The sequence below is a fragment of the Streptomyces sp. NPDC017993 genome, from assembly GCF_044328065.1.
In the GTDB taxonomy this organism is placed as follows: Bacteria; Actinomycetota; Actinomycetes; order Streptomycetales; family Streptomycetaceae; genus Streptomyces.
Genome location: NZ_JBIRGO010000016.1, coordinates 113,238 through 194,017, shown reverse-complemented (window position 1 = coordinate 194,017; position 80,780 = coordinate 113,238). Strand labels below are relative to the sequence as shown.

General features: G+C 71.9%; 67 protein-coding genes (1 of these 67 only partly in view). 44 read left to right on the top strand and 23 right to left on the bottom strand.

Annotated elements, in window-relative coordinates; genetic code table 11:
• Positions 1–241: 241 nt before the first annotated feature.
• From ACH4FH_RS27705 to ACH4FH_RS27685, 5 genes are all read right to left on the bottom strand, one after another.
• A complete protein-coding gene (locus ACH4FH_RS27705; protein ID WP_398558630.1) occupies positions 242–2,059 on the bottom strand; it encodes an IucA/IucC family protein in 1,818 nt (605 codons plus the stop codon).
• Positions 2,059–2,622, bottom strand: coding sequence for a GNAT family N-acetyltransferase (locus tag ACH4FH_RS27700; RefSeq protein ID WP_398558629.1), 564 nt, complete (start codon positions 2,620–2,622; stop codon positions 2,059–2,061). Before ACH4FH_RS27700 ends, ACH4FH_RS27705 begins: the two co-directional genes overlap by 1 nt.
• Positions 2,619–3,962 (bottom strand): lysine N(6)-hydroxylase/L-ornithine N(5)-oxygenase family protein, encoded by a 1,344-nt coding sequence (locus ACH4FH_RS27695; protein ID WP_398558628.1) that lies wholly within the window; start codon positions 3,960–3,962, stop codon positions 2,619–2,621. The genes ACH4FH_RS27700 and ACH4FH_RS27695 overlap by 4 nt, the downstream gene beginning before the upstream one ends.
• Before the next feature lie 35 nt (positions 3,963–3,997).
• Entirely contained in the window at positions 3,998–5,623 is a 1,626-nt protein-coding gene (locus ACH4FH_RS27690) for a pyridoxal phosphate-dependent decarboxylase family protein (protein WP_398558627.1), read from the bottom strand.
• A gap of 167 nt (positions 5,624–5,790) precedes the next feature.
• Entirely contained in the window at positions 5,791–7,056 is a 1,266-nt protein-coding gene (locus ACH4FH_RS27685; RefSeq protein WP_398558626.1) for a DUF1015 family protein, read from the bottom strand.
• 175 nt (positions 7,057–7,231) lie between these two features.
• On the opposite strand from ACH4FH_RS27685, the gene ACH4FH_RS27680 reads away from it, so the two are divergent.
• The gene (locus ACH4FH_RS27680) at positions 7,232–8,257 is read left to right on the top strand and encodes an HAD-IIA family hydrolase (RefSeq protein ID WP_398558625.1); all 1,026 of its coding nucleotides are present in this window, start codon (positions 7,232–7,234) and stop codon (positions 8,255–8,257) included.
• 159 nt (positions 8,258–8,416) lie between these two features.
• On the opposite strand, the gene ACH4FH_RS27675 is transcribed toward ACH4FH_RS27680, so the two are convergent.
• Together ACH4FH_RS27675 and ACH4FH_RS27670 are read right to left on the bottom strand one after the other, a co-directional pair.
• Positions 8,417–9,307 carry a siderophore-interacting protein gene (locus tag ACH4FH_RS27675; protein WP_398558624.1) on the bottom strand — a complete coding sequence of 297 codons (891 nt, stop codon included), beginning with the start codon at positions 9,305–9,307 and terminating at the stop codon, positions 8,417–8,419.
• A gap of 182 nt (positions 9,308–9,489) precedes the next feature.
• Positions 9,490–10,518, bottom strand: a complete 1,029-nt coding sequence (locus ACH4FH_RS27670) for an ABC transporter substrate-binding protein (protein WP_398558623.1) — start codon at positions 10,516–10,518, stop codon at positions 9,490–9,492.
• A gap of 110 nt (positions 10,519–10,628) precedes the next feature.
• Here ACH4FH_RS27670 and ACH4FH_RS27665 point away from each other — a divergent pair, with 110 nt between their 5' ends.
• The 3 genes from ACH4FH_RS27665 (at position 10,629) to ACH4FH_RS27655 (ending at position 13,926) form a co-directional block, all read left to right on the top strand.
• Complete coding sequence (locus tag ACH4FH_RS27665) at positions 10,629–11,633, top strand: FecCD family ABC transporter permease (RefSeq protein WP_398558641.1); 1,005 nt, start codon at positions 10,629–10,631, stop codon at positions 11,631–11,633.
• A 158-nt stretch (positions 11,634–11,791) separates the two neighbouring features.
• Complete coding sequence (locus ACH4FH_RS27660) at positions 11,792–12,850, top strand: FecCD family ABC transporter permease (RefSeq protein WP_398558640.1); 1,059 nt, start codon at positions 11,792–11,794, stop codon at positions 12,848–12,850.
• A 194-nt stretch (positions 12,851–13,044) separates the two neighbouring features.
• Positions 13,045–13,926 carry an ABC transporter ATP-binding protein gene (locus ACH4FH_RS27655; protein ID WP_398558622.1) on the top strand — a complete coding sequence of 294 codons (882 nt, stop codon included), beginning with the start codon at positions 13,045–13,047 and terminating at the stop codon, positions 13,924–13,926.
• A gap of 42 nt (positions 13,927–13,968) precedes the next feature.
• Here ACH4FH_RS27655 and ACH4FH_RS27650 read toward each other — a convergent pair whose 3' ends face one another.
• Positions 13,969–14,316: a sterol-binding protein gene (locus tag ACH4FH_RS27650; RefSeq protein ID WP_398558621.1), complete on the bottom strand. Its 348-nt coding sequence runs from the start codon at positions 14,314–14,316 to the stop codon at positions 13,969–13,971.
• A gap of 236 nt (positions 14,317–14,552) precedes the next feature.
• Between ACH4FH_RS27650 and ACH4FH_RS27645 the strand changes: the two genes are divergently transcribed.
• The 6 genes from ACH4FH_RS27645 to ACH4FH_RS27620 all read left to right on the top strand — a co-directional run bounded on the left by ACH4FH_RS27645 (position 14,553) and on the right by ACH4FH_RS27620 (position 21,828).
• The gene (locus ACH4FH_RS27645) at positions 14,553–14,906 is read left to right on the top strand and encodes a hypothetical protein (protein ID WP_398558620.1); all 354 of its coding nucleotides are present in this window, start codon (positions 14,553–14,555) and stop codon (positions 14,904–14,906) included.
• A gap of 7 nt (positions 14,907–14,913) precedes the next feature.
• Positions 14,914–15,729, top strand: coding sequence for a TlyA family RNA methyltransferase (locus ACH4FH_RS27640; RefSeq protein WP_398558619.1), 816 nt, complete (start codon positions 14,914–14,916; stop codon positions 15,727–15,729).
• A gap of 59 nt (positions 15,730–15,788) precedes the next feature.
• Positions 15,789–16,667, top strand: coding sequence for an NAD kinase (locus ACH4FH_RS27635; RefSeq protein WP_398558639.1), 879 nt, complete (start codon positions 15,789–15,791; stop codon positions 16,665–16,667).
• A gap of 676 nt (positions 16,668–17,343) precedes the next feature.
• The gene (gene recN, locus ACH4FH_RS27630; protein ID WP_398558638.1) at positions 17,344–19,071 is read left to right on the top strand and encodes a DNA repair protein RecN; all 1,728 of its coding nucleotides are present in this window, start codon (positions 17,344–17,346) and stop codon (positions 19,069–19,071) included.
• Positions 19,072–19,209: 138 nt separating this feature from the next.
• Positions 19,210–19,998 (top strand): hypothetical protein, encoded by a 789-nt coding sequence (locus ACH4FH_RS27625; RefSeq protein ID WP_398558618.1) that lies wholly within the window; start codon positions 19,210–19,212, stop codon positions 19,996–19,998.
• Between the two features lie 678 nt (positions 19,999–20,676).
• Positions 20,677–21,828, top strand: a complete 1,152-nt coding sequence (locus ACH4FH_RS27620) for a glycosyltransferase family 4 protein (protein ID WP_398558617.1) — start codon at positions 20,677–20,679, stop codon at positions 21,826–21,828.
• Positions 21,829–21,879: 51 nt separating this feature from the next.
• Here the strand turns inward: ACH4FH_RS27620 and ACH4FH_RS27615 are convergent, their stop codons facing one another.
• A complete protein-coding gene (locus ACH4FH_RS27615) occupies positions 21,880–23,532 on the bottom strand; it encodes a PucR family transcriptional regulator (protein WP_398558616.1) in 1,653 nt (550 codons plus the stop codon).
• Positions 23,533–23,744: 212 nt separating this feature from the next.
• Positions 23,745–24,788, bottom strand: coding sequence for a LacI family DNA-binding transcriptional regulator (locus ACH4FH_RS27610; protein ID WP_398558615.1), 1,044 nt, complete (start codon positions 24,786–24,788; stop codon positions 23,745–23,747).
• Between the two features lie 142 nt (positions 24,789–24,930).
• Here ACH4FH_RS27610 and ACH4FH_RS27605 point away from each other — a divergent pair, with 142 nt between their 5' ends.
• The 3 genes from ACH4FH_RS27605 to ACH4FH_RS27595 all read left to right on the top strand — a co-directional run bounded on the left by ACH4FH_RS27605 (position 24,931) and on the right by ACH4FH_RS27595 (position 28,682).
• Positions 24,931–26,022 (top strand): glycoside hydrolase family 16 protein, encoded by a 1,092-nt coding sequence (locus ACH4FH_RS27605; RefSeq protein WP_398558614.1) that lies wholly within the window; start codon positions 24,931–24,933, stop codon positions 26,020–26,022.
• Positions 26,019–27,221: a beta-1,3-glucanase family protein gene (locus ACH4FH_RS27600; protein WP_398558613.1), complete on the top strand. Its 1,203-nt coding sequence runs from the start codon at positions 26,019–26,021 to the stop codon at positions 27,219–27,221. The genes ACH4FH_RS27605 and ACH4FH_RS27600 overlap by 4 nt, the downstream gene beginning before the upstream one ends.
• 126 nt (positions 27,222–27,347) lie before the next feature.
• Positions 27,348–28,682 carry an MFS transporter gene (locus ACH4FH_RS27595; RefSeq protein ID WP_398558612.1) on the top strand — a complete coding sequence of 445 codons (1,335 nt, stop codon included), beginning with the start codon at positions 27,348–27,350 and terminating at the stop codon, positions 28,680–28,682.
• A 105-nt stretch (positions 28,683–28,787) separates the two neighbouring features.
• Here the strand turns inward: ACH4FH_RS27595 and ACH4FH_RS27590 are convergent, their stop codons facing one another.
• Positions 28,788–30,599 carry a glycoside hydrolase family 15 protein gene (locus ACH4FH_RS27590; protein ID WP_398558611.1) on the bottom strand — a complete coding sequence of 604 codons (1,812 nt, stop codon included), beginning with the start codon at positions 30,597–30,599 and terminating at the stop codon, positions 28,788–28,790.
• Positions 30,600–31,011: 412 nt separating this feature from the next.
• Between ACH4FH_RS27590 and ACH4FH_RS27585 the strand changes: the two genes are divergently transcribed.
• The 14 genes from ACH4FH_RS27585 (at position 31,012) to der (ending at position 47,184) form a co-directional block, all read left to right on the top strand.
• A complete protein-coding gene (locus ACH4FH_RS27585) occupies positions 31,012–32,667 on the top strand; it encodes a CTP synthase (RefSeq protein ID WP_398558610.1) in 1,656 nt (551 codons plus the stop codon).
• A gap of 92 nt (positions 32,668–32,759) precedes the next feature.
• Positions 32,760–33,386 (top strand): NUDIX domain-containing protein, encoded by a 627-nt coding sequence (locus ACH4FH_RS27580; protein ID WP_398558609.1) that lies wholly within the window; start codon positions 32,760–32,762, stop codon positions 33,384–33,386.
• Between the two features lie 176 nt (positions 33,387–33,562).
• On the top strand, positions 33,563–35,752 hold the full coding sequence (locus ACH4FH_RS27575) for a tetratricopeptide repeat protein (RefSeq protein ID WP_398558608.1): 2,190 nt from the start codon (positions 33,563–33,565) through the stop codon (positions 35,750–35,752).
• Positions 35,753–35,920: 168 nt separating this feature from the next.
• Positions 35,921–37,036 carry an alanine dehydrogenase gene (gene ald, locus ACH4FH_RS27570; protein ID WP_398558637.1) on the top strand — a complete coding sequence of 372 codons (1,116 nt, stop codon included), beginning with the start codon at positions 35,921–35,923 and terminating at the stop codon, positions 37,034–37,036.
• 487 nt (positions 37,037–37,523) lie between these two features.
• Complete coding sequence (locus tag ACH4FH_RS27565) at positions 37,524–38,540, top strand: ParA family protein (protein WP_398558636.1); 1,017 nt, start codon at positions 37,524–37,526, stop codon at positions 38,538–38,540.
• On the top strand, positions 38,537–39,157 hold the full coding sequence (locus tag ACH4FH_RS27560; RefSeq protein ID WP_398558635.1) for a hypothetical protein: 621 nt from the start codon (positions 38,537–38,539) through the stop codon (positions 39,155–39,157). Before ACH4FH_RS27565 ends, ACH4FH_RS27560 begins: the two co-directional genes overlap by 4 nt.
• A gap of 180 nt (positions 39,158–39,337) precedes the next feature.
• Positions 39,338–40,633 (top strand): segregation and condensation protein A, encoded by a 1,296-nt coding sequence (locus ACH4FH_RS27555; protein ID WP_398558607.1) that lies wholly within the window; start codon positions 39,338–39,340, stop codon positions 40,631–40,633.
• A 56-nt stretch (positions 40,634–40,689) separates the two neighbouring features.
• Complete coding sequence (gene scpB / locus ACH4FH_RS27550; RefSeq protein WP_398558634.1) at positions 40,690–41,349, top strand: SMC-Scp complex subunit ScpB; 660 nt, start codon at positions 40,690–40,692, stop codon at positions 41,347–41,349.
• Positions 41,349–42,533: a pseudouridine synthase gene (locus tag ACH4FH_RS27545; protein WP_398558606.1), complete on the top strand. Its 1,185-nt coding sequence runs from the start codon at positions 41,349–41,351 to the stop codon at positions 42,531–42,533. The genes scpB and ACH4FH_RS27545 overlap by 1 nt, the downstream gene beginning before the upstream one ends.
• A gap of 202 nt (positions 42,534–42,735) precedes the next feature.
• Complete coding sequence (gene aroH / locus ACH4FH_RS27540) at positions 42,736–43,098, top strand: chorismate mutase (protein WP_398558605.1); 363 nt, start codon at positions 42,736–42,738, stop codon at positions 43,096–43,098.
• Positions 43,095–44,180, top strand: coding sequence for a prephenate dehydrogenase (locus ACH4FH_RS27535; RefSeq protein ID WP_398558604.1), 1,086 nt, complete (start codon positions 43,095–43,097; stop codon positions 44,178–44,180). Before aroH ends, ACH4FH_RS27535 begins: the two co-directional genes overlap by 4 nt.
• Before the next feature lie 98 nt (positions 44,181–44,278).
• Positions 44,279–45,001, top strand: coding sequence for a (d)CMP kinase (cmk, locus tag ACH4FH_RS27530; RefSeq protein ID WP_398558603.1), 723 nt, complete (start codon positions 44,279–44,281; stop codon positions 44,999–45,001).
• On the top strand, positions 44,998–45,654 hold the full coding sequence (locus tag ACH4FH_RS27525) for a lysophospholipid acyltransferase family protein (protein ID WP_398558602.1): 657 nt from the start codon (positions 44,998–45,000) through the stop codon (positions 45,652–45,654). Before cmk ends, ACH4FH_RS27525 begins: the two co-directional genes overlap by 4 nt.
• Before the next feature lie 69 nt (positions 45,655–45,723).
• Positions 45,724–47,184, top strand: a complete 1,461-nt coding sequence (der, locus tag ACH4FH_RS27520; protein ID WP_398558601.1) for a ribosome biogenesis GTPase Der — start codon at positions 45,724–45,726, stop codon at positions 47,182–47,184.
• A 74-nt stretch (positions 47,185–47,258) separates the two neighbouring features.
• On the opposite strand, the gene ACH4FH_RS27515 is transcribed toward der, so the two are convergent.
• Both ACH4FH_RS27515 and ACH4FH_RS27510 read right to left on the bottom strand, forming a co-directional pair.
• Positions 47,259–47,594, bottom strand: a complete 336-nt coding sequence (locus ACH4FH_RS27515) for a hypothetical protein (RefSeq protein WP_398558600.1) — start codon at positions 47,592–47,594, stop codon at positions 47,259–47,261.
• A 118-nt stretch (positions 47,595–47,712) separates the two neighbouring features.
• The gene (locus ACH4FH_RS27510; protein ID WP_398558599.1) at positions 47,713–48,507 is read right to left on the bottom strand and encodes a hypothetical protein; all 795 of its coding nucleotides are present in this window, start codon (positions 48,505–48,507) and stop codon (positions 47,713–47,715) included.
• A 296-nt stretch (positions 48,508–48,803) separates the two neighbouring features.
• Between ACH4FH_RS27510 and ACH4FH_RS27505 the strand changes: the two genes are divergently transcribed.
• From ACH4FH_RS27505 to ACH4FH_RS27490, 4 genes are all read left to right on the top strand, one after another.
• The gene (locus tag ACH4FH_RS27505) at positions 48,804–49,379 is read left to right on the top strand and encodes a transglycosylase family protein (RefSeq protein WP_398558598.1); all 576 of its coding nucleotides are present in this window, start codon (positions 48,804–48,806) and stop codon (positions 49,377–49,379) included.
• 267 nt (positions 49,380–49,646) lie between these two features.
• Positions 49,647–50,906 carry a glycosyltransferase family 4 protein gene (locus ACH4FH_RS27500; protein WP_398558597.1) on the top strand — a complete coding sequence of 420 codons (1,260 nt, stop codon included), beginning with the start codon at positions 49,647–49,649 and terminating at the stop codon, positions 50,904–50,906.
• Positions 50,903–51,967 (top strand): hypothetical protein, encoded by a 1,065-nt coding sequence (locus ACH4FH_RS27495; RefSeq protein ID WP_398558596.1) that lies wholly within the window; start codon positions 50,903–50,905, stop codon positions 51,965–51,967. Before ACH4FH_RS27500 ends, ACH4FH_RS27495 begins: the two co-directional genes overlap by 4 nt.
• 147 nt (positions 51,968–52,114) lie before the next feature.
• On the top strand, positions 52,115–53,074 hold the full coding sequence (locus tag ACH4FH_RS27490; RefSeq protein ID WP_398558595.1) for a helix-turn-helix transcriptional regulator: 960 nt from the start codon (positions 52,115–52,117) through the stop codon (positions 53,072–53,074).
• Here the strand turns inward: ACH4FH_RS27490 and ctaD are convergent.
• A complete protein-coding gene (ctaD, locus tag ACH4FH_RS27485) occupies positions 53,043–54,722 on the bottom strand; it encodes a cytochrome c oxidase subunit I (RefSeq protein WP_398558594.1) in 1,680 nt (559 codons plus the stop codon). The two genes, ACH4FH_RS27490 and ctaD, sit on opposite strands and share 32 nt — an antisense overlap.
• Positions 54,723–55,271: 549 nt before the next feature.
• Here ctaD and ACH4FH_RS27480 point away from each other — a divergent pair.
• The gene (locus ACH4FH_RS27480; RefSeq protein ID WP_393894473.1) at positions 55,272–55,487 is read left to right on the top strand and encodes an I78 family peptidase inhibitor; all 216 of its coding nucleotides are present in this window, start codon (positions 55,272–55,274) and stop codon (positions 55,485–55,487) included.
• Between the two features lie 103 nt (positions 55,488–55,590).
• Here ACH4FH_RS27480 and ACH4FH_RS27475 read toward each other — a convergent pair whose 3' ends face one another.
• A complete protein-coding gene (locus tag ACH4FH_RS27475) occupies positions 55,591–56,631 on the bottom strand; it encodes a phosphatase PAP2 family protein (protein WP_398558593.1) in 1,041 nt (346 codons plus the stop codon).
• A 262-nt stretch (positions 56,632–56,893) separates the two neighbouring features.
• Complete coding sequence (locus ACH4FH_RS27470; RefSeq protein WP_398558592.1) at positions 56,894–58,087, bottom strand: hypothetical protein; 1,194 nt, start codon at positions 58,085–58,087, stop codon at positions 56,894–56,896.
• Positions 58,088–58,298: 211 nt separating this feature from the next.
• Here ACH4FH_RS27470 and ACH4FH_RS27465 point away from each other — a divergent pair, with 211 nt between their 5' ends.
• Together ACH4FH_RS27465 and ACH4FH_RS27460 are read left to right on the top strand one after the other, a co-directional pair.
• Entirely contained in the window at positions 58,299–59,927 is a 1,629-nt protein-coding gene (locus ACH4FH_RS27465) for an MFS transporter (protein WP_398558591.1), read from the top strand.
• A gap of 223 nt (positions 59,928–60,150) precedes the next feature.
• On the top strand, positions 60,151–61,344 hold the full coding sequence (locus tag ACH4FH_RS27460; protein ID WP_398558590.1) for an acyl-CoA dehydrogenase family protein: 1,194 nt from the start codon (positions 60,151–60,153) through the stop codon (positions 61,342–61,344).
• Positions 61,345–61,512: 168 nt separating this feature from the next.
• On the opposite strand, the gene ACH4FH_RS27455 is transcribed toward ACH4FH_RS27460, so the two are convergent.
• The 3 genes from ACH4FH_RS27455 to ACH4FH_RS27445 all read right to left on the bottom strand — a co-directional run bounded on the left by ACH4FH_RS27455 (position 61,513) and on the right by ACH4FH_RS27445 (position 63,969).
• A complete protein-coding gene (locus tag ACH4FH_RS27455) occupies positions 61,513–61,962 on the bottom strand; it encodes a cell division protein SepF (protein WP_398558589.1) in 450 nt (149 codons plus the stop codon).
• Positions 61,963–62,515: 553 nt separating this feature from the next.
• The gene (locus tag ACH4FH_RS27450; protein ID WP_398558588.1) at positions 62,516–63,466 is read right to left on the bottom strand and encodes an ABC transporter substrate-binding protein; all 951 of its coding nucleotides are present in this window, start codon (positions 63,464–63,466) and stop codon (positions 62,516–62,518) included.
• Positions 63,463–63,969: a GNAT family N-acetyltransferase gene (locus ACH4FH_RS27445; RefSeq protein ID WP_398558587.1), complete on the bottom strand. Its 507-nt coding sequence runs from the start codon at positions 63,967–63,969 to the stop codon at positions 63,463–63,465. Before ACH4FH_RS27445 ends, ACH4FH_RS27450 begins: the two co-directional genes overlap by 4 nt.
• 648 nt (positions 63,970–64,617) lie before the next feature.
• Between ACH4FH_RS27445 and ACH4FH_RS27440 the strand changes: the two genes are divergently transcribed.
• The 8 genes from ACH4FH_RS27440 (at position 64,618) to ACH4FH_RS27405 (ending at position 73,464) form a co-directional block, all read left to right on the top strand.
• A complete protein-coding gene (locus ACH4FH_RS27440) occupies positions 64,618–65,535 on the top strand; it encodes an amino acid ABC transporter permease (protein ID WP_398558586.1) in 918 nt (305 codons plus the stop codon).
• On the top strand, positions 65,532–67,457 hold the full coding sequence (locus ACH4FH_RS27435; RefSeq protein ID WP_398558585.1) for an FAD/NAD(P)-binding protein: 1,926 nt from the start codon (positions 65,532–65,534) through the stop codon (positions 67,455–67,457). Before ACH4FH_RS27440 ends, ACH4FH_RS27435 begins: the two co-directional genes overlap by 4 nt.
• The gene (locus ACH4FH_RS27430) at positions 67,441–68,232 is read left to right on the top strand and encodes an amino acid ABC transporter ATP-binding protein (protein WP_398558584.1); all 792 of its coding nucleotides are present in this window, start codon (positions 67,441–67,443) and stop codon (positions 68,230–68,232) included. Before ACH4FH_RS27435 ends, ACH4FH_RS27430 begins: the two co-directional genes overlap by 17 nt.
• 163 nt (positions 68,233–68,395) lie before the next feature.
• Positions 68,396–69,181: a DUF1684 domain-containing protein gene (locus tag ACH4FH_RS27425; protein WP_398558583.1), complete on the top strand. Its 786-nt coding sequence runs from the start codon at positions 68,396–68,398 to the stop codon at positions 69,179–69,181.
• 277 nt (positions 69,182–69,458) lie between these two features.
• Entirely contained in the window at positions 69,459–70,364 is a 906-nt protein-coding gene (locus tag ACH4FH_RS27420) for a S1 family peptidase (protein ID WP_398558582.1), read from the top strand.
• 180 nt (positions 70,365–70,544) lie between these two features.
• Positions 70,545–71,513, top strand: coding sequence for a slipin family protein (locus ACH4FH_RS27415; protein WP_398558581.1), 969 nt, complete (start codon positions 70,545–70,547; stop codon positions 71,511–71,513).
• Between the two features lie 186 nt (positions 71,514–71,699).
• Entirely contained in the window at positions 71,700–71,993 is a 294-nt protein-coding gene (locus tag ACH4FH_RS27410) for a DUF6086 family protein (RefSeq protein WP_398558580.1), read from the top strand.
• A 403-nt stretch (positions 71,994–72,396) separates the two neighbouring features.
• On the top strand, positions 72,397–73,464 hold the full coding sequence (locus ACH4FH_RS27405; RefSeq protein WP_398558579.1) for a S1 family peptidase: 1,068 nt from the start codon (positions 72,397–72,399) through the stop codon (positions 73,462–73,464).
• Between the two features lie 97 nt (positions 73,465–73,561).
• Here ACH4FH_RS27405 and ACH4FH_RS27400 read toward each other — a convergent pair whose 3' ends face one another.
• From ACH4FH_RS27400 to ACH4FH_RS27390, 3 genes are all read right to left on the bottom strand, one after another.
• A complete protein-coding gene (locus tag ACH4FH_RS27400) occupies positions 73,562–74,374 on the bottom strand; it encodes a metallophosphoesterase family protein (RefSeq protein ID WP_398558633.1) in 813 nt (270 codons plus the stop codon).
• A gap of 136 nt (positions 74,375–74,510) precedes the next feature.
• Positions 74,511–74,948 carry a subtilase-type protease inhibitor gene (locus ACH4FH_RS27395; protein ID WP_398558578.1) on the bottom strand — a complete coding sequence of 146 codons (438 nt, stop codon included), beginning with the start codon at positions 74,946–74,948 and terminating at the stop codon, positions 74,511–74,513.
• A 430-nt stretch (positions 74,949–75,378) separates the two neighbouring features.
• Entirely contained in the window at positions 75,379–76,038 is a 660-nt protein-coding gene (locus tag ACH4FH_RS27390) for a TetR/AcrR family transcriptional regulator (protein ID WP_398558577.1), read from the bottom strand.
• A gap of 110 nt (positions 76,039–76,148) precedes the next feature.
• On the opposite strand from ACH4FH_RS27390, the gene ACH4FH_RS27385 reads away from it, so the two are divergent.
• Positions 76,149–76,913, top strand: coding sequence for an SDR family NAD(P)-dependent oxidoreductase (locus ACH4FH_RS27385; RefSeq protein ID WP_398558576.1), 765 nt, complete (start codon positions 76,149–76,151; stop codon positions 76,911–76,913).
• Positions 76,914–76,979: 66 nt separating this feature from the next.
• On the opposite strand, the gene ACH4FH_RS27380 is transcribed toward ACH4FH_RS27385, so the two are convergent.
• On the bottom strand, positions 76,980–78,038 hold the full coding sequence (locus ACH4FH_RS27380) for a DUF3533 domain-containing protein (protein WP_398558575.1): 1,059 nt from the start codon (positions 78,036–78,038) through the stop codon (positions 76,980–76,982).
• Between the two features lie 296 nt (positions 78,039–78,334).
• Here ACH4FH_RS27380 and ACH4FH_RS27375 point away from each other — a divergent pair, with 296 nt between their 5' ends.
• Positions 78,335–80,780, top strand: partial view of a PHP domain-containing protein gene (locus tag ACH4FH_RS27375; RefSeq protein ID WP_398558574.1) — the 5' portion only. It continues 1,106 nt past the right edge of the window; the window shows 2,446 of its 3,552 coding nt (coding positions 1–2,446); its start codon is at positions 78,335–78,337; the stop codon falls past the right edge of the window.

Below are 80,780 nucleotides of genomic sequence, written 5' to 3'. Positions count from 1 at the left end.
AGAGGCAGAGGCAGAGGCAGAGGCAGAGGCAGAGGCAGAGGCAGAGGCAGAGGCAGAGGCAGAGGCAGAGGCAGAGGCAGAGGCAGAGGCAGAGGCCGACGGCGAGGACGTTGACGCTGACGGTGCGGACGAGCGGCCCGAGAAGGGCTGAGTCTCCGGTGTGCGTGATGCCGCGCAGGACGCGGTGAGATGACGAAGGGCGGGATCCCCACCGGGATCCCGCCCTTCGTCGTTGTGGGGGTCAGGTGGTGGGGGCGTAGGGGGCGATGGGGTTGCGGAGGGTGCCGATGAGCTGGAGGGCGCCTGCCGGGTCCTGGAGGTCGACCATCTGCTGGTTGTTGCGCAGCTGGAGACGGTTGAGGCAGGAGAGGGAGAACTCCTCGGCGAACATGTCGTATTGGGCGAACTTGTCGGCCAGGTGCGGCATGGACGTCTGGTAGTCCGTGACGCAGTCGGCGACCGTGCGCCAGAAGGTGTCCTCGTCGAGGATGCCGAGGTCGGCCAGTGTGCCGTTGAGGAAGCGGAAGAAGCAGTCGAAGACGTCGGTGAAGACGGACAGGAGCTTCTTGTCCTCGGGAACGTCGGCGCGGATGCGCTCGACGGTGGGGGGCAGCACCGCGTCGGGGTCCATGACGGCGATCTCTTCGGCGATGTCCTTGAAGATCACGCGGGCTACGGCGCCGTCCTCGATGACCAGGATGGCGTTCTCGCCGTGCGGCATGAAGACCAGGTCGTAGGCGTAGAAGGCGTGCAGGACGGGGGTGAGGTACGCGTCCAGGTAGCGGCGGAGCCAGACCGCGGGCTCCAGGCCGGACTCCTCGATCAGGGCGCCGGCGAAGGAGCCGCCGTCCCTGTCGACGTGCAGGAGGGACGCCATCGTGGCCAGCCGCTGTCCCGGTTCGACGGTGGAGACGGGGCTCTCGCGCCAGAGGGCGGCGAGCATTTTGAGGTACGGGGAGCCCTTGGCGGTGGCGGCCTCGTACTGGCGGTGGTGGTAGCCGATGGCGGCGCGCTCGCGGATGATCGAGAAGCGGGCGGCCTGGAAGGTCTCGTCGCCGTCGATGAGGCGGGCCAGCCAGTCGTTGATGGCCGGGGTGGCTTCCATGTAGGAGGCGGACAGGCCGCGCATGAAGCCCATGTTGAGGACCGAGAGGGCCGTTTTGACGTAGTGCTTGTCGGGGCCGGTGGTGTTGAAGAAGGTGCGGATGGACTGCTGGGCCAGGTAGTCGTCGTCGCCGGAGCCCAGGAACACCAGGCGCTGCTGGGCGACCTCGGCGGCGAAGGTGACCGAGAGCTTGTTCCACCACTGCCAGGGATGGGCGGGGATGAGGTGGTAGTCGGCGAGGTCCAGGCCGAGGGCGCCGAGGGTGCCGGCGAAGCGGTCGAGGGTGCCTTCGCCCAGTTCGTCGTGGACGAGCGTGTCGTAGTCGAGGTCCGCGCCGGCGGTGAAGGTGGAGTGGTCGCGGTGGGCGGCGAGCCAGATCAGCTGGATGGGGGCGGCGGCCTCGGGGGCGTACGCGTGGTACTCGTGGACGCCGAAGCCGAGACGGCCGTTGTTGGCGACGAAGCAGGGGTGGCCCTCGGTCATGCCGGTCTCGATGGCCTGGAAGCCGGACTTCGTGAGTTCGGCGGCGCTCGCCGGGGCGGCGGCGAGTTTGTAGGCGGTGCCGGAAAGGGTGGAGCTGATCTCTTCCAGGTAGACCGGGAGGATCTCCTCGCCGAGGCCCAGGGTTCCTCGGAATTCGATGAAGAAGTCGAGCGCGTCCAGGGGGAGTTCGCTGCTGTCGCGGTGGCGGGTGATGCTGTCGGCGTCGACCTGCCAGTGGTCGAGCGTCAGGCGGCGGGCTCTGAAGCGGTATTCGACGGTGCCGTCGTCGTTGCGTACGGCGTAGCGGCCGTCCGCGGGCAGGCGGGTGGGGGAGAGCAGCCGTTCGTGGGCGAACTCGGCGAGCGCCTTGCGGACGAGGAGCCGGTTGGCGCGGGCCCAGAGGTCGGGGGTGAGGTGCGCGACGGCGTCCAGGGCGGGCAGGTGCGGGGCTGCGTCGGAGGTGGGGCGCATCAGTTCTCTCCTCGGGCGGCCAGGAACTGGTCGCGGGTGCAGGTGCTGAGGTAGGCGTCTTTGGAGGGGAGGGAGACGGTGCGTTGGACCTCGAAACCGACGGCCTTGTTGAGGGCGTGCACCGCGGTGTTGCGGGCGTCGGGTTCGACGACGATGCGGCAGGTGGCCGGGTCGTCGAAGAGCATCTCCATCACGGTGGTGATCACGGCGAGGGTGAAGCCGTGCACGGGGGTGTCGGTGGGGGCCGACAGGAAGTGCATGCCGACGTCGCCCGGCTGGGCGGCGTGGATGCCGACCAGTTCGCGGTGTGCGGGGTCGTAGCGCTCCGCGAGGAAGGCCGGGGTGCCGTTGTGCAGGCCGAGGTAGGCGTCGTGGAAGGGGTCGGCGGCTATCCGCGTGAACTCCTTCTCGACGGCCGGGAGGTCGCAGTCCTGCATCAGCCAGAAGACGGCTTTGGGGTGGGTGACCCAGCGGTGCAGCAGTGCGGCGTCGGCCGGCGGGTCGACCGGGCGCAGCGAGAACTCGCCGAGCTCCGCGTCGGTACGGGTGAACAGCGCGCTCATGCGGAGACCTCCAGGGTGTGCCGCGGGTCGGCCGGGGTGGTGAGGTCCATGACGGACGGAGCGGCGAACTCCTGGAAGGCGATGGACTTCTCGACCGGGTAGTACTCACGGCCGAGCAGTTCGCGGACGATGCAGGAGTTGCGGTACGCGGCCATGCCGAGGTCGGGGGTGACGAAGCCGTGGGTGTGCAGCTCGGCGTTCTGCACGTAGATGCCGTGGCCTGTGGTGTCGATGCTGTAGTTGCGTGCGACGTCGTAGCGGCCGGTGTCGTCCCAGGCGATGCGGTCGTGGACCGGGGCGAGGAAGTCCGGGGTGCGGTAGCGGTAGCCGGTGGCGAGGACCAGGCCCTGGGTGTCGAGGGAGAAGTCCTGGCCTTGTTCCTCCTGGCGCAGCCCGAGGGTGTAGGTGCCGCTGGTCTCGTCGTAACGGGCGGTGTTCAGCGCCGTGTTGGTGAGCAGGCGGGTGGAGCAGGGGCCGTTGAGGTTCTTCTGGTAGAGCAGGTCGAAGATGCCGTTGATCAGCTCGGAGTCGATGCCCTTGTAGAGGTTTTTGTGCGAGGCATTGAGACGGTCGCGGGTGGCCGCGGGGAGGGCGTGGAAGTAGTCCACGTACTCCGGTGAGGTCATCTCCAGCGTGAGCTTGGTGTATTCGAGGGGGAAGAAGCGGGGGGAGCGGGTCGCCCAGGTCAGGTGGTAGCCGTGGCTGTCGATGTCCTGGAGCAGGTCGTGGTAGACCTCGGCCGCGCTCTGGCCGCTGCCGACGATGGTGATGCTGTCCTTGGCCTGCAGGGTGGCCTTGGCGTCCAGGTAGTCGGCGTTGTGCAGCAGGTCGCCGCCGAGGCCCTGGCATGCCTCCGGGATGTGCGGTGGGGTGCCGGTGCCGAGGACGATCTTGCGGGCGCGGTAGGTCTTCCGTTCGCCGGTGGGCACGTGCTCGGCGTGCACGACGTACAGCTCGTCGCTCTCGTCGTAGGTGACGGTGGTGACCTGGTGGGCGAAGCGGATGCTGTCCAGTTTGCCGGCGGCCCAGCGGCAGTAGTCGTTGAACTCGGCGCGCAGCGGATAGAAGCTCTCGCGGATGTAGAAGGAGTACAGCCGCCCCGATTCCTTGAGGTAGTTCAAGAAGGAGAAGGGGGAGGTGGGGTCGGCGAGGGTGACGAGGTCGGCCATGAAGGGCACCTGGAGGGTGCTGCTGTCGAGCATCATGCCGGGGTGCCAGTCGAAGGACGCCTTGTTGTCCAGGAACAGGCCGTCGAGCCCGTCGATGGGTTCGGTCAGGCAGGCCAGGCCGAGGTTGAAGGGGCCGAGGCCGATGGCCACGAAGTCATAAGGAGCGGACACGGGATCTCCGTTGGGGGTGGTCGGCTGTCGGGCGGTCAGCGCGCGCTGAGGGCGGGCTCGTGCTGCTCGGCCAGATACGTGCCGGCGTGCTCGGCGATCAGGTCGAGGACGGTGGCGATGTCCTCCAGCGTGGTCTCCGGGTTGAGCAGGGTGAACTTGAGGTGGTGCCGGCCGTCGACGACGGTGCCCGCGACGATGGCGTCACCGGAGGCGAACAGCGCCTCCCGGGCGTGCAGGTTGACCCGGTCGCTGAGGTGCGGGTCGTGGTCGGCGCTGGGGACGTAGCGGAAGACCAGGGTGCTCAGCTGCGGCTCGACGACGACCTCGAACCGGGGGTCGTCATGGAGGAGTTTCCAGGCGTCCGCGGCCCGGTCGATGACCTCGTCGAAGAGTTCGCCGATGGCGCCGGCGCCCATGGTGCGCAGCGTCAGCCACAGTTTGAGGGCGTCGAAGCGGCGGGTGGTCTGGATCGACTTGTCGACCTGGTTGGGGATGCGCCGCTCGGCCATCCGACGCGGGTTGAGGTAGTCCGCGTGGTACGTGACGTGGCGCAGCGTGGTGTGGTCGCGGACCAGCACGGCGCTGGAACTGACCGGCTGGAAGAAGGACTTGTGGTAGTCGACGGTGACCGAGTCGGCACGTTCGATGCCGGCGAGCATGTCGCGGCGTCGGGAGACCAGCAGACCGCAGCCGTAGGCGGCGTCGACGTGCATCCAGGTGCCGTACCGGTCGCACAGGTCGGCGATCTCGCCGAGCGGGTCGATGCTGCCGAAGTCGGTGGTGCCGGCGGTGGCGACGACGGCCATGGGGAGGAGGCCGTCGCGGCGGCAGCGCTCCAGCTCGGCGGCCAGGTCGGTGGTGCGCATCCGACGGTTGTCGTCGCTGGGGACGGAGATGACGGACTCCGCGCCCATGCCGAGGAGGGTGGCGGCTTTCTGGATGCTGAAGTGGCTGCACTCGGAGGTGAGGATGCGCAGCCGCGGCAGGACGTCGGAGCGCCGGGCGGCGGAGGGCGCGTCGGCGCGGGTCAGCTCGCGGCGGCATGCCTCGTCCCGGGCGAGCAGCATCGCCTGCAGGTTGGACTGGGTGCCGCCACTGGTGAAGATGCCGTCGGCCTGTTCGCCAAGACCTATGCGGCGGGCCGTCCAGTCGATCAGGCGCCGCTCGATGAGGGTGCCGCCGGCGCTCTGGTCCCAGGTGTCCAGCGAGGAGTTGACGGCGGAGAGCACCGCTTCGCCGACGAGGGCGGGGATCACCACGGGGCAGTTGAGGTGCGCGAGGTAGCGGGGGTGGTGGAAGTAGACGGCGTCGCGGAGGTAGACCTCTTCGAGTTCGTCGAGGGCCGCGGCCGGGTCGTGCAGCGGTGTTTCGAGGTCGATGTCCGCGACCGTCGGGGTGAGGGCGTCGACGGAGATGCCGGTGAACGGCCGCTCGGTGGCGGCGATGGTGGCGCTCACCCGCTCGACGCCCTCGGTGACCGCGCTGCGGTAGCTCCTGGCCGTGCCGTTGTTGAGCAGGTAGGTCCTGCTGCCGGCCGGTTCGGTGGCGGCGCCGTCGCCCGGTTGTCCACCCGGGGCGTGGGCGGTGGGGGTGACGCGGTGGGTCGCCCCGGGGCTGCCGGTGGTCGACGGGTCCTCGGCGGGGTGCGCGAGGGGACTCATGAGCTTGTCCTCCCTGATGCGGACTTGGCCACGTCCTGCGCAGCGCTGAGGGCGCGCAGGGGCAGGGAGACCCACCCGATGACGTAGTGAGGTAAGCCTAACCTAACTACGCCTGCGGGTTGTGGAAGGGGCCCTCCGCCGGTGCCGGTCGGCAGCCTGCGGAGGATTCAGGGGCGGTCGTCCTCCAGGGTCCGCAGGACCAGCCCGGTGGCGGGCTTGGGCCCGAAGGAGGTCGACTTGCGCGGCATCGTCACGCCCTGCAGGGCGAGTTGACGGACCGCTTCCTCCGAGGTGGCACGCATCAGGACGGCAGTGCCGCCGTGCCGGGCGGCCTGCTCGACGGCGGCCTCGGTGTGATGGAGGTAGCTGATGTCCGACGGGCGATCGGGGATGTGCCAGACGCTGTCGAGGAGAGTGGCGTGCAGCACCGTCGCATCCAACTGCCGCCAGGTATCCGGCCGGTCCTTGCGGATCGTGCGGTCCAGCAGCTCCGGATCCGGCCGGTCCAACAGATGGAAGGTGTCCGGCCCGCCCGTCAGGACGAACGCGTTGCCCGGCGTCCGCTCCAAGGTCTCCAGGGCGGTGGACAGTCCGCCCGAGAGCGCGCGTACGCGGAAGGCGCCGGACAGGCCGGCCAGCGCCTTGGCGGGCGGCAGATGCGGCAGGACGCGGTGAATCGCGCGGACCTGGAGCGGATAGCGGGCCGTGTCGACCAGCAGCACCAGGCCGGAGGCCCAGGGCGAGGAGGAGGTGGCGTCGGGCAGCTGCTCGTACAGCCGCTGGTAGGTCGCCCAGCGGTGATGTCCGTCGGCGATCAGGGCCTGCCGGTGGGAGAGGTCGTCGTTGACTGCCGCGAGGTCGGCGGGGTCGGTGACGGCCCACAGGCGGTGTGCGAAGCCGTCCTCCGTGGTCGTTGACAGCAGCGGGTCGCCCAGCACGGTGCGCTCGATGACGGCGGTGGCGCCCGTCGCGATGCCCTGGCCGCGGTAGGAGAGCAGCAGCGGTTCGAAGTTGGCGGCCGCCGCGCGCATCAGGGCGGCGCGGTCCTCGACCACCTCGGGGATCACGCCCTCGTGCGGGAGCACCGGACCGTCCAGGCGCAGGGCGCCGATCAGCCCGCGCTGCAGGACTTCGCCGCTGCGCTGCTCGTAGACGTACAGCGCTGGCCGGTCGTCCTGCGTCAGGACGCCTTCCGCGCGCCAGCGGGTCAGGGTGTCGGCGGCCTGTCGGTGCCGGGTGGCGGGGTCCGCGGCGTGCGGGAGGATCAGCCGGACGATGTTGTACGGATCGGCGGTCTCCAAGTGGCGCACACCGTCGGGCCGGACCACCACGTCGTACGGCGGCGAGGTGACGGCGGTGAGGCTGCTGACACGGTCCGGGGCGTAGCGCAGTCCGCGGAACGGGAGGAGGCGAAGGCCGTCGGTACTGGTCATTGAAGAATGCTATGCCGCCGTCCCGGTGAGGGATGATCGGGGGAGAGCCGGTAACTGGCTGGAAATATCGGTATGCGCGAGGTACGGACGACGAGCCGCGCGGCGCGGAGGGCGACGGTCCGCGCCGGCGGGCGGAGCCCCTCGCGGACTGTGCGGTGATGAGGAGCGAGACGGCATGAACGAGCAGGTTCGCAGGCAGCCCGACGGGTGCGAGCGCGCCCTGAGCGCGGCGTACGACACGGCGCTGCTGGATCTGGACGGGGTCGTCTACGCCGGCGGACAGGCCATCGCGCATGCCGTGGAGTCGCTGACGACGGCGCGGGACGGCGGAATGCACCTCGCATATGTGACCAATAACGCTGCCCGGACACCGCAGGCGGTCGCCGATCAGCTCACCGGCTTCGGCCTGCCGGCCGGGCCCGATGACGTGATCACCTCCGCGCAGGCGGTCGCGCGGCTGATCTCCGAGCAGGTGCCGAAGGGCGCGCGGGTGCTGGCGATCGGCGGCGAGGGGCTGCGGGTGGCACTGCGCGAGCGCGGTCTGGAGCCGGTGGCTTCCGCGGACGACGAGCCGGCGGCGGTCGTGCAGGGCTACGACCCCACGCTGGACTGGGAGCGGCTGGCGGAGGCCGCGTACGCGGTGCAGCGCGGGGTGCCGTGGTTCGCCTCCAACACCGACCTGACGATCCCCAAGGAACGCGGGATCGCCCCCGGCAACGGCGCGTTGGTGGAGGTCGTCCGGATCGCCGCCGGTGGATCGCCGCAGGTCGCGGGCAAGCCGCAGCCGCCGATGCACCGGGAGACGGTGCTGCGCACCGGTGCTCGGCGACCGCTGGTGATCGGGGACCGGCTCGATACGGACATCGAGGGCGCCTACAACGGCGAGGTGGACTCGCTGCTGGTGCTCACCGGCGTCACCACCGCGGCCGAGCTGTTGGCCGCGCCGCCGCAGCACCGGCCGACGTACGTGGACGCGGATCTGCGCGGGGTGCTGACGTCGCAGCCGGACGTCGCCGCGGCGGACGGCGGCTTCCGGTGCGGCGGCTGGACGGCGAAGGTGAACGGTGCGGCGCTCGCCCTGGACGGCGAGGGCGCGCCGCTGGACGCGCTGCGGGCGCTGTGCGCGGCGGCCTGGACCGCGGCGGGGGACGGCAGTTGCACGGCGGACGCGGGGAAGGCGCTGGCCCGCATCGGGATGTGAGGACCGGGCCGCGGTCCCCGCACCTCGCGGTCCACTGCCCTTGCAGTGTGTCTCCGCGGCGCCCGGGGGTGTGATCCCGGGCGCCCTCCCCGTCATGCGTGTCATCGGTGGTTCAGTCCTGGCCGGTTTCCGTCGTGGCCGTTTTCGGTCCTGGCCTGTTCAGTCCTTGTCGGCCGCCGCGGTGCCGGCGGTCAGCTCCGCGATCAGGTCTTCCTCGGTGGCACCACGGCGCCAGTAGCCGGTGAACTTGACGGCCCTGCGGTCGATGCCGCGCTCGCGGACGAGATGCCTGCGCACCGCCTTGACGGTGCCCGCCTCCCCGGCGATCCAGGCGTACGGCGTGCCCTCGGGCAGTTCGGCGGCGCGCAGCGCGTCGAGCACCGGCTGACGGGACGCGGCGGTCGCCTCGTCCCGGACGAGCCAGGTGATGTCGGCGTCGGCGAAGGTCGGCAGGCTCTGCCGGTCGTCCTCGTGGGCGACCTCGATCCAGACCTTGGCATGGGTGCCGGGGGAGAGCCAGGACAGGATGCCGGCGATGGCGGGCAGTGCCGTCTCGTCGCCGGTCAGCAGGATCCAGTCGGTGCCCGTCGGCGGACGGAAGTCGACTCCGCCGTTGTCCTCGACGGCGGGGGCCAGAACCGTCAGCAGGTCGCCCGGTCGGGCGCGGGCGGCCCAGCGGCCGGCCGGGCCGGCCGTCGCGGAGTGGGTGGCGCTGTCCGCGCCGTGCAGCGCGAAGTCGACGTCGAACTCCCGCGGTTCATGGCGCTGTTCGCGGATCGTGTAGGAGCGCATCACGGCGCGCTCGGCAGGGTCCTGCGCCCGCCAGGTGGTGTACCAGCCGTCGCTGGTGTCCTCGAAGACCGGCCGGTCCTGGTGGGGCTGCGGGAGGAAGAGCTTGAAGCGCTGGTCACGACCGCCGGATGCCAGCTCGGCCAGGCGTTCGCCGCCGAAGGTGATCCGGACCATGGAAGGGCCCAGCCGCCGGGTGCGGACGACATGCACATCGAAGAAGCGGAAGGGCGTGGTGGCGGGTGCGGCGGTCGTGGTCATGCGGAGGAACCTCCCGGAAGGTGCTGCGGTTTCTCGGTGACAGGACTGGGCGTTGGCGGTGCGGCGGTGCGGCAGTGGTGCGGTGGTGCGTGAGGAGCGGCGGGGCGCCGGGCGGTGCGGTGACGGCGGTGGTGGATCGTCGGGCCTGCCGACCGCGGCCGGCGATCCACCACCGCCCTGCGTCAGTTGACCTTCTTGGCGCCTTCGATCGCCTTGGCCAGCGACTCGATGAGCGGTGCGGCACCCGCGTAGGAGAAGCGCGGCTCGCTCGACCACGGGGTGATCTGGCCGGCCTTGACCGCGGGCAGCTTGGCCCAGGAGGGCTTGGCCGCCAGGTCCTTGGGCTGGAGGGTGGCGGTGCGGTTGTCGAGCAACAGCACATCGGCCTTGTACTTGTCGGCGTTCTCCCAGCTCAGGCTCTCGAAGTAGCCGCCCTTGTCCAGGTGGTCGGGGACGATCAGGTCGACGCCGAGGGACTTGTAGTACATGAGGTCGGCGTTGATGCCCGGGTTGGAGGCGTAGAAGAGGTCGGGGCTGCCGGAGCAGGCGAGCACCTTGACCGGGTGGGACTTCGCGGCCTTGCGCAGCGACGCGGCGGCCTTTTCGAAACGGGCCTTGGCGTCGGTGACCTTCTTGGCCTTGAGGTCGGCGCCGAGCGACTGCGCCAGCTCGGCGTAGCGCTCGATGATCTTGACGAGGGGGGTCCGGGAGGAGGTGATCGCGACGCTCTTCGCGAGCTGCGTGATCTTGTCCTTGCTGTCCGCGGGGACGAACCAGAGGGCACCAGGCTCGTACATGTTGGTGATCAGCAGATCGGGGCTGAGGCTCGCGTACTTCTCGACGTTGAACTGGTTGTAGGCGTTGCCGATGATGGTGACCTTGTCGACGTCCAGGTCACCCGCCTGCGGGTCGGCCTTGCCGTTCTTCAGCTTGGTCGGGCCGAAGACGCCGACGATCTGCTCGTCGATGCCGAAGTCGTGCAGGGCGGCCGCGGTGCCGGTGAAGGCGACGATGCGCTGCGGGGTGCCCTTGAGGGAGACCTTCTTCTTGCGGTCGTCGGTGAAGGACCAAGGGCCGCCCTTGGCGTCGCCCGTGGCGCCCCCCGTTCCCTTGTCACTGCCGCACGCGGCCAGCAGGGCGCCGATGCCGACGGCGCCGCCCGCGGCCAGGACACCGCGACGGGACGGAGATACGCTTCGGGGGGTGCTCATGTGGGTGCGCTTCTCTCTGGGAGGGGCCTGCGAGTTGAATGTGAGGGTAGGCTAACCTAACTCTCGTGTTGGTTGACAGCCCCCCCGAAGCATCAAAGGCCCCGGTCCAGGTGGCGCCGCAGTGTCGGCTCGTCACGCGCTCCGCGGGGCTGGTCGCCTCCGTGGCCGCCTTGGCCGCCATCGCCGTCCTCGGCATCGCCGTCGGCGCCAAACAGATACCCCTCGACCAGGTGTGGCACGGGGTGTTCGACTACTCCGGGTCCGATACCGACGTGATCATCCGCGATGTGCGCTTCCCGCGCACCCTTCTCGCGCTGATCGTCGGTGCGGCGCTCGGACTGGCCGGCACCGTCATGCAGGCGCTGACCCGAAACCCCCTCGCCGACCCCGGAGTTCTCGGCATCAACGCCGGCGCCTCCGCGGCGGTCGTCTCCGCCATCAGCTTCTTCGGCGTCACCTCGCTGTCCGGCTATGTGTGGTTCGCGTTCGCCGGCGCGGCGGTGGTCTCCGTGGCGGTCTACGTCCTCGGCGGCACCCGCAACGCCACACCCGTACGGCTCGCGCTGGCCGGTACCGCGCTGACGGCCGTCCTCGTCGGCTACATCAACGCCGTCAACCTGATGGACACCGCGGCGCTGGACAAGATGCGCTTCTGGACGGTCGGTTCGCTGGCTTCCGCCACCATGCCGACGGTCACCCACATCGCGCCGTTCCTCCTGGTGGGCGGCGTGCTCGCGCTGCTCCTCGCCCGGCCGCTGAACGCCGTCGCGCTCGGCGACGACCAGGCGCGGGCCCTCGGCGCCCGGCTGACCCGTACCCGCGTACTCGCGATGCTCGCCGTCACGCTGCTGTGCGGCGGGGCGACCGCCGCCTGCGGCCCGATCGTCTACGTCGGGCTGATGGTGCCGCATGTCGTACGCGCCATCACCGGGCCCGACATGCGCTGGATCCTGCCGTATTCGGCGGTGCTCTCGCCGGTCCTGCTGCTCGGCGCGGACATCCTCGGCCGGGTCGCGGCCCGGCCGGGCGAGTTGCAGGTCGGCATCGTCACGGCCGTCGTCGGTGGACCGGTCTTCATCTATCTCGTACGGCGTCGGAGGATGGCCCAGCTGTGAGCGCGACCATGAAGCCCGGACCTGGTGGGCAGTCCGAGACGCCCGAGACGCCCGAGACATCCGACAAGGAGGCCGACGAGGTGACGGAGGAAGGACGCGGCACGCCGGCCGGACCGGACGCGAAGCGCGGTACGCAGGCGCGGGCGCCGCGGCGGGTGATGCCGGTGCGCACCGCGGGCGGACTCTCGCTGCGGCTGGACCTCCGTGCCCTCGCCACCGGACTGCTGCTGCTGGTCGTCGCGCTGGCCGTGGCCGTCGCGCTGATCGGCTCCGGCGACTACCCGATGACACCCGGCGAGGTGCTCAGCACCCTGACCGGCGGCGGCAACCCCGGCCAGGCGTTCATCGTGCAGGACCTACGGCTGCCCCGCGTCCTGGTGGGGCTGATGGTCGGTGCCGCCTTCGGTATCTCCGGCGCCGTCTTCCAGACCGTCTCGCGCAACCCCCTGGGCAGCCCCGACGTCCTCGGCTTCGCCCAGGGATCGTCCGTCGGCGCACTCGTCGTCATCGTCTACTTCCAGGGCGGCACCCTCGCCGTCGCCGCCGGCGCGGTCGTCGGCGGTGTCTTCACCGGCCTCGCCATCTTCCTGCTGGCCTGGAAGCGCGGCATCCAGGGATACCGCTTCGTGCTCGTAGGCATCGGCGCCTCCGCCATGCTCTACGCCCTCGTGCTCTACCTCCTGACGAAGGCGAACATCTTCGAGGCGACCCGCGCCACCACCTGGATGACCGGTTCGCTCAACGGCCGGGACTGGTCCCAGGTCTGGCCGCTGGCCGCCGTCTGCGTCGTCCTCATCCCGCTGGTGCTCCTCCAGGGGCGGCCGCTGCGCATGCTGGAGATGGGCGACGACGCCGCGTACGCGCTGGGCGTCCGGGTCGACCGGGTGCGCGTCCTGACCCTGTTCGCGTCGGTTCTGCTGGTCGCCTCCGCCACCGCGGCGGCCGGCCCCATCTCGTTCGTGGCACTCACCGCGCCGCAGCTCGCCCGGCGGCTCGGCCTCCCGCGCTTCCGCAAGGGCGCCCGAAACGCCCCCATGCCCGGCCCCAACCTGCTGCCTTCCGCCCTCATGGGCGCCGTCCTGCTGGTCGCGGCGGACTGGGTCTCGCAGTGGCTCTTCGGCGCCGACCAACTGCCGGTGGGCGTGCTCACCGGCGTGCTGGGTGGCGGCTATCTGCTGTGGCTGCTGGCCACCGAGCGCAAGGCCGGGCGGGTATGAGCACGGGCACGGACGCGGCGGCGTCCGGTGCCGAGCGGGGCCGACGGCCCACGGCGAACGCGCTTCCGACGGTGAGCGCGCCTCCGGCGGCCGGTGACCTCCAGGCGGCGGACGGGCCGCGCGGCGCACGCCGGAGCACGGCACCGCGTACGCCGGACAACAGCAGCGATACGAACAACCCCAGGAGCCTTGAAGTGAGCCGTCTCACGGCCGAGAACGTCACCCTCGCCTACGACCAGCGGGTCATCGCCGAGAACCTCTCGGTCCGCATCCCCGACCACTCCTTCACGGTCATCGTCGGCCCGAACGCCTGCGGCAAGTCCACGCTGCTGCGCGCTCTCTCCCGGATGCTGAAGCCGGCCGCCGGATCGGTGCTGCTCGACGGCTCGGCGATCTCCTCGCTCCCGGCCAAGAAGGTCGCAAGGACCCTCGGGCTGCTGCCGCAGTCCTCGGTCGCACCGGACGGCATCACCGTGTCGGACCTGGTGGCGCGGGGCCGCTACCCGCACCAGGGACTGCTGCGCCAGTGGTCGGGCGAGGACGAGCGGATCGTTCAGGAGTCGCTGGCCGCGACCGGCATCGAGGGGCTGGCCGAGCGCTATGTCGACGAGCTCTCGGGCGGGCAGCGGCAGCGCGTGTGGATCGCGATGGCACTCGCCCAGCAGACGCCGCTGCTCCTGCTGGACGAGCCGACGACCTACCTGGACATCCAGCACCAGATCGAGGTCCTCGACCTGTGCGCGGATCTGCACGAGGAGCAGGGCCGCACGCTCGTCGCCGTCCTGCACGACCTCAACCACGCGGCCCGCTACGCGACGCACCTCATCGCCATGAAGGACGGCGCGGTCGTCGCCGAGGGCGCGCCGGGGGAGATCGTCACCGCGGAGCTGGTGGAGGACGTCTTCGGGCTCGGCTGCCAGATCATCGACGATCCGCAGACCGGCACGCCGCTGGTCATCCCGGCCGCCCGCACCGCCCGCAACGGAGGGAACCGTAACGGGGGCGGTCTGCCCGGTACGGAGGTGGCCAAGGCCGACGCCACGGCCGGCCGGACCGTCGCCCGCGCGGGGTCGTGAAGGCGGGCCGCCTCCGGCTCGGCCACCGGGCGGCGGCCGCCGCTACAGCAGGGTCCGCAGGCGCAGCAGGTCGCGCAGACCGGCTTCCAGCTTGACGCGGCCGGTGCCCCACGCCTTCGCGAAGTTGAGGCGCCCGTCCACCAGGGCGACCAGATCGTCCCCCGCCATGGCGAGTCGGATCTCCGCCTTGTCCGGTGGCGGGCCGGGCACGTGGGTCACGTCCTGGATGCTGCCGTTCGCCAGGCGCCCGAGGAACGTGACGTCGAGATCCGTGATGCGGCAGCTGAGCGAGCGGTCGAGCGCGGCGGCGCTGCGCACGCCGCCGTCCGCCGAGGAGAGGTTCTGGGCCAGCCGGTCGAGCGCGGCGCGGCACTGGTCGAGGGTTGCCATCGTGATCGACGATACGCCAGGTCGGGGGCGGCTCGTACGCCGTTGGCGGGGTTGCGCAAGGTAGCGTCGGGGGCATGGAAGAGCCGACGTCAGGCCCGGAGCCGGAAGGGCCCGCCGCAGCCGCGGACCCGGCCGCGGACTCGGGGTACGGGGACCGGGCGGGCAGCGCATCAGGGACAGCCGGACCCGCCGGTCCCGGCGGACCGTCCGGGAGCCCCGGACCTGCTGAGAACGCCGTGACAGCCGCGAGAGCCGTAGCAGCTGCGGACACCGTCGGCCGGGCGGATGCCGCCGGGTCCGATGGAGCCACCGAGCAGACCGACACCGCCGGGCCGACCGCGACAGGTGAGCCGGCCGACGCCGTGGGCCCCGCCGGGCCGCAGCCGATCGGGATCGCGGTCACACCGACCGGCGACGCCGCGGTCGACGCCCGGCTGCGGCGGCTCGCCGACGCCGACCACCTCCCCGCGAGCGGTCACCTCCAGGTGTACGAGGATGTGCACCGTGGGCTGCGTGACGCGCTGGCCGCCCTCGACCAGCGCCCCGGGCCGCCCGCACCTTCCTCGACGACGCACGACAACAGGAGCTGAACCACAGGTGGCAGGAGTGGCACGACGCCGACTCGACGCGGAGCTGGTGCGCCGCAAGCTGGCCCGCTCGCGCGAGCACGCGAGCCAGCTGATCGCCGCGGGGCGGGTGACCGTCGGCGGGGCGACCGCGACCAAGTCCGCCACCCAGGTCGAGACCAGCGCCGCCGTCGTCGTACGCGAGGACGAGGGCGACCCCGACTACGTCTCGCGCGGCGGCCACAAGCTCGCCGGCGCGTTCGCCGCCTTCGTCCCGCAGGGCCTGAAGATCGAGGGCCGACGGGCCCTGGACGCGGGCGCCTCGACCGGCGGCTTCACCGACGTCCTGCTGCGCGCCGGCGCCGGGCACGTCGTCGCCGTCGACGTCGGCTACGGGCAACTGGCGTGGTCGCTGCAGAGCGACGACCGGGTCACCGTCAAGGATCGTACGAATGTACGTGAGTTGACGCCGGAGCAGATCGATTCCACACCCGTCGACCTCGTCGTCGGCGATCTCTCCTTCATCCCGCTCGGGCTGGTCCTGCCCGCGCTGGTCGGCTGCGCGGCGCCCGACGCCGACCTGGTGCTGATGGTCAAGCCGCAGTTCGAGGTCGGCAAGGAACGGCTGGGCAGCGGCGGAGTGGTGCGCAGCGCGGAACTGCGGGCCGAGGCGGTGCGCGCGGTCGCGGGCCGGGCCGCCGAACTAGGACTTGGCATTCTTGGCGTAACCGCGAGCCCGTTGCCCGGTCCATCGGGGAATGTCGAGTACTTTCTGTGGCTGCGCGCCGGGGCGCCTGCACTCGACCCGGCGGATGTCGACCGTGCAGTGGCGGAGGGGCCCCGTTGACCACAACCCAGGCAGTTGAAGGCAGCGCAGCACACGAGCAGAACGGCGTGGAGCGGACCGTGTTCCTGCTCGCGCACACCGGCCGCCCCGCGGCCATCCGCAGCGCGGAACGGGTCGTCCAGGGCCTGCTGCGCAGCGGCATCGGCGTGCGGGTGCTGGCCGAGGAGGCCGCGGACCTGCCACTGCCGCCGTCCGTCGAGCGCGTCGAGACGGAGCCGTGCGCCGCCGAGGGCTGCGAACTGCTGGTGGTACTCGGCGGGGACGGCACGCTGCTGCGCGGCGCGGACTTCGCGCGGACGTCCGGGGTGCCGATGCTGGGCGTCAATCTCGGCCGGGTCGGCTTCCTCGCCGAGGCCGAACGCGACGACCTCGACAAGGTCGTCGACCGGGTCGTCACCCGCTCGTACGAGGTCGAGGAGCGGATGACGCTCGATGTCCTCGTCCGCAACAACGGCAATGTCGTGCACACCGATTGGGCGCTCAACGAGGCGTCGGTGGAGAAGGCCGCGCGGGAGCGGATGCTGGAGGTCGTCACCGAGGTCGACGGCCGCCCGGTCTCGCGCTTCGGCGGCGACGGGGTGGTCTGCGCGACGCCGACCGGCTCGACCGCGTACGCCTTCTCGGCCGGCGGCCCGGTGGTCTGGCCCGAGGTCGAGGCCCTGCTGATGGTCCCGATCAGCGCGCACGCCCTGTTCGCCAAGCCGCTGGTGACCTCGCCCCGTTCGGTACTCGCGGTGGAGGTCCAGCCCAAGACGCCGCACGGCATCCTGTGGTGCGACGGCCGGCGCAGCGTCGAACTCCCCGCCGGCGCACGGGTGGAGGTCCGCCGCGGCGCCGTCCCGGTACGCCTCGCGCGCCTGCACCATGCCTCCTTCACGGACCGCCTCGTCGCCAAGTTCGCCCTGCCGGTGGCGGGGTGGCGGGGGGCACCGCACTAGGGCGCGGGGAGCCGGAGCGGCGAGTGCCCCGGGCCGGGGCCCGGCCGTCTGCGCCGGCGGAGTGGGGGTCGGCGTCGGATCCGGTGACGGAATCCGGCCAATGAAGTGAGAGGTCGGCGCCGGCACGGGGGCCTCCGGCGGGCCCGCCGGAGCCCGCACGCACGCCTCCGCTGCGGGACGGACCCTCATCGACGCGTCCGCAGGAATCGAGCCCCAAGGATCGAGTCCTCGGGAATCGTCCCCAGGAATCGACATGTCGATGGACCTGAGGAGAGGGGCCCCCGCCACTGGATCGCGGCAAGGGAATGCCCTGGCTCCGACTCTGGCTCCGGCTCCGGCTCTGGCCCCCGAGGGCCCCGCGGCGTCGCACCTGCCGATGAGCCGGGTACGAATGCACCTTTCGTTCGGTACGCACGCAGCACGTAGGCAGCACGTACGCAGCACGTACGCAGCACGTGCGCACCACATACGCAGCTTTCGTTCAGTGCGTGAGCGCGGCCCGGCGGTCGGGTGTGGCCGTGCCGTCGGCTCCCCTTCAGGGCCGCGAGAGCCCCGCCCCAGAGGGATTCCGCCCGGTGGCGGGTGGGTTTTTCCGCGGCTTCCGGGGCAGGGGAGAGGGGGAGGCCGTCGCGGGGGGACCTCGGGACCTCGTAAGGTCGTGTCCGTGTTGGAGGAGATGCGGATCCAGTCCCTGGGCGTCATTGATGACGCCGTTGTCGAGCTGTCCCCGGGCTTCACGGCGGTGACGGGCGAGACAGGCGCGGGCAAGACCATGGTCGTCACCAGCCTCGGCCTGCTGCTCGGCGGGCGCGCCGATCCCGCCCTGGTGCGGATCGGCGCGAAATCGGCGGTCGTGGAGGGCCGGATCAGGACGGCCGAAGGCGGCCCGGCGGCCGTGCGCGCAGAGGAGGCCGGTGCGGAGCTGGACGACGGCGTGCTCCTGATCAGCCGCACGGTGTCCGCCGAGGGCCGCTCCCGTGCCCATGTGGGCGGCCGGTCGGTACCGGTCGGGCTGCTGGGGGAGTTGGCCGACGATCTTGTCGCGGTGCACGGCCAGACCGACCAGCAGGGCCTGTTGCGGCCCGCCCGTCAGCGCCAGGCCCTGGACCGCTACGCCGGGGACGCGGTCAGCGTTCCGCTCGCTGCCTACGTCACCGCCCACCGCCGGCTGCGCGCCGTCGCCGGCGAGCTGGACGAGCTGACGACCCTGGCCCGCGAGCGGACGCAGGAAGCCGATCTGCTGCGCTTCGGCCTGGAAGAGATCGCGTCGGTCGAGCCGCTCCCGGGGGAGGACACCGAACTCGCCGCCGAGGCCGAACGGCTCGGGCACGCCGAGGCGCTCGCCTCCGCGGCGACCGCGGCGCACGCCGCACTGGCCGGTGACCTCGAAGACCTTGAGGCCGTGGACGCCACCACCCTGGTCGCCGGGGCGCACCGCGCGCTCGACGCCGTACGCAGCCATGACCGGGAGCTGTCCGCGCTGGCCGACCGGCTCGGCGAGATCGGCATTCTGCTGTCGGACGTGGCGGGCGAGCTGGCCGGCTACGCCGACGGCCTGGACGCCGACCCGCTGCGGCTGGCCGCCGTCGAGGAGCGCCGTGCCGCGCTGACCCAGCTGACCCGCAAGTACGGGCAGGACATCGCGGCAGTGCTGGCATGGTCCGAGGAGAGCGCCGCGCGGCTCGCCGAGCTGGAGGGCGACGACGACCGGATCGGTGAGCTGACCTCCGAGCGGGACGCGCTGCGCGCCGAACTGGGCGAACTGGCCCAGGCGTTGACGGATGCCCGCACCGCGTCGGCGAAGCAGTTCGCCGACGCCGTCACCGCGGAACTCGCCGAACTCGCCATGCCGCACGCCCGGGTGAGCGTGGAGATCCGGCAGGTCGAGGTGGCGGAGGACGCCGACGGCATCGAGGTCGGCGGCCGCATCGTCGCCTACGGCCCGGCAGGCGCCGACGAGGTCGAGCTGCTGCTGGCCCCGCACCCGGGCGCACCGCCCCGGCCCATCGCCAAGGGGGCGTCCGGCGGTGAGCTCTCCCGGGTGATGCTCGCCGTCGAGGTGGTCTTCGCCGGCTCCGACCCCGTACCGACCTACCTCTTCGACGAGGTCGACGCGGGAGTCGGCGGCAAGGCGGCCGTCGAGGTCGGCCGGCGGCTGGCCAGGCTCGCGAAGTCGGCGCAGGTCGTGGTCGTCACGCACCTTCCGCAGGTCGCGGCGTTCGCGGACCGCCAGCTCCTCGTCGAGAAGACGAATGACGGATCGGTCACCAGGAGCGGTGTCACCGTCCTGGAGGGCGAGGAGCGCGTGCGCGAACTCTCCCGGATGCTGGCCGGCCAGGAGGACTCCGAGACGGCTCGGGCCCACGCCGAGGAGCTGCTGGAAACGGCGCGTTCGGGACGCTAGAGGCGGGGACGGTCGGGTTCACGCCGGAGCGCGGGCCGAGCGGTCCGCGCCAGGTCTGCCCCCGGGCGGCGAACACCAAGATCGCGCCCTCGGGTGACGGGCGCCGAGCGCGACATGGCGTCGTGCGAGGGGAGAGACATGGCGGCGGCAGACAGCGGTGCGTGGGGCCGGATCGCGGCGCTTGCCGGGGCGGCGGGAGCCACCCGGACGGTATACGCGACGCTCAGGAGCCGGCCGCCGGGTGGCGCGGCGCGGTGGGAGCGGAAGAACTACGCGGGCCGGACGGTGCATCTGCACGCGGGCCTCGCGACGGCCCTCGGCACCGCGTTCGCCGCCGCCACGGCGCCGGGACTGCCCGCCCGGACAAGGGGCGCCGCTGCCCTGGCGGTGCTCGCCGCCGGCGGCTGCGGGGCCTACGACGACCAGGTCGGCGCGGGTGATGCCCGGCGCGGCTTCCGGGCGCACCTCTCGGCCCTGCGCGGCGGCGAGGTCACCACCGGGGCCGTGAAGCTGTTCGGGATCGGCGCGGCCGGGCTGGCCGCGGGCGCGCTGCTCAAGGAGCGCCCGGTCGACAAGGTGCTGGCGGGCGTGGTGATCGCCGGCTCGGCTCATCTGGTCAACCTGCTGGACGTCCGGCCGGGCCGGGCGGCCGGCGCCGTGGTGGCCATCGGCGCGCCGGGCCTGCTGCGCCGTGGACCGGCCGGCCCGTTGTCCGCCGTGCCCATGGGGTCCGCGGCGGCCGTCGTCGGGGACGATGTGGGGGAGCGCACCATGCTCGGGGACGCCGGGGCGCACGCCCTCGGCGCGGGCCTCGGGCTCGCCATCGCCGGCGGAAACGGGCGAAAGGGGCTTGCCGCCCACGCGGCCGGGCTGATCGTGGCCGCGGCGGCGGGCGAGCGCGTCAGCCGGGCCGCCGCCGCACTCTGACCACGGGCCGCGGGCCACCGATCCGGCCGCTGCTCCCCGGAGACACCGCCACCGCTCCCGGGAAGGCCACTGTTCCCCGGGCGCCGCCACTCCGGCCCGGACCGTGCCGCCGTTCGGGCCACCGTTTCCAGCCACCCTTCCGGCACAGTCCGGCCTCATCGGCTTGCATTCCGGCCGACGTCCGCCGCTGCCGGCGTGCTTCCCCGCTTCCCGGCGTATTTGTGCCTCTCCCGGCGCATGTCCCCCTCTTCCGGCGTGCGTCCGACTGTCCTGCGTACGCCCGAGCCGCCCCCGAACGGACATCGAGGAGGGCGGTTTGTCGCCCATGTGGGTGATCCCGTGGATGTGCGGGTGAGACTTCCCACCGGAACGGCATACAAGCGGTGCGGAATTGACGCCGCCGGGCTGGCATCCTGGGCGCGGTGCGCAGCGTCGGGCGCGCTCGCCGCGTCCTGCCCCGTTGGAGGACGTCCGTGCGTCCCGGCCCGCCTGCCGCACCGTTCGCGGCGCCCCCGGCTCCGCGCAGGACCCCGCACCACCTCGATGGCGCACGACCACGCACCAGCCGATTTCGCACGACCACGCAGCACCCCGCTGCACGCAGCAGCGTCCCGCAGTTCCCGTGCCGCCCCCGCCGGTGCGGTCCGTACCGTCCACCGACCCAGGAGCCCCGACCACGTGAGCAGCGTCCCGACCTCGTCGCACGGGCAGTCGCCGCTGCGCACGGTCCAGGTGCTGGGGCACGGCAGCGCCGGCAGCGCGGCCCACGTACGGTCCCTGGCGGAAGGGCTGGTCGCGCGCGGGGTACGGGTGACCGTATGCGCCGCACCCGAAGCCGAGCAGACGTACGACTTCACCGGCGTCGGAGCGCGGTTCACCCCCGTCGCTCCCCGCATGGACCCGGCCGGTGTGGCGGCACTGCGCAGCGCCTGCTGGGGCGCCGACCTCGTCCATGCGCACGGTCTGCGGGCCGGTCTGCGGGCCTCCATGGCCCTGCGCGGCCCCCGGGGAGCACACGTACCTCTGGTCATCACCTGGCACACAAAGGCGCACACCGCGGGCGCGCGTGCCGGGCTCGTGCATCTGATGGAACGGCGGGTGGCACGGGCAGCCGCCGTTGTCCTCGGGGTCTGCTCCGATCTCGTGGACCGGGCGCGTGAGCGGGGCGCGCGCGATGCTCGTCTCGCGCCGGTCGCCATCCCCCGCCCCCGACCGGGCGGTGCGCCGTCCGCGCCCGAGGACCAGGAGTCGAAGCGCGACAAGGAGCGGGCCGAACTGGGGGCGGTGGACCGCCCCTTGCTGCTCGCGGTCGGCCGCCTCGACCTCGGCCAGGGCCATGACCTGCTGCTCGACGCGGCGCACGCCTGGTGTGCCCGGGATCCGCAACCATTGCTCGCCATCGCGGGGGAGGGGGACCAGCGGCCCGCGCTCCAACGGCGAATCGACTCCGAGCTGCTGCCCGTCCAACTGCTGGGACGCCGCGACGACGTGCCCGAACTCCTCGCCGCCGCCGACCTGGTGGTGCTGCCCAGCCGCTGGGAAGCCCGTTCGCTGATCGCCCAGGAGGCGCTGCGGGCCGGCGTGCCGCTGGTGGCGACCGACACCGGAGGCACCCGCGAGCTGGTGGGCAGCGGAGCCGAGCTGGTCCGCTACGGCGATGCCGCCGCCCTGGCCCGTACGGTCCTCGACCTCCTCGCCGACCCCGCCCGCCGCGACGCCCTCGCCGCAGCGGGCCGGGTCCAGGCGGCCGGGTGGCCCACCGAGGACGACACGGTCGCGCAGGTACTCAGCGTCTACGACGAGCTGACGCAGCCGGTTCAGCCGGCCTAGCCGCAGCGGGCGGAGGGCATCGCGCGGCCGCCCTGCTCGTCACCCCGTGCGCTACGGCTTCTCCGTGGGCCGGTTGTCCGTGTGCCGGCGGGCGCGCAGGGCCAGGCGCAGGCCCAGGACCGTCTGCGGGTCGTCCAGGTCCGTGCCGAGGAGCTGGGCGATGCGGGCCAGACGGTCGTACAGGGTCTGCCGGTTCACATTGAGGTCACGGGCCGTCTCGGCCTTGCGGCCCGCACTCGCCAGATACGCCTCCAGCGTCGGCAGCAGCGGCTGGCGGGCGCCCCGGTCGTGGGTGAGCAGCGGGCCGATGGCGCGCTCCACGAAGTCCGTCAGGACGCCCTGCTCGCCGTGTTCGCGCATCCGCCACAGCAGCAGCTCGATGTCCAGGCGGCGCGCGTCGTACCAGTTCTGCTCCGGCAGCCCCTGTGCCGCGGCCGCCGCCTCCGCGGCATGGCGCAGTCCGGGCCCCGCTGCCGCCCAGTCGCCCGTCGTGCTCATCACGACCACGGGCCGGTGCGCGGACGGCCGGTCGACGCCCGCCCGCACGACGCCCGCGCGCAGTGCCTCGGCGATGCGGTCCGCGACGGCGTCCCGGTCCTGGCCCGCGCGCAGCGCCACCAGCACCGGGACCCGCCCCTCCACCGGCCGTACGCCGAGCAGGACGGGCACCCCGGTGGCGGCGAGTTCCTCGCGCAAGGTCTGCGCGAGGAGTGCCCAACTGCCGGGAGTGGGCAGCCCGGCGGGCAACCGCATGACCACCGGGAGCACGGGCGCTTCCGGCCCCGGGCGGAAGCCCAGCAGGCGCGCCTGGCCCGGTGCCTCGGCCGCGGAGATCCGGCCCTCCGCCAGGTCGGCGAGGAAGTCGCCGCGGCCCCGGGCGGCGAGTACCTCCTCCTGGCGGGACTGCAGCATGACGACCGCCAGCAGGTCGGCGGCGCGTTCGGCGGCGATCCGGTGGACCGGCGCCACCGGGGTGTTGACGGGCAGCAGGACCAGGCGGGCGCGTACGGCGTCGGGGCCGTGGCCGCCGCCGGGGACGTCGATGCGGACGCCGGTGTCGCGCAGCCCCTCCCAGGCCAACAGGGGGTCGGCGTCCGCGGGGCCGCCGTCGTCGTCGCCGTCGGGCCCCGCGGCGTACAGCGGACTGCCGTCGGGGGCCTCCAGGCACAGCGGATTGCCGGTGAAGACGGCCAGCAGGCGGAGTACCTCGGGGGCGCCGCCGCCGCGCAGCAGGACGTCCGTACAGCGGCGCAGAATCTCGTCGGCCCGCCGCAGCAGCAGGTAGTGGCTGTTGATGATCTCGGTGTGGATCGCCTCGGTCACCGTGACGTAGGGAACCTCGCGGTGCAGCTGGATCAGCGGCAGCCCGCAGTCGCGTGCGCTGTCGACCATGGCCGAGGGCAGCGTTTCGAAACGCGAGCCCAGCTCCACGACGAGAGCGGCGATCTCGCGGTCGGCGAGCTTACGGATGAAGGCGCGCTGCTCGGAGGGCCGCGCGCCCAGCCCGAGTCCGGTGGTCAGCAGGAGCTCGCCGCCCTTGAGCAGCGAGGCGATGTGCGGCACCTCGCCGGCGTGCACCCAGCGCACCGCCCGGTCCAGACGGTCCTCACCGGCCACTACCTCCGGCAGGCCCCGACGCAGCGCGGGCAGCTCCAGTGCCCTGCGTACCGTGATCTCGGCTTCGATTTTCGCTTCCGGCCCCATGGCGTCGAACGGTACCCGCACTCCGCTATCCGGAACGTCCAGGTCCGCCCCGGCGCCGGGCGCGGCACGGCGAGCTGTGTGCGGAACGGGGGCGGAACGGGGGCGGAGGGTGCGGCGCGGGGGGCACGACACAGGGTGGGCCCCGCACCCGCCGCGTGCCGCGGGCCCCTCACCCCTCACCCCTCCCTCTCACTCCCGTCACCCCAGCTCCCTCACCCCGACTCCCGTACCACCAGCTTCGCCTCGGTGATCACCGGCGCGAGGTCCTCGTCGTCCGCCTTCTGCGGGCCCAGCCGGCGGAGCAGCAGCCGGGCCATCACCCGGCCCATCTCCTCGACGTCCTGCCGCACCGTGGTCAGCGGCGGGTCCGCCCAGGCCGCGGGCTCCAGGTCGTCGTAACCGACGATCGCCACCTCGTCCGGCACCCGTCTCCCGCGGGCCCGCAGGGTGCGCAGTGCGCCGTTCGCCATCAGATCGGAGCAGGCGAAGACGGCGTCAAGGTCCGGCGCGGAGTCCAGGAGTTCGGCCATCGCGCGCTCGCCGCCGCTCGCCGTGAACCCGCCGTCCGCGATCAGCCGCGGGTCCGGCTCGGCCGTGCCCAACGCGTCACGGTAGCCGTCGAGCCGGTCGAGGGCGGACGTCTGGTCGAGGGGGCCGGTGATGACGCCGATCCGGCGGCGGCCTCGGCCGAGGAGATGCTGAACGGCCTGGCGTGCGCCGTCGCGGTTGTCGGTGTCGACATAGAGCGGCCGGGGCGCGCGGTCGGCGCCGGACCAGCCGGGCCGGCCGCCGTAGACCGTGGGCAGTCCGGCGCTCTCGGCCATGCCGGGCAGCGGGTCGTCGCGGTGCAGCGAGAACATCAGCGCACCGTCGACATGTCCTGCCGACAGATAGCGGCCGATACGGTCGTAGTCGGCGCGGTGCTCGACGAACAGCAGCAGCAACTGCATGTCGGCGGCGGACAGTTCACGGCTGATACCGCGCAGCTGCCGACCGAAGAACGGGTCGGAGAAGACCCGGGTCTCCGGCTCCGCGATGACCACCGCGATCGCACCGGTACGGCGGGTGACCAGCGAACGTGCCGCGCTGTTCGGTACGTACCCCAGCTCGGTCACCGCCTGCCGGACCCGCTCCTGGACCGCGGCCCGTACACCCGCACCCCCGTTGACCACGCGGGACACCGTCGCCCGGGAGACCCCGGCATGCGCCGCGACCGCCTCCAGCGTCGGCCGTGGGCCGTTCGGTTCAGACACCATCCAACTCCTTTTTCCATACGGTGACTTGACGGTGCGCCGTCGAGTCGGCAGGGTTTCACCGCACGCGATATGAGAGCGCTCTCACGACGTGTACCCCCCAAGAACTCCTCACTACCCCCCACCGTGCCGAGGAGAGAATGTCATGAGCATGAGAATTAGCAGGAGAACGCGAACGAGAGCAGTGCTCTTCGCCGCGAGCACAGCACTCGTCACGACCTGCGCCCTCACCCTTCCGACGGCTTCGGCCGAGGAATCGGCCCCCCGGTCCGGGCAGTTGACCACCGATGGGCGCTCCGCCGACGACCGGACCACCCCCCGGGCCCTTCAGGAAGTCTGGCGCACCGACTTCGACGGCGCCGCCGGATCGCGTCCCTCCGCCGACGACTGGATCATCGACACCGGTACCGGCTATCCCGGAGGCCCCGCCAACTGGGGCACCGGCGAACGGCAGACCTACACCGACCGCCCCGAGAACCTCCAGCTCGACGGGGACGGCCACCTCAAGATCACCGCTTTGAAGGACGGTGGCAACTGGACCTCGGGCCGCATCGAGTCGCAGCGCACCGACTTCGCGGCCCCGGCCGGCGGCAAGCTCCGTATCGAGGCGAGCATCCGGATGCCCGATGTCTCCGGCGACGGCGCGCTGGGCTACTGGCCGGCGTTCTGGACGCTGGGCGCCGACTACCGCGGCAACTACTGGAACTGGCCCGGCATCGGTGAGTTCGACATCATGGAGAACGTCAACGGCATCAACAAGGTCTGGGGCGTGCTGCACTGCGGCGTCAACCCCGGCGGGCCGTGCAACGAGACCCAGGGCAAGGGGAACTCCCGCGACTGCCCGGACACCGCCTGCCAGGCCGGCTTCCACACCTACGCGCTGGAGCTCGACCGCACCGACAGCGCCGCGGAATCGCTGAACTGGTATGTCGACGGCCAGAAGTTCCACACCGTCAAGTCCTCGGAGATGGACGCCGCCTCCTGGGCGAACGCGACCCACCACGGCCACTTCCTCCTGCTCAACCTGGCGATGGGCGGGGCCTTCCCGGACGGCGTGGCCGGCTCGCCCACCCCCACCGACGCCACCGAGCCCGGCGGCTCGCTGCTCGTCGACCATGTCGCCGTCTCCGTCGAGCAGCCCGCGAAGGCCACTGCCGCCACCCGAAGCGACCCCGCCCGGACCGCCCGGACCGCCGATGCCGCCCAGCGCCCTGCCCCGCAAGGAGCCACCTCGTGATCTCTCGTCGCAGCCTGCTCGGTGGTCTCGCCGCCGGCGCCGCCACCGCCTCCGGAATCGCCCTGGCCGGCCGTGCCATCGGCGCCCCCGCCCCGGCCGGCCGGGCCGCAGCGGGCATGCCGCTGCACATCGTCAACAACTCCGGCGCGTACGCCAACTCCTCGGTCTGGGTCTACATCGTCGGAAACGACGGCACCCAGCAGGTGCGTGTCACACCCGAGGGTGAGCTCAAACCCGTCGCACTGGCCGACAACGGCTCGGACGGCTTCACCGACTACGCCATACCGCTCGCCACGAGCGGCACCACGACCCTCCAACTGCCCCGGATGTCCGGCCGGATCTACACCGCGCTCGGCAGCAAGCTCAAGTTCAAGGCCGTCGAGGACGGCAACGGCAAGGCGGCGCTCGCCTATCCGGCGGGCTGGGTCGCCGGCGACCCCAACTACGACGTCGTGCACGACTGCGTCGAATTCACCTACAACTCCGGTGGCATGTACTGCAACACCACCATGGTGGACATGTTCAGCGTCCCACTGGCGATCAAGCTCACCGGCGCGAAGGACCAGACCACCGGCACGCTCAAGGACGGCGCCCGCGCCAAGGTCTTCGCCGACGTCAAGGGCGCCGAGGGGTTCGATGCCCTGGTCATCGACGACAAGCGCATCATCGCCCCGGGACACGGCCTCGACAACGGCCTCTTCGGCAAGGACTACTTCGCCCCGGCCATCGACGAGGCGTGGTCCGCCTACGAGGCCAAGGACCTGTCCGTCACCACCAACGCGGGCACCTTCACCGGCCGGGTCAGCGGCGGCAAACTCGCCTTCACAGGCCCCCAAGGCCTCAAGGGCCAGGGAAGTGCCCCCACCGGTTCCATCTCCTTCGACAAGCCCTCCACCCGTGACGTGCTCTTCTGCGACGGCACGCTCGCCGCACCCAACGACGGCACGCTCGGCCCCGTCGCCGCCATCCTGGGCGCCGCCCTCAACCGCTCCACGCTCACCTCCGACGCCGCCCAGCCCGCCACCGACCCCGCCGCGTTCTACCAGGCGCAGTTGACCAACCACTACGCCAAGGCCATGCACGCCGCGACCCAGGACGGCAAGGCGTACGGCTTCGCCTTCGACGATGTCGCGGGGTTCGCCTCCTACATCGAGGACGGCGCACCGAAGGAGATCACCCTGACGCTGACCCCCTTCTGACCGGCGCGCCACCACCTCCCCGGCGGCGGGCCCGTGCGGTACCGGGCACTCCGCCGGCTCCCGAGCCCCGTGACGCGGCCGGAAATGCGGCGACGTACCCCGGTCCCCGCTTCTACGCTGAGCCGCATGTCAGGTACCGCACAAGCCCGCAAGGACCCTGACGACGGTGGGAGACCGCACACCGGGACACCTCAGGACCCGGACCGCGCGACCGTTGCCGCCGTGCAGCGCCGCACGCTCCGGGTCCTGGTGTCCGCGCAGGTGGTCGCAGGTATCGGCATGGGCTCGATGCTCTCGTCCGGTGCGCTGCTCGTCGAGCGGCTCTCCGGTTCGCAGGCCCTCGCGGGCCTCGCCAGCACCTCCGTCACCCTCGGTGCCGCGCTGCTCGGCATCCCGCTCGCGGCGCTCTCCCGCTCCCGGGGCAGGCGGGCGGGCCTCGGCGCGGGCTGGCTGATGGCCGCCGCCGGCTCGCTGACCGTGGTCATCGCCGCCCACCTCGGCTGGTTCCTCCTGGTCCTCGCCGGCACCCTGCTCATCGGATCCGGTACCGCCGCCAACCTGCAGTCCCGGTACGCCGCCGCCGACCTCGCCGAGGACGCCCACCGGGCGCGCGCCCTGTCCCTGGTGGTGTGGTCCACCACCGTCGGCAGCGTCATCGGCCCCAACCTCAGCGGACCGGGGGAGCCGGTCGCCCGGGCCCTCGGGCTGCCCGAGGAGGCGGGCACCTTCGTCTTCTCCATCGGCGCCTTCCTGGCCGGCGGGGCGCTGATCTGGTTCCTGCTGCGACCGGACCCCCTGCGCCTCGCGGCCGCGCGGGCCGGCGCACACCTCCCGGCCGGCTCCACCGAACCCGCCGCACCCTTCCGCACCCGGATCGCCGCCGCCGTGCGGCACGTCCGTACCTCGCCGCCGGCCCTGCTCGGCCTGTCCGCCGTCGTCCTCGGCCATGCCGTGATGGTGTCCGTGATGACCATGGCGCCACTGCATCTCACCCACCACGGGGCCGCGTTGAGCGCCGTCGGCTTCAGCATCAGCCTGCACATCGCCGGGATGTACGCGCTGTCGCCGCTCGTCGGATGGCTCACCGACCGGCTCGGCCGGGTCCGCGTGATCCTCGCCGGCCAGGCGGTCCAGGTCTGCGCCGCCGTCACCGGGGGCCTCGCGGGCGGCGCGCCGTGGGCCGTGGCCACCGGTCTGTTCCTGCTGGGCCTGGGCTGGTCCTGCGCCACCGTGGCCGGCTCGACGCTGCTGACGGAGTCCACCGCGGCCGCGCACCGCTCCGAGGTGCAGGGACTCACCGACACCCTGATGAATCTGGCGGGTGCCGCCGGTGGCGCGGTCGCCGGCGGCATCGTCACACTGATCGGCTTCGGCGGCCTCAACGCCGCAGTCACCGTCCTGCTCCTCCCGGTCACCGCCCTCGCCCTCGCGCCACGGGCGCGTACGCGGCGCCGAGCATGACCGGTGTTGACGGGGCCGAGCGTGCCGAGCGTGAAGGGGGCCGAGCGTGGCCGGGCGGACGTGGAGCCCACCGTCCGCCGGCCGGCCCCGCCCGCCGTCCACCGGCTACCCGCCGTACGCCCCGCTCGCCGTCAGCCGCAGCGCCGTGTCGATCAGCGGGACGTGGCTGAACGCCTGCGGGAAGTTGCCCACCTGGCGCTTGAGCTTGGGATCCCACTCCTCCGCCAGCAGACCCAGGTCGTTGCGGAGCGAGAGCAGCCGCTCGAAGAGCTTGCGGGCCTCCTCCACGCGCCCGATCATCGCCAGGTCGTCGGCGAGCCAGAACGAGCAGGCCAGGAACGCGCCCTCCTCGCCCTCCAGACCGTCCACGCCGAGGTCGTCCGCACCGGAGGTCGGGTAGCGCAGCACGAAGCCGTCCTCGGTGCCCAGCTCCCGCTGGATCGCCTCGATCGTGCCGATGACGCGCTTGTCGTCCGGGGGCAGGAAGCCCATCTGCGGGATCAGCAGCAGCGAGGCGTCCAGCTCCTGCGAGCCGTAGGACTGGGTGAAGGTGTTGCGCTCCTTGTCGTACCCCTTCTCGCAGACGTCCCGGTGGATGGTCTCGCGCAGGTCCTTCCACCGCTCCAGCGGACCGTCCACGTCCCCGGACTCGATCAGCTTGACCGTGCGGTCCACCGCGACCCAGGTCATCACCTTGGAGTGCACGAAGTGGCGGCGCGGACCGCGGACCTCCCAGATCCCCTCGTCCGGCTCGTCCCAGTGCTGCTCGACCCAGCGGATCAGCTTCAGCTGCAGCACGGAGGCGTAGTCGTTACGGGCCAGACCCGTCATGTGCGCCAGGTGCAGGGCCTCGGTGACCTCGCCGTAGACGTCCAGCTGAAGCTGGCCCGCGGCGCCGTTGCCGACCCGTACCGGCTGTGAATTCTCGTACCCGGGAAGCCAGTTGAGTTCGTTCTCGCCCAACTCCCGCTCACCGGCGATGCCGTACATGATCTGCAGGTTCTCGGGATCGCCGGCCACCGCCCGCAGCAGCCACTCGCGCCACGCCCGCGCCTCTTCGCGGTAACCGGTGCGCAGCAGCGACGACAGGGTGATCGCGGCGTCCCGCAGCCAGGTGAAGCGGTAGTCCCAGTTGCGGACACCGCCCACGCACTCGGGCAGCGAGGTCGTCGGCGCCGCCACGATCCCGCCGGTCGGCGCGTAGGTCAGCGCCTTGAGCGTGATCAGCGAGCGCACCACCGCGTCCCGGTAGGGGCCGTGATACGTGCAGTGCTCGACCCACTCGCGCCAGAAGTCCTCGGTGGCCTCCAGCGACGCCTCGGGCTCGGCCAGCGCCGGCGGCTGGTGATGCGAGGGCTGCCAGCTGATGGTGAAGGCGATCCGGTCGCCCGGCCGGACCGTAAAGTCGGAGTACGTCGTCAGGTCCTTGCCGTACGTCTCCACGGAGGTGTCCAGCCAGACCGAGTCCGGTCCTGCGACCGCGACCGTGCGGCTGTCCACCTTGTGGACCCAGGGCACGACCCAGCCGTAGGAGAACCGCATCCGCAGCGCGGAGGTCATCTGGACGCGTCCGCTGACCCCTTCCACGATGCGGATCACCTGCGGTGCGCCGTCACGGGGCGGCATGAAGTCGATGACCCGTACCGTTCCGCGCGGTGTGTCCCATTCCGACTCCAGCACGAGTGAATCGCCCCGGTAGCGGCGGCGGTCGGCCGGCGGCGGCTTGCCCTCGGGGCCGTGCGCGGGGCCCATCCGCCAGAATCCGTGCTCCTCGGTGCCCAGCAGCCCTGCGAAGACCGCCGGCGAGTCGAAGCGGGGGAGACACAGCCAGTCGACCGTGCCGTCCCGGCACACTAGAGCGGCGGTTTGCATATCGCCGATGAGTGCGTAGTCCTCGATGCGCCCGGCCACGTGCATCTCCCGTCGAACTGGAGTGACGCCCCCCACGGGACGTGTGATGTATCCGTCCTGCCCATGAAACGTCGCCGAGCGGCGGGACCGGAAATCGGGGCGGGGGTGGTGCCTTCCCGGACGGCTCGTTGGCGAGTGTCCGAGCAGGATACGACGCACACCGATGATCTGCGTGACCCCCGCGTCGAGCGGGGTGGTCCGAACGGGTGGCCTGTGTCACGTGAGAGTCCGGGTGCGTGGCCGGGAGCGACCATGCCCGGTCGCTGATAGCCTGGTACCCCGTGGACCGGTGGGACCCCATAGCTGTCACGGCAGATGTCACGGCACCCCCGAACCGCAGCGAAGGCACCCCTGAAACTCCAGGTCGGCGCCGTATCGCACCTCTCCACCTCGCGACCACGGGAGTTCCCTCTTGGCCATGCCGCCCAAATCCACGACGACCAAGCACCTCTTCGTCACCGGGGGCGTCGCCTCCTCGCTCGGCAAGGGGCTCACGGCCTCCAGCCTGGGTGCGCTCCTGAAGGCGCGCGGCCTGCGGGTCACGATGCAGAAGCTCGACCCGTACCTCAACGTCGACCCCGGAACGATGAACCCGTTCCAGCACGGTGAGGTCTTCGTCACCAACGACGGCGCCGAGACCGACCTGGACATCGGCCACTACGAGCGGTTCCTCGACGTCGACCTCGACGGCTCCGCGAACGTGACCACCGGCCAGGTCTACAACACCGTGATCGCCAAGGAGCGCCGCGGCGAGTACCTCGGTGACACCGTGCAGGTCATCCCGCACATCACCAACGAGATCAAGCACCGCATCCGGCGGATGGCGACCGACGACGTCGATGTCGTCATCACCGAGGTCGGCGGCACGGTCGGCGACATCGAGTCGCTGCCGTTCCTGGAGACCGTCCGCCAGGTCCGCCACGAGGTCGGCCGGGACAACGTCTTCGTCGTGCACATCTCGCTTCTCCCGTACATCGGCCCGTCCGGTGAGCTGAAGACCAAGCCGACCCAGCACTCCGTCGCGGCGCTGCGCAACATCGGCATCCAGCCCGACGCGATCGTGCTGCGTGCCGACCGCGAGGTCCCCACCGCCATCAAGCGCAAGATCTCGCTGATGTGCGACGTGGACGAGGCCGCCGTCATCGCCTGCCCCGACGCGCCTTCGATCTACGACATCCCCAAGGTCGTGCACGCCGAGGGCCTTGACGCCTACGTCGTGCGCAAGCTGGACCTGCCGTTCCGCGATGTGGACTGGACCCAGTGGGCCGACCTGCTGGAGCGGGTGCACAACCCCGACCACGAGGTGAAGGTCGCGCTGGTCGGCAAGTACATCGACCTCCCCGACGCCTACCTCTCGGTCACCGAGGCGCTGCGCGCCGGCGGCTTCGCGAACAAGACCCGCGTCAAGCTGAAGTGGGTCACCTCCGACGACTGCAAGACCCCGGCCGGGGCCGCCGAGCAGCTCGCGGACTGCGACGCGGTCTGCATCCCCGGTGGCTTCGGCGACCGCGGTGTGGACGGCAAGGTCGGCGCGATCACCTACGCCCGCGAGAACAAGCTCCCGCTGCTCGGCCTGTGCCTGGGCCTGCAGTGCGTGGTCATCGAGGCGGCCCGCAACCTGGCCGGCATCGAGGGCGCGAACTCCACCGAGTTCGACCCGGCGGCGGCCGACCCGGTCATCTCCACGATGGCCGAGCAGATGGACATCGTCGCCGGTGAGGGCGACATGGGTGGCACGATGCGGCTGGGTATGTACCCCGCCAAGCTCGCCGAGGGCTCGATCGTCCGCGAGGTCTACGACGACCAGCCGTACGTCGAGGAGCGCCACCGCCACCGCTACGAGGTCAACAACGCCTACCGCGGCGAGCTGGAGAAGAAGGCCGGTCTGCTGTTCTCCGGCACCTCCCCGGACAACAAGCTCGTCGAGTACGTCGAGTACCCGCGCGAGGCGCACCCCTACCTGGTCGCCACCCAGGCGCACCCGGAGCTGCGCTCCCGCCCGACCCGCCCGCACCCGCTCTTCGCGGGCCTGGTCAAGGCGGCCGTCACGCGGAAGACGGGTGCCGAGAAGTAAGGCACGGCACGACGGATACGGTTGCCGGGGTACGGCCTCATCGAGGTCCGTACCCCGGTTTCTGCGTTGAGGCTCACCAAGGAGGACGCCGCATGGCGATCAAGGACACCCCCGAGGAGTGGACGGTCACCGCGACCACGACGCCGTTCACCGGGAAGAAGACCAGCGTGCGCACCGATGAGGTGGTCATGCCGGACGGTTCCACCGTCACCCGCGACTACCAGGTGCACCCCGGCTCCGTGGCCGTCCTCGCCCTGGACGACGACGGCAAGGTACTGGTGCTGCGCCAGTACCGTCACCCGGTGCGCCAGAGGCTCTGGGAGATCCCGGCCGGACTGCTCGACGTCCCCGGCGAGAACCCGCTGCACGCAGCGCAGCGCGAGCTGTACGAGGAGGCGCACGTCAAGGCCGAGGACTGGCGGGTGCTGACCGACGTCTACACCACCCCCGGTGGCTGCGACGAGGCCGTACGGATCTTCCTCGCCCGCGATCTCTCCACGGCCGAGGGGGAGCGCTTCGAGGTCTTCGAGGAGGAGGCCGACATGGAGCTGGCGCGGGTGCCGCAGGCCGAGCTGGTCCGCGGCGTGCTCGCCGGCGATCTGCACAACAACTGCCTCGTCGTGGGCGTCCTCGCGCTCACCGCGGCCCAGGGCGGCGACGGTCTGGACGCACTGCGCCCGGCCGAGGCGCCGTGGCCGGCCCGCCCGTTCGAGAGCTGAGCCGGCCGGTCCGACGCCGACCCTCCCGCCTGCCGGTCAGATGATCTGCTGATCCGATCGAGTGACTCAACCGCCCTGCTCAGCACGGCTTGTGACGGGGTGTGAACTACCCTCGGTCGCATCCCCGTCCGCGTCCGCGGCGGGCTCGTACGCGCAGGTGGACGGGAGCGTGGCCGGTGACGGATCAGGCGGTGGGCGGGGGGCACCTCCCGCCGGAGACGGCGGGGCGGCCCGCCACGGCGGCGCGCGACCTGCCGGCGTCCCCACCCCGCCAGGACGGTGCCGCCGGCGGCCCGCCGAGCCGCCGCGGCACCCCTGCTCACACCGCCCCCGGGGCCGCCGCCGCGCCCCCGGCGTCCCGCTTCGCCGGCCGCCGCCGGGAGCTCAAGGCGCTCCGCGCCGACATCGCGCGCACCGGCCTCGACACCCTCTCCGGCCGTAAGGGAGCCCGCAGCCGCGTCCTGCTCATCGCGGGTCGCCCCGGGGCCGGCCGCACCGCCCTCGCCGAGGAACTGCTGCGCGAACTCGCGGACGGCTATCCCGACGGTGTGCTGCGGGCCGTCCTGACCGCCCCGGGCGGCGAACCGGTCGGTACCGACCGCACCGCCCGTGAGCTGCTCACCGCGCTCGGTGTCGACGCCCCGCCGGGCGCGACCGAGGACGAGCTGGCGGAGAGCCTGCGGGCCGCGCTGGCCGATCGCCGCGCGCTGCTCTTCCTGGACGACGCACCGGGTGCCGAGCAGGTCGAGGCGCTGCTCCCGGACGCCCCGGACTGCCTGGTGGTGGTGGTCTCCCAGGGGCCCCTGACCGGCATCCCCGATGTGCGCCCCTGCACCGTCGGCGGTCTGGACAGCGCGGCGTGCGTGGAGATCCTCGCCCGGTTCGCGGGGCCGACCCGGATCACCGTCGACCCGCGGATCGCGGAGGCCGTCGCGGAGGAGTGCGGGGGCCAGCCCGCCGCTCTGGTGCTGGCCGGCGGCTGGCTCGCGGACCGACCCAAGGCATCGATCTCCGACCTGCGCAACGAACTGCACGGCGTCCCGCTGCCCGAGGACCTGCCGACGGGCGCCCGCCCGCTCTACCGGGCCTTCCGGCTCACCTACGCCGCGCTGCCGCCCCCGGCCGCCCGGATACTGCGGCTGCTCACGCTGGCGCCCGGCGGTCTGATCGACGCCCACATCGCGTCCGCGCTGGCCGGCTGCTCGGTCGCCGCGGCCACAACGACGCTGCACGACTTCGCCGCCCTTGGCTTGCTGCAGCCTGCCCCCGAGGAGGGGGCCGCGGACGACGCGTCGGCCTCCTCGGCGGGGGCTCGCGGCTCCGGCGCCGTGCCGCACCCCCGCTACCAACTTCCCGGCTGCCTCTGCCCGTTGGCGCGGGAACTGCTCCAGGAGCACGAGCGGCCCGCGGACATCCAGCTCGCCCGTGCCCGGATGCTGGAGCGCACCGTCCGCCTGCTCCAGTCGTGCCGCGCCATGGGCGAACCGGCCGATTCCCCCGCGCGTCAGAAGGTCGCCGGTTTGCCGCGCTCGCTGCGCTTTCCGACCGAGGCCGACGCCGCGAACTGGCTGCGCAGCCGCCGTGCCGCCCTGCTCGACGCCGCCAGGGTCGCCGTCGCGGACGGTGAACTGGACACCCTGGACCGGCGGTTGATGGCCGCGCTGACCCGGACGCTGCTGTCCCACCTGGGTGCGCAGGCGGCCGCGCCGGACCTCTACGCGCTGCACGGGCTCGTCCTGGAAGTGGCCCAGCGGCGCAACCTGCCGCACGAGAAGGCCGCCGCACTGCTCAATCTCGCGGACCTCGACGGCCAGTGCGGACGCACGGAGGAGGCGCTCACCCGTTACCGCGGTGCGCTGGAGGCCGCCCGGTCGGTGAAGGACCCGCTGGCCACCGGCCGGGCGCTGGAGTCCCTGGGCGGTACGTACACCGAGCTGGGCGACTGGCAGCGGGCCGCCGACTGGTACGGGCGGGCGCTGGAGCTGCGGCTGGCCCGCGGGGAGAGCGCCGACGCGGCGCGGCTGCACGGCCGGATCGGCGGCGCGCACACCTACGCGGGCAGGTGGGGCGACGCGCTGAAGGAGTGGCGGGCCGCCTCCAGGACGTACCGGAGGCTCGGCGACGTGGCCGGTCAGGCGCGGGCGACCGGCGAGGTGGCACGGGTCCAGGAGTACGCGGGCCGGCCCGAGGAGGCGCTGCGGACCTGCATGGAGGCCCTCGAAATGGCCCGTGGCGCGGGTGACGGACGTCTCGAAGCGGCACTCCAGCTGCGGATTGCGGACACCCTCGAGCGGCTCGGCGACCCAGCCGCGGCACGGCTCCATAGGGCCGTGGGAGAGCGACTTCTCGAAGATCACCCACTGTGACCTACGAAATCGGTAGTGGCCATCGAAAACATTGAAGCTTTGCAAGGCTAGACAACGAGAGCTCCTTCAATAGACTGGGTGGGCCGCGTACGGCGCGGTCAGTTCCGTCATGCACCGCATGAGGGGATAATTCCTCCTGCAACCTCTCTTACAAGGACCGTGATCGACGTGAAGGTCGGCATCCCCCGCGAGGTCAAGAACAACGAGTTCCGCGTGGCCATCACGCCCGCCGGCGTGAACGAGCTGGTTCGCCACGGCCACCAGGTCTTCGTCGAGAAGGACGCCGGCCTCGGCTCGTCCATCACGAACGAGGAGTACGTCTCCGCCGGTGCCAACATCCTCGGCACCGCCGACGAGGTCTGGGGCACCGCCGACCTCCTGCTGAAGGTCAAGGAGCCGATTGCGGAGGAGTACCACCGCCTCCGCAAGGACCAGACCCTCTTCACGTACCTGCACCTCGCGGCCTCCCGCGAGTGCACGGACGCGCTGCTGGAGTCCGGCACCACCGCCATCGCCTACGAGACCGTCGAGACCGCCGGCCGCCAGCTGCCGCTGCTCGCCCCGATGTCCGAGGTCGCGGGCCGGATCGCCCCGCAGGTCGGCGCGTACCACCTCATGCGCCAGGCCGGCGGCCGCGGCGTGCTGCCCGGTGGCGTCCCCGGCGTGACCGCGGGCAAGGCCGTCATCATCGGCGGCGGCGTCTCCGGCTGGAACGCCCTGCAGATCGCCGTGGGCCTCGGCTTCCACGTCACGCTGCTCGACAAGGACATCAACAAGCTCCGCGAGGCGGACAAGATCTTCGGCACCAAGGTGCAGACGATCGTCTCCAACGCCTTCGAGCTGGAGAAGGCCGTCGTCGAGGCCGACCTGGTCGTCGGTGCCGTGCTGATCCCCGGCGCCAAGGCCCCGAAGCTGGTCACCAACGAGCTCGTCGCCAAGATGAAGCCCGGAAGTGTCCTTGTCGACATCGCGATCGACCAGGGCGGCTGCTTCGAGGACTCGCGTCCCACCACGCACGCCGAGCCGACCTTCCCGGTCCACAACTCGGTCTTCTACTGCGTCGCCAACATGCCGGGCGCGGTCCCCAACACCTCCACCCACGCGCTCACCAACGCCACGCTGCCCTACATCGTGGAGCTGGCGAACCGTGGCTGGGTCGAGGCGCTGCGCCGTGACCCGGCGCTGGCCAAGGGCCTCAACACGCATGACGGCCAGGTGGTCTACGGCCCCGTCGCCGAGGCCCACGGCATCGAGGCGGTCGAACTGCGCACGCTCCTCGGCTGAGCGTCAACCGCGAGCGTCAACGCTGCACATCCGGCCGGGCCTTGTCGACAAGGCCCGGCCGGTCGCATGTGCGAGTCCGCGCATGTCCGACACCGGCGGCCCGGCTCTCAACTCGCCGTGAACGTAACCCTTTAACCGATTCGCACACCCCCGAAACCTCGGTCTGAAGGCGCTTGCGCCCTTGACATCGAGGGGTTCGGTTGCCGACACATCGTGCCGGGTCCGGTGGATTGTGTTGCTGCGAACGCCCGACACGCCATAGAGTCGCCAACCGTCGGCATGGTGCCACGCTGACCTATCGATAAGTTTCCTGGTCACATCCAAGGAGGTAAGACGACTTGTGAATGAGTCGACATTTTCTCCCGGAGGTGGTCGACCAGGAGTCGTTGCACGGGGCCAAGGTCCCTCGGGGCTCAAGGCTGTCGGCTCCGTCGCAGTCCACACCTTCGCAGCCCACCAGAGCATGACCACGACAGCCCACCAAAGCATGGACGGCCATCACGTGAACGCCATGGCCGGCGACCGGGGCAGTGGAGATCCCGCCCGTCTCGCCGACTACGACGACCTGCCCCAGGGGCACTTCTACGATCCGGATGCGGAGTACGAGCCGGACCCGGAGTACGCGGCGACGCTCGCGCCGGACGCGGCCCGCCAGCGCCGCGAGCGCGTCGGCCCGACCGGCCGCCCGCTCCCGTACTTCCCGATCCCGGGACCGCTGTCGGATCACGGCCCCGCCAAGATCATCGCGATGTGCAACCAGAAGGGCGGGGTTGGCAAGACCACCTCGACCATCAATCTGGGCGCCGCACTCGCCGAATACGGACGACGGGTGCTGCTCGTCGACTTCGACCCGCAGGGTGCCCTGTCGGTCGGACTCGGCGTCAACCCGATGGAACTCGACCTGACGGTCTACAACCTGCTCATGGAGCGGGGCATGTCGGCCGACGAGGTCCTCCTCAAGACCGCGGTCCCCAACATGGACCTGCTGCCCAGCAATATCGACTTGTCGGCGGCAGAGGTGCAGTTGGTCAGCGAGGTCGCGCGCGAGTCGACACTGCAGCGGGCGCTCAAGCCGCTGCTCGCCGACTACGACTACATCGTCATCGACTGCCAGCCCTCGCTCGGTCTGCTCACCGTCAACGCCCTGACGGCGGCTCACAAGGTCATCGTCCCGCTGGAGTGCGAGTTCTTCGCGCTGCGTGGTGTGGCGCTGCTCACCGAGACGATCGAGAAGGTCCAGGAGCGGCTCAACCCCGAGCTGGAGCTGGACGGCATCCTGGCGACGATGTACGACTCCCGCACCGTGCACAGCCGCGAGGTGCTCGCACGCGTGGTGGAGGCCTTCGACGAGCACGTCTACCACACCGTCATCGGCCGTACGGTCCGCTTCCCCGAGACCACCGTCGCGGGCGAGCCGATCACCACGTACGCCTCCAACTCCGTGGGTGCGGCCGCTTATCGTCAGCTCGCCAGGGAGGTGCTCGCCCGGTGTCACGCCGAGTGAGTCTGCCCGGAGCCGACGAACTGTTCCGTACCACCGGGGGGATGGGGCTGCAGCCCTCGTCTCCCCGCCGCACGGCGAACGGCTCCGCGGCCAACGGCGAGATGCCTCGGGTGCCGGCGCCGGCCGGGGAGAGCGGACCGGCCACGACTGCGCCGGAGGCGCCCCCCGTCGTACGGGCCCGCCGGCCGGAGGCAGCCGCCCCGGCCGGTGACAGCGGCCCGGGGACGGCACGCACGGCTCCGGCCCCTCCGGCCGAACACAGCGGCCGTGAGACGGACGCGGACGGACCCAAGGGGCACCGGGCGCCGACGGGCCGGGCCGACGAGGACGCCGCCGCCGCGGCCGTCCAGGCCGGCGGGCAGAGCCGCCGCCGTGGTGGCGGGCGTGGCGCCAACAGGCGTCCCAGCGGCCGGGAGCGGCACGACGAGAAGATCACGGTCTATGTCTCCGCCGAGGAGCTCATGGACCTGGAGCACGCGCGCCTGGTGCTGCGCGGCGAACACGGCCTCGCCGTCGACCGCGGCCGGATCGTGCGCGAGGCGGTGGCCGTCGTCCTCGCCGACCTGGAGTCGCGCGGTGACGCGAGCATCCTGGTACGGCGGCTGCGCGGGCGCTAGGCCGGGTCCGGCCCAGGCCGGTTTCTGTACGCCGCGCACCGCCGTGCGGCGTCCCCGGCGGCGCGGGCCGGACGGGATAACCTGCCCACTCGGTGGGCGCTGTCCCCGGTGAGGCCGGGCCGAGTCCTTCCGTGACCAGCCCGTCGCCCCGGCGCGGGGACCGCAGCAGCATGGACCGCGATGCCGACGACCCACGACGACGCCCCTCCGCCACGCCCCCGCCGCACCCTCGGACGCGGCCCGGCCGCGGGCCCCGTACCGGGAGAGCCGGGGCCCCCGGCGGAGGAACCGGTAGCCGCCCGGGAACCGGCCGCAGCCACGGAAGAGGCCACCGCACCGGAGCCGGCCATCGTGCCCGGTCCGGTGGCTGCTGCCGGTCCGGCTGTGGACGAGGCGAGTGCGCCGGAGCCGCCCGCCGAGGACGGGTCCGGGGACGAGGTTGAGGCCGAGGGCCGGGCACCTGCCGCTGCTTCCGACGAGGAGCCCGATCCGCCCGGCGCCGCAGCTGCTGCGGATGAGGATGCCGCCGAAGCCGAAGCCGAAGCCACCGATACCGCCGAGGCGGGCGACGGCAGGTTCACCGTCCGGCTGGACAACTTCGAGGGCCCCTTCGATCTCCTGTTGCAGTTGATCTCCAAGCACAAGATGGATGTGACCGAGGTCGCGCTGTCGAAGGTGACCGACGAGTTCATGGTGTACATCCGTGCCATGGGGCCGGACTGGGACCTGGACCAGACGACGGAGTTCCTGGTCGTCGCGGCCACGCTGCTGGATCTGAAGGCCGCCCGGCTGCTGCCCGCCGCGGAGGTGGAGGACGAGGCCGACCTCGCGCTGCTGGAGGCCCGTGATCTGCTCTTCGCCCGTCTGCTGCAGTACCGCGCGTACAAGAGGATCGCCGACATCTTCAGCGACCGGCTGGCGGACGAGTCGCGGCGCCACCCCCGTACGGTCGGGTTGGAGCCGCACCTCGCGGAGCTGCTGCCCGAGGTCGTCATCAGCATCGGGGCGGAGGGGTTCGCGAAGCTGGCGGTGAAGGCGATGCAGCCCAAGGCCCGGCCGCAGGTCTATGTCGACCACATCCACGCGCCGTTGGTGAGCGTGCGGGAGCAGGCCGAGGTGATGGTGGCGCGGTTGCGTGAGGCGGGTGAGAGCAGCTTTCAGGAGCTGATCGCGGACGCACCGGACACCCTCACGGTCGTGGCGCGCTTCCTGGCCCTGCTGGAGCTCTACCGGGAGCGGGTGGTGGTCCTGGACCAGGAGGAGGCGCTGGGGGCGCTGACGGTCCACTGGACGGGCTCCGAGGGCTCCCAACCGGTCGTCACGGACGAGTTCGACCAGGAACCGGGCGCGCGGGCCGCCGCGGCGGCGACGGCGGCGCCGCGGGAAGAGACACCTGAGCCGGGCGACGTGCATGAGCCGGACGGGCTGGATGAGCTGGACGGGCCGGACGGGCCGGAAGAGGAGGAGCGGGCGTGAGCGGTGGGCAGGAGTCCCAGGGGGCCGGCGCGGCCTATGAGGTCACGGAGAGCGGTGTGGGCGAGGTTCCTGTTCCGGAACAGGAACCCGAGGCGGCGCCGGCCGGAGCGCTCGGCGTCGCCGAGCTGGAGCTGAAGCCCGCCCTGGAGGCCGTGCTCATGGTCGTCGACGAGCCCGCCACCGAGGAGCATCTGGCACGGGTGCTCCAGCGGTCGCGCCGGGCGGTCGCGCTCGCCCTGCGCGAGCTGTCCGACGACTACGCCCGCCAGGGGCGGGGCTTCGACCTGCGACTGGTGGCCGGCGGCTGGCGGTTCTACTCCCGTGCCGAGTACGCGGACGCGGTGGAGAGCTTCGTCCTGGACGGGCAGCAGGCCCGGCTGACCCAGGCCGCATTGGAGACTCTGGCCGTGGTCGCGTACCGTCAGCCGGTCAGCCGTTCCCGTGTTTCCGCCGTACGCGGCGTCAACTGTGACGGTGTGATGCGCACACTCCTCCAGCGAGGTCTGGTGGAGGAGGCGGGGACGGAACCTGAAACAGGTGCGATCCTGTACAGGACGACGAACTACTTTCTGGAGCGGATGGGCCTGCGCGGCCTGGACGAGCTCCCGGAGCTCGCACCGTTCCTCCCGGAAGCGGACGCGGTCGAGGGCGACTCACCGGAAGGTATCCCGTCGTTCGACGTAGACGACAGCGGCGACTCTCAGACGGATCATTGATGCGAAGCAGCGGCAGGAACAGCGGAAACCAGAACAACGCGGGCGGCGACGACCGCCGACGCTCGGGTGCGGGGGGCCGCGACGACCAGCAGAAGCGCGCGGGCCGGCCCCGTCCCGAAGAGCGCCGCTACGACGTGGGCGGATCCGGCGGCACCGGCGGCACCGGTGGCTCCGGCGGCTCCTCGGGCCGTGGGGACGAGCGCAAGGGCGGCGCCCCCAAGAGCGGCGCCCCGAAGAGCGGCGGCAGCCGGGGCGCGGCGGCCCGCGGCGGCGCCAAGGGTGGCCCGCGTACCGGCGCCGCCGGCAAGGCGGCCCGCCCCGGCGCCAAGGGCGGCGGTCCGCAGCGCGGCCGTGGCCAGGGGCCCGCGCGCTCCCGTGAGCTAGACGCCAAGATCGAGGAGCGCAACCGCGCCCGGCACGACAAGCCGCAGGTCAAGACCCCCAAGACCTTCGGTGACGACCAGGAGGGCGAGCGACTGCAGAAGGTGCTCGCCAGGGCCGGTATGGGCTCGCGGCGGGCCTGCGAGGAGCTGATCGACCAGGCGCGCGTCGAGGTCAACGGCCAGATCGTCATGGAGCAGGGCGTCCGGGTCGACCCGGAGAAGGACGAGATCAAGGTCGACGGCCTGACGGTCGCCACCCAGTCGTACCTCTTCTTCGCGCTGAACAAGCCGGCCGGTGTCGTCTCCACGATGGAGGACCCCGACGGCCGCCAGTGCCTCGGCGACTACGTCACCAACCGCGAGACGCGGCTGTTCCACGTCGGTCGGCTGGACACCGAGACCGAGGGCATCATCCTGCTCACCAACCACGGCGAGCTGGCCCACCGTCTGACGCACCCGCGCTACGGCGTCAAGAAGACCTACCTCGCCGCGATCCAGGGACCGCTCCCGCGTGACCTGGGAAAGCAGCTCAAGGACGGCATCCAGCTGGAGGACGGCTACGCCCGCGCGGACCACTTCCGGGTCGTGGAGAACACCGGGAAGAACTACCTCGTCGAGGTCACCCTCCACGAGGGCCGCAAGCACATCGTGCGCCGGATGCTCTCGGAGGCCGGATTCCCCGTCGAGCGGCTCGTCCGTACGAGCTTCGGCCCGATCCCGCTGGGTGACCAGAAGTCGGGTTGGCTGCGCCGGATGACCAACACCGAGGTCGGCATGCTGATGCGCGAGGTCGAGCTCTAGGACCTTTTGGGCGCGGGGCCCGGCTGCCCCCGCCCGACCAGCACCCCTCGGACGTCACGGCGACGACCGAGGGGTGTTTTCTGCGTCCTGCCGCCGCCTCGTCGGGCAGGAGCTGCCGTACGGCTGTCGGTGGGCCTCGATACCCTTGATCTGTGCGTGCAGGTGCGCGCGACGCGGCACACAGACGCAGGGGAGCAGTGACGTGGCGGTAAGAGCGGTCCGCGGGGCCGTCCAGCTGGAGCGGGACGACGCGGAGCACATGCAGGAGCAGGTGGCCGAGCTGCTCACCGCCATTCTGGAGCGCAACGGCCTCGTCCCGGACGACCTGATCAGTGTGTGGTTCACCGCCACCCCCGATCTGCACAGCGACTTCCCGGCCGCCGCCGCTCGGGGCCTCGGCATCACGGACGTGCCGTTGATCTGCGCCCAGGAGCTGGACGTGGCCGGCGCCATGGAGCGCGTGGTGCGGGTGCTCGCCCATGTCGAGACCGGCCTGTCCAAGGCCGGGATCGCCCACGTCTACCTCGGCGCCGCCGGGGCGCTGCGAAAGGACATCGCGCAGTGAGGACCGCACTCGTCGTCGGCGCCGGCCTGATCGGCACCTCCGCCGCACTCGCACTGAACGCGCGAGGCGTCCAGGTCTACCTGGAGGACCACGACCACGCCCAGGCGCTGACGGCCGCGGCGCTCGGCGCAGGCACCGCCGAGCCGCCCCCCGGCCCGGTCGACCTCGCCATCGTGGCCGTGCCGCCGGCGCACGTCGCCTCCGCGCTGGCCGACACCATGCGGCGCGGCGCGGCCCGCGCGTACATCGACGTCGCCAGCGTCAAGGGCGGCCCCCGCCGCGAGCTGGAGTCCATGGGCTGCGATCTGACCGCCTACCTCGGCACGCACCCGATGGCCGGCAAGGAGCGCTCGGGGCCGCTCGCCGCCACCGCCGACCTCTTCGAGGGGCGCCCGTGGGTGCTCACCCCGACCCGTGAGGGCGACACCGAGGTGCTCAATCTCGCCCTGGAGCTGGTCGCGCTCTGCCGGGCGGTGCCCGTGGTGATGGACGCCGACGCCCACGACCGCGCCGTCGCCCTGGTCTCGCACACCCCACAGCTGCTCTCCAGCCTCGTCGCGGCCCGTCTCCGAGGCGCTGACGAGACCGCCGTGCGGCTGTGCGGTCAGGGCATCCGGGATGTGACAAGGATCGCGGCCTCCGATCCGGCCATGTGGATCGACATCCTGTCCGCCAACCCCGGCCCGGTCGCCGATGTGCTGTCCGAGGTCGCCGCCGACCTGGACGAAACCGTCCGGTCGCTGCGCGCACTGGAGTCCGCCGACGAGGACAAGCGCGGCACCGGCGCGGGCGGCATCGAGGACGTGCTGCGGCGCGGCAACGCCGGGCGGGAGCGGGTGCCGGGCAAGCACGGCGCGGCCCCGGCCGTCTACGAGATCGTCGCTGTCCACATCGGGGACCAGCCCGGTGAGCTGGCCCGGATCTTCGCGGACGCGGGCCGGGCGGGGATCAACATCGAGGACGTCCGGATCGAGCACGCCACCGGTCAGCAGGCCGGTTTCATCCAGCTCATGGTCGAGCCGCAGTCCGTACCGGCGCTGACCGCGGAGCTGCGGGAGAGGGGCTGGTCGATCCGGCAATGAGACCGTGGACGGCGCCATGCGGGTGAGCCAGTAACCTTGTCCGAGGTCTGTATGGCCCGTGGACCCCCGCCCCGTGTACAAGAAAGGTGTTCGTCACCGTGGAAACCGCCGCCCGGACCGCCCCGGCTGCAGTGATTGTCGCCATCGACGGCCCCGCTGGCACGGGCAAGTCCAGCACGTCCAAGGCCGTCGCCGCCAAGCTCGGCCTCGGCTACCTCGACACCGGTGCCCAGTACCGTGCGATCACCTGGTGGATGCTGACCAACGGCATCGACGTCAAGGACGCGGTCGCCGTGGCCGACGCCTCCGCCAAGCCTGTGATCGTCTCCGGCACCGACCCGTCCGCCCCGACCATCTCGGTCGACGGCCTGGACGCCGCGGGCCCGATCCGTACGCAGGAGGTCACCGCCGCGGTCAGCGCCGTCAGCGCCGTCCCCGAGGTGCGCAGCCGCATCACCGACCTGCAGCGCTCCATCGCCGCCGAGGCGCCGCGCGGCATCGTCGTCGAGGGCCGGGACATCGGCATCACCGTCCTGCCCGACGCCGACCTCAAGGTCTTCCTCACCGCCTCCGCCGAGGCGCGGGCGGCCCGCCGCAGCGGTGAGCTCAAGGGCAAGGAGGCCGGAGACCTGGCCGCCACCCGCGAGGCGCTGATGAAGCGGGACGCCGCCGACTCCTCCCGTAAGACCTCCCCGCTGGCGAAGGCCGACGACGCCGTCGAGGTGGACACCACCGATCTGACGCTGGAGCAGGTCATCGAGTGCGTGGTGACCCTCATCGAGGGTGCGAGCGCCGAAAAGGCGGGACGGGTCGCTCGGTGACCGAAAGCGCCAAGGCGCCGAGTCCGGCGGGCGCCGCGGTCGGCAGGCGGATCGGCATCGGCCTGATGTACGGGCTGTGGAAGCCGCGCGTACTGGGCGCCTGGCGGGTTCCCTCCGCCGGCCCGGTGATCCTCGCGGTCAACCACGCGCACGGCCTCGACGGCCCGATGCTGATGGGCACCGCGCCGCGGCCGGTGCACTTCCTGATCAAGAAAGAAGCCTTCGTCGGCCCGCTGGACCCGTTCCTGCGCGGTATCGGGCAGCTGAAGGTGGACCGCAGTACGGCCGACCGCAAGGCGATCACCGACGCGCTCGGGGTACTGGAGAACGGCGGGGTGCTGGGCATCTTCCCGGAGGGCACCCGTGGCGAGGGTGACTTCGCTTCCCTGCGTGCCGGCCTGGCGTACTTCGCGGTGCGCTCCGGCGCTCCGGTCGTCCCGGTGGCGGTGCTCGGCAGCACCGACCGCAGGAGTCGGCTGACCCCGGTCGTACCGCCGCTGCGCGGCCGTGTCGACGTCGTCTTCGGTGACGGCTTCGCGGCGGGCGACGGCAGCGGGCGGCGCACCCGCAAGGCGCTGGACGAGGCGACCGTGCGGATCCAGGAGCGGCTGACCGCCCACCTGGCAGAGGCCAGGCGCCTGACCGGGCGCTGACCGAAACTTGAGTAGTGGGCCGCGCACGAGTGGCCCACCGATGACGAAGATGAACGAGGAACGGACTTCATGAACGACCAGATCGACACCGGCGACGAGCACGGTGCGCTTGGCGATGCCGAGTACGCGGAGTTCATGGAGCTCGCCGCGCAGGAGGGCTTCGACCCCGCGGAGATCGAGGGCGACATCGCCGCGGCCGGACACGGCCCGCTGCCCGTCCTCGCCGTCATCGGCCGCCCCAATGTCGGCAAGTCGACCTTGGTGAACCGCATCATCGGCCGCCGTGAGGCGGTCGTCGAGGACAAGCCCGGCGTCACCCGTGACCGCGTCACCTACGAAGCCGACTGGAACGGCCGCCGCTTCAAGGTCGTCGACACCGGCGGCTGGGAGCAGGACGTCCTCGGCATCGACGCGTCCGTCGCGCTCCAGGCGGAGTTCGCCATCGAGGCCGCGGACGCCGTGGTCTTCGTGGTGGACTCCAAGGTCGGCGGGACCGACACCGACGAGGCCGTCGTCAAGCTGCTGCGCCGGTCCGGCAAGCCCGTCGTGCTGGTCGCCAACAAGGTCGACGGCGCCTCCGGCGAGGCGGACGCCGCGATGCTGTGGTCGCTGGGCCTCGGCGAGCCGTACCCGGTCTCCGCGCTGCACGGCCGCGGCACGGGCGACATGCTCGACGCCGCGCTGGACGCGCTCCCCGAGGCGCCCGCGCAGACCTTCGGCACGGCGCTCGGCGGTCCCCGCCGCGTCGCGCTGATCGGCCGCCCGAACGTCGGCAAGTCCTCGCTGCTGAACAAGGTCGCGGGCGAGGAGCGGGTGGTCGTCAACGAGGTCGCCGGCACCACCCGTGACCCGGTCGACGAGCTGATCCAACTCGGCGGCAAGACCTGGAAGTTCGTGGACACCGCCGGTATCCGCCGTCGGGTGCACCTCCAGGAGGGCGCCGACTACTACGCCTCGCTGCGCACCGCGGCGGCCGTGGAGAAGGCCGAGGTCGCGGTCGTCCTGATCGACGCCAGCGAGTCCATCAGCGTGCAGGACCAGCGGATCATCACGATGGCCGTGGAGGCCGGTCGTGCCCTGGTCATCGCCTACAACAAGTGGGACAACCTCGACGACGAGCGCCGCTTCTACCTGGAGCGGGAGATCGAGCGGGACCTGGTCCAGGTCCCGTGGGCGATGCGGGTGAACGTCTCCGCGCGCACCGGCCGCCACATGGAGAAGCTCGTCCCGGCGATCGAGACGGCGCTGGCCGGCTGGGAGACCCGCATTCCGACCGGACGGCTCAACGCCTTCCTCGGCGAGATCGTGGCCTCCCACCCGCACCCGATCCGCGGCGGCAAGCAGCCCCGCATCCTCTTCGGCACCCAGGCCGGCGTGAAGCCCCCGCGCTTCGTGCTCTTCGCCTCCGGCTTCCTTGAGGCCGGCTACCGGCGCTTCATCGAGCGCCGGCTGCGTGAGGAGTTCAGCTTCGAGGGGACGCCCATCCACATCTCGGTGCGTGTACGGGAGAAGCGCAGCCGGAAGAAGTAGGCACGCGTGTGCCCCCGGTCCTCGCGAGGACCGGGGGCACGATGCTGTTCGGGGCCGCCGGCCGCCGCAGAGCGTCAGTGGCCGTGCTGGCGGTGGTCCCGCGGCCCTGGCGGCAGCGCCGCGGGGACATGGCGCGGGTGGTACGGCTGCCGGCCCACGACTTCCCAGTGGCCCGAGGACGCCGCCGTACGTCCCCAGTTCCCGGTGCCGCGCAGGGTGTCCGGGACCTCCGCCTCATCCGTCCGATCCCCGGGCAGCGCCCGGAAGGAGCGTCGGTACTCGGCGTACAACGCGTCGTAGATCGGCGTGGCCGAAGCACGGTCGGCGGCATGCGTCGGCTCGTGCGACGAGCGCATGCCGGGGATCGGGTGGGGGTACTGGGCGCGGGAGGAGGGGTCGTATGAGTGCACGTATGTGCCAACGACCCTGATGCCCCGGGGATGCGGCTTTCGGGCGGAAATGGCTGATCGCGGGGGCAATCCGGCCAATTCAGGCGGATCTGCCCCCGCGATCGGTGTGCCGCTCGGATCAGGTGCCGGCCAGCGGCATCGCCGCCGCGACCAGAACGCCGTCCGCGGCCGCCTTCTCCAGTGCCTGTCGCATCAGGTCCTCACGCGGCTGGTGGCCGATGGTGCCGACGGGTGCCGCGTACATCAGCACGGTCTTGGCCTTGTTCGCCGCCGCGCGCCAGCCGTCGGAGACGGCCAGCGGCTGGTGTGCCTGCCACCACGCGGACTGGTTGTTGGCGGTGCCCGGCTGGAGGACGGCGTGCAGCTTGCCCATGGCCAGGAGTGCGGACCAGCCCGGGTTCGCCGGGGGCAGCTGGTTCATGTCCGTGACGGGGCTGAAGCCCTGCTCCATGAGCAGGGGCAGGAAGTCGTCGTCCTGGCTCGTCGAACCGGGGCGGGCGATCGGGCCGTTGGGCTCGACGACCAGCGCCGGGCGCAGTTCGCCCTCGATCAGCACCAGGCCGCAGGTGATCCCGAGGGTCGCCTGACGGTCGCCGGCGGGCGCCGGGGCGGGCGCCGGAGCGCCGGCGGCGGCGTCCTCGCCGGTGATGGAGCGCACAGCTCCCTGGAGCTGCTCCTCCGATACCGGGACGACCTGCGAGGGGATGCACGTCGCATGCGCGAACGCGAGCACCGCGGTCTCCTCGCCCACGAACAGGACGGTGCTGGTGCGCTCCTGCTCGCTGTCGCCGGGAGTGCGGCATGAGGTGCAGTCGTAGCTGCCGGGGGCGTCGCCACCGGCCAGCAGGCGGTCGGCTTCTTCGTCGCCGATCTCGGCGCGAACGTCGTCGCTGACGTCGAGCATGCGCGGCACGGGTGGCTCCTCGATCTCTGAGCGGCTGCCGGGCGGTCTCCCGGCTCGTACAGGAACAACGGGTGACCTGCGGCAGGGGTCACGCGCGGGCGGGAACAGAATCGAACCAATCGGCGCACAGCGGAATTCAGCGGAGATCCGCGGCGAAGGTGAGCCGTAACCGGTCACGCACCGCCACCCTCTGCGCAGAGCCCGACGCAGGTGGCGGCTCGCGATACACCGGACCGGGTGGGCCGGACCCGTCCGGGGCGCGGCACCGCCCCGCCGCGCCGTCGCGCTGCTTAACGTCACCGGTTATGTCTGACTACCGTTCCGCCGCGCGGCGCTTCCCGGCTCGCGCCGGCATGCTCGCCGCGGGAGCCGCCGCGCTGCTCCTGTGCCTGCCCGCGGGGGCCGTCGCGGAGCAGCCACGGGCAGGTGGGCCGCGCGGCGGCCCGGCTCCGTACGCCTGCGCCGACGACCAGTGGCCGTGGGGCTGCATCGCCGAGTGCGAGAGCGGCGGCAACTGGCGCATCAACACCGGCAACGGCTTCTACGGCGGTCTGCAGTTCTCGCAGCGCACCTGGAAGAACTTCGGTGGCCTCAGCTATGCGGCGCGGGCAGACCTCGCCACTCGCGACGAGCAGATCGAGATCGCGGAGAAGGTCCTCGCCGACCAGGGCTGGGGGGCCTGGCCCACCTGCTCCAAGCGCTACGGGCTGAGCGGCAAGACCTATGTCGTCCAGCCGGGCGATCCCCTGGACGGGGTCGAGGTCCGGGTCCGCGGCGAATGGCCGGTGCTGTACCGCGCGAACAGGGGTGGCACGGCGCCGCGGCACGCACGGCTGCGGACCGGTGCGCGGCCGGCGCACTCCGGTCACCCGAGGCGGTGACATCAAGAGGCGCCGGCGCACCTCCCCTCGGTGTGCCCACCGGCAGTGATGTCCATAGGTGGAGGGATTTCGCGGCGAAGAGGTTCCCTCACTTGTCTACCGATGCCCTAACTTTTTCGGAACAACTTGGCGAAAGCCCCCAACCCGGAACCCCGTTTCACGGTCCTACCGTTCAGCAACTGGGCGTACGACGCCGTCGGGAGGGGCGCGCGGCGTGGCCCACGGGGCGACCAGGCACCACGGAAGACCAGGGGACACGGGGGACGGATGCACATCTCATTCCTGATTCACAATGCATACGGCATCGGGGGGACGATCAGGACCACGTTCAACCTCGCCCGTACGCTCTCCGAGCGCCACGACGTGGAGATAGTGTCGGTGCTGCGGCACCGCGACGCGCCGGTGTTCTCGCTCGGACCGCGGGTGACGCTGCGTCACCTCGTCGACATCCGGGAGAGCAGCCCCACCTACGACGGCACCGACCCCGCGTACGCCCGCCCCGCCAAGGTCTTCCCGTCCGCCGAGGGCCGCTTCGGCCAGTACAGCCGGCTCACCGACCGCCGGATCGCCCAGCATCTCAGCGGGATCGAGGCGGATGTCGTGGTGGGCACCAGGCCGGGTCTCAACGTGCACATCGCCAAGCAGGCGCGCCGGGGCCCGGTCCGCATCGGCCAGGAGCACCTCACCCTCGACACCCACAGCCGGGCGCTCAAGTTGGCGCTGCGCAGCGCCTATCCGCGGCTGGACGCGGTCACCACCGTCACCGAGGCCGATGCCCGCGCCTACCGCCGTACGCTGCGGCTGCCGGGAGTCCGCGTCGAGGCGGTGCCCAACAGCGTGCCCGCGCCGGGCCTGGAGCCGGCCGACGGCAGCGGCAAGTGGGTCGTCGCGGCCGGCCGGCTCGCCCGGGTCAAGCGCTACGACATCCTCATCCGCGCCTTCGCCCGGGTCGCCGCCGAGCGGCCCGACTGGCGGCTGCGGATCTACGGCGGCGGCGCCGAGAAGGCCGCTCTGCGCGGCCTGATCGACGAACTCGGCCTGTACAACAACGTCTTCCTGATGGGGCCGGCCAACCCCCTTGAGCCCGAGTGGGCCAAGGGTTCCATCGCCGCCGTCTCCTCCAGCCTCGAATCGTTCGGGATGACGATCGTGGAGGCCATGCGCAGCGGCCTGCCGGTCGTCGCCACGGACTGCCCGCACGGCCCCGGCGAGATCATCAGCGACGGGGTGGACGGCAAGCTGGTGCCGGTCGGCGATCCCGAGGCGCTGGCGGGCTCGCTGCTGGAACTGATCAACGACGACGCCGCCCGCAAGCGGATGGGCGGCGCGGCACTCGCCGCGTCCGCCCGCTTCGATCCCGCCACGGTCGCCGAGCGCTACGAATCGCTCTTCGGCGACCTGCTGGCGCAAAGACGGGGCAGCCGCTTGAGCGGCACCCTTCATCGCACCCGAGGAGCACTGTTGAGCGGCGCTTACGCCACCAAGGACGCGGCCCGCGCCGCGCTGAGAGGGGTGCGGACGGTATGAACGCGTCGACACAGCTCCCCGCGAGCGGACACCAGGCGAAGGAGCACGCGGACATCGACCAGACATCGGCGGGGCCGGCGGCCGCGGGATCCGGTGCCACCGGACCGGCGGGGCAGGGCGGCGAGGCGGCCCGCGCCGCCACGGCAGGCGAGGACATGAGCGCGGCCCGGGTCCCCGAGGTGTTGAAGGCCGACTGCATCGCGGACTCCGCCGGCGGGCTGACCTTCGATCTGAACGCCCCTCAGGACCTCCCCACCGCGTGGAGCGCGGCGCTGGTGCTGCGGCGGCGGGGCGCCGACAAGGGCAAGGACCAGGGCAAGAACGCGAGGGACGGGACGGACGAGGAGGTGCGGCTGCCGCTCGGCCCGAACGGCTCCGGGCAGCTGCGTGCCGTGCTGCCCAGCACCGTCGCGCTCGCCGAGGGACGCTGGAACGCCTACGCCGACCTCGGCGACGGTCAGGACCCCCGGCGCCTGCTGCCGGGTGTCAACGACCTGCGGTCGCTGGTGGACCGCCGGCCGCTGACGGGCATTGGCCGGCTCGGCGTGCGCATCCCGTACGCGACCAAGCTCGGCAACCTCGCGCTGCGCAGCTGGCTGCGCGGGCCGCACGCCGAGGCCGGCGACATCCTGGTGGCGCCCGACGGCCTGACGGTCTCCGGCCGGCTGTACGGCGCGGTCCCGGCCGACGGCGCCCGGGCCGAGGCGCGCGCCCGGCAGTCCGCCCCGGCGGACGGCAGGTCCGGTTCCGGCAGCCCCGTCGTCGTCACGGCCCCGCTGACCGTCGACGGCGCGCACTTCACCTTCACGCTGCCGTTGGAGGAACTGGCCGGGAGCTGGAAGCGCGGCAGCGAGCCATGGGATCTGTGGCTGCGCCCCGCCGAGGGCGCCCGGGCGGTGCGCATCGCCCGGCTCCTGGACGACGTCGCGGACAAGAAGCAGGTCTTCAGCTACCCGGCGCTCGCGGTGCAGGCACCGGCGGGGCAGGTCAGGGTCGGCCCGTACTACACGCTCGACAACGACCTGGCGATAAGGGTCGCAGGACCGGCCGACGAGGAGTAGCCGGACGCGATGCGACGACGGCGGTGCGGGCTCGCACCGCCCTTCGTGCTGCCCGTACGCCCCGCGTAGGTCGAAGCGGGGCCGTGCGGCCGCCGGGCGCCGCGCACGCGGACAGTACCTGTCCGCGAACGCTGCGAGACTTGGCGCATGTTGGACACCTCGGCACGGCTGCTTCGCCTGCTCTCCCTCCTGCAGGCTCATCGGGACTGGTCCGGCGCGGATCTCGCCGACCGCCTCGGCGTCACCCCGCGCACCGTCCGGCGCGACATCGACCGGCTGCGCGAGCTGGGCTACCCCGTGCACTCCACGTCCGGCACCGCAGGCGGCTACCAGCTCGGCGCCGGTGCCGAGCTGCCGCCGCTGCTGCTCGACGACGAGGAGGCGGTGGCCGTCGCGGTAGGGCTGCGCAGCGCCGCGGAGGGCAGCGTCGAGGGCATCGAGGAGACCTCGGTGCGCGCGCTGGCGAAGCTGGAGCAGGTGCTGCCGCACCGCCTTCGACGCCGGGTCGGCGCGCTGAACGCCTTCACCGTCCCGATGCCCGGCCGGGCCGGCGGCCCGCGGGTGGATGCCGCCACCCTGACCGAACTCGCGCACGCCTGCCGGGACTGCCAACGGCTGCGCTTCGACTACGTCGCCCACGACGGAACGGTCACCCGCCGCATCGTCGAACCGCACAGGCTGGTTTCCACCCAGCGCCGCTGGTACCTCGTCGCCTGGGACGTCGACCGCGCCGACTGGCGCACCTACCGCGCCGACCGCATCACCCCGACCCCGCCGCACGGCCCGCGGTTCACGCCCCGTCCCCCGCCCGCGGAGGATCTCGCGGCGTACGTCTCGGCGGGCGTCTCCACCCATGCCTACGCGGAGCGGGCGACGGTCCTGCTGCACGTGCCGGTGGAGCGGGCCGCGACGCGCATCGGCCCGTCGGCGGGGGTCCTGGAGGCGGTCGATGAGCACAGCTGTCTGCTGCGCACCGGGGCGCAGAGCCTCGACGTGATGGTGATCCACCTCGTGATGACCGGATTCGACTTCGAGGTCCGTGAGCCGCCGGAACTGCTCGACCGCATACGGGAGGTCAGGGACCGGTTGTCCCGGGCGCTGGGATAGCGGCGGGCCGCTTGCGCATACCCGGGTGGTGCAGGTCGAAGGCCGGCGACTCGGAGCGGATCTTGGGGAGGGTGGTGAAGTTGTGCCGCGGCGGCGGCGAGGAGGTCGCCCACTCCAGGGAGCGGCCGTACCCCCAGGGGTCGTCCAGCGTCGTCCTGGTCCCGTACTGCGTGGTCTTCCAGACGTTGTAGAGGAACGGCAGCGTGGAGGCGCCGAGCAGGAACGAGCCGATGGTGGAGAGGGTGTTCAGGGCGGTGAAGCCGTCGGCGCTCAGGTAGTCGGCGTAGCGGCGCGGCATGCCTTCCACCCCCAGCCAGTGCTGGACGAGGAAGGTGGTGTGGAAGCCGACGAACAGCGTCCAGAAGTGGATCTTGCCGAGCCGCTCGTCGAGCATCTTGCCGGTGAACTTCGGCCACCAGAAGTAGAAGCCCGCGAAGGTCGCGAAGACCACCGTCCCGAAGACGACGTAGTGGAAGTGGCCGACGACGAAGTACGAGTCGGTGACGTGGAAGTCCAGCGGCGGCGAGGCCAGGATGACGCCGGTGAGCCCCCCGAACAGGAAACTCACCAGGAAGCCGATCGCCCACAGCATCGGGGTCTCGAAGGACAGCGAGCCGCGCCACATGGTGCCGATCCAGTTGAAGAACTTCACCCCGGTCGGTGCCGCGATCAGGAACGACAGCAGGGAGAAGAACGGCAGGAGCACCGCGCCGGTCACGAACATGTGGTGCGCCCAGACCACCACCGACAGACCGGTGATGGCCATCGTCGCACCGATCAGCATGATGTAACCGAAGATCGGCTTGCGGGAGAAGACCGGGATGATCTCCGTGATGATGCCGAAGAACGGCAGCGCGATGATGTAGACCTCGGGATGGCCGAAGAACCAGAACAGGTGCTGCCACAGCAGCGCACCGCCCCACTGGGGCTCGAACACCACCGCCCCGAGGCGCCGGTCCGCCTCCATCACCAGCAGCGCGGCCGCGAGCACCGGGAACGCCAGCAGCACCAGGATCGACGTGAACAGCACGTTCCAGGTGAAGACCGGCATCCGGAACATCGTCATCCCCGGCGCCCGCATCCCGATGATCGTGGTGATGAAGTTGACCGCGCCGAGGATGGTGCCGAAACCGGCCAGCGCCAGGCCCATGATCCACATATCGGCACCGAGGCCCGGGGTGTGCGTGGGGGAGTTGAGCGGCGCGTACGCCGTCCATCCGTAGCCCGGTCCGCCGTCCGGCGTCAGGAAGCTGCCCACCACGATCAGCGCGCCGAAGAGGTAGAGCCAGTACGAGAGCATGTTCAGCCGGGGGAAGGCGACGTCGGGGGAGCCGATCTGCAAGGGCATGATCTCGTTCGCGAAGCCGGCGAACGCCGGGGTGGCGAAGAGCAGCAGCATGATCGTGCCGTGCATCGTGAGCGCCTGGTTGAACTGCTCGTTGCTCACGAGCTGGAGGCCGGGGCGGGCCAGTTCGGCGCGCATCACCAGCGCCAGCAGGCCGCCGAACAGGAAGAAGCCGAAGGACGTGATCAGGTAGAGGTGCCCGATCTTCTTATGGTCGGTCGTGGTCAGCCAGTCGACCAGGATCGATCCCCGGCTCCGTTCCCTGGTCGGCCGGATGCTCGCTCGGGCGGTGTCCGTACCCATCCGCCGCACCTCGTTCCTCAAGGGTGTACTGGGGCCGGGGCCATGATGCTCGGGTCGGGGGTGGAGTGCGAGGGGGCGCTCCGGCCGTGCCCCGGTGGGATCTGACGCGCCGTTGACCCGGTGGGCGGCGGGCGCGGCGCGGGGCGGGCGGGGCCGCGGCGGGGGCGTTCGGGGCGGCAGGCCGGTGGCGGCCGTGGGCGATGTGCGGGAAATGTGTGTGGAGTGTGTCTCGTAGGCCAATTGCCCGTTGGCCGATAAAGCGCTTCGGGTAAGGGAAATGCGCACCGGCCGGTGGATTGTTTTCCCAACTCTGTCCGGCGTTGTCCGAGCCGACTGCACACCGCTTCGCATTTGATCAAGGAGGAATTCAGGCCGCTTTGTTTTCCACCCGGTTGCGGCATCACACGGCACGTATGGGTGACGGGAGTTCCCGCAAACGCAGGAGCCTTAGCTGTGACACAAGTGTGACCAATGACGGACCCGGAAGGCACCGGCGTGTGCGACGGAAGGGCCTTCCGTGCGTCGGTAGCGGCGCCTAACGTGGCAGTCATGGCACCCGAACCGAACCTTCCGAACGAACCCCAGGACGACACCGAGGCCTATATCGGCCTCGCTCAGCAGGACGCCGAGGAGCGTGCCCGCGCGCGCGGCTGGACCACCGTCCGTTCGCTGCCGCCCGGCGCGATCATCACCATGGAATACCTCGTCGGCCGGCTCAACTTCGAGGTGAAGGACGGCGTCGTGCACCGCACCTGGCAGGGCTGACCGCCCCGCGTACGACGAAGGCCCCGGCGGCTCCCTCTGGAGCGGCCGGGGCCTTCGGTGCGGGGTAGCGGGTGTGCGTACCGACCCCGCGGTCGGAGGGCGGTCAGCCGGTCCCGTTGCGGCCGCGCCCGGACGTCGGGCTCAGCGGGGTGCTGCGCGGGACGCGGTCCGCGTGCGGTGGCCGGCGGCTGCCCGCGGGGGTGACCGGTGAGCGCTCCGAGCGGGAGGTGTGCGGCCGTGCCGGGTGGTGCGGCCAGCCGTCCGGCGCGCGGGTGGCCGCACCGCGGCTGCCCGTACCGACGCCGACGGCTTCGCGTACCAGCACCTCGCCGTCCGCGCCGACGCGCTGCCGTGAGATGCCGGGGGCCAGTGCGCCGACCGGCAGCGGGCCGCGCAGTGAGTCGGGGCGCAGTCGCAGCCACAGGCGCAGCAGGACGCCCATGATGCGGTCCTCGACCCAGGTCAGACCGGGCTCCAGCCACGGCAGCGCCAGCAGCACCAGCAGTCCGGCGGCCCAGCCGAGCAGTACGTCACTGACCCAGTGGGTGCCGAGGTAGACGGTGGTCATGCCGACGCCCAGGGCGCCCAGTGCCGCGATCACCGACAGGGTGCGGCGGCGCAGCGGGGTGGTCGCCAAGTAGGCCAGCACACCCCAGGTGACCACGGCGTTCGCGGTGTGACCCGAGGGAAATATATCGCCGCCGAGCCACATCTCGTTCGAGCCGACCGTGGTCGCGTAGTGCGGGCCGAGCCGGCTCATGCCGAGCTTGGCGGCGCCCACGGTCACGTTCAGCAGGAGCAGCGAGGCGCCCAGCACCAGCAGCGGGTGGAGGTTGCGCTGGCGCCAGCACCGCCAGCCCAGCCAGGCGGCCACCGCCACAGCGGTCGGCCCGCGCTGCCCCAGGACAACGAAGTAGTCGAGGAAGGCATGGATCTCAGGCCATTGCTTGTACGGCTTGAAGAACATGACTTGCCAGTCGAATGTGACCAGCCATGAAGTGGCCAGCACTCCGACCACGATCGCGATGTACACCGCCAGCGTGCCTCCGAACAGCCACAGGCGGGTCCGGGTCATGCGTGGTAGGGGTCGGGCGCGATCGGTCGGGCGCTCCTCCATCTGGTCGAGCTTGTCATCGGTACGCACTCAATCGACGTTACCGCGTGTGATGTAGCTGCTTGGTCAAACTGTGAGCTTTGTAATGACGATGTGATGTGGAATGGGTCTCAAACAGGGCTTGGACGCGGGGATTTGGAAGTGAATTCGAAGCGATTCAGATTCCCCTCGCGGCATCCGCGTGTCGCCGGCGTGAGCGCCTTATCTGCTTTTCCTCGCGGAGTTTATCCCCGATTCGCCCGGGCGTCGCGGGATGTTTCCCGTGGCGTCCTTACGGAGGGGTGTCTTCCGGTCACGGTGGGCCCGAGCCGTTCAGCCAGAACGCGCCGTACAGCGCCGAGCCCACCGCGACCACCCCGATGACCAGGCACGATCGTGCCGGGCGCAGGCGGGCGAGCCCCACCGCGAGGGGCAGCAGCAGGGGGTAGGCCGGCAGCATCAGCCGCGGCTTGGAACCGAAGTACCCCTTGGCGGTCAGCGCCAGCAGCAGCACCGCGCCGCCATAGACCAGCAGCGGCAGCGGCTGGCCCTGCCGCACCCCGCGGACGTACAGCCAGATGATCAGCGCGACACCGATGAGCAGGCCCAGCCCGGCCGCGAAGGCGGGCCCCGACAGCAGGTCCCCGAGGAAACGGCCGAACGCGATGCCTCCGTCGAAGCCGTTGCCCCAGCCGCCCTGGACGTCCAGATAGCCGGTGAGGCTGCCCTGCCGGGCCCCGACCCACAGGAAGTAGCCGCACCAGCCGAGCGGGGCGAGCAGCACGCCCAGCAGCATTCCCCGGTGCCGGCCGCCGAGAGCCGCGCGCAGTCCCACGCCGCCGGCCCGCTCGTTCCACACCGTCACGGCCGCGGTGACCCACACCGCCGCCACAACCGCGGCACCCACCGGCCGGGTCAGCCCGGCCAGCGAGGCGAGCACCCCCGCCCAGACCCAGCGCCGGGTCAGTACGCAGTACACGCCCCAGGCCGCGAGGGCGGTGAACAGCGACTCCGAGTAGGCCATCGACTGCACGATGCCCACCGGCAGGGCGGCCCACAGTGCCGCCAGTGCCACCCCCGCACGCTGCCCGTGCAGCCGCTCTCCGGTCGCGTACAGCGCCCAGGCCGCCGCCAGCGACGCCGTCCAGGTCACGATCAGCCCGGCGTCGGCGGCGGACAGCGGCAGAAGGGCGGACAGGGCCCGCTCCAGCCAGGGCAGCAGCGGGAAGAACGCCAGGTTCGAATGCACATCGCCGTTGGCCAGCTGCACGCTGTAGCCGTAGCCCTGCTCGGCGACGCGGGTGTACCAGAGTGCGTCCCAGCGGGCGGTGAGCAGCGTGTGCCAGCTCTTGCCGTTCGCCGCCGACCACACCGCGAGCACGACCAGGCCCAGCAGCCGGATCGCCGCGTACGCCGTGAGGGCGGGCGCGGCCCGGCGCAGGGCGTCCCGCACAGCGGGGCCGCACACGGTCCGGCCGGGGGCGGCGGTCGAGGCAAGATCGTTCACCCGGACGATTATCCAGGGTGGACGGAGCGCCTTTGCCTGCGGCGCCGAGGGAACTCGACGGCCTGCGATGCGCGTCTCATCGTGAGGTGAGCCACGCGGGGCCCCGGGTGATTCGCGTAGTCTGACGTATCAACTCGCCCGTGCCGCCGGTTCACCCGGGGCGTTTTCGCGCCCTGCTCCGCGGCCGCGAGAGCATGACAGGAGGTACTGCATGTCCGGGACGACCGCGTCCGGCAAGGGACGGACGGCTGGTGTTCCCCGGCTCTCAGGCGGCGGCGCGAGCCGCTGGACCGTGCTGATCGTGCTCTGTGTCAGCCTGCTCTTCGTCGCGCTGGACACCACGATCCTGTACGTGGCGGTGCCCTCGGTGACCGAGGACCTGCGGCCGGGCCCGGTGGAACTCCTCTGGATCGTCGATGTCTACCCGTTGATAGCGGCGTCGCTGCTGATCCTCTTCGGCACGCTCGGCGACCGGGTGGGACGCCGGCGGATCCTCCTCCTCGGCTACGGCCTCTTCGGCGTCGCCTCCGCCGCCGCGGCGCTCGCGCCGAACCCGCAGACGCTGATGGTGGCGCGTGCCCTGCTCGGCATCGGCGGCGCGATGATCATGCCCGCGACGCTGTCGATCCTGCGCCAGGTCTTCCCCGACCGGCGCGAGCGCGCGGTCGCCATCGGCGTCTGGAGCGCGGTGGCGGCGGTCGGCGCCGCTGTCGGCCCGGTTCTGGGCGGCTTCCTCGTCGAGAACTTCTGGTGGGGTTCGGTCTTCCTCATCAACATCCCGATGATGGCCGTGATGCTGCTGATAGGCCGCTGGCTGCTGCCGGAGTCGCGAGGTGAGCGCAACGGGCCCTGGGACGTGATCGGCGCCATCATCGCGGCGCTCGGCGTGCTGGGCATCGTTCTCGGGGTCAAGCGCATCGGCAGCGGCGAGGCCGTGCTCGGCCTCACCACCCTCGCTCCCATCGTCCTCGGCACCCTGCTGCTGGTCCTCTTCGTCCACCGCCAGCGACGGCGCGTACACCCGCTGATCGATATGCGACTGTTCGCCCGCCCCGCGTTCGGCACCTCCGTCGGCTGCATCGTGCTGGCCATGCTGGCCCTGGTGGGCCTCCAGCTGATCGCCGTCCAGTACCTCCAGCTCGTTCTCGGACTGAGCCCGCTGGAGACCGGCCTGCGGATGCTGCCCCTGGTCTTCGCCGCCATGGCGGCCGGGCTGACCGGCTCGCGGATGTTGCAGGCCGTCGGGCCGCGCGCCATGGTCTCGCTCGGCTTCGTCCTCACCGCCGTCGCGGTGCTCTGCCTGACCGCGATGAGCGACCAGGACCGCGTCTGGCTGCTCTCCCTCGGCTTCGTGCTGCTGGGCTTCGGCTTCCAGTCCACCCTGTTCGGGGCGTACGAGTCGATGCTCAGCGAGGCCCCCGCGGAACAGTCCGGCGGTGCCGCCGCCATCGGGGAGACCTCCTACCAGCTCGGTGCGGGCATCGGCGTCGCACTGCTCGGCAGCGTCATGAACGCCGCCTACGCCCCGGGCCTGTCCCATGTCGACGGTGTCCCCCGGGGAGCCTCCGGCGCGGCGTCGCACTCGCTGGGCGAGGCGTACAAGGTCGCCTCGGGACTGGGGGATTCGGCCAAGGCCGCGCTGCGCGATGCCGCTCGGGAGTCCTTCGTCCACGGCCTGCATGTCACGCTCGTCGCCAGTGCGGTGCTGCTGCTCGTGGGGGCGGCGATCGCGCTGCGGCTGCCGCGCCGGGCCGCGGACTCCGCGGAGCGGGCCGAGGGCGACAACGCCACGGGCGTCAGCCTCGACAGCGAACCGGCTCCGGCGAACACCAGCCGCTGACGGGTGCCGCGTGCCGCGCACAGGGCACGAACCGTATGTCCCCTCTGCCTGGTTTGTGGGTATCTCTAGGGCGTTCGTCCCGACGGTGCCTGCTGCGGCCCCGGGTCGGGGGCTCGCCACGCTTCGGCGCCCCTTGCCCGCCGGGCCGGGGTGGCCGTACCGTCGGAACCGCAATAACTACCAGTGCTAGTTTTTCGCGCGCTGAACCCGCCGGAGGCCCGCCATGTCCGCCAAGTCGTCCTCGCTGCCGCCGTTCGATCCCCGTGACCCCCTGGGCATCGACGACCTGCTCACCGACGAGGACCGCGCCGTCCGCGGCACCGTCCGCCAGTGGGCCGCCGACCGCGTCCTGCCGGACATCGCCGACTGGTACGAGCGCGGCGAACTGCCCGGCATCCGCGAACTCGCCCGCGAGCTGGGCTCCCTCGGCGCGCTCGGCATGTCCCTGACCGGCTACGGCTGTGCGGGCGCCTCCGCCGTCCAGTACGGACTGGCCTGCCTGGAGCTGGAGGCCGCCGACTCCGGCATCCGCTCGCTGGTCTCCGTCCAGGGCTCGCTCGCCATGTACGCCATCCACCGCTTCGGCTCCGAGGAGCAGAAGCAGCAGTGGCTGCCGCGAATGGCTTCCGGCGAGGTCATCGGCTGCTTCGGCCTGACCGAGCCGGACCATGGCTCCGACCCGGCCGGGATGCGCACCCACGCCAAGAAGGACGGCTCGGACTGGGTTCTCACCGGCCGCAAGATGTGGATCACCAATGGCTCGGTGTCCGGCGTCGCCGTCGTCTGGGCCGGCACCGACGAGGGCATCCGCGGCTTCGTCGTCCCCACCGACACCCCCGGCTTCTCCGCCCCCGAGATCAAGCACAAGTGGTCGCTGCGCGCCTCGGTGACCAGCGAGCTGGTGATGGACGAGGTGCGGCTGCCGGCCGACGCCGTGCTCCCCGACGTCACCGGCCTGCGCGGCCCCCTCAGCTGCCTGAGTCACGCCCGCTACGGCATCGTCTGGGGCTCCATGGGAGCGGCGCGCGCGAGCTTCGAGGCGGCTCTCGACTACTCCAGGACCCGGGAGCAGTTCGGCCGGCCCATCGGCGGCTTCCAGCTGACGCAGGCGAAGCTCGCCGACATGGCCGTCGAGCTGCACAAGGGGATCCTGCTCGCCCACCACCTCGGGCTGCGGATGGACGCGGGATGGCTGCGCCCCGAGCAGATCAGCTTCGGCAAGCTCAACAACGTGCGCGAGGCGATCGAGATCTGCCGCACCGCCCGGACCATCCTGGGCGCCAACGGGATCTCGCTGGAGTACCCCGTCATGCGGCACGCGACCAATCTCGAATCGGTGCTCACCTACGAAGGCACCGTGGAGATGCACCAGCTGGTGCTCGGCAAGGCGCTGACCGGCCTCGACGCCTTCCGCTGAGCGAAGGTCCGGCCCGCGCGCCGGTCCCCGTCGCCGCCGGAACGAGGCAGCACGCACCGAGCCGTCGGCGGGCGCGGAACGGCCGCCTCCGGGAGCCGGCCCCGCGCGGCTCGGCCGGCTGCCTTCTCCCGGGGCGGCCACCGAGCCGTGCTCCGGGCACGGTGTGCGTCAGCTCTGGTTGAAGAAGCCGCCGTTGCGGTGCCCGTCGGCCTCGCCGCTGACGACCTGGTAGTCGGCGGGGGTGAGCAGGAAGACGCGGGTGGCGACCCGCTCGATCGAACCGCGCAGCCCGAAGGTCAGGCCGGCGGCGAAATCCACCACGCGCTTGGCGTCGGTGGGCTCCATGGATGTCAGATTGACGATCACCGGGACGCCGGCCCGGAAGAGCTCGCCGATGCCGCGGGCGTCACCGAAGCCGTCCGGGGTGACCGTGGCGATGCGGGTGCCCTGGTCCTGGGCGGTCCGGTCGGCCACCCGGACCCGCGGGTCGGTCACCCAGGGGGTGTTGCCCGCCTCGCCGGACTCGGGTCCCTCGGCGTAGTCGTCGTCGTAGTAGCGCTCGTCATCGTTGTCGTCGACGAGGCCAAGCCAGGCACTCGCCTTGCGCACCGATCCCATGGACGCCTCCTCTCACCCGCGGTCTCTGTATTCCGCCTCTCTATCGTCGTTCATGAGACGGAGGTGGTGCCAAGTGGATAGCCGCCGCACGGGGGGTTCGTGACACATCTGGTGCAAAGAGGGTGGCGTGGCGTCAGGTCCCTTACCCCGAGAGGGAACTGACTGTATGCCCGAAGTGACTGATCGTTACGCGCCCGGCGGGGTCGACACATGGTCGGCGGAGCCCGGACCGGACCGCCGGGTAGGTTCACCCACCGGACCAGGGTCGATGGCTGTGCCTCAGGTTGACGCGCCCGCGAGGTGGCCCGGTGTTCGGGCGAGTGATTCATCGAAGGGTCGTTGACAGGGACGCGGATCCCCTTCCGGTTCTCCGGACTCTCCGCGGCTCCGCTTCTGCCGGGCTTCTCCGTGGCGCGGCGGGGTGGGGGCTGCCGGAAAGCCGGCGCCCGCTGTCGAGGAGCCACCACGGGCCGGCGCGCGGGCTGCCTTCACCGGCGGCCCCGGGAGTGCGGTCCCCGGGGGCCGCCGGTGCGCCGGGCGGTTCAACGGTCCGTCACCGGATCTCCGGCGGGCTGATCCGCGACGTGGCGATCGCCGACTTTCCGGTGCCCCACTTCTTCAGGATGCGGTCATACGTGCCGTCCTTCCTCAGCCGGTTGACCGCCGCCTGAACGGCGGGCGCCAGCGGGGTGCCCTTCTTGAACGCGAACCCGACGTCGAGGCGCTTGAACTCGTTGAGGAACCGCAGGCCCTTCTGCTGCTGCACGGCGTAGCGCAGCCCGTTGATGGTGCTCATCACCACGTCGGTGCGGCCCTGCTGCAGGGAGATCCACAGGGCACCCTGTTCGGCGTAGGTCTTGACGTCGTACGGCTTCTTGCCCGCCTTCGCGCACAGGGGCCGGTTCCGCTCCAGGGTCGCCTCGAAAGTGGTGCCCGCACCGGTGGCGACGGTCAGGCCGCACAGTTGCCGCAGCGAGGTGACCTTCTTCAGTGGGCTCTCCCCGCGGACCGCGAAGCCCTGCCCGTCATTGACGTAGGTGACGAAGTCGATGGTCTTGCGGCGGTCGTCGGTGACGCCGAAATTTCCGGTGCCCAGGTCGTATTTGCCGCTGCCCAGGGCGGGCAGGATCGCCTCGAAGCTCGCCACCTCCCGCTTGAGCCGGAGGCCGAGGACCTTGCCGACCGCGTCCGCGAAGTCCACGTCCTGACCGGCCAGGGTCTTGCCGTCGGCGAGGTAGGTCGCGCTGGGCGGGGCGCCGACGCTGGTGGCGAGGGAGAGGGTGCCCCGCTTGCGGACGTCCGCGGGCAGCAGCTTCGCGGCGGCCGGATCCTTCTTGATCTTGGAGACCACATCCGTGGTGGGCAGCTCGGCATCGGCCGCCGCCGGGCCCGCCGGCGAGCCGGCTGACGGGTCGCCCGAGCCACAGGCGGTGAGCGCCAGGGCCGCGGTGGCGACGATAGCGGCTGCGCGCAGCGCGGTGCGCCGGGGCGTGGAGGTGGTCATGGTCGTGGGTTCTCCAGATGCTTCTCGAACGGCAGCGGGCCGATCGTTTCCGGGGCGGCGGACAGGTCGAACAGCGGGCGGTAGCCCGCGGCGAGGTAGAGGCCCTTGGCCTCCGGCTGGCGCGGTCCGGTCGTCAGGTAGAGGCGGCGGTAGCCCCGTTGGGCGGCGTCCTGTTCCAGGGCTTCGAGGACGCGCCGGGCGAGACCGCGCCTGCGGTGCGCGGAGTGGGTCCAGATGCGCTTGAGTTCGGCGGTGCGTGCGTCGTAGCGGCGGTACGCGCCCCCGGCGACCGGGCTGCCGTCCTCCAGGAGCAGCAGGAACGCGCCCCGTGGCGGGGTGAATTCGGCGGCCGGGTACTCCTGGCTCAGGTCGACCGGCTTTTGGTAGCGGGTGCTGTATTCGTAGGTGAGTGCGTCCAGCAGGGGCCGGGCGAGCGGGTCGGAGACGGTGGTGTGCAGGACCGTCACCGCGGTGGTGCGTGGCGGCCCGGGTGCGGCGGTCACCGGCCCGCCTCCGCGCCGGGCGGGGGCGAGGCGGAGCCGGATGCCCGAGGGCCGGGACACTGCCGCGGCCCGTGGCCGGTGGGGTGCCGGGGGAGAGCGAGGTCGGTCATGACACCGAAGCGCATATCGCGCCCTTCTGCGAGCGTGCCGACGGAAGGAAGGAATGGCGGAGCGAAGGAGGAGCTGAGGGAGGAGGGGTCAGGAACGAGACAGGGGGCTGGTCGAACTGCGGAGCCGAGGGCGTGGTGGCGCCCGGGTCCGGGCATGCGAGGGGGGTGCGCCGCTCGGCGGCGCGAAGTGTGAAGGCGCGCGGTGGAGGAGAGAGAACCGCGAAACGGCCCGGCCTCAGTGGCGGCGGGCTTCAGGGCAGGGCGTCAGCTCAACAGGACGACGACCACACACGACCGAAGTCGATGTGGTCGCGGGTGACCAGCCGCTGCCATGAATACATGCGCCAAGTGGAACAGGCATCCGTTTGTGCGTCAACCGGACTGTGACGCACTGCTCACAGTGTGGACGGGCTTGACAGTCAGGCTTGTTGTGGCCATAACCTCAAGGGCCGGTCGTGCTGAGGGGCTCGACCCGTTCTGCCTGTGTGAAGGCGCTCCCATCCCGTGTTCGATCACTGAATCCACGGAGCCCGCACACATGCCTGTGAACGATTCCCTGGTCACCGACGCCTCTGTGCCGTCGGACCGCCGCTCCCTCGTCCCTCCTGACACCCCGTCCGACGACGACGCCCTCAAGGTCGTACCCGTACGCCGCACCGGCCAGTGGTTCGCCGCCGGAGTGGTCGTGCTGCTGCTCGTCATGGCCGGCAACTCCGTCGTCCGCAACGAGGCGTTCCAATGGGACGTCGTCGGCGAGTACTTCACCACCACCGCCGTGCTGCGCGGCCTCGGGCTCACGTTGTGGCTGACGGTCCTGGTGATGCTGCTCGGCTTCGCCCTCGGCACCCTGCTCGCGGTCTGCCGCCTGTCCTCCAACAAGATCCTGCAGGGTGTCAGTTGGGGCTATGTGTGGCTCTTCAGGTCGATGCCGATCCTGGTCCAGCTGCTGTTCTGGTTCAACATCGGCGCGCTCTATCCGCAGCTCGGCCTCGGCATCCCGTTCGGCCCGGAATTCCTCACCGTCAAGACGGTGAACCTGCTCGGTCCGGTCAGCATCGCGATCATCGGCCTCACCCTGCACGAGGCGGCCTATGCCGCCGAAGTCGTCCGTGGCGGCATCCTGTCCGTCGACAAGGGCCAGTGGGAGGCGGCCCAGTCACTGGGCCTCGGCGCCTGGCGCCGGCTGCACCGCATCGTGCTGCCGCAAGCGATGCGCGCGATCGTGCCGCCGGCCGGAAACATGCTGATCGGCACGCTCAAGGGCACCTCCATCGTCAGCGTCATCGCCGTCCAGGACCTGCTCTACTCCGTCCAGCTGGTCTACCACCGCACCTACCAGGTCATCCCGCTGCTGCTGGTCGCCACCATCTGGTACATCGTGGTCACCTCCGTGCTCAGCGTCGGCCAGCACTACATCGAGCGGCACTACGCCCGCGGAACGGCCGGTGCCCGATGAGGCCGTCCCTGGTGATTGTGGGCGCTGGGCCACGGGGCAGCGGACTGGTCGAGCGGATCGCCGCCAACGCCGCTCAGCTGTACGGCGATACGCCCCTGGACCTGCACCTCGTCGATCCGCACCCGCCCGGGGGCGGCCGGATCTGGCGCCCTGGCCAGTCCCCGCTGCTGTGGATGAACTCCACCGCCGAGGACGTCACGATGTTCACCGACGAGAGCGTGGAGCAGGAGGGGCCGGTACGTCCCGGACCCTCGCTCGCCGAGTGGGCCGCCGCGGTGCGCGCGGGCGAGCTCACCGTGGCACCGCACCTGACCGCCGCCGTCGAGGCCCTGGGGCCGCGGGACTTCGCCGGCCGCCGGCTGCAGAGCGCGTACCTCAGCTGGGTCCACGACCGGTCGGTGGCCGCGCTGCCGCCGCGGATCGCCGTCCACGAACACCGCCGCACGGCGGTACGGGTGTCCGGTCCGCGCGACGGCCGGCAGCAGGTGTGGCTGGAGGGGCGTCCCGAGCCGCTCGTCGCCGACGCCGTCGTGCTGACCCTCGGCCATCTGGAGTCCGCGCCGTCGCCCGAGCAGCGGACGCTGACCGCCTTCGCCGACCGGCATCAACTGACCTATCTGCCACCGGCGTTCACCGCCGACAGTGACCTGAGCGCACTGCGGCCCGGTGAGCCGGTGCTCGTCCGCGGCTTCGGGCTGGCGTTCGTCGACCTGATGGTGCTGCTCACCGAGGGGCGTGGCGGTACGTACACGACCGGGCCCGACGGAGAGCCGGTCTACCACCCCTCGGGGCGTGAGCCCGTCCTGCACGTGGGTTCGCGGCGCGGGGTGCCGTACCACTCCAAGATCGGCTACGAGCTGCAGGGCGAACGTCCCCCCGTACCGCGCTTCTTCGGCCCGGCGCAGGTCGACGCGCTGCCGGCCCGCGAGGAGCTCGACTTCCGGCGGGACGTCTGGCCGCTGATCGACAAGGAACTGGGTTTCGCGCATTACCACCGGTTGTTCACCGCACACCCCGAACGCACCCGGGTGGCCTGGCCGGACTTCGAGGAGAAGTACGCCGCCGCCGACCCGGGGAGCGCCGCGCTCCAGGCCCTGGTCGAGGCGTCGGTACCCGATCCCGCGGACCGTCTGGACCTGACGGCTCTCGACCACCCGCTCGCGGGTGTGACCTACCCGGACGGCGAGGCACTGCAGGACGGGCTGCGCGGCTACATCGAGGCCGATCTCGACCGCCGCCACGACCCGGCGCACAGCCCCGACCTGGCGGTCTTCCTCGCGCTGCTGTCGGTCTACGGCCAACTGGTCCGCATCGGCGACCGCGGCCCGTGGTGGCACGGCTTCTTCAGCTACCTCGCCTCCGGGCCGCCGGGGCCGCGGCTGCGGCAGCTGCTCGCCCTCTCCCGGGCGGGCGTGGTGCGGTTCCTCGGGGCGGACGCCACCGTCACCGCCGACGAGCGCCGCGGGGTGTTCCGGGCGCGGAGCGCCGCGGTGCCGGGGGAGACGGTCGAGGCCAAGGCGCTGGTGGAGGCGCGGCTGCCGGAGCCGACGGTCGAGCACACCGGGGACGCGTTGCTGCGCGGGCTGCACGCCGAGGGCGCGGCATCGACGCCCGGCGGACTGCTGGCCGTGGACGCCGCCGACGGCCGGGTCCTGGACGGGGCCGGCCGCCCGCACCCGCGCCGTTTCGCCCTCGGGCCGCACACCGACGCCCGCTCCGGCGGCGCGTTCGCCCGCCCCCGCACCAACGCGCCCGCCTTCCGCCAGAACGACGCCACCGCGCGGGCACTGCTCACCCTCCTCCGGGGCCTGGCCGCATCCCCCACCGCGTCCGGCGCGCGGGCCACCACGCCCGCCGCCTCCGTCGTCCCCGCTCCCCGTCCCGCACCGACCTCCGAGGAATCCCATGCCGCTGACCAGTGAGGCACCCGCCACGACCGCCGCCATGGTCGATGTCCGTGCCGTCCACAAGAGCTTCGGCCCGCTGGAGGTGCTCCGTGGCGTCGATCTGCAGGTGCGCGCCGGCGAGGTGACGGTCATCCTGGGGCCTTCCGGCTCGGGCAAGTCCACCCTGCTGCGCACCATCAACCATCTGGAGAAGGTCGACAGCGGCCGGATCAGTGTGGACGGCTCCCTGGTGGGCTACCGCAGATCGGGCGACAAGCTCTACGAGCTGCGCGAACGGGAGATCCTCAAACAGCGCACCCACATCGGCTTCGTCTTCCAGAACTTCCATCTCTTCCCGCACCTGACGGTCCTGGAGAACATCACCGAGGCGCCCGTCTCCGCGCTGCGGCGGCCGAGGAAGACCGCACTCGCCGGAGCCCGCGCCCTGCTGGACCGGGTGGGCCTCGCCGACAAGGCGGACGCCTATCCCGGGCAGCTCTCCGGCGGCCAGCAGCAGCGCGTCGCCATCGCCCGGGCGCTCGCCCTTGAGCCGAAGGTGCTGCTCTTCGACGAGCCGACCTCCGCGCTGGACCCGGAGCTGGTCGGTGAAGTCCTGGACGTCATCAAGGACTTGGCGCACCGGGGAACCACCATGATCGTGGTCACCCACGAGATCGGCTTCGCCCGCGAGGTGGCCGACACGGTGGTCTTCATGGACGGCGGCCGGATCGTCGAGCAGGGACCGCCTGGCCGCCTCCTGGACAGCCCGCGCCACGAGCGCACCGCGGCCTTCCTGTCCAAGGTCCTCTGATCAATCCGAGCCCCGACCGGCACCGCATCCGCGCACCGAAGGACCCCTGTGCGACCGCGTCGTCCCGAACCTTCAGGAGCGTGGCGTCCCCGCACGGAATACACCGGCACGACACCGTGCTCCCACTTGAGACTGCCGGAGTCGGCAGGAAAGGGTGACCGTTATGAGCAGTTCCCACACACAGGAGTGGCAGGAGTGGCGCGACAGGCGCGTCGCGACGGTCTCCCAGCCGTACGGCCCGCTCGCGCTGACCGGCACCCACTGGCTCGGTGACCACCCCGACGGCCGTGTCGAGGGCCTGCCCGGCACCTGGACCGAGGAGGGCGACCACGTCCTGCTGCGGGCCTCCGCCGCCGACGGCCTGACCGTCGACGGCAAGCCGCTCGACGGCGAGATCCGGCTCGACCAGGACACGGCCCCCGACCACACCAGGGTGGCGCAGGGCGAGCGGCATCTGCTCGTGTTCCGCCGCGAGGGCCTGTGGGCGGTACGCGACTTCGACCCGCAGGCCGCGCCCCGCCGTGCCTTCGCCGGCATCGATGCCTACGCGCACGACGATCGCTGGGTGCGGCCCGGCCTGTTCCGCCCGTACGCGCAGGGGCGTACCGTCCGGGTGCCCAACGCCGACGGACAGCTGCGCGGCCTCGGTCTGGCGGGCGAGCTGGCCTTCACCCTCGAAGGCGACGAGCACACCCTTCAGGTCGCGGTCGAGGGCGACGGTTCCCTGTGGGCGGTGCTCGCCGACGCCACCAGCGGTGACGAGAGCTACCGATTCCGCTTCCTGCGGCCGCCCGCACCCGCCGAGGACGGCACCGTCACCGTCGACTTCAACCGCACCCTGCTGCCGCCGTGTGCCTTCGCCGACCACTTCCTCTGCCCCTTCCCGCCGCCCGGCAACACCCTGCCGTTCGCCCTGCGGGCCGGTGAGCGCAACCACCTCACCCGCTGATTCGTCCCAGCACGGACCGAGAGGTCGCACACCGCCCCGGCGGCCGCGAGGGAGGCTGCCGGGGCGGTGCGTCGCGTGCCCGCGGCAGGTAACCACGGTGTCTTCGGCACGAGACATTCGTGATGCCCTCTTGCGCTGCGGGGGTGGTGGACCCGAGACTCCCGACCAGCGCTTGTCAGGGGCACGCAGAAAATGAACGTGCGGATTCGTGCGTGCCCTTCGGCTGCGCCTCACGGGCCGCCTACAGGTGGCCCATCGATCCCCTCGGAGGAATCACGTGAGGAACGAGCGCACCACCCCCCGCAGCGGCGTAGCGAGACGCACCCGGCTGATCGCCGTGGCGTCCGGACTGGTGGCCATCGGAGCCATCGCCGTCCCCACCGCCAACGCACAGAACCCCGTTCCCGACAGGGCCTTCAGCGCCACCCAGCTCTCCGCCGCCCGCGACGCGGTACGCACCGCGGATGTCGCGGGCACCGCATGGCGGGTCGACAAGGCCGCCAACGAGCTTGTCGTCACGGCCGACAGCACGGTCTCGCAGGCCGAGATCGCCAAGATCGAGCACGCCGCGGGCGGCAACGCCGGTGCGGTGCGCATCGAGCGCACCCAGGGCACCTTCCGCAAGCTCATCTCCGGCGGCGACGCCATCTACGCCACCAGCTGGCGCTGCTCGCTCGGCTTCAACGTCCGCAGCGGCAGCACCTACTACCTGCTGACGGCCGGTCACTGCACCGACGGCAACCCGCCGTGGTACACCAACTCCGCGCGTACCACGAGCATCGGTCCGACCGCCGGATCCAGCTTCCCCGGCAACGACTACGGCATCGTGAAGTACACCTCCTCCGTCGCGCACGCCGGGACGGTCGGAAGCCAGGACATCACCAGTGCCGCCACCCCGAGTGTCGGCCAGTCGGTCACCCGCCGCGGTTCCACGACCGGCACCCACAGCGGCAAGGTCACCGCGCTGAACGCCACCGTGAACTACGGCGGCGGCGACATCGTCTCCGGCCTCATCCAGACCACCGTGTGCGCCGAGCCCGGCGACAGCGGCGGCCCGCTCTACTCCGGGACGACGGCCCTCGGCCTCACCTCCGGCGGCAGCGGCGACTGCACCTCCGGCGGCACCACGTTCTTCCAGCCCGTCACCGAGGCGCTCAGCGCATACGGCGTGAGCGTCTACTGACCGGCTGACATCGGTACGGATCGACCGGGCCGCGCGGCCCGGCAGCAGAAGGGCCCTCGTCCGCCGGCGGACGAGGGCCTTGCCGTGCCAGGGGCGCCCCTCGCCCGTCCCGACAGACCGGGCATACCATGTTTTATAAGAGGTAATCGGGCGGTAGGTCGCACAGATCAGGGGTCCGTGATGGTCGAAGAACTGGTGACGGCCGGAGTGGCGCTGGCGTCGGTGGGCGCTGTGTACCTCATCTCGGCGGCGCGTGTGGTCAAACAGTACGAACGTGGTGTGGTGCTGCGGCTGGGGCGGCTGGCGTCCGAGGTGCGCTCGCCGGGCTTCACCATGATCGTTCCGGGCGTGGACCGGCTGCGCAAGGTCAACATGCAGATCGTCACGATGCCGGTGCCGGCCCAGGAGGGCATCACCCGCGACAACGTGACCGTCCGGGTCGACGCGGTGGTCTATTTCAAGGTCGTGGACGCCGCCGACGCGGTCATCGAGGTCGAGGACTACCGCTTCGCGGTCTCCCAGGTCGCCCAGACCTCGCTGCGCTCCATCATCGGCAAGAGCGATCTGGACGATCTGCTCTCCAACCGCGAAAAGCTCAACGAGGGCCTCGCGGTGATGATCGACAGCCCGGCACTGGGCTGGGGCGTCCGGATCGACCGGGTCGAGATCAAGGACGTCTCGCTGCCGGAGACGATGAAGCGGTCGATGGCCCGGCAGGCCGAGGCCACCCGTGACCGGCGCGCCCGGGTGATCAACGCCGACGCCGAACTCCAGGCGTCGAAGAAACTGGCCGAGGCGGCGCAGGCGATGTCCGACCAGCCCGCGGCGCTGCAATTGCGGCTGCTGCAGACCGTCGTCGCGGTGGCGGCGGAGAAGAACTCCACCCTCGTGCTGCCCTTCCCGGTGGAGCTGCTCCGCTTCCTGGAGCGCTCGGGGCTGCAGGCCCAGGCACAGACCGAGCAGGCCGAGGCGGAGCGGGACAGTGTGCGGCGGGCCGCGCCCACCGTGAAGCAGGCCCAGGCCATGAAGCCGACTCCCACCGTGGGGGCCACCTCCACGACGAGGTCGCGCGCGGCCGTCGAGAACGGCATCGACGGCACACTCCCACCGGAGCTGGAGGACCTGCCGGAGGCGGAGAACCTGACGTAGGACGTAGGGCATAGGGGCGGAGGGCGCCCGGGGGTCTGCGGGCCGGCGAGCGCTGCGGGGCGGGCGCGGCGCCGGCGTCGTTTTCTCGTCTGCGTCTGCGTCTGCGTCCGCATCTGCCACCGTCCGCATCCGCCCCGCGTCGCCTCATCGCTGCGGGACGGCCGGCGGTGGTTCCGCCTGCTGGGGATGCCGGATCGACCCACCTCTTTCAAAGCTTTCGCCGACGCCCTGCCGGCGCGGCACCGCGGGGCGAGCCACGCCGTCTTGGCGGCACTCACCGAAGGCTTCGTCGTCACTGTTCCGGTGCTTGCCGAGCGCGCACGCGGTGAAGCGAACTGGTGGCTCGTCGGTGCCATGCGGGACGGGCGCACGGATGTCCAGGTGCCGGCCCCCGCGTCCATCAGCACGGTGGGGGACGAGGCATGGGCGACCGCCCTGCGGCAGAAGGCGTGTGAGCCGGCCCGGATCATGGCGCGCTGAACGTCATCGGCCGGCGGCCATCGCAAGCCTTCAGCAGCAGCTTCGCAGGCGGGCGGGCTCCGCGGCCGGGAACGTACGGGCGGTTTCCGGTCAGGTGTGGTTTTCTCAAACATTTCTGGGCGTCGAGTGCGCCATGTGGCGCCTGATGTCCGCAGTCAGGTTCCGTGTGCGCGGATATCGGTGTGACCGCGGTGTGAAGAAGCGGTGAACTACCGGACCCAAGACCGGAACTCGGTCTTGTGCACGAGTGAGCGGGATGGGAATACTCGGCTCCGCACGTTGGCATGGACGCGACTCCCCGAGGTCGCTACGCGGGGTGACCCGTTCGTGTCTCGAAGTCCCACACTCTCCGGGCCCGCGTGATCCCCACACGGCGGGCTCTTCCCCCCACGGAGGCTTTGAGTTGAAGCACCGACGCATACCCAAGCGACGCGCCCTCCTGGCCGGTGCCGGAGCGCTGGCCCTTGCCGCCACCGCCACCGTCACCCTGGCCAATGCCAACGCGACCCCGGCCACCCCCACCGTGGCCAAGCTGACCTCCGCCGCCGCGAGCACGCTGGCGTCCCACTTCAAGACCGGCACGGCCGGCGCGTTCTATGACGCCAAGGCCAAGAAGCTGGTGGTCAACGTCGTGAACGAGACCGCGGCCAAGGCCGTGCGGGCGAAGGGGGCGGAAGCGAGACTCGTCCGCCACACGTTCGCCCAGCTCGACTCGGCCCGGCAGACGCTCAAGGCGAAGGCGACCATCCCCGGTACCTCCTGGGGTGTCGACCCGCAGAGCAACAAGGTCGTGGTGACCGCCGACCGCACGGTCAAGGGTGCCAAGCTCAGTCGGCTCACCGAGGTCACCAAGAGCCTCGGCGACAAGGTCGAACTCCGCCACACCAAGGGCGAGTTCAAGCGCTTCATCGCGGGCGGCGACGCGATCTGGGGGAGCGGCTCGCGCTGCTCGCTCGGCTTCAACGTCGTCAAGGACGGCCAGCCGTACTTCCTGACGGCCGGCCACTGCGGCAACGCCGTGCAGAGCTGGTCCGACCAGCAGGGTGGCTCGGAGATCGCGACCACCGAGGAGTCCAGCTTCCCGGGCAACGACTACGCCATCGCCAAGTACACCGGCGACACCGCGCACCCGAGCGAGGTGGACCTCTACAACGGCAGCACCCAGAAGATCACCAAGGCCGGGGACGCCACCGTGGGTCAGCAGGTGCAGCGCAGCGGCAGCACCACCCAGCTGCACGACGGCACGGTCAAGGCGCTGAACGCCAGCGTCAATTACCAGGAGGGCACCGTCGACGGCCTGATCCAGACCGACGTCTGCGCCGAGCCCGGTGACAGCGGTGGCGCGCTCTTCGCCGGCGACACGGCGCTCGGCCTTACCTCCGGCGGCAGCGGCGACTGCTCCTCGGGCGGCGAGACCTTCTTCCAGCCGGTGCCGGAGGCTCTGGAGGCCTACGGCGCGCAGATCGGCTGACCCGCACCGCACGGCGCCGACGGGCCACGTCCCGACCGGCACCGGCACCGGCCCCCGGAACGCTTCGGCGTCCGGGGGCCGGTGCCGTTCCGCGCGCTCACTCCGCGGTCCGCGCCGTCCGTCCGTCCCCGGGGCCGAACGCGGCCAGCGCCTCCTCGGCGGAGTGCCGGGCCCGGACGTAGGTGTCCGCCCACTCCGCCGCCGCCGGGAAGTCCGACTCCCGGGCGATCCGGTCGCAGGCCGCGTCGTAGTCGAAGGGGGTGTGCCGCAGGGTGACCGCGCCACCGTCGGGCCCGAGCAGGGCCCAGTGCGCGCCCGGCCGGCCGTACGGCATCCCGACGCTGCCCGGATTGACCACCAGTCGGCCGTGCGTGAAGCGGACGTACGGTACGTGGGTGTGCCCGCAGACCACCGTGCGTACGGCGTCGGGCACCCCCTCCAGCACCTCGGCCCAGCGCTCCGGCCGCGAGTCGACCAGCACCATCTCCTCGTCGTCACGCGGCGTGGCGTGGCAGAAGAGGACCGGCCCCAGTCCTGCCACCTCCCGGGTGACGGCGGCGGGCAGTGACCGCAGGAAGTCCTTCTCCCGCAAGCGGAGTTGCCCGGCCGCCCAGGCGCTGACCGCGTCGCCGGCCGCGTCCGGCCGGCCCGCTGTCAGCTCGCGGTCGGCGTTGCCGCTGATCCACACCGCACGGTCACCGAGGGCGCGCAGCCGGTCGAAGGTCTGCCGGGGGAGTGGCCCGGCGAGCAGATCACCGGTCAGGACGACTCGCCGGGCGGCGCGGACGTCCGGCTCCTCCAGCACGGCTTCCAGCGCCGGCAACACGCCGTGGATGTCGGAGAGTACGGCGACGGCCCCCGACCCGGATGAACCCGGCGCACCATCAGAAAGCTTTCCCTGCACGTCCATTGCGCGGTGATTGGCCATGCCCCGAGCTTAGGAGCCGTGCGTGCGCCACATGCGACGATCCCCGGGCGCCGCCGTCGGCGCCCGGGGATCGGACCCCGGACTCCGTGGTGGCGCCCGGGGAGTGTGGACCGCTCCGTCAGAACTCGAAGACCGAGCCCCTGCTGCCGTTCAGCGCGCAGGGGTTGGCGTAGGTGTAGCTGTGTGACACCCGGCGGCCTTCCCAGACGCCGTCCGCGGTGACCACGACGGGGTTCCATTCCTTGGTGCACAGCTGCTCGGACGTGGTGCCGGTGATCTGGGTGAAGTCGCCGGCCGCGGACCGCAGCTGGGCGCAGGCGGCTCGCGGGTTCGGGTGGCTGCCGGTCGCGCTCGGCGTACAGGTGAGCGTCACCGCGCGCTGCACCGTGGCGGTCGCACGGCTCTCTCCCTGGCCGACGGTCAGAACCAGAGCCGTCGGGGCGTAGAGCCCACCGCTCCGCGCGGGCTGCGCCGGTCCGGCGGCCTGCGCGGTGGTGGCCAGTGCGCCGAGAACCAGCGCCGCGCCGAGCGCGATCCCCCCAGTGATGTACCGCATGACGAACACTCCCTTGGTCGAAGGTGCAGATACCGGACGGGAGTCTGACCCAAGGGCACCTTGAACGCACGCCGGGCGATCGCTTTGAGTCGTTGGATGTGCGCGGTGAGTAATGGCGCGAATGGCGCGGTGGAGATGTGAAGGAGATGTGACGTTATGGTGCCCCATCTGCGGAGATGCGGCTCTCGCAGCTCCGTCGAGGTGGTGTGGACCAGTCGCGGAAGGAGCGAATCCAGCCGCCGACCGGTCGTTCGGGCGGGTATCGATCTCCGCCGAATGGCCGAAGAGCGGGCCGGAGTACCCCTCCGTATCGATTCCATGCCCGGCAGGGGTAAAGAGGCGTGAAAGCCCTCACGGACCCTGGGGGGCTCCGAAGGGTTACGAGTGGCGCGCCGTCGTGGGCCGGACGCGCTCGTCGTGGGCCGGCGCGCTATTCCTTGCGCCGGTCCAGCTCCGGCAGGCCCGCGGTCAGCGCGCGCAGGCCACGCCCCGCCAACTCCGCCGGCCCGTCGGGGCCGTCCGCCGGTGCGTCGCCCGCGGCCCACTCCTCGACCGCCACCCGCATCGCGGTGTTCGCGGCGGCCGCGGCCAGCCGCAGCTCCAGCGGGCCGGCGCCGGTCAGCTTCGCCAGGACCGGCATCAGCGCCTCCTCGGAGTCGTGGTGCACCCGATGCCAGACGGCGCGCAGCGCAGGGTCGCCCGGCATCGCCCGCAGGAGCCCGCGGGTCCATCGCAGCGCCTCCTCGGCCGGTGCGTCCGCGGGGGTCAGTGCCTGGCGCGCGGCCCGCTCCAGCGCGTCCCGCGCCGGCGGCGCGTCCGGCCCGGCGGCCTCCGCGGTCAGGTCGTCGATCCATTCCCGGACCCCGACGGCGAGGAGGGGCGCCACCGCGTCCTCCTTGGTGCGGAAGTAGCGGTAGAAGGTGCGCAGCGCGACGCCGGCGGTGCGGGCGATCTCCTCGGCGGTGACGGCCGCGCCGCGCTCGGCGAAGAGGGCCGCCGCGGTGCGGGCGATCTCCAGCTGGGTCTCGGCCTTGCGCCGCTCGGTGAGGGAGGGGCGGGAGGGCGTGGCGGGGCGGGGTGCGGTGGGCATGGGCTCAGCTTACGGAGTGACGCGACAGTTAGGCGCATCGTGCGAATGTGGCACGTTGTGCCAACCTGGCGTACGGTGCGGGCGTATCTCGACCACAAGGACGGAGCACCATGAACCGCTTTGACGGACGCCGGGCCCTGATCACCGGAGCGGGCTCGGGCATCGGCCGGGCCACCGCCCACCGGATCCTCGCCGAAGGCGGCCGGGTGGTGGCGGCGGATGTCGACGCGGAGGGCCTGCGGGCCACCGCGGACCTGGCCGCCGCGGACGGCGCCGGCGACCGGCTGGAGACGGCGGTGCTGGACATATCCGACGAGGCGGCGGTCCGCGCCGGGGTCGCCGCGGCGGTGTCCGGCCTGGGCGGGCTGGATGTCCTGGTGAACGCGGCCGGCATCCTGCGCTCCTCGCACACCCACGAGACCGGCCTGGACTTCTTCAACAAGATCCTCGCGGTCAATCTGACCGGTACCTTCCTGATGATCCGGGAGGCGCTGCCCGCGTTGCTGGAGGGCTCGGCGCCGGTAGTGGTCAACTTCAGCTCCACCTCCGCCTCGTTCGCGCACCCGTACATGGCGGCGTACGCGGCGAGCAAGGGCGGAGTGCAGTCGCTGACGCACGCCATCGCGAGCGAGTACAGCAAGCGGGGGCTGCGTGCGGTGTGTGTGGCACCGGGCTCCATCCGCTCCGGGATGACCGTCGATCCGGGCCTGCCCGAGGACGCGGACATGAGCCTGTTCGGGAAGCTGATGCCGGCCATCGGCGAGGGGTTCGCGGGCCCGGAGACCGTCGCCGGCGTCATCGCCATGCTCGCCTCGCGGGACGGCGCGTTCATCACAGGTACGGAGATCCGGATCGACGGCGGCACGCATATGTGACCGGGTGGACGCGCGGCGGGGTACGGCACCTCAGGGCGCCGCACCCCGCCGTACGTCCCGACCGGTTCAGGCCGGTAGCCGCTCCCCGTCGGTGTTCCGGTTGTTGTTCTTCCTGCGGAGGGTCGCGAGGACGACGGTGACCAGGGTGCCGCCCACGGCCCACGCGGAGAGCACCAGCAGCGGTCCGGTCGTCGCGTTCCCCCGGAAGTACGCGATCGAGCGGGCCGCCCAGGTGCCCGCGCCGGGCGGCAGCGCCGGTCCGATCGCCTGCCAGAACGGCGGCAGTAGCGGGTAGGGATAGGCGCCGCCCGCACTCGGGTTGCCCAGCACCACGATCAACAGGATCGCCAGGCCGATGCCGATGATGCCCAGCAGTCCCTGGAAGGCCAGGGTGGTGGCCCCCACGGCGAGGACGACCAGGGCGCCAAGCCCCCACAGCGCGGGGAGGCTGCCCGGCAGTGCGTCCAGGACCGGGCCCACGATGACCGCGCCGGCCAGGCCCGCGAGGATCGAGTAGAGGGCCAGTACGGTCAGCCGGATGACCGCCCGCTGTCCGTTGGCGGGCCGGGCTCCGGCGCTGATGGCGAGGACCGCGGCACACAGATAGCCGCCGACGCACCAGCCCACGACGAGGTAGAACGACGTCAGACTGCGACTGTCGCCCGCGTCGGCCGGTGTCACGTCCACGGTGCGCACGGTGCGCCGCTGGTCCTTCTCCGCCGCCTTGATCACCAGCTCGACCGCCTGGGACAGCGAGGCGCCGCCACCGCTCGCGACCAGCAGCCGGTCGGTGCTGCCGCGCGGATCGACGATCAGCGCGCCGTCGACCTTGCGGTCCTTGAGCTGCCGCAGCGCATCGGACTCCGAGGGTGCGGTGCGCGGATCCAGGGGTGAGCCGGGCAACTGGTCCAGCTTTCCGACCAGCTCCCCGCGGGTCTGCGGGGGAGCGACCACGGCCAGTGGCACGTCCCGCGGCTCGGGGTGGTGGAAGGCGCCGGTGTACGACGTGATGAACGCGACCATCAGCCCCAGGACGCCGATCACCAGCAGCGCGGCCCGGACGGTCACCGCGCTCTTCACCTCCGCCAGGAAGGTGGTGGGGGTGCCGTCGTCCGTGGTGGCCATGCGCCGCTCCCTGCCCCTACGGGGGTCATTCCGTGATCATCTCGGGCGTTGTGGTCCATATCTTCCGTTCGGGCCGGAGGTCGCGCAGATCGGGTGGGGCCGATTGACGGAAAGGAAACGGAAAGGAAGGGGCCGCGGAGGGCGTGGCGGGAAACGGAAGGGGGTGGAAGCAAGGGGCGCTCCTCGGGGCGACCCGCCCTCGCGTGTTCGTACGCATGTTCGAGCGAGGGGTTATGGTGGAGGGAAGCGAGGGACTCAGGGATAGCCGGGGGGCGGATGAGGTGCAGGAGGTGCGGATGCCAGGGTTCACGCATCTGCACACCGCTTCGGCGTTCTCCGTGCGCTACGGCGCCTCCCGCCCGGAGCGCCTCGTCGAGCGGGCTGCCGAACGGAGCATGGACGCCCTCGCGCTGACCGATCGGGACGGCCTCACCGGAGCCCTGCGGTTCGCCAAGGCGGCCGCCGAAGCCGGTGTCCGCCCGCTCTTCGGCGCCGAACTGGCCGTGGTGGAAGGCAAGTTGACCCACTCGGGCAGCGTCCCCCGGCGCTCTCCGGCGGCCGGCGCCGTATCCCGCGCCGTCTTTCTCGCGCGCGACGGAGCGGCCGGCTGGGCGGCACTGTGCCGCCTGGTGTCGGCCGCCCACGCCGAGCGGCCCGAGCGGCCGGTCCTCCCGTGGGGCGCCCTGGAGTCCGCCCCGGCCGGCCTGAGTGTCCTGCTCGGGCCGGACTCCGAGGTCGGCAGGGCTCTGGCCGCGGGGCGTCCGGACCGAGCCGCCCGGCTCGTCGCCCCCTGGCGTGAGCGGTACGGCGAAACGCTCCGCCTGGAGGTCGTCGACCACGGACGAACCGGCGGCGGCCCCGGATCTCGACGGCTGGCCGCCCGCACCCTCGGCTTCGCCGTCGCCCAGGGCCTGCGCGCCGTCCTGACCAACGCGGTCCGCTACGCCGACCCCGGACAGGCGCCCGTCGCCGATGTCCTGGACGCGGTCCGCCGTTCGGTGCCCGTGGACCACCGCCCGGAGGGCAGGGACAGCGGCGAGCGGTGGCTCAAGGACGCCGCCGCCATGAGCCGGGCCGCCGAGCGGATCGCCGAGGCGGCCGGTTTCCGGCGCGACCTCGCCCACCGTCTGCTCGCCATGACGGAGGAGGCCGCGGGGGAGTGCCGGGTCGACCCGGAGGGCGACCTCGGGCTCGGGCGCGTCCACGTCTGCGAACCCCGGCCGACCGGTGCCCGCCACCGCACGGCCGCCCGGGTGCTGCGCTCGCGCTGCGCCGCCGGGATGGTGTTGCGCGGCTACGACCGGGACCGCGAGCGCTGGTCCCGGCTGGACGAGGAACTCCGCGTGATCGAACGGCTCGACCTCTCCTCCTACTTCCTGATGGCCACTCACGCCATTGGCTCCATAAGGCAGTTGGACATCCGGTACGCGGCTCGCGGGGACGGCGCCGGATCCCTGGTCAACCACCTGCTGGGCATCGCACACGCCGACCCCGTCGCACACGGGCTGCCGGCGGAGCCCTTCCTGTCCGAACGCCGGACGGGACCGCCCGGCATCGACATCGACATCGAGTCCGCCCGTCGGCCGGCGGCCCTCAGGGCGCTCATCGACCGCTTCGGCACGGAGCGGGTCGCGGCGGTCTCGATGCCCGAGACCTACCGGGTGCGGCATGCCGTGCGGGACGTGGGCGCCGCCCTGGGTGCGCCGCCGGAGCTGGTGGACCGGCTGGCTTCGGCCTTCCCGCGCGTCTCGCCCCGCGACGCCCGGACGGCAGCGGCCGGACTTCCGGAGCTGCGCGGGGTGCGCGAAGCGGGCGGCGAGCGGTTGTGGGAGCTGGTCGAGGCTCTGGACGGGCTGCCGCGCGGCCGCGCCGTGCACCCGAGCGGGGTGCTGATCTCCGGCGCCTCGCTGCTGGACCGTACGCCCGTCCTGCCGGCCGGCGCCGCACCCGCCCCGGGGCGGGACGGAGCGGGAGCCGTCCCCTTGGCGTGGTCCCTGTTCGACCGGGCGGACGCCGCGGACCTGGGGCTGCTCACGCTCGATGTGCGGGGAGTGCGGGCGCAGTCCGCGATGGCGCACGCGGTCGCCGAGATCGGCCGGGCCACCGGGCGCCGCCCCGACCTGGACGACCCGGTGCAGGTGCCGCCGGACGACCCCGCCACCTACGACCTGATCCGTTCCACCGACACCCTCGGCTGCCCCCGGATCGAATCGCCGGGCGGGCGCGAGCTGATCGGGCAGCTGCAACCGGCCGCCTTTCCCGAGCTGGTGCTCGCCGTCTCGCTGTACCGTCCCGGGCCGGCCGCCGACGACGTGGCGCGGCCCGTCGTCGAGGCCCGGCACGGCCGGCGGGCGGCCCGCCCCGCGCACCCCGACCTGGAGGAGCCGCTGCGCGGGACCTACGGCGTCATGGTCTTCCAGGAGCAGCTCATCGAGACGCTGCGGATCATGACCGGCTGCACGCGGGAAGAGGCCGAAGGGAAGCGGCGGGCCTTGGCGCACCCGGAAGCGCGGGGTCGCGTGCGCTCTTGGTTCGCGGCGCGTGCCGAGCGGCGCGGATACGCACCCGAGGTGATCGCGCAGGCCTGGGGGAGTGTCGAGGACTTCGGCGCGTACGACGTCTCCAAGGCGCACGCGGTCGCCTTCGCGCTCCCCGTCCACCAGTCCGCCTGGCTCAAGGCGCACCACCCCGCGGCCTTCTACGCCGGGCTGCTCACCCACGACCCCGGGCGGTATCCGAAGC

Coding starts and splice junctions, on each gene's coding strand:
- ACH4FH_RS27705 (WP_398558630.1), bottom strand. CDS start 2,059: ATGCGCCCCACCTCCGACGCAGCCCCGCACCTGCCCGCCCTGGACGCC.
- ACH4FH_RS27700 (WP_398558629.1), bottom strand. CDS start 2,622: ATGAGCGCGCTGTTCACCCGTACCGACGCGGAGCTCGGCGAGTTCTCG.
- ACH4FH_RS27690 (WP_398558627.1), bottom strand. CDS start 5,623: ATGAGTCCCCTCGCGCACCCCGCCGAGGACCCGTCGACCACCGGCAGC.
- ACH4FH_RS27685 (WP_398558626.1), bottom strand. CDS start 7,056: ATGACCAGTACCGACGGCCTTCGCCTCCTCCCGTTCCGCGGACTGCGC.
- ACH4FH_RS27680 (WP_398558625.1), top strand. CDS start 7,232: ATGAACGAGCAGGTTCGCAGGCAGCCCGACGGGTGCGAGCGCGCCCTG.
- ACH4FH_RS27675 (WP_398558624.1), bottom strand. CDS start 9,307: ATGACCACGACCGCCGCACCCGCCACCACGCCCTTCCGCTTCTTCGAT.
- ACH4FH_RS27670 (WP_398558623.1), bottom strand. CDS start 10,518: ATGAGCACCCCCCGAAGCGTATCTCCGTCCCGTCGCGGTGTCCTGGCC.
- ACH4FH_RS27660 (WP_398558640.1), top strand. CDS start 11,792: ATGCCGGTGCGCACCGCGGGCGGACTCTCGCTGCGGCTGGACCTCCGT.
- ACH4FH_RS27650 (WP_398558621.1), bottom strand. CDS start 14,316: ATGGCAACCCTCGACCAGTGCCGCGCCGCGCTCGACCGGCTGGCCCAG.
- recN (WP_398558638.1), top strand. CDS start 17,344: ATGCGGATCCAGTCCCTGGGCGTCATTGATGACGCCGTTGTCGAGCTG.
- ACH4FH_RS27625 (WP_398558618.1), top strand. CDS start 19,210: ATGGCGGCGGCAGACAGCGGTGCGTGGGGCCGGATCGCGGCGCTTGCC.
- ACH4FH_RS27615 (WP_398558616.1), bottom strand. CDS start 23,532: ATGGGGCCGGAAGCGAAAATCGAAGCCGAGATCACGGTACGCAGGGCA.
- ACH4FH_RS27610 (WP_398558615.1), bottom strand. CDS start 24,788: ATGGTGTCTGAACCGAACGGCCCACGGCCGACGCTGGAGGCGGTCGCG.
- ACH4FH_RS27605 (WP_398558614.1), top strand. CDS start 24,931: ATGAGCATGAGAATTAGCAGGAGAACGCGAACGAGAGCAGTGCTCTTC.
- ACH4FH_RS27595 (WP_398558612.1), top strand. CDS start 27,348: ATGTCAGGTACCGCACAAGCCCGCAAGGACCCTGACGACGGTGGGAGA.
- ACH4FH_RS27590 (WP_398558611.1), bottom strand. CDS start 30,599: ATGCACGTGGCCGGGCGCATCGAGGACTACGCACTCATCGGCGATATG.
- ACH4FH_RS27585 (WP_398558610.1), top strand. CDS start 31,012: ATGCCGCCCAAATCCACGACGACCAAGCACCTCTTCGTCACCGGGGGC.
- ACH4FH_RS27580 (WP_398558609.1), top strand. CDS start 32,760: ATGGCGATCAAGGACACCCCCGAGGAGTGGACGGTCACCGCGACCACG.
- ACH4FH_RS27565 (WP_398558636.1), top strand. CDS start 37,524: ATGGACGGCCATCACGTGAACGCCATGGCCGGCGACCGGGGCAGTGGA.
- ACH4FH_RS27555 (WP_398558607.1), top strand. CDS start 39,338: ATGCCGACGACCCACGACGACGCCCCTCCGCCACGCCCCCGCCGCACC.
- ACH4FH_RS27545 (WP_398558606.1), top strand. CDS start 41,349: ATGCGAAGCAGCGGCAGGAACAGCGGAAACCAGAACAACGCGGGCGGC.
- der (WP_398558601.1), top strand. CDS start 45,724: ATGAACGACCAGATCGACACCGGCGACGAGCACGGTGCGCTTGGCGAT.
- ACH4FH_RS27505 (WP_398558598.1), top strand. CDS start 48,804: ATGTCTGACTACCGTTCCGCCGCGCGGCGCTTCCCGGCTCGCGCCGGC.
- ACH4FH_RS27500 (WP_398558597.1), top strand. CDS start 49,647: ATGCACATCTCATTCCTGATTCACAATGCATACGGCATCGGGGGGACG.
- ACH4FH_RS27495 (WP_398558596.1), top strand. CDS start 50,903: ATGAACGCGTCGACACAGCTCCCCGCGAGCGGACACCAGGCGAAGGAG.
- ACH4FH_RS27490 (WP_398558595.1), top strand. CDS start 52,115: ATGTTGGACACCTCGGCACGGCTGCTTCGCCTGCTCTCCCTCCTGCAG.
- ctaD (WP_398558594.1), bottom strand. CDS start 54,722: ATGGGTACGGACACCGCCCGAGCGAGCATCCGGCCGACCAGGGAACGG.
- ACH4FH_RS27480 (WP_393894473.1), top strand. CDS start 55,272: ATGGCACCCGAACCGAACCTTCCGAACGAACCCCAGGACGACACCGAG.
- ACH4FH_RS27465 (WP_398558591.1), top strand. CDS start 58,299: ATGTCCGGGACGACCGCGTCCGGCAAGGGACGGACGGCTGGTGTTCCC.
- ACH4FH_RS27460 (WP_398558590.1), top strand. CDS start 60,151: ATGTCCGCCAAGTCGTCCTCGCTGCCGCCGTTCGATCCCCGTGACCCC.
- ACH4FH_RS27455 (WP_398558589.1), bottom strand. CDS start 61,962: ATGGGATCGGTGCGCAAGGCGAGTGCCTGGCTTGGCCTCGTCGACGAC.
- ACH4FH_RS27450 (WP_398558588.1), bottom strand. CDS start 63,466: ATGACCACCTCCACGCCCCGGCGCACCGCGCTGCGCGCAGCCGCTATC.
- ACH4FH_RS27440 (WP_398558586.1), top strand. CDS start 64,618: ATGCCTGTGAACGATTCCCTGGTCACCGACGCCTCTGTGCCGTCGGAC.
- ACH4FH_RS27435 (WP_398558585.1), top strand. CDS start 65,532: ATGAGGCCGTCCCTGGTGATTGTGGGCGCTGGGCCACGGGGCAGCGGA.
- ACH4FH_RS27430 (WP_398558584.1), top strand. CDS start 67,441: ATGCCGCTGACCAGTGAGGCACCCGCCACGACCGCCGCCATGGTCGAT.
- ACH4FH_RS27425 (WP_398558583.1), top strand. CDS start 68,396: ATGAGCAGTTCCCACACACAGGAGTGGCAGGAGTGGCGCGACAGGCGC.
- ACH4FH_RS27415 (WP_398558581.1), top strand. CDS start 70,545: ATGGTCGAAGAACTGGTGACGGCCGGAGTGGCGCTGGCGTCGGTGGGC.
- ACH4FH_RS27410 (WP_398558580.1), top strand. CDS start 71,700: ATGCCGGATCGACCCACCTCTTTCAAAGCTTTCGCCGACGCCCTGCCG.
- ACH4FH_RS27400 (WP_398558633.1), bottom strand. CDS start 74,374: ATGGACGTGCAGGGAAAGCTTTCTGATGGTGCGCCGGGTTCATCCGGG.
- ACH4FH_RS27395 (WP_398558578.1), bottom strand. CDS start 74,948: ATGCGGTACATCACTGGGGGGATCGCGCTCGGCGCGGCGCTGGTTCTC.
- ACH4FH_RS27390 (WP_398558577.1), bottom strand. CDS start 76,038: ATGCCCACCGCACCCCGCCCCGCCACGCCCTCCCGCCCCTCCCTCACC.
- ACH4FH_RS27385 (WP_398558576.1), top strand. CDS start 76,149: ATGAACCGCTTTGACGGACGCCGGGCCCTGATCACCGGAGCGGGCTCG.
- ACH4FH_RS27380 (WP_398558575.1), bottom strand. CDS start 78,038: ATGGCCACCACGGACGACGGCACCCCCACCACCTTCCTGGCGGAGGTG.